Source organism: Paraburkholderia bannensis NBRC 103871 (assembly GCF_000685015.1).
Lineage (GTDB): Bacteria > Pseudomonadota > Gammaproteobacteria > Burkholderiales > Burkholderiaceae > Paraburkholderia > Paraburkholderia bannensis.
In genome coordinates this window covers 1-115343 of the sequence record NZ_BAYA01000006.1, presented here as the reverse complement: position 1 = coordinate 115343, position 115343 = coordinate 1, and the positions used below count along the sequence as shown (strand labels likewise).

Genomic DNA, 115343 nt, shown 5'->3' with positions numbered 1-115343 from the left:
GGTCGTGCGCACCGACGTCCATACCGACGAAAATGGCCGCCGCGTCGTGCACGTGATGGTGGATCCCGGCCCGCGCACGAAGATCTCGGCGGTGTCGCTGGCCTTCACCGGCCCGGTGCTGACCGAGGATCACGCGCAGGAGAACGCCACGCGCTTCGCTTTTTCGCTGCACGAGGGCGACGCCTTCACGCAGTCCGACTGGGACGGCGCCAAGAACGCGGCGCTGCGCGCGCTGCAATCGCGCCGTTATCTGGGCGCGAAAATCGTCCACTCGGAAGCGCGCGTCGATCCGCTCAAGCACGACGCGAAGCTTTCCGTGACATTCGACAGCGGCCCGACCTTCACGATGGGCGATCTCGACATTTCCGGGCCGCGCCGTTACCCGGAAAAAATCGTCAGCAACGTGAATCCGCTTTCGCCGGGTGAGATCTACGACGTCAACCGCGTGACCGAACTCCAGCGCCAGTTGCAGAACACGCCGTACTACGCGAGCGTGGCGATCGACGTCGACGACAACCTGCAGAAGCCGCTGAATACGCCCGTGCACGTGAAGGTGAGCGAGTACCCCTACAACAATTTCCGTGGCGGCGTGGGTTACTCGACCGATACCGGCGCGCACGTGCAGGGCTCGTACACGTATCTGGACACCTTCGGCGCGGCGTGGCCTTTCCAGGTGTCGGGGCGTCTCGACCAGATCCAGCAGTACGGCCAGATCCAGTTGTCGATGCCGCCCGGGCCGCGCGCGTGGACGAATAGCGCGCTGGTGTCCTACACGACGACGGATGTGTCCGACACCAATATCTACAGCCTGCGCATGGGCGTGCAGCGCACGCGCACCTCGCAGAACATCGATTACGCGTACTCGCTGCTCTACTACCAGGATCGCCTCACGCAAAACGCGGCCGGGCCCACCACGAGCCGTGCGCTGGTGCCCTCGTGGTCGTGGACGCGCCGCAACGTGGACGATCCGCTGTTCCCGCGCTCGGGCAACCTGATCCGCGTCGAGGCGGGTTTTGCGGTCAAGGGCGCGGCCTCGGACGCCACCTTCGTGCGCGGCTACATGCGCGGCCAGCAATACCTGCCGATCGGGCGCAGCGACCTCGTGCTGTTCCGTGCGGAAATGGGCGGCGTATTCACGTCGAGCAGCTCGTCCGACGTGCCTGCGTCGCTGCTGTTCCGCGCCGGCGGCTCGAACTCGGTGCGCGGCTACGGTTTCCAGAGCATCGGTAACGATGTCGACGGCTCGATCCTGCCCGCCAAGTATCTCGTCACGGGATCGGCGGAATACCAGCACTGGTTCAGCCACGACTGGGGTGGCGCGGCCTTCTTCGACGTGGGCACCGCCACCGACACCTGGGGCGAAAAAGTCTTCTATCCGGGCGCGGGGCTTGGCGCACGCTGGCGCAGCCCCGTCGGCCCGGTCAACCTCGATCTGGCCTATGGCTTTCGCGAACGCAGAGTGCGGCCCTATCTGACGCTGGGGATCGCTTTCTGATGACGATGTACGCCACGTTCCTCCGATTCGCGCCGATGGTGCCATTGGTGCCGCTGCCAGCCGCAAGGGGGCGGGCATGAGCGTGCGCGACTGGCTGCGCGGGTGCGTCTTGCCGCCGGCGATGTTCGCCGTGCCGCCGCGTGATGGCGAGGGCGCGACATCGGGCAAGGACGATGGCGGGGGGGATGTCGATGGTGACGGTACGCAGGCAAAGCCGCCCGCGCCAAAGCGCCGTGGCCGCGCGCTGCTGAAAGCGTTCGCGTGGATCTTTGCGACGTTCGCGCTGATTGTCGCCCTCGTGGTGGGGGCGCTTTATGGCGCGCTGACGACCGAGCGCGGCACTGCCTGGGCGTGGCGCGCGGCCGTCAAGGCGCTGGGCGGGCAACTGGCAGGCACGCTCGAAGGCGGTGCGCTGGCGACCGGCGTGCGTCTGCGCAACGTGAGCTGGCATGGCGCTGACGGCACGACCGCCAGCGTCGACCGCGCAAGCGGCCAGTGGAAACTGGAGATCCACAAGAACCGCCCGTGGCGCTTCGTCCTGAGCTATCTGCACGTCGGCGACATCGACTTGCGCATCGTGTCGTCCGGCGAAACGTCCTCTTCGCCGCTGACGCTGCCGAAGGATCTGCGCCTGCCGCTCGCGCTCGATATCCGCGACATTCACGTCGACAGGCTCACGCTGCATCAGGGCGCGAGCGCCACCGAGTTCTCGAACTTCTCTTTCCGTGGCCGTACGGACGGGCAGCATCACGAAGCCGCCATCGAACAGCTCGACACGCCTTACGGCGCGGTGAGCGCGCAGGCGAAGCTCGACGGCGTGCGGCCGTTCGCGCTCTCGGGCACGCTCGGCTACTCGGGCAAGGTCAATAACGAGGACGTGCAGGTGAATGCGAACCTTGGCGGTTCGCTGGAAGCGCTGGGCGCGGATGTGACGGCGAGCGGCATGAAGCTCACCGGCAAGGCTCACCTGGAGGCCGCGCCGTTCGCGGCGGTGCCGCTCAAGCGCGCGACGCTCGCATTCGATCACGTCAATCCGCAGGCGTTCGCGCCGGGTGCGCCGTTCGCCGATCTCGCGCTGCGTGCCGATCTGCAACCGGCAAAAGCGCCGGTCAAGCCGTTTGTGCCTGAGCCGCACGCCATTGCGGCATCAGCGGCATCAGCGGCATCAGCGGCTTCAGCGGCATCGGCTGCGTCCGCGGCTTCGGCTGCGAAGGCGCATGGCGCGTCGGCTGGCGCGCGTGCCGATGCGCTCGCACCTGCCGCATCGGGCGCCAAAGCCACCAGCACCACCAGCACCACGGCCGTCAACGACAACCCCAACGCAGCGGGCTTCACGGTCGCGGGCAGCGTGTCCATCGTCAACGCGAAGCCCGGCGCCATCGACGCGCAATTGCTGCCGCTCATCGACGCGCGCACCGACGTCGTGCTCGACGCCCACACGCAGCGGCTCTCGAACCTCAACGTGCGCGTCGTCAAGAACGCGACGGTCACGGGCGGCGGCGTCATCAGCGGGCGCAATGGCCGCTTCGACCTGAAGGTCGCGAACCTCGATCTCAACGCGATCGAGGCCAGCGTGCGCCCGACCCAGCTAGGCGGCCCGGTCACGGTGCGTCTGGCCGACGACGTGCAGAGCATCACGCTCGACCTGGCCGATCCGAAGGCCGCGCTGCGCGCCCAGGGCAAGGTCACGCTGGATCCGGCCCGCATCTCCTTCAACGATGTGCGCGTGAGCGCGGGCGCGGGCCGCATCGACCTGTCGGGCGCGCTCAAGCATGACGCGAAGTCCAGCTATACGCTCAAGGCAACGCTGACCGATTTCGATCCGCTCTCGCTGCTCTCGCAGGCGCCGGGCAAGAGCGCGGAACACCGCCCGTCCAGCGTGACGCCGCCACCGTCGGGGCCGACCGAGGCACAGCGCAGCGCGCAAAAGAACGCGCTCGACCCCAAACGCAGTCTCGCGCTCAATCCGGCGGCGAACCCCGCGCTCAATCCCGCGCAGTCTAGCGAGCAGGCCGCCGCGCAGAACGTCAAGCGCAATACCGTCCAGACGCCGGCGCTGGCGGCAACCGCGCCCAGGCCCGCCGCCGCGAAGCCCGCGCGCAAACCGGCCACAACGGCCCCGGCACGCCGCATCGAAGCGCGCGTGAACGGCACGCTCACGGCCACCGGCACGCTCGCACCCGAACTGACGGCCAAGGCCGAATTCAAGCTCGGCCCGAGCACCTACGACAATCTCCCACTCAGCGGCGAAGGCCTGGTCCAGCTCGCCGGAATGCGCCTCTTGCCCAGCCGCGCGAATCTTTCGGTGGCGGGCAATACCGTCGATCTGCAAGGCAGTTTCGGCGCGCGCGGCGACCGCCTGCGCTTCAAGGTCGACGCGCCGCAGCTCGACCGGCTGGGCTTTGGCGTGGCGGGTCAGGTCGCGGCAAACGGCGACCTGACCGGCACGATCGCGCATCCCGATGTCGCGCTCGACTACAAGGCCGATCATGTTGTGTTCGGCGACAACCGCCTGGGCCACGCCGAAGGGCACGCGGAACTCCACGACGGCGCGAACGGCGCGCTTGCCTTCAGCGCGGACGCGAGCGGCATCGCGGCAGGCGGCGTCGAGATCGCGACGCTCACCGCCCGCCTCACGGGCACGCGCGCGAAACACGCGCTCACCGCGAGCGCGAAGGGCAAGGTGCAGGGGCAGAGCATCGACGTGCAGCTGGCGGCCAATGGCAAGCTTTCCGAGACGCGCGAAGGCACGCGCTGGGACGGCACCGTCACGCAGTTGCAGAACCGCGGCGCGCCCGACATCGACCTGAAAGCGCCCCTGACCGTCAGCGCGGGGCCGGGCAAGGTGACACTCGGTGCGACGCACCTGACGGCGCTGGGCGCGACGCTCGATCTCAAGGCCTTCGACCTCGACCATGGCCGCATCCGCTCGGCGGGCTCGCTCACGACGGTGTCGCTCGCACGCATCATGCAGTTCCAGCAGCAGCTCACGGGCCAGCCGTCGAATCTCAAGACCGATCTCGTGTTCGACGGCGACTGGGACTTTTCTGTCGGCCCGAGCGCGAGCGGCTATATCCAGCTCAAGCGCCGCTCGGGCGATATCACGGCGGAAATCGGGCGGGGCCTGGCTTCGGTCGGCATCGGCGACCTGAGTGCGCGCGCGGCCTTCAGCGGCGGCAATCGCCTGACCGTCACGGCGCACGCGCAGGCGAGCCGCGTGGGTGTGCTCGACGTCGACGCAAACACGCTGCTCACGCCGCGCGACGGCATGCTCACGATCGGCGAGGACGCGCCGCTGGGCGGCACCATCAAGGCCGATGTGCCTTCGCTGAAAACCACCGGCGGGCTGCTCGGGCCGAGCTACCTGCTCGACGGCCACTTCGCGCTGCAGCTCGCGCTGGGCGGCACGGTCGCGAAGCCGAACCTGTCGGGTTCGCTGATCGGCGACGCTCTGTCGGCCACCCTCGTCGATCAGGGCCTGCAACTGAAGGACGGCGTGGTGCGCGTGATGCTGTCGAAGAACCTCGTCGACTTCCAGCAGGTCGAGTTCCACGGCGGCGACGGCACGCTGCGCGCGAAGGGGCAGGTGCGCCTCGACAGCGAGGAGCCCGATCTCACTGCGAGCATCGTCGCCGACAAGCTCGAACTGTTCGCCGCGCCCGACCGCCATCTTTCGCTCTCGGGCAGCGCGAGCATCGCCAATGGCGGGCACCTGGGCGGCATGATGATCGACGGCAAGTTCACGGTCGATCGCGCGCTGTTCGACATGCCCGAATCGGCCGCGCCGGAACTGGGCGACGACGTCGTGATCGTGCGCCCGGACGGCACCACGCGCGGCGGCACGCCGCCGCCCGCCGTGCAGGCGCAGCAGGCCTCGGACAAGCCCGCGCCGCGTTTCGCGCCGCGCGCCAATATCGACATCAACCTGGGCCGCAACTTCCGCTTCCGCGGCATGGGCGCGGATCTTGGACTGGCCGGCACGATCACGGCGATGAGCGCGCCCGACGTGCCGCTGCGCGCCGTGGGCAACGTGCGCGTGACCGAAGGCTCGACCTACACCGCGTTCGGCCGCAAGCTCAACATCGAGAACGGCTTCTTCACCTTCAACGGGCCGGTGGCGAACCCAGGCATCAACATCCTCGCGATGCGCCGCAACCAGCAGGTCGAGGCGGGCGTGCAGGTGACCGGCACCGTGCAGGCGCCGAATGCGAAGCTCATCTCCGAGCCCAACGTGCCTGATAACGAAAAACTCTCGTGGCTGCTGTTCGGCCACGGCACGGACCAGGGCAATAACGTCGGCCAGCAGAGCGCGATGACGACGGCGCTGGCGCTGCTCGGCAGTGCGAGCGGCAAGCGCATCGCCCAGGAAGTGGGCCTCGACGAGTTCTCGATTGGCCGCAGCGAAGTGGGCCTCACAGATCCGCAGGTCGTGATGCTCGCGAAGGCGATCAACGAATGGCTCGTGATCGGCTACGAGCAGGGCCTGCAGTCGGCCTCGAACGCGGTCAAGGCGACACTCAATCTCACGCGCTACTGGTCGGTGACCGCGTACGGCGGCACGTTCTATGGCGCCGACATTCTCTACACCCGGCGCTTCGACCGGATTCGCTGGTAGGGTTGAAAAGGGGCCGCGCAATGCGGCCCCTGGCACATCAGGCGTGCCAGTGTGTGCTCGCTTCTCCCGCATGCGGGCAGCCGTTTCCGGCAATCCAGCTTGGCCGTGCTCGCGAGCATAGCCTGTCGGAGTTCGCCCTATATTCTTATATTCAAATGTGAATTTTAAGTAAATTCGCAGTGTTTATTTTTATTTTAAGACTTTTCCGATCCTTTATCGCGTACGGGGTTTGCACAATGGACTTTCCCTCGCCTTCAAGGAGGCGCTATGTCGCGACAGTTCATGGCGTCGACGGCGGGGTGGGGTAAGAGTGGACGGCGGCGCACGCAGAAGGCGGTGCGATCAGGCTGATTCTCAATATGGTTTGGTCACCTTGGTGACGCGTTTGGAGCACACATGAAAAAAATCGCACTTCCTCTGATCGCTGCAGTGATGGGCCTGACGGCCGCCGCCGCTCACGCGGCAGGCCCGGTCAGCAACGGTGGCGTGCTGACCATCAATGGCACATTGGTGGCGAATACCTGCACGGTCAGCGGCAACGGTCAGGGCAATAACTTCACGGTCACGCTGCCGAGCATTTCGGCGAGCGAGCTGTCGTCGGCTGGCGCCGTCGCGGGCGCAACGGGCTTCAACATCGCCCTGAGCAACTGCACGCCGGCAACGGGCAACGTGCGCACGTTCTGGGAATACGGCACGAACACGCTGGCTGACGGCAACCTGCTGAACAACGGCACGGCGACCAAGGTGGAAGTCCAGTTGCTCGACTACAACGGTGGCGTAAAGACCATCGAAGTGAGCAAGGCCGACGGCGCGCAGAACTCGCAAGTCGTCGCGATCACCGGCGGCAACGCCAGCCTGCAATACGCAGCGCAATACATTTCGCCGCTTGGCAGCGCGACCGCCGGTAGCGTGACGACCAACGTCACGTACTCGATGTCGTATCAATAAGGCCTTGAAGGCGCAGTAGCGGCCTTCTGGCTGGCTGTTTCGAACCTTATGAATGGACGCTGATGCGCCCGTTCATAAGGATTCTTAAGAATTTGTTTGTCGCGGCTGCGGCTGGCACGCGTCTGTGCAGGGCACGGTGGCCACGAACTCCGCCTTCTGGTTGAGCGTCATGAATATCCGCAAAATCGTTTCTCACGCCGTGGCCGCCGGTCTGCTGGCCGTGGGCGCGTGGCTGCCGTGCGTATCGCAGGCATCGGTGGTGATCGCCGGTACGCGCATCGTCTATAACGCGACGGATAGCGAAGTGACGCTCAAGCTGTCGAACGTCGGCAAGTCGCCGGCGCTCACCCAGGTGTGGCTCGACAAGGGCGATCCCAAGGCCGACCCCAGCACGCTCGATCTGCCGTTCGTGCTCACGCCCCCCCTTGCGCGCATCGACCCCGACAAGTCGCAGACCATCCGCATTGCGTACACGGGCGAGGCGCTGCCCAAGGATCGCGAAACGCTGTTCTGGTTCAACTTGCTCGAAGTGCCGCCCAAGCCGAAAGCCGGCGAGGTGGGCCAGAACTTCGTGCAACTGGCGTTTCGTTCGCGCCTGAAGTTCTTTTTTCGCCCGGCCGGATTGCCGGGCAATGCCGACGATGCGCCGGGCAAGCTGAACTGGCATCTCGGTACCCTCAATGGCAAGCCGGTGCTGGAGGTTGCGAACCCCACGGCCTATCACGTGACGATCATCGAGGCGCATGTCGGCGAGGGCGAGCATGCGCCGAAGTTCGAGGAAGGCAACATGGTGGCGCCGGGCGGCCAGGCGAGCCTGCCGCTCACCGGCGCGCCTGCGGCGAGCGGCAAGGTTTCGTTCACCACGCTCAACGACTATGGTGGGCCGGTCAAGCACGAGTCCGCGCTGAAATAGGCTTCGGTGGCGCGGCCCGGTCACTGCCCTGTGTTTTGAGATTACTTCGTGCTGCGAATGAGTTTTGGCTTGATCGTGGCTGTCGGATACCTGCTTTCCCGTCGAGGTAGTAAGCCCGTTACTGATGACGCAGCGCATCGGTAGGGGCGAACCTACCCCGGAATTCGGCTCAACATGGACAAGTACAAATCTAGATCGTCTTCCAGGTTCCCCCATGCCGATTCGCTGGCCCTGAGCCAGGCCAGCGTCGCTGTGCTGCTCGCCTTCATGGCGTCGCATGCGAAGGCAGATGGCGCGGCGGAACTGGCTGCCGCACAGTCGGGACTGACGCTGGCGCAAGAGCCTGCGCAGGAAGTCCTGCCGGCGCCCTCGTCGGTGGCGCCAACCCGCAACGCCGAGTCCGCGTCGAACGTCGCGGTCGGCAATGTCGCGCTGTCCGCTTCCGGCAACGCACTCACGCCGACCGCGCCCATCGGGCTCCTGCCGTTGAGCGTGACCGGGCCGTTGCCAGCCGCGCCGGAGCCGGCAACCAAAGTCGAACCTGCCGCCGTCGAACCCACCGCCGTCGAATTCAACTCGCAATTCCTGAGCGGATCGGGCGCGTCGAAAATCGACATCAGCCGTTTCGACAAGGGCAACGTAGCGGCGGCGGGGCAGTATCGCACCGCGCTCTACGTGAACGGCGTGTGGATCGGCATGACCGACGTGACCTTGCGCGAGGCCGGTGGTGCCGGCCATGGCGCGCAGCCGTTGTTCGATGGCGATTTGTTGCAGCGCGCGGGCGTGGACGTGATGCGTCTTCCCGATGCAGCGCGCGCAAAGCTCGATGCGGCGAATCACGCCGGTGCGTTCCTGTCCGACCTGATCCCGCAGGCGAGCGCCACCTTCGACATGGGTGAACAGCGCCTCGACCTGAGCATCCCGCAGGCGGCGCTGAGCCGCAACGCGCGTGGCTGGGTCGATCCGAAGTTCTGGGACGACGGCGTGCCGGCGGCCACGTTCCAGTACAACGCCAATGTCTACCACACGGAAGGCAGCGGGTTGTCGACCACCCAGGGCTATCTGGGCATGATCGCGGGCGCGAACCTGGGCGCATGGCGCTTTCGCTACAACGGCAACGTCACCACTTCGAACGGCGGCGGTACGCACTTGCAGAGCATGCAGACGTATCTGCAGCGCTCGTTCACGCCGATCAAGAGCCAGCTGACGCTGGGCGATTCCTATACCGACGGCGCGGTCTTCGATTCGTTCGGCGTGCGCGGCGGCCAGATCGCCACCGACGACCGTATGTATCCGGATTCGCAGCGCGGTTACGCGCCGACCGTCCGCGGCATCGCGAACAGCAACGCGCATGTGGTGGTGCGCCAGAACGGCAACATCATCTACGAGACCACGGTTGCACCGGGGCCGTTCGAGTTCAACGATCTCTATCCGACGGGCTATGGCGGCGACCTTCAGGTGGTCGTGACCGAAGCTGACGGCAGCCAGCACGTTTCGGTGGTGCCGTATGCCGCGCCGGTGAATGCGCTGCGTGCGGGCCGCTGGCGCTACAACATCGCGGCGGGCCAGTACCGCAATACGAGCCTCAACAGCCATCCGTTCGTGTTCGAGGCCAGCGTACAGCACGGCCTGAACAACCTGATCACGCTATACGGCGGCACGATCGCGGGGCAGGACTATTTTTCCGCGGCGGCGGGCGCGGCGCTCAATACGCCGATCGGCGCGTTCTCGGCGGACGTGACCCAGGCCAACAGCAATATTCCCCATGCACCGAGCCGCAACGGCCAGAGCCTGCGGCTGTCGTACTCGCGCCTGATTGAGCCGACCAACACCAATCTCACGCTGGCGGCGTATCGCTATTCGACGAGCGGCTTCCTGAGCTATGCGGACGCCATGGCGTTGCGGGACGCCGGGCTGAATGGCACGGCGTTCGTCAACAACAGCGTGCAGAAGGGCCGTTTGCAGCTCACGGTGAACCAGAGCCTGGGCGACTGGGGCTCGCTCTATGCATCGGGCTTCACGCAGAACTACTGGAACAAGGGCGGGCGCGACACCTCGTACCAGGTGGGCTACAACACGAATATTCGCCGTGTTGGCGTGGGCGTGTCGGCTTCGCGCGAAATCGACGTGGGCACCGCGCGCTGGGACAACCGCGTGATGCTGAACCTGAATATCCCGCTGGATATCGGCTCGAAGACCCTGAACACGACGACGAGCTACACCCACGATTCGCTCAATCGCACCGACCAGGTCCAGGAAACCTTCACGGGTACGGCGGGCAAGGACAACGCCTTCAACTACGGCGTCACCGCGGGCTACACGAGCAACACCAGCAATGGCGCAAGCATCAATGCCAACGCGGGCTATCTCGCGCCGTTCACGCAGCTTCGCGCCAACGCGGGCACGGGCAACGGCTACACCCAGGCGGGTGCGGGCATCGCCGGCACGGTCATCGCCTTCCCCGGCGGGGTCGCGCTCACGTCGCAGACGGGCGACACGTTCGCGGTCATCGACGCGAAGGATGCCGTGGGGGCGCGCGTGGCGACTTCGCCTGGCGTGCGCGTCGATACGCAAGGTCATGCGGCGATCGCGGGCATGCGTCCCTACACGCTGAACAACGTGGAAATCGACACGATGGGCCTGCCGATGGGCGTGCAACTCAAGAGCACCGAGCAGCATTTCGCGCCGACGGCGGGCGCCGTGGTGAAGGTGAAGTTCGACACCGTGAATCGCGGCCAGGCCGTGGTGATGCGCGTGCGCCGTCTGGGCGGCGACGCCGTGCCGTTCGGTGCGGACGTGCTCGATGCGCAGGGCAACAACGTTGGCACGGTGAGTCAGGGCAGCCGCGCGATGTTCTACAGCAAGTCGGCGGGCGGCGATCTCACGGTGAAGTGGGGCGAGGGTGTCGGGCAGAGCTGCAAGCTGCGCTATTCGCTGCCCGTCGCGGTCAAGGGCAAGCCGGCGGAGACGGTGTTTGCCGACGCGGCGTGTCAGTGAACCCAGAGGTAAAGCAAATAGACGTCGGCAACGCATGCGAATGCACATGCCAGCTGCCGGCGGAATATCAATGCGGACGTTCAATACTATGTTTTCTACCAGACCCAATCCGAACCGGCATATGAGCCTGCTGCTGCTCTGCCTGGTCCAGGTGCTATCGCTGCTTTTGTGCGGGCGTGCATTTGCCGGGTGTTCTTCAGGTGGCGGGCAAAGCTTTACGTTGACGCTACCCGCCAGCGTTTCCGTGCCCAGGGATGCGCCCGTTGGATCGCTGCTGACGAATTGGGTTACTTCTCCGGCATCGTCGAATCTCTGGAACTGCTCATCGTCCGGGGGGATCCTGGGCGTGGGGATTCAGCTGGGGCCGAATGTTGGCGCGTCTACCGGGCTGACCTACACCTACACCGTCTACAAAACGAATGTCGCCGGCGTCGGGATCGTCGTCGCGGGCAGGACATATACCGCGAACGCCGGCTGGTACGGATGGTTCGGGCCGTATGGCGGCAAGGCCTATACAGGCATGACCGCCACATGGTCGATGGGCGCCCAGGTACAGGTCGCACTCGTCAAGTCGGGCACGGTCTCGGTGGGCGGCACGGTTTCGGGGGGCGTCGTCGCCCAGGCTTTTCCGAACTCGGACGGCCCGTTATATAACCTGATCGATTCCTACGTGATTACGCCGGTCAATATCGTGCCGCTGACCTGCACGACGCCTGACGTCAGTATCCCGATGGGCACGTTCGTGCCGGCGGACTTCCCCGCAGTGGGTTCGCTTTCACCGCGGCCGGCGTCGTTTAACGTCCAGATCCTCAACTGTCCGGCAGGCACGGCCGTTTCGGGCACGCAGGCGGGCCAACTGCATAGCATCCAGTATCGGATCGACCCGACGGGCGGCACTGTGGCGACGAATGTTGCCGCGCTGAACGGGAGTCCTTCGGCGAGCGGCGTCGGCATCCAGTTGTTCAATGCATCGGGCGGTGTATTTCCGCTTGCGTCGCTGCAGACGCTGAGCGGCTTTAGCCCCACGGCTGGCGGAGACTACACGGTGCCGCTCACGGCGCGCTATTACCGGACGGGCACGATCACGCCCGGCCCCGCCAACGCAACGATGACGCTGACGGTCTCGTATCAGTAAGCCGGCCACCCGTGACGCATCTACAAGGGAACGACATTCACCATGCACAAGCTCACAACAGCCGTGGCCATCCTCGCGTCGGTGGCGACGACAGGGGCATTCGCCGCGGACGCCACGCTGACTTTCAGCGGTACGATCCTGCCGGCGTCATGTACGATCGACAGCACGACGGCCAACCAGACCATCAATCTCGGCTCGGCATCGGTTGCTGACTTTCCCGCCGTCGGCGCGACGAAGAACCCCCAGGCGTTCAATATGCAATTGACCGATTGCACGACGAGCGCCAAGGTGTCGATGAACGTGGCTGGCACGATGGACACTGTGGCAAGCGTGCTCAAGAACACCGGCACGGCGACGCAGATAGGCGTGCAGCTGCTGCAGGCCAGCGCCGTCGGCGCGACGACGGGCACGCCGATTACGCTCAATAGCGCGATCAATCTCGGCACGGTGGACGCGACCAATTCAATGACGATTCCGATGGTCGCGCAGTTGTACCGGATCGGCGCGATGACGGCCGGCTCGATTACGACGACCGCCACGGTGAATTTCACGTACAACTGATGCACAAAAAAAAGCACACCGCGTGGTGTGCTTTTTTGTTGCTGATGTCGCCTTGCTGCCTTAGCGCACGCGCATGCCCGGCTTCGCGCCGCTGTGCGGTTCAAGGATGTAGAGGCCCGGTTCGGCCTTCTCGTCCTTAGCCGATGCCGCGAGCACCATGCCTTCCGACATGCCGAACTTCATCTTGCGCGGCGCGAGGTTCGCGACCATCACCGTGAGCTTGCCCTTGAGGTCTTCCGGCTTGTAGGCCGAACGGATGCCCGAGAACACGTTGCGGGTCTTTTCCTCGCCCACGTCGAGCGTGAGTTGCAGCAGCTTGTCCGAGCCTTCGACGATATTGCAGTCGACGATCAGCGCCACGCGCAGGTCGATCTTCGCGAAGTCGTCGATGGAGATGACTTCGGGCGTTTCAGGCTCTGCGGCGGCCTTCTTCGCTTCCTTCGAGGCCTTCGACTTCTTGTTCGCATCGGCTGCGGCAGCGGCGCCCGCATCGGTCGCCTGCAGCGAATCGCGGTTGGCGGCCAGCAGCGCTTCGATCTGCTTCGGATCGACGCGCGTCATCAGGTGCTTGTACGCATTGATCGGCTGTTGCGACGAGAGCGCGCGGCCCGCATCGGCCCACGTGAGCGGCGCGATGGCGAGGAACTGCTCGACGCCTTCGGCCAGTTGCGGCAGCACCGGCTTGAGCGCGAGCGAGAGCAGACGGAATGCTTCCAGGCTCACGCTGCACGTCTCATGCAGCGCGACGGCGTTGGCCGGATCCTTGGCCTGTTCCCACGGCTTGGCCGTATCGACGTAGCCATTGACCGCATCGGCGAGTTCCATCGTCTGGCGCAGCGCGCGGCTGTACTCGCGGGCTTCGTAGTGCGCGGCGATCTGCGGGATCGCGGCGCGCATCTGCTCCAGCAGCGGATGGTTCATCGCGCTGTCCTGCACGCGGCCTTCGAAGCGCTTGATCAGGAAGCCCGCTGCACGGCTGGCGATGTTGATGTACTTGCCGACGAGGTCGCTGTTCACGCGCGCCTGGAAGTCGTCGAGGCTCAGGTCGAGGTCTTCCATCGTGCTGTTGAGCTTCGCGGCGAAGTAGTAGCGCAGCCACTCGGGGTTCAGGCCCGTCGTGACGTAGCTTTCCGCCGTGATGAAGGTGCCGCGCGACTTCGACATCTTCGCGCCGTCCACCGTGAGGAAGCCGTGCGCGAACACGTTGGTCGGCGTGCGATGGCCCGAGAATTCGAGCATCGCCGGCCAGAACAGCGTGTGGAAGTACAGGATGTCCTTGCCGATGAAGTGGTACTGCTCGGTCTTCGAGCCGGGCTTCACCCAGGCGTCGAAGTCGATGCCGCGCTTTTCGGCGAGGTTCTTGAAGCTCGCGTAGTAGCCCACCGGCGCGTCCAGCCACACATAGAAGTACTTGCCCGGCGCGCCCGGGATCTCAAAGCCGAAGTAGGGCGCATCGCGCGAGATGTCCCAGTCGGCGAGCTTCGATTCGCCCGCGTCGCCGAGCCACTCGCGCATCTTGTTGGTCGCTTCCGGCTGTGCGAGGCCTGCCACCCAGCCGCGCAGGAACTGCTCGCAGCGCGGGTCGGAAAGGCGGAAGAAGTGGTGCGTCGAGGTCTTGCGGATCGGCGTCGCGCCCGAGACCACCGAGTACGGGTTCTTCAGGTCGGTGGGGGCGTAGGTCGCGCCGCACACTTCGCAGTTGTCGCCGTACTGGTCTTTCGCGCCGCACTTCGGGCATTCGCCCTTGATGAAGCGATCCGGCAGGAACATGTTCTTGACCGGATCGTAGGCCTGCTCGATGTCGCGCGTCTCAATCAGGCCCGCTTCCTTGAGCGCCAGGTACACCGATTCCGAGAGCACGCGGTTCTCGTCCGAATCGGTCGAATAGTAGTTGTCGAAGGAAATGCCGAAGCTGTCGAAGTCGCGCTTATGCTCCTGCCAGACGCGCGCGATCAGTTGCTGCGGCGTAAGGCCTTCCTTCTCGGCGCGCAACATGATGGGCGTGCCGTGGGTATCGTCGGCACCGACGTAGTAGACCTCGTGGCCATGCATTCGCAGCGCGCGAACCCAGATGTCCGTCTGGATGTATTCGACCAGATGACCAATGTGGATCTGGCCGTTCGCATACGGCAGGGCAGACGTGACGAGAATCTGGCGGCCGCTCTGAACGCTGGAGGCGCCGGCGGCGAGGTCGGTGGCGGGTGCTGACATAAGTGGTTGGACGTCCGATGTTGCGGGGGGAAACGGCGATTTTAGCAGGGCGGGGGCGCGACGCGTCCGGGCCCCGGCGCGCCGTGGCGACGGCGCAGGGCAATGCCTGCTGGATCGAAATGCGATTGCGGCGCGGCTTTCACGCTGGATTCGCACGCGATTCCCACGAGAGGCGCGCAAATCGCGGGCAAAAAAAACCGGGGCAGGATGGCCCCGGAGCAACAACGACAAGAGGAGAATGGTGACGCGGCGGCATGACCGCACACGTACCGTAAAGACAGACCGCGCCATTTCACGAGAGTTCGAAATTTTTTTCGATTCCCGGCGAAGGCCATGCGGCAAGGCGTTGAAGAACGATGCGGCACGCTTCAAATGCCAACTTCAAACGCAAACGGGACGGCGTTGCAGCCGTCCCGTTTGTTCTGTCTGTCCTGTCGCTGTTTTATCCGGTGCCTGCATTGGCAGGCGACCGGATATCGCCGCGCTTACTGCTGATGCTGCGAGGTTGCGCGCAGGTAGATTTCCACGCGGCGGTTGGCGGTGCGGCCCGCTTCCGTGCTGTTGTCGGCGATCGGCTGGGTGTCGCCACGGCCTTCGGCTGCCATGCGCTGCATCGGGATGCCGCGGCCGGCCAGGTAGTTGACCACGCTCTGTGCGCGGTTGACCGACAGCGTCTGGTTGTACGCCGGCTGGCCGGTGTTATCCGTATGGCCGACCACTTGCGCGACGACTTCCGGGTTCTGCTGCAGCGTCTGCGCGACCTGGTCGAGCACCGGCGCGAACGACGGCTTGATCGCGTAGCTGTTGGTGTCGAAGGTCACGTTGCTCGGGATGTTGAGCTTGAGCGAGCCGTCCGGCTGCTCGGTGATCTGCGTGCCGGTGCCCTTGGTGGCGCCCGACAGCTTGTTGTGGATCGCCTGCCAGTTGTAGCCGGTGATGCCGCCGACCAGCGCGCCTGCACCAGCGCCGATCGCCGCGCCCTTGCCGCCGCCGAAGATCGCGCCGATCGCGGCGCCCGTACCTGCACCGACGCCGGTGCCGACGGCCGTGTTCGTGCCTTGCTGGGTCGCGCAGCCTGCAACGAGCGCGCCTGCTACGGCGAAGACGGAAAGGCGGGTCAAGATTCTTGTGTTCATTTTCAATCCTCTCTTGAGTGAAACGGGAAGGCTGCGTTGTGCCGTTCGGCGGCCCCGACTGGGTTCAGGGTCATAGGACGGCGCACGGCGGCAGCTACTACAATGACGGCTTGAGCGCCTCGAAAAGGCGCCGGCCTGGCGCGAAAAAGCTGTTGCCGCGAAGCGTGCCCTGCCGCAGGAATTTGCGCAATCCAGCTTAACAATTTCTTTCGATTTACGGCGTCTAGGCGGCACCTCATGGGCCGCCCGCAACGCCGGGTCGTTTATCCCCACGGAGTTTCAATGAGCATTGATCGGGCATTGGTGGACGCCGCGCTGGCGGCCCTCACGGATCCGAACACCGGCCGTCCCTACACGAACGCCAAGGGCGTGCGCAACGTCGCGATCGACGGCGAAACGGTTGACGTCGAGATCGTGCTCGGCTACCCGGCAAAGAGCCAGTACGACGCGATTCGCACGCAGGTCGAGGCCGCGCTTGCCGCGGTGCCCGGCGTGAAGGCGAGCCGTGTGAACGTGCGCTTCGAGGTCACCGCGCATACGGTGCAGCGCGGCGTGAAACTGCTGCCGAACGTAAAGAACATCGTCGCCGTGGCTTCGGGCAAGGGCGGCGTCGGCAAGAGCACGACGGCGGTGAACCTGGCGCTCGCGCTGGCGGCCGAAGGCGCGTCGGTGGGCGTGCTCGACGCCGATATCTACGGCCCGTCGCTGCCGATGATGCTGGGCATCGAGGGTCGCCCCGAATCCCCCGACGGCCAGTCGATGAACCCGCTCGAAGGCCACGGCGTGCAGGCCAACTCGATCGGCTTCCTGGTCGACCAGGACAACCCGATGGTCTGGCGCGGCCCGATGGCGACCTCCGCGCTCGAACAGCTGCTGCGGCAGACGAACTGGCGCGAACTCGACTATCTGGTGGTCGACATGCCGCCGGGCACGGGCGACATCCAGCTCACGCTCTCGCAGCGCGTGCCGGTGACGGGCGCCGTGATCGTGACGACGCCGCAGGACATTGCGCTGCTCGACGCGAAGAAGGGCCTCAAGATGTTCGAGAAGGTGGGCATCCCGATTCTCGGCATCGTCGAGAACATGGCCGTGCACGTCTGCACGAACTGCGGTCACGCCGAACATATCTTCGGCGCGGGCGGCGGCGAGCGCATGGGCAAGGAGTATGGCGTCGAGGTGCTCGGCAGCCTGCCGCTCGATATCTCGATTCGCGAGCAGGCCGATTCGGGCGCGCCGACGGTCGTGGCCGCACCCGACAGCGCCGTGGCGAACACCTACAAGGCCATCGCACGCCGCGTGGCGATCCAGATTGCCGAGCGCTCGCGCGACATGAGCTCGAAATTCCCGACCATCGTCGTGCAGAACACCTGAGTCTCGCCGGCCTGCGTTTTACCGCCCGTTACGCGGTTTGGGTGGCATGCCGCGTGCGCCTTGCATGTCAAGGCTCGCGGCGTGCGCGTTTGCGCGCATAACGGGGCCACACAAGGCCCGCGAGGGCGCGCCTGCGCGGTATCATGTGGGATTGATGGGTTCGGATCGACAGCCGCACGGGGCGGCTGCTCGCCGGCAAGAGGAACGCATGGTTAAAGGAAACGACAGGCAGGCGGGAAACGCAGTCCTGGTGGCCGTGGCTACGTGCATGCTGCTGGGTGGCTGCACGAGCTTCATGGGCCAGCAGGACAAGCGTGCGGGCACGCAGTTGCAGCCCACCGTCGGCAATCAGGTGCGCGGCACCGTGTCGTTCGTCGAGCATTCGGACGGCGTCCAGGTGAGCTACAACCTCGCCGGTCTGCCGCCCGATTCCGACCATGCCTTGCAGGTGCACGAGCGCGGCGATTGCAACGCGACCGACGCGTCCAGCGCGGGCGCGGTCTTCGCACCCGCGGCCGAACGTCTGAAGCCCGGCGCGCGGGTCGCGGGCGACCTCGGCAATATTCATGCGGATTCCAATGGCGTGGCCACCGGCTTTCTCGTCGCGACGGACGTGTCGCTCGACGGCGTGCGCTCGGTGCTGCAGCGCGCGGTGATCGTGCATCACGACGCGATCGACCCGTACGCCTACCCGCAGCGCGGCACCGGCGCCGCGCTCGCGTGTGGCGTGATCAAGGTGCAATAGGTATCGCGGGCTGGGCGTCACTGCACAGCAGGAAGTCCCGTAAGCCGCCTGCAACAGGGCGTTAACGTGGCCGAAAGCCACGCTAACGCGTCATGGAATCGCATTCGAAGCGCACTTCCAGGCAGACCGACTCACATCGCGTAAAATAGTCGCCTTTCGCAAGGCAACGCCCCGGCCCACGGGCTGCTGGCGGGCTTCGCGAACATTTTTCTTTTTCGTTCCCCGTTTTTTTACTGGACCGCAGCGAGCAACATGGCAATCAAATCCGACAAGTGGATCCGGCGCATGGCCGAAGAGCAGAACATGATCGAGCCGTTCGCGCGCGACCAGGTCCGCATGTCGGAAGATGGCCGCAAGATCGTGAGCTACGGCACGTCCAGCTACGGCTACGACATCCGCTGCGCCGACGAATTCAAGATCTTCACGAACATCAACTCGACCATCGTCGATCCGAAGAACTTCGACGAAAAGTCGTTCGTGGACTTCAAGGGCGACGTCTGCATCATTCCGCCCAATTCGTTCGCCCTCGCGCGCACGGTCGAGTATTTCCGCATCCCGCGCAGCGTCCTGACGGTGTGTCTGGGCAAGTCCACCTATGCGCGCTGCGGCATCATCGTGAACGTCACGCCGTTCGAACCCGAGTGGGAAGGCTACGTGACGCTCGAATTCTCGAATACGACACCTTTGCCTGCCAAAATCTACGCGAACGAAGGCGTAGCCCAGGTCCTCTTCTTCGAGAGCGACGAGGTCTGCGAAGTGTCTTACGCGGATCGCGGCGGCAAGTATCAAGGCCAGCACGGCGTCACGCTGCCGAAGACCTGACGTTCGAGCGCACTTAACCCACTGGTTACACGACATACGGGGGCCGCTGCGCGTTACATGCAGCGGTCGTTTCTTTTGGAGAATCGCCCCATGAAGTTTCGTTTTCCCGTCGTCATCATCGACGAAGACTTTCGCTCCGAGAACATCTCGGGTTCCGGCATCCGGGCACTGGCCGAAGCCATCGAGAAAGAGGGCGCGGAAGTCCTCGGGCTGACGAGCTACGGCGACCTGACGTCGTTCGCGCAGCAGTCGAGCCGCGCCGCGTGTTTCATCCTGTCGATCGACGACGATGAGCTGCTGCCCTACGTGGAAGGCGCGGACGGCGAAGCGCCGGAGCACGCGCCCGCGATCGTCGCGCTGCGCGCGTTCATGGAAGCGGTGCGCAAGCGCAACGCCGACATCCCCATCTTCCTGTACGGCGAAACGCGCACCTCGCGCCACCTGCCCAACGACATCCTGCGCGAGCTGCACGGCTTCATCCACATGTTCGAGGACACGCCGGAGTTCGTGGCGCGCCACGTCATCCGTGAAGCGAAGGTGTACCTCGACGCGCTGTCGCCGCCGTTCTTCAAGGAACTCGTCAAGTACGCCGACGAAGGTTCGTACTCGTGGCATTGCCCGGGTCACTCGGGCGGCGTCGCGTTCCTGAAGAACCCGCTGGGCCAGATGTTCCACCAGTTCTTCGGCGAGAACATGCTGCGCGCCGACGTCTGCAACGCCGTGGAAGAACTCGGCCAGCTGCTCGATCACACCGGCCCGGTCGCGGCGTCGGAGCGCAACGCCGCGCGCATTTTCAGCGCCGACCACGTGTTCTTCGTGACCAACGGCACGTCCACGTCGAACAAGATCGTCTGGCACGCCACGGTTGCGCCGGGCGACATCGTGCTGGTCGACCGCAACTGCCACAAGTCGATCCTGCACGCGATCACGATGACGGGCGCGATTCCCGTGTTCCTCACGCCGACGCGCAACAACTTCGGCATCATCGGCCCGATCCCGCGCGACGAGTTCAAGCCGGAAAACATCCGCAAGAAGATCGAGGCGAACCCGTTCGCCCGTGAAGCGCTCGCGAAGAACCCGAACGTCAAGCCGCGCATCCTGACGATCACGCAGAGCACCTACGACGGCGTGGTCTACAACGTCGAGATGATCAAGGATCTGCTCGGCGACATGCTCGACACGCTGCACTTCGACGAAGCCTGGCTGCCGCACGCCGAGTTCCACGAGTTCTACCAGGACATGCACGCGATCGGCGCGGGCCGTCCGCGCACCAAGGCGCTCGTGTTCGCGACGCACTCGACGCACAAGCTGCTCGCCGGCATTTCGCAGGCTTCGCAGATCGTCGTGCAGGACTCCGAAGACAGCGCCTTCGACCGCCATCGTTTCAACGAGGCGTACCTGATGCACACGTCCACGAGCCCGCAATACGCGATCATCGCGTCGTGCGACGTGGCCGCCGCGATGATGGAAGCGCCGGGCGGCCCGGCGCTGGTGGAAGAGTCGATCGCCGAAGCGCTCGACTTCCGCCGCGCCATGCGCAAGGTCGACGCCGAATACGGCGACGACTGGTTCTTCCAGGTCTGGGGCCCGGATGATCTGGCCGAAGAAGGCATCGGTTCGCGCGAGGACTGGATCCTGCGCCCGAACGACCACTGGCACGGTTTCGGCAATCTCGCCGAAGGCTTCAACATGCTCGACCCGATCAAGGCGACCATCGTCACGCCGGGTCTGGACGTGGACGGCGAGTTCGGCGAGACCGGCATTCCGGCCGCAATCGTCACGAAGTACCTGGCCGAGCACGGCATCATCGTCGAGAAGACCGGCCTGTATTCGTTCTTCATCATGTTCACGATCGGCATCACGAAGGGCCGCTGGAACTCGATGGTGACCGAGCTGCAGCAGTTCAAGGACGACTACGACAACAACCAGCCGCTATGGCGCGTGCTGCCCGAGTTCGTCGCGCAGCATCCGATGTACGAGCGCGTGGGCCTGCGCGACCTGTGCCAGCAGATCCACAGCGTCTACCGCGCCAACGACATCGCGCGCCTGACGACCGAGATGTACCTGTCGACGATGGAACCGGCGATGAAGCCGTCCGACGCGTTCGCCAAGCTTGCGCACCGCGAGATCGATCGCGTGGCCATCGACGAACTCGAAGGCCGCGTCACGTCGATCCTGCTCACGCCTTACCCGCCGGGCATTCCGCTGCTGATTCCGGGCGAGCGCTTCAACAAGACGATCGTGAACTACCTCAAGTTCGCGCGCGAATTCAACGAGCGCTTCCCGGGCTTCCACACCGACATCCACGGACTCGTGGGCGAGACCATCAACGGCCGCATCGAGTACTTCGTGGATTGCGTGCGCGCCTGAACGCGGAGGCAGGCGGCATGACGGTGCAGGTTTTGCGAGGATCCGTGCGGGCGTTTGCGGCCGCTGCGCTGCTGGCGGCGCAGTGCCTCGTCACGCCGCTCGTGCCGTCCGCGCACGCCGAAGTCTCGGCGGCCGATCCGATCGACGCGGGCATGCGTGCGTGTCTTGCGCGCGCGGATCGGTCGTCGACGCCGGGGCAGGTGCAGTGCATGGACGATGCGCGCACGGCCTGGCGCGCGGCCGCCGACGCCGCGCTCGCGCAGTTGTTGTCGAAGGTGCCACCCGCGCAGCAGCGTCGCTGGCGCACGAGCCAGCAGAAGTGGGTGGCCTGGCGCGACGCCGAGGACACGATGCTCGGTGCTGCGTTCGCGACGTCCAGCGGCTCGTCGTACCAGCTTTACGAAGCCGATATGCGCCTGCAACCGGTGCGCGACCGCGCGCTCGCGCTGCGCGGCGAGCTGGCGACGGCGACGGGCAAGCCGGTGCGCGCACGCCCCTGTAGCGCCGACGCGCGCTGCGAGCACGTGAGCTACGACCTCGACCGCTACTACCGTCAGCTCTACGCACGTATGCCGAAACATGCGCGGCCTTCGGTGGCGCGTGCGCAGGCCGCGTGGCGCGGGTATCGCGATGCGACTACGCCGCTCGTCGATGAACATGCGCGGCTTGACCTGCTGGGTGCGCGTCTCGCGACGCTCAAGCGCCTGTCGGAGACGGTCAATAACCGCTAGTCACTGTTATCCGCTGCTGCGAAACCCCCATGAAAAACAGGCGTGAATCTCTGCGATTCACGCCTGTTTTGTTTTGCGCTTCAGATGGCCGGGCCGCGCCTCAATCGATGACGAAATCCTCGGGCATGTGCACGGGCAGCGTCGTCGGATCGCCGAGCAGGTCGTGCAATGCGGCCTCGATATAGGTGGACATCGCGCTCAAGGCGAGGTCGTTGTCCTCGGTGCCGAACGGATCTTCGATCTGCGAGGCGATCGCTTCGTGCGCCATGAAGGCATACGCGACGAACACCGCGAATATCGGCGTGAGCGCGCCGATGCTGTCCACCAGGCCGAACGGCAGCAGTGCGCAGAAGAAGTAGACCGTGCGGTGGATCATCACCGTGTAGGCGAACGGCAGCGGCGTCGTGGCGATGCGCTCGCAACCGCCGATCACATCGGAAAGGCCGTTCAGGTTGCGCTCGAACGCGAGCACCGCGTAGCCGTCGATGCGGCCTTCGCGCGTCTCGTTGCGCACCCATTCGGAGGCGCACAGCAGCAAGGTCATGGGCCGGAACCGCGAGGCCATCACGCGCGCGAGCAGGGCAGGCGGCAGGATCCGTTCGAGATCGGTTTGCGGGTCGGTGTGGCGCAGTTGATGGCGCAGGGCGTGCGGCAGGGCGCCAAGCACGGTGACGAGTTCGCGCGCCCGCGTGACGGCGTCGTTGCGCTCGCCTGCGTGCGGCAGCGTCAGCGCCTCGCGCGTGAGCGAGCGCGTTTCGTTGAGCAGTTGCCCCCACAGCTTGCGGCCTTCCCAGTAGCGGTCGTAGCTGGCGTTGTTGCGAAAGCCGAGAAAAACCGCGAGCGCAATGCCGATCAGTGAAAACGGCACGGTGCTCAGGTTCACCGTCACGCGCAGGATGTGATCGTGCGCCGCAACGGCAACGAACGACAGGCACAGCACGATAAAGAGGCGCGGCAGCAGTTGCGGCAGCACGGAGCCGCGCCACGCCAGCAGCATGCGGAACCATTGGAGGTGAGGGCGGACGATCATGTGTGCGTGCAGAGGGTTTGCAAGGGGCACGTCGGTGCGCGACGGGCAACCCTTTAACAATACGATGACAGAGTCGGCTTCTGCAAAAGATGATAGTCGCCTGGCCCCGTGCGGCGGGCACACACTTCGCACAATTTGGGGCGGGTACAGCGGGCAGGTAGATCGTGCGGATACAGCGCGCCTCGCGACGCGCGGATAAAAAAACGGGGCGCGCGACGATGAAACGTCGCGCGCCCCGTTTCGGGATGCAGCTTGCCGGTTGGCTTACTTCAGCGCAGCACGCGCGGCCGCCACTGCTGCACGAACCTGCTCCGGTGCGGTGCCGCCCGGATGGTTACGCGCGGACACCGAGCCTTCGAGCGTCAGCACTTCGAATACGTCGTCGGCGAGCAGGTGCGCGACTGCGGGCAGTTCGCTGCGCATTTCGTCGAGCGTGAGGTCGGCCAGGTCGCAGTTGCGGTCTACGCAGATACGCACGGCGTGCGCCACGGCTTCGTGTGCGTCGCGGAACGGCAGGCCCTTCTTCACGAGGTAGTCGGCCAGGTCGGTGGCCGTCGAGAAGCCTTGCAGGGCGGCTGCGCGCATCGCATCGGCCTTGACCGTGATGCCCGCGACCATTTCCGCGAAGATGCGCAGCGTGTCCGCGACCGTATCGACGGTATCGAACAGCGGCTCCTTGTCTTCCTGGTTGTCCTTGTTGTACGCGAGCGGCTGGCCCTTCATCAGCGTGAGCAGGCCCATCAGGTGGCCGTTCACGCGGCCAGTCTTGCCGCGTGCGAGTTCCGGCACGTCCGGGTTCTTCTTCTGCGGCATGATCGACGAGCCGGTGCAGAAGCGGTCGGCGATGTCGATGAAGCCCACGCGCGGGCTCATCCACAGCACCAGTTCTTCCGAGAAGCGCGACACGTGCGTCATGACGAGCGCCGCCGCTGCCGTGAATTCGATCGCGAAGTCGCGGTCGGACACGGCGTCGAGCGAGTTCGCGCAGATGCCGTCGAAGCCCAGCGTCTTCGCCACGGCGTGACGGTCGATCGGGTAGCTCGTGCCCGCGAGTGCGGCCGCGCCCAGCGGCAGGCGGTTCACGCGCTTGCGGCAGTCGACCATGCGCTCGGCGTCGCGCGAGAACATTTCCACGTAGGCGAGCAGGTGATGGCCGAAGGTGACCGGCTGCGCCACTTGCAGGTGGGTGAAGCCGGGCATGATCGTGCCCGAGTGCTGTTCAGCCAGGTCAAGCAGCGCGCCGCGCAGGTCGCCCAGCAGGCCGCCGATACGGTCGATTTCGCCGCGCAGCCACAGGCGGATGTCGGTCGCGACCTGGTCGTTGCGCGAGCGGCCCGTGTGCAGGCGCTTGCCCGCGTCGCCGATCAGCGCGGTCAGGCGCGCTTCGATGTTCAGGTGCACGTCTTCGAGGTCGAGCTTCCACTCGAACTCGCCGCGCTCGATCTCGCCCTTGATTTGCGCCATGCCTTTCTCAATCGCGGCGAGGTCGTCGGCGGAGATGATCTTCTGCGCAGCCAGCATCGACGCGTGCGCGAGCGAGCCCTCGATATCGACGAGGCCGAGGCGCTTGTCGAAGAAGACCGACGACGTATAGCGTTTGACCAGCTCCGACATGGGCTCGGAGAAGCGAGCCGACCAGGCTTCGCCTTTTTTGTGCAGTTGGGACGTCATGGTGATGGGGCGTGAACGAGCGGTGAAAAAGCGTGCCGCGCGACAGGGCGCTCAAGCGAACGCAAAAGCGCCGCGCGCAGCGGGAAAGTTATCGATTTTACCATTGGCGCGCGCCGCTTCCCGGGGCAGCCGGCGCGGCGCGCGTGCTCAGAGCCGCACCAGGACGACCAGCTTGAGGTCTTCGCGGTGCGCGGGCTTGAGCGTGATCTGGTCGTAGGCGACGCGGCCTTGGCGAGGATGGTTGAACTCGCGCCGTCCGCCCTCGCGCTCGAACACGTCCTGCGAGGCCCAGTAGCGCGCGAATTCGTCGCTCGTGGCCAGCAGCGAATCGATCAGCGCGCGCGTGGGCGCGTCGTTCAGGTGGCGGATCGAATCGGCGCGGAACTCGGCGGCGAGGCGGCGCGCACGCGTTTCCCAGTCGACGATCAGCTCGCGCCCGAGCGGCTGCGTGAAGGTGAAACGCAGCAGATTGCGGTCGTGCTCGCCGTCGAGCCAGCCCGTGAACAGATCGGCGGCGTGGGCGTTCCACGCGAGCGCGTTCCACTGGCGATCGAGCACATAGGCCGGAGCGTCTACCAGCTGCACGGTTTGCAGCAGCGTTTCGGGCGCGGCGCCCGCGCCGGGGGTGTCGGGTTCGGCGGGATCGCGCTGGGCAGCCAGTTCGAACAGATAGGCGCGTTCGGCGCGCGACAGGCGCAGCGCGACGGCGATGCGCGCGAGTGCGTCCGCCGACGCCGACACCTGGCGGCCCTGCTCGATCCACGTGTACCAGGTGGGGCTCACGCCGCACAGCTGCGCGACTTCCTCGCGGCGCAGGCCGGGGGTGCGGCGGCGCGGGCCGGGCGGCAGGCCGACTTCCTCGGGCGAGAGCCGCTCGCGATGGGCGCGGATGAATTCGCCAAGCGCGCGCGCGGGCGTGGCGTCGAGAGTCTTGTTGGCGCTGGCGTCGTGCGACGGCGCGGGGGTATCGGTGCTCATGTCACGGGGGAGGTGCTGTTGATACCAGAATAAATGCTTAACTTGTACTGGTACAGATGGGGCTCTATTGTAGCGGCAGATGGGGCGCACATCCTCCCCGATTGCCCCCAATCGCCCCCGATCCCCCGCAAACAGGAGCATGCGATGAAGCATCACGATCAGGTCGCCGACGCCTTCGGCTCGACCGCCGCCGCCTATCTCACGAGCCAGGTCCATGCGAGTGGCGCCGACCTGGACAACCTCGCCGCCACCTTCGCGGCGACTTGCGGCAACGCGACGGTGCTGGACATGGGCTGCGGCGCCGGTCACGCGAGCTTTGCGGTTGCGCCGCATGTGCGCGAAGTGGTGGCGTACGACATCGCGCCGCAGATGCTCGCGACCGTCGAAGCCGCCGCGCAAGAGCGTGGCTTGAGCAGCGTACGCACCCAGCAGGGCGCCGCCGAGACGCTGCCGTTCGAGGACGCCCGCTTCAACTGGGCGATCAGCCGCATGAGCGCGCACCACTGGCGCGACGTGCCGCGCGCGCTCGCTGAAGTGCATCGCGTGCTCAAGCCGGGCGGGCGCCTCAAGTTCATCGATATCGCGGGTATCGACGATCCGCTGTTCGACACGTATATCCAGGCCGTGGAAGTGCTGCGCGACGCCTCGCACATCCGCGACTATCGCGCCGACGAGTGGGTCGCGATGTTCGATCGCGCGGGCTTCGACGTGACGGTGAGCGAGCGCTGGCGTATCGATATCGACTTCGATACGTGGGTGGCGCGCATGCGCACGCCGCCGGAGCGCGTGGCGGCGATCCGCTCGATGTGGACGAGCGCGCCCGACGAGGTGAAGCAGTACTTCGCGGTGAAGGCCGACGGCTCGTTCAAGCTCGATGCGTTGATGATCGAGGGCGTGCGGCGCGACTGAAAACGCGTTGCATCAGTCCGGCGCGGCATCGGGTGCGAAGGCCACCTGGTAGCCGCGCTCCAGCAGCACGTTGACGATCTGGGCCTCGCCGAACGTCTGCATTGCCGCTTGCTGCGTGATCGCGTAGCTCACCGTGGGCGGATCGAGATGCGTCAGCGCGCGCATGCGGCTATGCAGGCCGAACACCGAGCGCAGGTTCATCCCCGCATGCAGCGGCCCCGCATGTTCGAGCGCGAAGCGCCGCGCTACGTCGGGCGGTGCGAAGCGCAGGCCCACGGCTTCGAGCGCATCGCGCAGCAGCACGCTCAGCTGTACGTCCTCGTTGAACGTGTCGCCCAGCCAGTGCATGCGCAAAGGCGTGCCGTCAATGAAGTCCGGCGGCGCGATTGCCACGCGAATCTGCGGATTGTCGATCAGGGCGCGCATCATGCGGCGGCTGCGCAGGCTGAAGCCGCCGTTGTACACCGGCATGATCCGGTCATCGTGCGCGTGCGGCCCGGCGCACCAGCGAAAACCGTCGAGCCACTGCTGGCCGTGCGGGCCATCGATGCGCGCGAGGTGCGTTGGCGCGCCGATGTAGTCGTATTGAAGAAACCCGGCGTCCCAATTCTCGGGGCCCAGAACCCAGCCGTCGTCCTGCACCACGAGCGCGAATGCTGTCTCCACGACCCGCCAGAGCGCGAACAGCATGAAGAGGCTGTATTCGTGATAGTTCATCGGCGCGATGGCGCGATGTTCGATATGCGGCGGCAGTCCATCGGGCCGCACCGGCGAGCACAGCAGCGCACGGGCGCCGGGCAGGGCGCGCTGGCTCATGACCAGGGCGCGCGCGGCGCCATGCGCGTCGGCGACGCCGGTGACGGCGACCAGCGTGACGGACTCAAGGTTCGGATCGGCGGGCATGGCGCTGAAGGCAGAGCGGCGGGGCGCTCATGGTAACCATGCGCAGGCGCTGGGGAAGTCGCGAGGCCGCGTCGCCGTGATTTAGGTCATGGCGAGCGGGATGTCGCTCGATACGACGGGTTCAATGCATGGGCGAGGCGTACGCCACGTCGAAGCGTCCGGCGAGCGCAAAGAGCCGCTTATCGAGCGTCCAAAGTTGCGAGCCCGGCGTGATCAACACAGAGCCCAGCAACATTAGGTCGATAAGGCCGCAACCCAATCCGTATAGCTTTTCCCGGTCGATGAAGGCGACGACCTCTTGCAGGCTGATCTGATTGGCAGCTTGCAGGAGGCCTATGTCGCTGAGCGTGCGCTCGCGCGGCGCGGGCGGAGTGCCGCACGCCAGTTCCGCGACGACGAGCGGGTGACTCAGTGCGCGATCCCACGCCATGAGTTCAACCAGCGTCGCGTTGCAGTGCCGGAAGTGATCAACCCATACCGATGAATCGACGAGCACGTTCATGGTGTGTGCGGCTCGTCGCGTCGACGCGGGATATCCGCCATCTCAGGCAGGCTGCCGCCTAACGCGGCGAGCCGCTTGGCCGCCTGAACCCGCACGAAGGTCTTGATGGCTTCGCGAAAGAGATCGGACTTGTCCATGCCAGGGTCGGCCATTTCCAGCGCCTTCTCATAGAGCGCGTCGTCCAGCGTAACGGTCGTTCGCATGATGTCCTCCGTGATTCACTATTTGATGCGATTTTGCATCAAAATCAACCATCTCGTTATTGCCCCAAAACAAAAAAGCCCCGCGGATCGACACTCCGCGAGGCTTTTCGCTCAATCAGAACAACAACGCTCAACCCGTATTGCGCAACCCCGCCGCAATCCCGTTGATCGTCAGGTGAATCCCGCGCCGCACGCGCGGGCTCGGGTCGCCGGCGCGGTAGCGCTTGATCAGCTCGACCTGCAAGTGATTGAGCGGATCGAGGTACGGGAAGCGGTTCTTGATCGAGCGCGCGAGCAGCGGGTTATCGGCCAGACGCCCGCTCGAACCCGTGATCTCGTCGAGCACCTTCGTCGTGCGTTCCCACTCGGCGACGATGCGCTCGAACACGTGCTTGCGTAGCTTCTTGTCGGCGACGAGTTGCGCATAGCGCGACGCCACTGCGAGATCGGTCTTCGCGAGCGTCATGTCCATGTTGGAGAGCAGGTTCGAGAAGAACGGCCAGCTCTTGTACATCTTCTTGAACATCGCCAGGCGGCGCGTGCGTTCGGCGTCGCTACCGGCCTCGTCGAGATACGTCGACACCGCGCTGCCGAAGCCGTACCAGCCCGTCAGCAGCAAGCGGCATTGGCCCCACGAGAAGCCCCACGGAATTGCGCGCAGGTCGTCGATCTTGCGGTTCTTCGGATCCTGCAGCTTGCGCGAGGCCGGGCGGCTGCCGATGTTGAGTTCGGCGATTTCCGTGATCGGCGTCGAGGCGAAGAAGTAGTCGGTGAAGCCCGGCGTCTCGTAGACGAGCGAACGGTACGCGGCCATTGCATCGTCGGAGAGCTTTTGCATCGCTTCTTCGAACGCGGGCAGTTGATCCGGCGCGTTGCTGCCCGCGTGCTTGCCCATCGGCAGCAGCGTGGCTTCGAGCGTCGCGGCGATCACCGTTTCCAGGTTGCGGCGGCCGATCTCCGGATTGCCGAACTTTGACGCGATCACTTCGCCCTGTTCGGTCAGGCGGATCTGGCCTTCGACCGTGCCCGGCGGCTGCGAGAGGATGGCGTTGTAGGTCGGGCCGCCTCCGCGACCGACCGTGCCCCCACGGCCATGGAACAGGCGCAGCGTGATGCCGCGCTGCTTGTAGAGCGCGACGAGCGCGAGTTCGGCGCGGTACAGCTCCCAGTTCGAGGTGAGGAAGCCGCCGTCCTTGTTGCTGTCCGAATAGCCGAGCATGATTTCCTGCTCGTTGCCCCAGTGCTCGACGATGCCGTCGATGCCCGGCAGCGCGAGCAGGTCGCGCATGATGCCCGAGGCGTGGCGCAAGTCGGGAATGGTCTCGAACAGCGGAATCACCATCAGCGCGGCCTTCGCGGGATCGTCCGCGTGGCCAAGGCGACCGCTCAGCAAGCCGGTTTCCTTTTGCAGCAGCATCACTTCCAGCAGGTCGGAAACCGTTTCGGTGTGCGAGATGATGTAGTTGCGCACCGCGCGCGCGCCGAACTTGTCGCGCGTCACGCGCGCCATTTCGAGCACGCCCAGCTCGCTCTTCACGAGATCGGAATAGTCGAGATACGGCGAGCGCAGCGTGCGCGGATCGGCCAGTTGCGCGATCAGCAGGCTTTGCTTGGCTTCTTCGGAGAGTGCGGCGTAATCGGCTTCGACGCCCGCGCGCGCGAGCAGCTCAGCGATCACGGCTTCGTGAATGTCCGAGCTTTGGCGCAGGTCGATCGACGCCAGGTGGAAGCCGAACACTTCGACCGCGCGCAGCAGCGGCGCAAGACGCGGCGTGGCGAGCGAGGCGCCGTGATGCTCGGCGAGCGAATCCATCAGGATGCGCAGGTCGCGCGAGAACTCGGCGGCATCGGCGTACGGCTGCGCACGCACGGGCGCGGCGTTGCGGCCCGCGCTGCGCACGGCCACCACGCCTTCGCCCAGACGCACGCGGGCGCTGGCCGCAAGACGCGTGTAGACGCCGATCAGCGCACGGCGATACGGCTCGTCGACGCGATGCGGCGACTGGTCGGGCGAGGCGTCGGCCAGCGCTTTCAGTTCGTCGCTCGCGCCCGCGAGCAGGTCGGATACGGACAGTTCCGCGCCCAGCTTGTGCACTTCGTCCAGGTAGTGCTGGAGGATCACCTGCGCCTGGCGCTCGCTGGCATCTTCGAGCGTGGCCGCCGTGACGTTCGGATTGCCGTCGCGGTCGCCGCCGATCCAGCTGCCCATCTGCAGGAAGGCGGGCAGGCGTGCGGCGAGACCATGTTCCTTGAGCTGCGTTTCGATCTCGCCGTACAGCGCGGGAATCTCGCTCAGGAAGGTCGTGTGGTAGTACGACAGCGCGTTCTCGATTTCATCGCCGACGGTCAGGCGCGAGTCGCGCAGCATGCGCGTCTGCCACAGCGAGGTCACGCGCGCGCGCAGCAATGCTTCGTTCTGCTCAAGTTCGCGGTGCGTGAGCGGCTGGTCGCGTTCGGCGAGCAGGCGGGCGACGTCGTGCTGCGAATCGAGCGTGCTCTTGCGCTGCACTTCCGTGGGGTGCGCGGTGAGCACGGGCACGATCAGCGCATCGTTGAAAAACTGCTGGAGCACGGGCGTTGCCGCTGCGCCGGCCTGGGCGAGGCGTTCGAGCGAATGCGCGATGGTGCCCGCCTGCGGCGCCGAGCCGGCCAGGTCGTGGATGCGGCGGCGACGGTTGCGATGGCGGTCTTCGGCGATGTTCGCGAGATGCGAGAAATAGCTGAAGGCGCGCACGACGCTCACGGTCTGCTCGGGCGAGAGCGCGCGAAGCTGCTTCTCCAGCGCGAGCGCCGCGGTGTTGTCGTCTTCGCGGCGAAAGCGCACCGCGGTCTGGCGGATCGTTTCCACCACGTCGAACACGGCGTCGCCTTCCTGTTCGCGCAGCACGTCGCCGAGCAGGCGGCCCAGGTAACGGATGTCTTCGAACAGCGGCTGGTCTTTGTCGTCGCGCGCGCGGCCATTGCGCGCGGTGCTGGCGGGCTTCGCAGGCTTGAGCGCCTTCGGCTCCTTCACGGCCTTCGCAGGCTTGGCGGCCTTGGCGGCTTTTTCGGCCTTCACCGCCCTGGACGCCTTCGCGGCCTTCGGCGCGCTGGCCGACTCGGCCGCGCTGCGCGTGGTGCTCTGCGTCGTGGCTTGCGCTGTCTTCGTGGTCTTCGTGCCTGTGGATTTTTCCGCCTGCGCGTCGGCGGCGGAAGTTGCGTTCTGCGATGCGTTGTTGCGGCGCTCTGCGCGCGCCGATCCGGAAGACTTCACGATGTTTTCCTTAAGACTAGCCAGCAATTGCCCTCTTGGGCCTCATTCGGGCGCGTACGTCCCAACTCAGGCCCACGGGGATGGACAGATTTTTTGTTTGGGGACTGCCAACTGCATGGCCGCGGCTGGAACCGCGACTCAGGTACTACTTCGGGTGCAACCTGGAGCGCAAAACGCGCGGGGTGATGCTGAAGACCAATCAAGCGACAGCGCAGGAGCAGGCCTGGCTGGGCAGCGTCGCCGTGCCGGCTGTGCACGCACGCCGGGCCGGCGAACGGAAAGGGAGAGAATGGAGCAACGCGCGCGTCATGGCAATGCCATGCAGGCGTCGTGCGCGCGAATTACGCGCATATGGCACGACTCATGTATGAGCCTGGTCTCTTCCTTGCCGCCGCACGCGCCTTGTGGCTTTTCGCCGCCCAAACCCGCCTTGCGGGCAAGCGGAAAAAGGGGCGCGTGCTAACATTGCCTGTTATCCGATTCTGTTTTTCGAACCCGTCATTCGATGTGCTTGCCATGAATTCCGAGACGTTATCCGCGCCTGATCCGTCCACACCGCCAGCCACACCGCGCACGCTGGTCATTGCTTCGCGCGAGAGCCGCCTTGCGATGTGGCAGGCCGAACATGTTCAAGCTGCGCTGCACAAATTATATCCATCCTGCGACGTGAAGATCGTCGGAATGACGACCCGTGGCGATCAAATTCTCGATCGCACGCTGTCGAAAGTCGGCGGTAAGGGTCTGTTCGTCAAGGAACTGGAGCAGGCGCTGGCCGACGGGCATGCCGATCTCGCCGTCCACTCGCTCAAGGACGTGCCGATGGAGCTGCCCGAGGGCTTCGCGCTCACGGCCATCATGGAGCGCGAGGATCCGCGCGATGCCTTCGTTTCCAACGACTACGACTCGCTCGCGGCGCTGCCGCCGGGCGCCGTGGTCGGCACGTCCAGCCTGCGCCGCGAGTCGATGATCCGCGCGCGCTATCCGCATCTCGACGTGAAGCCGCTGCGCGGCAACCTCGACACGCGCCTGTCCAAGCTCGACCGCGGCGACTACGCGGCGATCATCCTGGCGGCGGCGGGCCTCAAGCGCCTGGGGCTGGGCTCGCGCATCCGCGCGCTGCTCTCGCCCGAGGACAGCCTGCCGGCAGCGGGGCAGGGCGCGCTTGGCATCGAGATCCGCGCCGACCGCGCCGATGTCGCCGCATGGCTCGCGCCGCTGCACCACGACGCCACCGCAAGGGCCGTCGAGGCCGAACGCATGGTGTCGCGCGCACTGGGCGGCAGCTGCTCGGTGCCGCTCGCGGCCTACGCGCAGTGGCAGGACGGCAAGCTCGCGCTGCGTGGCACCATCGCCACGCCCAACGCGAGCCAGGTGCTGGCCGCCGAGGAAGCCGCCGCGCCCGCCACGGTAGAGGAAGCCATCGCACTGGGCCGCAAGGTCGCCGACGACCTGATCGCACAAGGCGCGCTGGAGATCGTGCGTGCGCTTGCCGAAGCCGGCCCCGCCGAGCAGCACGTGCCGAATCTGGCGCCCTCGACGCGCGCTTCAGGCAACCCCGAAAGCGGTGCGGGCGGACGATGACGAGCCCCTGGCAGCCGCGCCGCGACGGCACGCCCGGTTCGGCCCAGCCCGATGAGTGGGGCGGCCCGGCCGACGGCGCGAGCGCTGCCGAGGCAACGCCGTCGGCGCACCACGCCGCCGAGCCGTTCACGGTCGTGATCACCCGTCCGGCCGGTCAGTCGGACGCGCTTGCCGCGCAGCTCGCCGCACGCGGCCTCAAGCCGCTCGATTTCCCGCTCATCGCCATCGCCCCCGTGCGCGACGACGCGCCGTTGCGCGAAGCGCTCGGCGCGCTCGAACGTTATGCGCTCGTGGTGTTCGTTTCGCCCAACGCCATCGACCGCGCGTTCGAGTGCTACCAGTCGCTCCCGTTGAGTTCGTCGATCTGGCCGCATGCGCTGCCCATCGGCGTGGTCGGCCCGGCCAGCGTCGCCGCGCTCGCGCGCCACGGCGTCAAGGCGCCCGACCATCGCGTCATCAGCCCCGCAGGCGCGGCCGACGAAGAACCCGCGCGCTTCGACTCCGAATCGCTGTACGCCGCGCTCGAAACCACGCTGGGCGAGAACGCCTTTGCCGGCAAACGCGTGCTGATCGTGCGCGGCGACGGCGGGCGCGAATGGCTCGCCGACCGCCTGCGCGAAGCCGGCGCCGAAGTCGAGGCCGTCGCCGCCTATCGCCGCATCGTCCCGGAGCCGCCGATCGGTGCGTGGGCGTCGGTGCATGCGCTGCTCGAAGGCGCGCCGCACGCCTGGCTCGTGACCAGCTCCGAGGGCGTGCGCAACCTCGACGAACTCGCGCGCGAACACCTCACGGCGGGAGAAATCGTCGAGCTGCGCCACGCGCACCTGGTCGCGCCGCACCCACGGATCGCGGAGACGGCGCGCTCATTGGGTTTTGATAGGATGACGGTGTCCGGCGCGGGCGACGAGCGCATCGTCGAAACGCTCGTTGGGCTCGCCGGGCTCGCATCGTCCCAGTCGGCCGCCTCGATTTCCGCAGAGGGTTCTTCAGCCGCGCAGTCCGCGGCTCAACCGGTTCAGAACATCCCGGCCTCGCCGCCGGTACAACCACGCATGACTGATCAGAACGATTCCAGCCACGTTCCCCATTCAGGCGCCACGTCCGCTTCGTCGTCCGCCGTGACGCAGAGCGCCGCGGCTTCGTCTTCGTCCTCCACGTCGTCCCAGAACACCGCGCGCCCCGCATCGGCGTATGCGTCGGCGCCGCCGCCCTCCAGCGCCAACGCGCGCCGCAGCGGCGCAGGCTCCGCGATCCTCTGGCTCGTGGTGGTGCTGGTCGCCGCAGGTGCGGGCGCGGGCGGTTATGCGCTCAACCGCAAGCTCGACCGCATGGATGCGGCGCTCGCGCAGCGCCAGCAGGCCGCCGACCAGCAGACTTCCGCACTGCGCGCTCGCGCCGACCAGGCCGTGACGAGCGCGCAGCAGATCGACAAGCAGATGGCGCAGCTCGAAGGCAAGATCGCCGACGCGCAGACCTCGCAACAGGCGCTCGCGCAGCAATACGCCGATCTTGCCAAGAACCGCGACGACTGGACGCTCGCCGAAGTCGGCCAGATGCTCTCCAGCGCCAGCGAACAACTGCAGCTGACCGGCAACACGCAGCTCGCGCTCTTCGCGCTGCAAAGCGCGGACACGCGCCTCGCCGCTTTGGACAGTCCGCAGGCGCTTGCGGTGCGCAAGGCCATCGCCCAGGACACCGACAAGCTCAAGGCCGCGCCGTCCACCGATCTCGCGGGCATGGCGATCAAGCTCGACACGGCGCTCGCCGCCATCGACAAGCTGCCGCTCGCAGGCGAAGCGCTCGTCGCGCACACGAAGCCCGAAGCGGCCACGCCCACGGACGTCGACAAGGTCGCCGCCGCGACCGGCGCGCCGCGCTGGAAGGCCTGGCTCGACACCTTCGTCAGCGGGATCGGCCAGCAGATCGCCAGCCTCGTGCAGGTGCGCCGCATCGATAACGCCGATGCGATGCTCGCCTCGCCCGATCAAGGCTATTTCGTGCGCGAAAACGTGAAGCTGCGCCTGCTGTCGGCGCGCCTTTCGCTGCTCTCGCGCAACGAGCCGACGCTCAAGTCCGATCTCGCCGCCGCCGACGCCGCGCTCGCGAAGTACTTCGACAGCGCGTCGAAGGAAACGCAGAACGTGCGCGACCTGCTCAAGCAGGTGGATGCGGGCTCGGCAGCGGTCGCGCTGCCCACGCTCGACGAAAGCCTGAAGGCCGTCCAGCAATACAAGAGCCGGGGGTAAGACATGGCGATCCGTGGACTCCTCTGGCTCGCGCTCCTCTTCGCAGTGGCGGTTGCGCTCGCCACCGTCGGGCGCTTCGACGCGGGGCAGGTGCTGCTCGTCTATCCGCCGTATCGCGTCGATGTTTCGCTGAACCTGTTCGTGGTCGGCATCGTCGTGGCGTTCCTGCTGCTCTACGCGATCCTGCGCTTCGTGCGCAACGTCGTGACCATGCCGCGCCGCGTGGCCGCGTATCGTGCGCGCGCTCGCAAGGAAAAGGCGAACTCCGCGCTGCGCGATGCGGTGGGCAATCTCTACGCAGGGCGTTTCTCGCGTGCCGAAAAAGCCGCGCGCGATTCGCTCGCTGATGAGAAGAACAAGGGCGCGGCGGGGCTGATCGCCGCGAACGCCGCGCATCGTCTGCACGAGTACGCGCGCCGCGACGACTGGCTTACCCAGGTCGAAGATCCTGAGCTCCAGGAAGCGCGCCTGATGGCCACTGCCGACATGCGCGCCGATGGCCGCGACGCCGACGGCGCGCTTGCCGCGCTCACCGAAATGCGCAGCCAGGGCGGCCGCCGCATCCACGCGCAGCAGATCGCGCTGCGCGCGCAGCAGCAGCTCAAGAACTGGAGCGAAGTGCTCAAGCTCGTCAAGACGCTGGAAAAGCGCGAGGCGCTGCATCCGGCCGTGGCGGTTCGCCTGCGTCAGCTGGCGGCGGAAAACCTGCTGCGCGACCGTCGCCACAATGCCGATGCGCTGCTCGAACTGTGGCACGCGCTGACGCCGGTCGAGCGTCATTCGCCGCGTCTGGCCGATTGCGCCGCCGAACTGCTGATCGCGCTGGAACGCCAGAGCGACGCGCGCAAGATTGTCGAGGAAGCGCTCGCGCAAAATTGGGACGCGCGTTTGCTGCGCCGCTATCCGGATACCGCCGGCAGCGACGCGCTGCCGCTGATCCAGAAGGCCGAAGCGTGGCGCAAGGAGCGTCCGGAGGACGGCGACCTGCTGTTCGCGCTGGGCCGTCTGTGCCTGAAGCAGCAGCTCTGGGGCAAGGCGCAATCGTTCCTCGAAGCCGCGCTCAAGTCGGCCAACGTGGTGCACAACGAACCGCTCAAGATCCGCTCGCATCGCGCGCTCGCGCGTCTGCACGAGGAACTGGGCGACGCAGGCAAGGCCGCGACGCACTATCGCGAAAGCGCACTGGCGATGAACGTCGTTTGATGAAGCGCTCGTCGATGCCGTGATGAAAAAAGGCCGCTGAAAAGCGGCCTTTTTCTTTGCGCGGGCGCGAGGCCCATGCCGCTCAGCGATTCACCAGTTTCGCCGGCGCGCACAGCGCAAGCAGTCCGCCCACGATCATGCACGCCGCGAGCAGATACATGCCCGAGTCGTTGGCCGAGGTCGCCTGCTTGAGCCAGCCCACGGCATAGGGGCTCAGAAAGCCCGCCAGGTTGCCGATCGAATTGATGAGCGCGATGCCCGCCGCCGCGCCGGTGCCCGCGAGCCAGGCGGTCGGCAGGCTCCAGAACAGCGGCAAGGTCGTGAGGATGCCGAAGGTCGCGAGCGTGAGCGCCGCCATCGCCAGCACCGTGTCGTGCGCCCACGCGACCGACAGCACGAGGCCAAGCGCGCCCGCCGCCGCCGGAATCGCGATATGCCAGCGCCGCTCGCGCAGACGGTCGGCGCTGCGGGCGACCAGCACCATGCCGACGACCGCTGCTGCAAATGGAATCGCCGACAGCAGCCCGATCGCGAGTGGATCCTTCACGCCCGTCGCCTTGATGATGGTCGGCAGCCAGAAGCTCACGCCGTACAGCCCCATCACGAACGAGAAGTAGGTGAGGCTCATCAGCAGCACGCGCGGGCTCGTGAGCACGGTGCGCAGGGGCAGGTCTTCCTTGGTGGCGTCCTCGGCGGCGATATTGCGTTCGAGCAGCGCGCGCTCCTCGGGCGTGAGCCATTTGGCCTTGCCGATGCGGTCGTCCAGCACGAAAAACACCAGCACGCCGACCAGCACCGACGGCAGCCCTTCGAGCAGGAACAGCCACTGCCAGCCCGCCCAGCCGTGCGCGCCGTCAAAGGACTTGAGGATCCAGCCCGACACTGGCCCGCCGATCACGCCCGACAGCGCGATGGCCGTCATGAACCACGTCGTCATGCGGCCGCGCCGATGGGCCGGATACCAGTACGTCAGGTAAAGAATGATGCCAGGAAAGAAGCCCGCTTCGCACAGGCCGAGCAGGAAGCGCATCACGTAGAACATCGTCGGCGTGGTGACGAACATCGTGAAGATCGAGACGAGGCCCCACGTCACCATGATGCGGGCGATCCACACGCGCGCGCCGACGCGATGCAGGATCACATTGCTTGGCACTTCGAACAGAAAATAGCCGATGAAGAAAATGCCTGCGCCGAAGCCGTAGACCGCATCGGAGAGATTGAGCGCCGCGCTCATCTGCAACTTCGCGAAGCCGACGTTCACGCGGTCGAGATACGCGACCACATAGCAGAGCATGAGAAGCGGGATCAGGCGCCACGCGACCTTGCGGTAGGTGGCTTCCTCGAAGGCTGGCAGGGGTGCGCCCGCGCCCGCGTGCGGCAGGTGATTCGCTGGACTGGCCATGGTGTCTCCGTGCGGGCCGCTGGCGCGGCCGGCTTGTATTGCCGCCTTGTTATGGCGGCTATTCGTGGACAAAGCACGACCATTCTATACGCGCCGCCAGGGCCGGGCGGCGCGGGAAAACACCGATGCGTCAAGGACTTAGGGCAACCCTGCCGATGGCTAGACGCAGCGCCCGCCATCCACCTCGATACACGTGCCGGTGATGAACGCGGCTTCGTCGGAGGCCAGATAGAGGCAGGCATTGGCCACATCTTGCGGCGTGGAAAAACGCCCGAGCGGAATCGTCGCGATAAAGCGCTGGCGGTTCTCGGGCGTATCGGGCACGCCCATGAACTCGGCGGTCAGGCCCGTGTCGCCGATCACCGGATTCACGCAGTTCACGCGAATGCGGTCGGGGCCCAGTTCGGCGGCAAGCGCCTTGCTGGCGACGATCATCGCGCCCTTGCTGCCGTTGTACCAGACGAGTCCGGGGCGCGGCCGGATGCCGGCCGTCGAGGCGATGTTGACGAACGCGCCGCCGCCGCGCTCGCGAAAGTGCGGCACGAACGCGCGCACGCTCCAGTAGAGGCCTTTCACGTTGACGGCGTAGACGCGGTCGAATTCGGCTTCGCTCACGTCCATCACCGGCTTGTTGCGATGCGTCGTGCCCGCGTTGTTGACGACGATTTCCACGCTGCCGAAGTCGTCGACGGCGGCATCGCGCAGCGCGTGCCAGTCGGCCTCGCGCGTGATGTCGCCTTGTACGGCGATGGCCTTGCCGCCCGCGAGTGCGATTTCGCTTGCGACGCGTTGCGCCGCTTCAGCGTTGAGATCGTTGATGACGACGTTCGCGCCCTCGCGCGCGAAGGTTTTGGCGATGCCTTCGCCGAAGCCCGAGCCGGCGCCCGTGACCACGGCTGTCTTGCCTTTGAGTCGCATGGTGTCTCCGTTGTTGTGATGTCGGATGAAACGTGCGTGAACGGCGTGCCTAGCCGTGGCGGATCGCAATGGTCTTCAGCACGGTGAAACCGTAGAGCGCTTCGAAGCCTTTTTCGCGGCCGTGGCCCGACTGGCGCGTGCCGCCGAACGGCAACTCGACGCCGCCGCCCGCGCCATAGTTGTTGACGAACACCTGGCCTGCACGCACGCGCCGTGCGATGCGCAACTGGCGTGCTCCGTCGCGCGTCCACACGCCCGCGACCAGCCCGTAAGGCGTGCCGTTGGCGAGCGCAAGCGCCTGTGCTTCATCGTCGAATGGCATAGCGGCGAGCACCGGCCCGAACACTTCCTCCTGCGCGAGACGGCTGTGCGGCGGGACATCGCGCAGCAGAGCCGGGGTTTCGTAGAAACCGCCGTCGGGTGCGCTGGCGTCGAGCTTGCCGCGCGCGGCCACGGCGATGCGCTCGCGCTGCGCCTCGTCGAGGAAGTCGCGCACGCGCCGCCGCTGCTTCTCGCTGATGAGCGGGCCACAGTCGAGATCGGCGCTCGCGGGCCCGACGCGCAACGCGTCGAACGCCGCCGCGAGCCGTTCGAGCAGCGGCTCGTAGGCGCTGCGCTCGATCAGCACGCGGCTGCCCGCCGAGCAGGTCTGCCCGGCGTTCTGCACGATCGCGGCGACCAGCACGGGCAGCGCCGCATCGAAATCGGCATCGGCGAAGACGATTTGCGGCGACTTGCCGCCCAGCTCCAGCGTGACCGGAACGTGATGCTCAGCGGCCATCTGCGCGACGAGCTTGCCCGTGAGCGGCGAGCCAGTGAAGGAAATGTGGTCGATGCCGGGATGGGCGGCGAGCGCCGCGCCCGCCTCATGGCCCAGGCCCGTCACGATGTTGAGCGCACCCGGCGGCAAGCCTGCCTCGCGCGCGAGCGCGGCGACGTGCAGCAGCGAGACGCAGGCGTCCTCGGCGGGCTTCACCACGCAGGCGTTGCCCGTCGCGAGCGCCGCGCCGACGCTGCGCCCGAAAATCTGCATCGGATAGTTCCACGGCACGATGTGGCCCGTGACGCCGTGCGGCTCGCGGATCGTGAGCACGGTGTAGCCGGTCTGGTACGGCAGGGTCTCGCCGTGCAGCTTGTCGGCGGCGCCCGCGTAGAACTCGAAGTAGCGCGCGAGCGCGGCGGCGTCGGCGCGCGCCTGCTTGAGCGGCTTGCCGGTGTCCTGCGCTTCTAGCTGCGCGAGGATTTCCTTGTCGCGCGTCACGAGGCCCGCGAGCGCGAACAGCAGGCGGCCGCGCTCCGCCGGGGACAGGGCGCCCCATGGGCCTTCGTAGGCGCGGCGCGCGGCCTGGACGGCGGTGTCGATGTCGGCGGCGTTGCCGCGCGCCAGCTGGGCGAAAGGTTGGCCGGTGGAGGGATCGAGGGCGGGGAGGGTCTCGCCGCTGGCGGGCGGGCACCACTCGCCGCCGATGAAATGCTTCGCTGCTTCCATGCATGCGCCTCGCTAGGTGGGGAGGGAAACGCTGGACGGGAAAGAAGGAAAGCCAGACAAAAACGCAGACAGCGGCTTCATTATCGCGCCATTCGCGGCGCGGCCGGGCCGGAATTCAGGAGCCGCTTCATTGTGGCAGTGGCGCAACCGGCAGCCCCACTAGGGATCGCCCTGGCCGATTGGCTATAATGGCCGACAACCTCCAACGTCCGGTTTCGCGCCGGCGCGCCGTGCCGGGTCTGCCTCGCGCGCGCCGCTGTGCCGTGTAACCGTCGCTTTTTTCCCTTTTCAACAGAGAGCGCTCATGAGCTTCGCAAACGTGCCCGCCGGCAAGGATCTGCCGCAAGACTTCAACGTCATCATCGAGATTCCGGCGCAAAGCGACCCGGTCAAGTACGAAGCCGATAAGGAAATGGGCGTGCTCGTCGTCGACCGTTTCGTCGGCACCGGCATGCGCTACCCGGTCAACTACGGTTTCATCCCGCAGACGCTGTCGGGCGACGGCGACCCCGTCGACGTGCTCGTGATCACGCCGTTCCCGCTGCTGGCAGGTTCGGTCGTGCGCTCGCGCGCGCTGGGCATGCTGCAGATGACCGACGAGTCGGGCGTCGACGCCAAGCTGATCGCCGTGCCGCACGACAAGGTTTGCCCGATGACGGCCAACATCAAGTCGCTGGACGACGTGCCCGAGTACCTGAAAGACCAGATCAAGCACTTCTTCGAGCAATACAAGGCGCTCGAAAAGGGCAAGTGGGTCAAGGTCGACGGCTGGGCAGGCATCGAAGCCGCTCACAAGGAAATCACGGAAGGCGTCGCTAACGCGAAGAAGTGAGCGCTCGCGCTTATCCGCGTTTTTCGCCGATAAAAAACCGCACGCGCCGAAAGGCCGTGCGGTTTTTTTATGCGCGTGCGGATCCGGATTGGGGTTCGGCGCTTTCGGCGGGTTCGTTGGCTTCGTCGATTTCTGGTGGGGCAGGCGGCGGTGGCAGAACCGAATCCAGCGCCCGCTCGCCCGCCGCAAGCGCGCGCTTTTCAGCGGGACGCAGCCGCTTGACCCAGTATTCGGCGCTCGATGCGCTGGAGCGGTTGGCGAATTCGAACTGCGCGAGCACCTGCACCGGCTTGCGCGCGCGCGTGTAGCGCGCGCCCGTGCCGTTCGCGTGCTGCTCGAAACGCGCTTGAACGTCGATGGCGATGCCCGTATACACGCTGCCGTCGGCGCATTCGAGCAGATAGAGGAACCACGGCATGATCAGCTTCGAAAGGGATTGTGCTCGTTCAACTCGTGCACATAAGCGTGGATCTGGTTGGTCTCGCTTTCCAGGAAGCGCGCGACCGCGTCCGAGAACGCCGGATGCGCGAGCCAGTGCGCCGAGCGCGTGACCGTCGGCATGAAGCCGCGCGCCATCTTGTGCTCGCCCTGCGCGCCGCCTTCGAACACGGCGAGCTTTTCCTCGATGCAGAATTCCAGGGGCTGATAGTACGCGGTCTCGAAGTGCAGGCAGGGCACATGTTCGAGTGCGCCCCAGTAGCGGCCGTAAAGCGTGCCGCCCGTGCCGTCGGCGTCACGCTGATAGACCACGAGCGAGCTGGCGATCGGCTTGCCTTCGTATTCGGCGATCACGAGCAGCAGGTTCTCCGGCATGCTCGCGCCGATCATGCGGAAAAAGTCGAGATTCAGGTACGGCGACGAGAAATGCTCGCGGTACGTCTGCCGGTAGCAGCGGCTGAAAAAGCGCCAGTCCTCGTCGCGAATGTCCTCGCCGCGAATGCGCCGGAGCGTCACGCCCGCGTCGCGCACCTTGCGGCGCTCGGCGCGAATGTTCTTGCGCTTCTTCTGTTCGAGCGTCGACAGAAACTCGTCGAAGTCGCGATAGCCGTCGTTGAGCCAGTGAAACTGCACGCCTTCGCGCTGCATCATGCCCAGGGCGGTCAGCGCCGATGCGTCTTCTTCGGTCGGAAACAGCACGTGCAACGACGACACGTCGGTCTGCTCCGCGAACGCAACCAGCGTGGCGGCCAGGTGGCGGCGCGCGGTTTCGTCGGCGGCGATCAGGCGCGTGCCCTGAACCGGCGTGAACGGCACCGCGCACAGCAGCTTCGGGTAGTACTCCAGGCCGTTACGCTTGTAGGCGTCGGCCCAGGCCCAGTCGAACACGTACTCGCCGTACGAGTGGCCCTTGAGGTAGACCGGCGCGGCGGCGGCGAGCTTGCCCGTGCGCGCATCGGTCAGCGTGACGAACTGCGGCGCCCAGCCCGCGTCGGGCGTGGCGCAGCGCGTGGCGTCGAGTGCCGCGAGAAATTCATGGCGCAGGAACGGCGTCGGCTGCGCCTGGCGCGCGAGCAGGGCGTTCCATTCGGCGGCGTCGAGCTCGGACGGTGAGCCGATAATGCCCGTGCGATAATCGAAATGTTCCTTGTCCAACTGGTGTGCCCGTGCTTGCCTGATGTGGCCTGGGGGTTTTGCCTGCTGTTCCCAGGCTTTGCGGATCGCGCGCCGCACGTCGATCGAAGCGGTTTTCGACCTTCGCGGCGCTGCGGCAAGCGGTCATGGTAAAGCAAACGACCCGAACGGGTGAGGGTCGCGCATCGTTGTCCCGCCGCGCACGCTCGTGCCGCCATGTCTTCTGGCTATCGCGTCATCGCTTATCGGTTATCGAAATGAAAGAGCGCTTCTTCAATCTCTACTCGCACGGTTTCGCGCGCGTGGCCGTGGGCGTGCCGCGTTGCCGCGTGGCCGATCCGGCCTTCAACGCCGCACAGACGCTGACCCTCGCGCGCGAAGCCGCAGCCAAAGGCGCGGCGCTGGTCGCGTTCCCGGAGCTCGGACTGTCGGCGTATAGCTGCGACGACCTGTTCCATCAGCAGGCGCTGCTCGATGCCTGCGAACAGGCGCTCGCGCAGATCGTCGAAGCTTCGGCGCAACTGCCGCTCGTGATGATCGTGGGCCTGCCGGTGCGCGTGGGCCATGCGCTCTTCAACTGCGCGGCGGTGGTCTCGGGCGGCCGCGTCGCGGGCATCGTGCCGAAGAGTTTCCTGCCGAATTACGGCGAGTTCTACGAGCCGCGCCAGTTCAGCGCCGCCGATAGCGCGAGCACGGACACCGTGCGCATCGCGGGCATGGACGTGCCGTTCGGCGCGTCGCTGCTGTTCGACGCGGTGCAGATTCCGGGCTTGCGCTTTCACGTCGAAATCTGCGAGGACGTCTGGGTGCCGATTCCGCCGTCGTCGTTCGCGGCGCTCGCGGGCGCGTCGGTGCTGGTGAATCTCTCGGCATCGAACGTGGTGGTGGGCAAGGCCGGTTACCGGCAGCAACTGGTGTCGCAGCAATCGGCGCGCTGCCTGGCGGCGTATCTCTATACCTCGGCGGGCCAAGGCGAATCGACCACCGACATGGCCTGGGACGGCCAGGCGCTGGTCTGCGAAAACGGCGAAATGCTCGCGCAGTCCGGGCGTTTTCTCGACGACTCGCACCTGATTTTCGCCGATGTCGATCTCGAACGTCTCCAGCAGGAGCGCATCCGCCAGACCACCTTCGGCGATTCGATCCGCCGCCATGCCGACGAAGTCGCGAAGTTCCGGGTGATCCGCTGCGAGCTGGCGGGCGAGGGGCAAGCCCAGGGCGCGTGGACGCGCGAGACGCTCGCGCTCGAACGCCGCGTCGAACGCTTCCCGTACGTGCCGGCCGACCCGAAGCGCCGCGACGAGCGCTGCAACGAGGTCTACAACATTCAGGTGCAGGCGCTTGTGCAGCGTTTGCAGCAGGCGGGCATCAAGAAAGTGGTGATCGGCGTGTCGGGTGGCCTGGATTCCACGCACGCGCTGCTGGTCTGCGCGAAGGCGATGGATCGCCTCGGCCTGCCGCGCGCCAATATCCTGGCATACACTATGCCGGGCTTCGCGACCAGCGAGCGCACGCTGCGCCAGGCGCGCGAGCTGATGAACCTGGTCGGCTGCACGGCACGCGAAATCGATATCCGCCAGAGCTGCATGCAGATGCTCGAAGACCTCGGCCATCCGTATTCCGAAGGCAAGGAAAGCTACGACATCACCTTCGAAAACGTGCAAGCGGGCGAGCGCACGAACCACCTGTTCCGCCTTGCCAACTTCAATCACGCGATCGTGATTGGCACGGGCGACCTCTCCGAGCTGGCGCTCGGCTGGTGCACCTACGGCGTGGGCGATCACATGTCGCACTACAACGTGAACGCCAGCGTGCCGAAGACGCTGATAACGCACCTCGTGCGCTGGGTCGCGGAAACCGGTCAGATCGGCCAGAACGGCGAGAGCGGCACGGATGTGCTCGAAGCGATTCTCGCCACCGACATCAGCCCGGAACTCATCCCCGGCAAGACCGATGGCGCGCCCGAGCAGAAGACCGAAAGCACCATCGGGCCGTACGAGCTGCAGGACTTCAATCTTTACTACACGCTGCGCTTCGGTTTTGCGCCCACCAAGGTCGCGTTTCTCGCGCGCCACGCGTGGGGCGATCGCGAGGCCGGTGCGTGGCCCGAGAACGCGAAGGTCGCGCGCAACGCGTACGACCTCGCGGCGATCAAGCGCAATCTGCGCATCTTCCTCGACCGCTTTTTCCGCACCAGCCAGTTCAAGCGCACCTGCATTCCGAACGCGCCGAAGGTCGGCTCGGGCGGCTCGCTGTCGCCGCGCGGCGACTGGCGTGCGCCGAGCGATTCGGAAAGCGCGGTGTGGCTCGCGGATCTCGAACGCGTGCCCACGCACGAGCCCAAGGCTTGAGCTGCCAGCGTGCAGCGTAGAATTGCAGGATGGATGCAGGTTTAGCGTGACGCGATAGCGTCATCGTAGCGTCACCGATTAATGTCCGACTAACGTCAATCACCGCCAGATAACCCGATACGAGGCCGCCATGAAACGCATTACCGCCGTCATCAAACCGTTCAAGCTCGACGAAGTGCGCGAGGCGCTCGCCGAAGTGGGCCTCACGGGCCTGACCGTCACCGAAGTCAAGGGCTTTGGCCGCCAGAAGGGCCACACGGAGCTGTACCGCGGCGCCGAGTACGTGGTGGACTTCCTGCCGAAGGTGAAGATCGAAGTGGTGGTCGCCAACGACCAGAGCGACCAGGTGATCGACGCGATCATCGGCGCGGCGCGCACCGGCAAGATCGGCGACGGCAAGATTTTCGTGACCGACGTCGAACGCGTGATCCGTATTCGCACCGGCGAAGAAAACGAAGCCGCGGTTTAAGTCCGCAACTTTGTCTGGCAGCACAAAAGAAGAAAGGGGACGGCGCCGCAGTCACACCGACGCGGCCCGTCCCCACAATAAAAAACGGTGCGATACCCTTTCGGACACCGCACCGATACGCGCCTCTCGCAGCAGCGTGAAAACTTCGATGTAGCTGTTCTGTCTACACCCGTTTTAAAGCGTCAGAGAAACTCAGACGCTTAGAACGAGTGCTGGATGCCCGCGTACACGCCGGTCTGGCTGTGGCCGATCAGCGGGTTGCCCGTGGCTGCCGACGTACCGTAGTTGTTCGCGTTCAGGCCGAAGTTGGCCGACTTGCTGTTCTGCACCGTGGCTGCCTGGATGTCGAGCAGCGTGCGCTTGGACAGGTTGTACGAGCCGCCGATCGTGTACATCGTGGCGTTGCCGCCGCCGTTGTTCGCGTTCACGTGGTAGACCGCCGCGATCAGCGCGGCTGCCGGCGTGGCTTGCCACGTCACACCGCCCCATTCGTGGTCGAGCGTGCTCGGCTGGCCGATTGCCAGGCCCGTCATGCCCGACGAACGGATGGCTTCGTAGCCGCCCTGAACCTTGAACGGCCCGAGGAACACGTTGACCATCGCCATGTAGTCACGCGAGAAGGCGAACACGCCCTGGCCCGTGTTGGCCGAGTTCACGCCGGTCGGATCGTATGCGCCGCCGAGCGTACCGTTGTTCGGGTTGCGGATTTCGTCGTACAGGCCGCGGATCTGGAACAGCGAGTTCGTGTACGTCAGTTGCAGACCGTCTTCACGACCTTGCGTGGTCGTACCGTTGCCGTTCCAGCTCGTTGCGTTCGAGAACGAGTACTGGCCGTACACGTCGAAGCCGTAGAACTTCGGCGACTGGTACGAAACGTTGTTGCTCGACTGCGGCCAGTTGCGGCCACGCACGAGCGACGCCGACGACCAGTTCGACTGACCGAACGGGTCGAAGTCCCAAATGCCGTTCGAGATGAACAGTTCGCGGCCCAGCAGCAGGGTACCGAACTGGTCGTTCGACATACCGACCGTTGCCCAACGATTGAAGAGACCGCCGTTGCCCGGGCCTTGACCCGTGGTCGTGCTGAAGCTGCCTTCCAACTGGAAGAGTGCCTTGTTGCCGCCACCGAGGTCTTCAACGCCCTTCATGCCCCAGAGGCTGGTGCCCCAGTAGCCGCTTTCGAGCTGAACCTGGCTCTTGCCGCTGGTAGCTGCGCCCGTGCCGCCGCCAGTACCGACGCCATTCATGTATGCGACACCCGCGTCGAGGCGGCCGTAGAGCGTCACGCTGCTTTGCGCATGCGCGAGGACGCCAGCCGACATCAGTGCTGCGGCGAGCAATGCTTTCTTCATCTTCTCCTCCATACCCTGTCAAAGAGTCAACCTTAGTACTGCGAAAGACGTCCGCGCGCCTTCGGGGTGCTGCGGACAGAAATAGTCGCGTAAAGGGAGTGTGACCCGAGGGATCGGCGTTACGGAACGATGCGAGCAGGACAACCTGTTCGAGTCGTCATGCAGATCCCCTGGTTGACTGGCATCTCCCGTTCTTATTTGAAGTGAAACTACTTTTAATGAACTTTGTTTTGCTACTTTGGTTACTAATTTAGCAAAAAAGGTCGGCGCTGGCGAACGAAATCGCGCGCGGCTGGCGGGGTGTCGTCAAATTGCCATATGTGCTTCCTGGATGGTGGTCAGGCGATTCCGAAAAGTATGCCTAAATCCTTGTAGGACAAGGCACACACGGATTTCTCCGGGGCCTCTTCAGGATTGCCACTATTGACGGGCGAAACACTCAGGAGTAGTGCGAAAAGTGCGCTTTTTACCGAAAAAACCGGCGTTCGAGCGGATCGGAGAAGGCAAAAAGAAAAGGCGCTGAAAGCGCCTTGAAATACTACTTTTACTACATCGCAAGATTGGTGATGTAGTCGACTACATCGCGTAGTCCTTAGCGCCCCATCACTTGAGGCTGCCCGACAGGAACTGGCGCAGACGCTCGCTGCTGGGGTTGGCGAACACCTCGGACGGCACGCCTTCCTCTTCCACGCGGCCCTGGTGCAGGAACATCACGTGGTTCGACACGTTGCGCGCGAAACCCATTTCGTGCGTGACGACGATCATGGTGCGGCCTTCCTCGGCGAGCTTCTGCATGACCTTGAGCACTTCGCCGACCAGTTCGGGGTCGAGCGCGGACGTCGGCTCATCGAACAGCATCACGTCGGGGTTCATGGTCAGCGCGCGGGCGATCGCCACGCGCTGCTGCTGGCCGCCCGACAGGTGCGACGGATACTGCGTCTCCACGCGCGGCGCGAGGCCGACCTTCTCCAGGTAGACGCGCGCGCGGTCTTCGGCTTCCTTGCGCGAGAGGCCGAGCACGTGCACCGGCGCCTCGATCACGTTCTCCAGCACCGTCATGTGCGACCACAGGTTGAAGTGCTGGAACACCATCGCGAGCTTGGTGCGCACGCGCTGCAACTGCTTGACGTCGGCCACCACGAGCGCGCCGGTGCGCTTGTCGGTCTTCGTGACGAGTTCCTCGCCATCGACGACGATGCGGCCGGAATTCGGCTGTTCGAGGAAGTTGATACAGCGCAGCATCGTGCTCTTGCCCGAGCCGGACGAGCCAATCACGCTGATCACGTCGCCGGCGTTCGCCTTGAGCGACACGCCCTTGAGGACTTCATGGTCGCCGTACTTCTTGTGGATGGAGTCGACGAAAAGTTTCTGCTTCTGGGAATTCATCTATGACCTCGATGGCTCACTTGCCTTGCGGTCGCAGGTATGCGAGCCAGCGGCGCTCGGCCTGGCGGAACAGCCACACGAGCGTGAAAGAAATGATCAGGTACAGCACGGCGGCGATGCCGAAAGCGCCAAACGACTGATAAGTCGCCGAATTGACGTCGCGTGCGATCTTGAGGATGTCGGGCACGGTCGCCGTGAACGCCACGGTCGTCGCGTGCAACATCAGGATGACTTCGTTGCTGTAGTAGGGCAGCGCGCGGCGCAGCGCCGACGGCAGGATCACGCGGCGATACAGCGTGAACGGGCTCATCCCGTAGGCGCGCGCGGCTTCGATCTCGCCGTAGGGCGTGGCCTTGATGGCGCCCGCGAAGATCTCGGTCGTGTACGCGCAGGTGTTGAGCGTGAAGGCGAGCAGCGTGCAGTTCATGCCGCTGCGGAAGAACGCGCTCGTCAGCTCGTGGTTGCGGATGATGTCGAGGCTGTAGAGGCCCGTGTAGCACAGCAGCAGCTGCACGTAGAGCGGCGTGCCGCGGAAGATATACGTGTACAGCCATACGAGAAACGACAGCCACTTTTTCTTCGAGACGCGCGCCACGGCTAGCGGCACCGACAGACAGAAGCCGAGGCCAATCGAAATCACCAGCAGCCATGCCGTGATGGCGACGCCCGTGAAGTGATAGCCGTCGGTGTAGAGGTAGTTGCGCCAGTATTGCTGGATCAGCTCGATCAGGTCTTGCATTGTCGTTGGCCTTGTCCTGTGCCTGAGTCGCTTTAGAGATCCGCTTTGCGCACGCCGGTGGAGTAGCGCTTGTCGAGATACATGAGCACGAAGTTCGAGACGGTCGTGATGACGAGATAGATCGCGCCCGCGAGCAGCGTGAAGAAGAAGAACCGCAGCGTGCCCTTGCCGGCGTCCTGGCTGGCCTTCACGACATCGGCGAGACCGATGATGGAGACGAGCGCGGTCGACTTCACCAGCACCTGCCAGTTGTTGCCGATGCCGGGCAGCGCGAAGCGCATCATCTGCGGGAACATCACGCGCGTGAACACCTGCCAGTTGGTCATGCCGTAGGCGTGGCCCGCTTCGAGCTGGCCCCGCGGCACGGACAGAAACGCGCCGCGGAAGGTCTCGGTGAAATACGCGCCGTAGATGAAGCCCAGCACGATCACGCCGGCGAGGAACGGATCAATGTCGATCTGATCCATGCCGAAGTGGTCGGTGACCATGTTCAGCCAGATCTGGATGCTGTAGAACAGCAGCAGCATCAGCACGAGATCGGGTACGCCGCGAATGATCGTGGTGTAGGCCGTGCCCGCGCCGTGGACGATGCGATTTTTTGACAGCTTGGCCGCTGCGCCCAGCAGGCCGAGCACGAACGACAGCACGAGCGAGAGGACGGCTAGCTTGACGGTCTGCCAGGTGCCGGCGAGGATCAGCGGGCCGTAGCCTTGAAGAAACATAGGTGAGTCCCTGACGGGGCGCCCTCGACTTGCGTGGGGCGCGTCCCGCGAAAGACGCGGCAGTCGCTGCCGCGGTTCAATTGCCGTTCATGCGCGGCCGGCGTGGCTGGCCGCGTTCCCGTTGGTGCGATGGTTCGTTGTTCTGCCTGCGGCCCGAAACCGGAGCGCGCCGGGCAGCATGGCTGTCGCTGCGAAGTTGCCACACTGTATACGAAGGCCCCGCGCGGTCTATCGGGGCGGGCCCCCGGACACGCGGCCCGCGAGCTCACTGACCTTGCTTACTTGCCTTTGTAGATATCGAAGTCGAAGTACTGCTTCGCGATCTTGTCGAAGGTGCCGTCCTTGTGCAACGACGCAAGCGCCGCGTTGAATTTCGCCTTCAGGTCAGCGTCTTCCTTGCGCAGGCCGATGGCGGTGCCGTCGCCGATCGTCGCGAGGTCTTCCACTTCCGGGCCGGCCCAGCCGAAGCCCTTGCCGCGCGGCGTCTTCAGGAAGCCGTAGTCGGCCTGCACTTCATCTTGCAGCGTGGCGTCCAGGCGCCCCGACATCAGGTCTTGATAGACCTGATCCTGGTTCGCATACGACACCACGTTCACGCCCTTCGACGACCAGTGCGCCTTGGCGTAGGCTTCCTGGGTCGAGCCCTGCTCGACGCCGACGTTCTTGCCCTTGAGCGAAGCGGGCGTCGGCAGCAGCGGCGAGCCGGTGCGCGCGATCATGCGTGCGGGCGCATCGAACATCTTGTCGGAGTAGTCGATCTGCTGGGCGCGCTGCGGCGTGATCGTCAGCGACGAGATGATCGCGTCGAACTTGCGGGCCTTGAGCGCGGGGATGATGCCGTCGAGGTCGTTTTCGACCCAGACGCACTTCACGTTCATGCGCGCGCACAGCGCCCTGGTCAAGTCGACGTCGAAACCGGTGATCTGGCCGTTGGCGGCCTTGGACTCAAACGGCGGATAGCTCGCATCGACGCCGATACGCACGGTTTTCCAATCCTTGGCCGCGGCGCTTCCTGCAACGAGGGCGAGCGCGACGCACACTGCGAACTTCTTCATCTTTCTCCTGATACACGGGCGCGGCTCGTCGCGTGGATGTCGCGAGGAGCCGTTTGATCGACGCCGCGGCGCGGGCCGCGCGTCTGCGGGCCGGCTCATGACCGGGCGCCGCCATTCTAGGCGATCAAAAATGCGGGCCGGACGCGCGATGCGTCCCCAACCGGCGCGAACCGGCAGGGACGCCCGGGTGTCCGGCCGTGCGAAGGCGCGGACGGTGGCGCCGGCCGAAAAGGGCGGTATTTTACCCGAAGCGCACGCCCGCGCGGATCGTTCCCGGTGCGGCTGTGGCTTGGGCCTGACAGAGCGTGGCGCCAGATGAAGCTAATCGGCGTCGTTGCCAGGTCGATTGAGGTTGCTGGTGAAACGATCCGGTGCGCCGCTGCGGATTGTCCTGGCGGGCTTTCGGCCCTATCTTCCGTTATCGACACGACTTACCGGAGAAACCCATGCTTGCTATCCGACGCTCCGCCGAACGCGGCCACGCCAACCACGGCTGGCTCGACTCGTATCACAGCTTCTCGTTCGCGGACTATTTCGACGACGAACATGTGCACTACGGCGCGCTGCGGGTGCTCAACGACGACCGCATTGCGGGCGGCAAGGGCTTCGGCGCGCATGGCCACCGCGATATGGAGATCGTCACCTATGTGCTCTCGGGCGCGCTCGCGCACCGCGACAGCATGGGCAACGGCTCGACGATCCGGCCCGGCGACGTGCAGCGCATGAGCGCGGGCACGGGCGTGATGCACAGCGAATTCAACGCGTCGAGCGACGAAGAAGCCCATTTGCTGCAGATCTGGCTGCTGCCGAGCGAGCGCGGCGGGGCGCCGGGCTACGAGGAAAAGCGCTTCGACGACGCCGACAAGCGCGGCCGCCTGCGCGTGATCGCCTCGCCCGACGGGCGCGACGGATCGGTGACGGTGCAGACCGACGCGTCGATCCACGCCGCGCTGATCGATGGCGACGAGCGCACGGAGTACGCGTTGCCGGCGGGACGCCGTGCTTATGTGCATGTCGCGCGCGGCGCGCTGGAGGTGAACGGCCAGCGCCTGGAAGCGGGCGACGCGGCGATGATCGAAGCCGAAGCGGCGGTCACGCTGTCGCACGGCGATCAGGCCGAAGTGCTGCTTTTCGAGGTTGCATAAGCCGCCGCTCAGGCGTCCGACGCCGACAAGAAAAACGCCGCGGGATGCAAATCCCGCGGCGTTTTTCTTTGCGGCGAGCGCGTCAGAGCAACCGCAGCCCGCCGGATCAGACGCTTATTGCCCAGCCGGAGCCGAAGCCGCGCCCTTGCGATGCTCCCAGTGCTCGCGCATTTTCTCGTGGCGCTGCTCCATCTTCGCGAAGTGTTCCTTGAGCGCCGAGCTCACGGTGGTCTTCTGCTGGTCGTTCAGGCCGTTGTAGAACGTGAGCCACGCCTGCGCGGTCTGCTCGCGCAGTTGCGCGTCCTGCTGGTCGATCTGCTGATGCGTGTTGTGCATCGCGTTCAGGTCGAGGATCGGCTGGTTCTTCTGGGCGTCGAACTGCTGCTTGAGCTGCTCGTGGTTCTTGTGCATCGCCTGACCGTTCTGCTTCATGGTGTCGACGGCGGCTTGCCACTGCTTTTCCTGCGCGGCGCTCAGGTTCAGCTTGTCGTGCAGCTTTTTGGCGGCCATCATGAAGTCGCCGTGGTGCATGCCCGGGCCGCCATGGCCATGCATCATCATGCCGGGGCCGCCTGCGGGCGGCGGGGGCGTCTGGGCCTGGGCAGCAGTTGCGCCGAGGGTGAGTGCGAGAGAGGCAGCGGCGATCGCGAGAAGGCGCGAAGGGGTCTTGTACATGGTGAAGCTCCTGACGAATCCTTGAAGGTTTGGTCCGGTATGGCACGGCGCCCTGCGAAAGATGCGGGTGTCCGCAACCGGTGTCCCTAGCGTATAGACCGGTCGTGCCCCTCGTGTTACCGCTCAACCCGCTGTCATTACGCGACATTACGGCGGCCTTTCGCGGTAACTTCTCGTAACCCAAAGCGCCTCCGTGTAAGCAAACGGCTCACACGCGCGCGTTAAACTTCGTCCCATGGCTACTCAAATTCTGGTCGTCGATGACGACGTCGAACTGCGCGATCTGTTGCGCGACTATCTGGCGCGGCAAGGCATGGAAGTGTCGGTGCTGCACGATGCGGGCTCGCTTGAGCGCCGCCTCGAGCGCGAGCGCCCCGATCTGATCGTGCTCGATCTGATGATGCCGGGCGTGGACGGCCTCACGGCGCTGCGCAAGCTGCGCGCGTCGGGCGACGACATCCCGGTGATCATGTTGACGGCGCGCGCGGACGACGTGGATCGCATCGTCGGTCTCGAACTCGGCGCCGACGACTATCTCGGCAAGCCCTTCAATCCGCGCGAGCTGCTCGCCCGCGTGCAGGCGGTGCTGCGCCGCCGCCGCACGGTGCCGTCCGCGGCGGCGCCGGAACAGCGCGAACCGTTTTCGTTCGGCCGCTTCACGCTCGATTTCCAGTCGCGCACGCTCCAGCAGGAAGGCAAGCCCATCATGCTGTCGGGCAGCGAATTCGCGCTCCTGAAGATTTTCGTCAATCACCCGATGCGCACGCTCACGCGCGAGCGCCTGCTCGAATTGCTGCACGGCCCCGAATACGACGGCACCGACCGTGGCATCGACGTGCAGGTGTGGCGCCTGCGCCGTATTCTCGAATCCGACCCGTCCACGCCGCGTTTCATCCAGACCGTGCGCGGCCGCGGCTATGTGTTCGTGCCGGACGGTGAACAGGGTAGCCATGCGCCGGCCGGTTGATTCGCTGTTCGGGCGGCTTGCGCTGCTCTTCGTCGGCGTCCTGCTTTTCTCGCACGTCGCGTGGTTCGCGCTCATGCGGCTCGAACGCGATCAGTTGCAGACGCGTTACGCCGTCGAAGAGGCGATGTTCCTCGTCGACGCCGTGCGCCAGCACGTCGAGCGCGAGCCCGACCAGCCGCTGCCGTCGCGCGTGCGCGTGATCGCGCCCGACAGTCCCGAAGTGCCGCCGCTGCGCAGCGACTATCCCGAGCCGCTGCGCCGCTTTATCGACGACATGCGCGATCGCATGCCGCCCGGCACCGAGGTGCGCGCGGGCCTGCCCGGCCATCCTCCCACGCTGTGGGTAAAAGGGCCGACCGACAAGCAATGGATCGTCGTGCCTGGGCAGCCGCTGCGCATCATGCGGCCGATCGACAAGGCGCCGTGGTTCATCATCATTTTCTCGGCGGCCCTGGTGGCGGCACTGGTCGCGGCGTGGATGGTGCAAAAGCCGCTGCGCGCGCTTGCGCATGCGGTCGCGCGCTTCGGGCGCGGCCAGCCGGTACCGCCGCTCGCCGAACGCGGGCCGCGCGAGTTGCGTCAGCTCACGCGCGGTTTCAACCAGATGGTCAAGGAAGTCGAGCGCACCGACAAAGACCGCGCCGTGATGCTTGCGGGCGTCGCGCACGACCTGAAGACGCCGCTTGCGCGCCTGCGCCTGCGCGCCGAAATGATGGACGAGCAGAAGATGCGTGACGGCGTGGTGCGCGATGTCGAGTCGATGGCGCATATCGTCGATCAGTTTCTGGTGTTTGCGCACGACGGGGCGGATCGCAGCGAACCGCTCGAAGTGGACGACCAGTGCGAGCGCATCGCGCGCAATTACCGCACGGTAGGCGGCGAGTCGCTCATGATCGAGCGACGGCTGAAGGCCGGGCCGGATTTCCGTCTGCCTGCGGCCACGCTCGACCGCGTGGTGTCGAACCTGCTCGACAACGCGCACGCCTATGGCGCGCCTCCCGTGGTGATCGAAACCTCGCGTGGTGCGGACGGCTTCACGCTGTGCGTGCGCGATCACGGCAAGGGTATTGCCGATCAAGACCTCACGCAGGCGAGCCGGCCGTTCGTGCGGCTTGATCCGGCGCGCGGCGGCAACGGCCATAGCGGGCTGGGTCTCGCGATCGTGGAGCGTCTCGTGCGGCGTGCGGGTGGCGAAATCGCCATCGGCAACGGCGAAAGCGGCGGCCTCGCGGTGCGCATGACGTTTCCGTTCGAGGTGGTCGAGCGTACCGTCGCCGAGGCGGCGCAAATCTGGTGAGCGCCTCGCGGCGCTGACTGGATGGAGAAGTGGAAGTTGGCTTCGGAGGGCGCGCCCGCATCGGTAGTGCACGGGCGCTGAATCAAGCCAGGTTCAGGCAGTTATAGACGCGAGATCGACCTGAGATCGACGCGCAGCGATCAAACAGAAAACAGCGTGTCCAGAGCGGCGGCGGCTTCGTTGTCGACGGTGTTGTAGGTCACGCTGCCCGCCTCGAAGATGTAATGCGTCGTGTACTTGCCGAGGCGGGCAAGAATCTCTTCCTGCACCAGCTCAGGCGCGGCCTCGAGCTTCAGGTACCACGCGGTCGATGACAGGCGCGTTTGAAACGCCCCGTATTCGACCATCAACTGGTCGAACGCGAGAGCATCCTGATCGCGACAGACGATGACCAGATTTCCCTTCATGCATGCCTCCTCAATGTGCTGTGACTACGGTGCGTAGCACGCGCACGCCCTGACGGGCGCAGCACGTTTTCACGCACCCCGTTTAACCGATGATACCGCGTTGGAGGCCAAAGCCCTGGCCGAGCCTTGCAGCGCACCATCCGTGCGGCTTTCCGTCTGTTACCGGAATCACCATGTTTCGGCGGCCGTGCGCGGCGGCACGGCGCCATCGGCGGTCATCGCCTCGCAGCGATCTCGTCCGCCTGCCTTGGCCATATAGAGCGCGAGGTCGGCGCGGCTCATCAGGCGCTCGGGCTGATCCTGGGACGGCGCGAGTTCGGTGATGCCGATGCTCACGCTCAGGTTGGCCTCCGCGGGCAATCCGGCGGCGTGGCTCGCCTTCACTTCGCGGCGCAGCCGTTCGATCACGTCGTGGCCGGTCGATAGCGACGTCGAGGGCAGCAGGATGCCGAACTCCTCGCCGCCCAGCCGTCCTACCGCGTCATCCGAGCGCAGTTCGGCGCGGCAGGTTTCGACGAAATGCTGCAGGGCGCGGTCGCCCGCCGGATGGCCAAAGCGGTCGTTGATCTGCTTGAAGTGATCGAGGTCGGCGATCGCCATGCACAGCGGCTGGCCGTGCGCATAGGCGCTGTCGATCTCGCGGCGCAGCAGGTCGAGGAAGTAGCGGCGCGACAGCGCGCCCGTGAGCGCATCGTGGCGCGCCTCGGCGGCGAGCAGTGCGTTGGCGGCCTGCAACTGGCCGGTCAGGTCGCGGCTCGCGCGGTGCAGGCGCCGCTCGCGCACCCACGCTATCGAAATCACGGCGGCGAGCGCCGCTGACCCGGCCAGCGTCAGAAAAATCAGCAGCCGGTCGCGCCGATGATTGGCGAGCAGTTCAGGCCACGAAACGAGCGGATCGACCAGATGCGCCGATAACCCCGAATTGAGCCCGCCGCGTTCCTCGTAAAGCGCGGGCGCCTGGCGGCCCGGCAGATCGACGAGCGCGTTCGCGTCGGCCTCCGGCATCCATGGCGCCTGGGAACTCGCGGCGCGCGCGGCGCTTTGCAGGGAAATTTCGCTGAACCGTTCGCGCAGGTAGGTGTTCACGCGATCGACGGCGTTCATCTCCTCGACGTGCGAGCCTGGCATGGCCAGGCCTTCGAGACTGCTGTCGTGCGCCATCACGATCACGCCATTGCTGTCGGAGACGAAGGTGCCCGGGTGCGTGACCCAGTGCCGCAGCCGCGCGATGCTGACCTTGGCGACCACCGCGCCCACCAGCAGGCCGTTGTCGTAGGCGGGCGCGGCCACGAAAATGCCGGGCTCGCCGCTCGACGTTCCTACGCCGTAGGTTTCGGAGAATGCGCCGAGCAGCGTGTCGGTGAGGTAGGCGCGTGGGCGCATGTCCACGCCGACGTAGGAGATCTTGTCCATCGCGTTGCTCGACGCGATGCAGATGCCGTTGGCGTTGACGAGCCAGATCGCGTCGAGCCCCGAGAAGCCCTGGGCGTCGTGCAGGAAGCGGTTGACGCCCGTGAGTGCGCTCACGTGCTGGAGTTCCTCGCGCCGCGCCAGTTCCGTCGAGCTGTGCGAGGCGGCATAATGCGCGGCCGTGGAAAGCGCGTTCTGGACGATGTGGGTCTCGGCCATGGTCGCGGGGATGGCGCGCGACATCGACAGGTCGCTTGCGATGACCTCGGCCATGTTGTCGACGACCGAGCGCGTCATCTGGCGCTGCGAGGTGAGCGCGGCGTCGAGCTCCTGGCGCACCATGCGGTCGGCGAGCCAGCCGGCGCCCAGCCAGCAGACGAGCGCGACCACCACGACCCCGATGGGTCCGGCAGCCTGACGCAAGAGTCTCCTGTTCATCGGCCTTCTGGTTCGTGAGTGCGAGGGTGGGCGCTCGGGTAACCGGGCGGATTGGCACGGCATCCTTTGGTGCATCTGGTGCATGCAGGACGTTCGGCGAGCCTTGCCGTGTCGCGATTTTAACTCTCGATTGGCGGGGGAGAAGGCGCAAAAGGTGCGCATATGACGGTCATACCGACACAAAACCTGCGCAAGCGGCCTGGATAGCGCCAGGTTGATGCGGTTCGCATTGCAGGGCGGCGCGGGAGCGAACCTTGAGGCGCGCTGTCGGAGTGACCTGCGCAACTGTGCCGACCGCCGCTGGAAGGTCGCCGGAATGCCTCCGAAAGCAGCCCGAAAGCCCCGCCGGACGGGACTTTGCGACGGATCGTCGAGATCGGGCGCAAGGTTGAATCTGTCACGGTTGTTGGTGTAGTGTCGTGCCGTTTCCGGGCAAGGCCGTTTCACGCCGCTCACGCCAATCCACGCTATTGAAAGACCGAGTCCATGCCGCTTGCCGTTGTCGATTGCTTTCCCGGGTTTTCCTTCGGCTGTACTGAGCTGAACCTCGCTTGCTGTGCCGCAGTGAGTCGTATTCATCTACCGCAACGCGGGGAGGGCGTCTGAATGGACTTTAGCTTCAACCTGAACCGCACGGCCAACGCTTCGGCGTGGCGCGTGCTGCCCAATCGCTGGGACTTCGTCGCGTTCCCGCTCATCATCTGCCTGATCGCGATGGCGGCCGTCGGTTTCCACGAAACCCTGGCGCCCATCGCCGTGCTCAAGACCCAGGCGATCTCGCTCGACCCGGCCAATCTGCCGGAGTACGCGATGCGCACGACGCTGCGCATGCTGGCGGCGATGGTCGCCTCGCTGATCTTCACGCTGGTCTACGGCACGCTCGCGGCCAAGAGCCGCCGCGCGGGCCAGGTGCTGGTGCCGATTCTCGACATTCTTCAGTCGGTGCCGGTGCTGGGTTATATCTCCTTCACGGTCACGTTCTTCCTCGCGCTGTTCCCGTCTCGCGTGCTGGGCGCCGAGCTTGCGGCGATCTTCGCGATCTTCACGAGTCAGGCCTGGAACATGACCTTCAGCTTCTACCAGTCGCTGCGCACGGTGCCGCGCGACCTGGACGAAGTGTCGAAGGGCTTCCACCTGACCGGCTGGCAGCGCTTCTGGAAGCTGGAAGTGCCGTTCTCGATGCCGGGCCTCATCTGGAACATGATGATGTCGATGTCGGGAGGCTGGTTCTTCGTGGTGGCGTCCGAAGCCATCACGGTGGGCAACAACACGATCACGCTGCCGGGCGTCGGCGCGTATCTGGCCCAGGCGATCACTGAAAAGAACATGCATGCCATCGGCTGGGTGATCCTGGCGATGACGGTCGTGATCCTGGCTTACGACCAGTTGCTGTTCCGCCCGCTCGTCGCCTGGGCCGACAAGTTCCGCATGGAGAACACGAGTTCCGGCGACGCGCCTGAATCGTGGCTGCTCAACCTGTTCCGCCGCACGCATCTGATCCATCAACTGATGGTGCCGCTCGGCTGGTTCTTCGCCAAGGCCGCGCGCGTGCCGTTCCGTCTGCCGTTCGCGCTGCCGTCGTTCCCTGTGGTGCAGCGCGCCGCGCCTGCGAAGGCGGGCAGCAGCGGTCTGCGCGGGAAACTGGGCGATGCGATCTGGGCCGTGTTTGTGATCGCGCTGACCGTCTACGTCGTGTGGCGCGTGGTCGCGTACGTGCGCACGGGTGTCACGCTCGACGAAGTGGGGCACGTGCTCGTGCTCGGCGTCATCACGCTGCTGCGCGTGGTGCTGCTGATTGCGATTGCCTCGGTGATCTGGGTGCCGCTCGGCGTGCTGATCGGCCTGCGCCCGGCGCTTGCCGAAAAGATCCAGCCGCTCGCCCAGTTTCTCGCGGCGTTCCCCGCGAACCTGCTGTTCCCGGTGTTCGTCATCGTGATCGTGCGCTTTCACCTCAATCCAGACATCTGGCTCTCGCCGCTGATCGTGCTGGGGACGCAGTGGTATATCCTGTTCAACGTGATCGCGGGCGCGAGCGCCTATCCGAACGACTACCGCGAGGCCGCGAAGAATTTCCATATCCGCGGTTCGCAATGGTGGCGTCAGGCGATGCTGCCGGGCATCTTCCCGTACTACATCACAGGCGCGATCACGGCGTCGGGCGGCGCGTGGAACGCGAGCATCGTCGCCGAGTTCGTGCAATGGGGCGACACCAAGGTCGCGGCGCACGGCCTCGGCGCGTATATCGCGCAGACGACCGCCGCCGGCGACTATCCGAAGATCATCCTCGGCATCGCTGTGATGTCGTTGTTCGTCACGCTGTTCAACCGCGTGCTCTGGCGTCCGCTCTACACCTACGCCGAGTCGCGCCTGCGGCTGGACTGATCGTGACTGATCGTGACTGATCGCAACTGACCGAATATTCGAACGCTCGAAGGCAAAGCGATGCAAAACCCCAAGACCCTCAGCACCCCGCACGGCGACGTGCAGACGGCTCCGAATCCGCCGCGCATTGGCGAAGAACTCCTGCGCGTGCAGAACGTGTGCCGGGGCTTCAACAAGAACCAGGGCGAGCTGCTCGTGCTCGACGACGCCAACCTGTCGCTGCGTGAAGGCGAGATCGTCGGCCTGCTGGGCCGTTCCGGCTCGGGCAAGTCGACGCTCCTGCGCATCATCGCCGGCCTGATCGAGCCGACGGCGGGCGAAGTGACGTGGCGCGGCAAGCCGCTCGACGGCCCGGCCAAAGGCGTGGCGATGGTGTTCCAGACCTTCGCGCTGTTCCCGTGGCTCACCGTGCTGCAAAACGTGGAAGCGGGTCTGGAAGCGCAGGGCGTGGGCGCGCGCGAGCGCCGCGAACGCGCGCTGGCCGCCATCGACCTGATCGGTCTGGACGGCTTCGAAAACGCTTACCCGCGCGAGTTGTCGGGCGGCATGCGCCAGCGCGTGGGCTTCGCGCGCGCGCTGGTGGTCGATCCGAACCTGATGCTGATGGACGAGCCGTTTTCGGCGCTCGACGTGCTGACGGCCGAAACGCTGCGTACCGACCTGCTCGACCTGTGGACGCAAGGCCGCCTGCCGATCAAATCGATCCTGATCGTCACGCACAACATCGAAGAAGCGGTGTTCATGTGCGACCGCATCCTCGTGCTGTCGTCGAATCCGGGCCGCGTGGTCGCCGAAATCAAGGTGCCGTTCAAGCACCCGCGCAACCGCCTCGACCCGGCGTTCCGCAAGCTCGTGGACGACATCTACGCGAAGATGACCGCGCGCCAGACCGATGAATCGACGAAGAAGGGGCTGGAGCTGGGCAGCTGGCTGCCGCGCGTGTCCACCAACCTGATGGCGGGTCTGATCGAAACGCTGGCGGCGGCGCCGTATCACGGCCGCGCCGACATGCCGGAAATCGCGCGCTCGCTGCATCTGGAGGTCGACGACCTGTTCCCGATCGCGGAAGTGCTCCAGTACCTCGGTTTCGCGGATGTGCGCGAAGGCGATGTGCTGCTCACGCCGCCCGCGCGCGTGTTCGCCGAATTCGGCACCCAGGAGCGCAAGATGATGTTCGCGGAACATCTGCTGCGCCATGTGCCGCTTGCCGCGCGAATCAAGAAGGTGCTCAACGAACGTCCGGGCCATCGCGCGCCGCGCGTGCGTTTCGAGCAGGAGCTGGAAGATTTCCTCTCCGATGGCGCGGCGGAAGAGACGCTCGACACCGTGATCGACTGGGGCCGTTACGGCGAGATCTTCTCGTACAACGACCAGTCGGAAATCTTCAGCCTGGAAGACGTGGAGTCCTGATCTTTTCGGTGCTTCCCGCTCGCGCATGGCGCAAATGAAAAACGGTCGCTTCGGCGACCGTTTTTTTACGTGTGGCAGGGCGTGAGTGCCGTTATTGCAGCGCACCCCAGCGCTCCACAGCGGGTTCGGCGGTGGCCCATTTCCAGCCGCTGTCGTCGTGGCAGGCGCTGGCCGTGTACCACTGCTGCGGCGAGTCGGGCTTGTCGCCGTCCTGCACCGAGAACACGAAGTCCTTGCACAGCGCGAGCGCCGATGCGAACGCGCGCGTCACGCGCACCTCGCCGTGGCCGTTCTCGACCGGCAACTTGTGCTTGATGCGCCAGCTGTCGCTGCCGCCTACCGGCAGGCGTCCGGCGGTCTCGGCGATCATTTCCTGCTGGTCGGCGTGCATGTTCTTCATGAAGCGGTTGACGGCTTCGTCGGTGGCGGCCTGCACGGCAATGCCCACGCCCACGCCGATGGCGGGATTGGCCGTGACGATGCCGGTGGCGGCGGCCGCCGCCGCGCCGCTGGCTGCGCCAATCGACCCGCAGCCGCTCACGCCGAACGCGACGCCCGCGCACAACGCCGCGAGCGTCAAGAGACGCGCGGCGGGCAGGGCGATAGGTGTCAAGCGGTGCACGCCGCTCATTGCAGCGCGCCCCAGCGATCGGTGGCGGGTTCGGCGGACGCCCATTTCCACGTTTCGCCGTCGCGGCACACCGAGGCCACGTAAAACGCGCTCGTCGCGGCCTTGTCCTTGGTCGCGTCCTGATCGACGGAGAACACGATTTCCTTGCAGTCGAGCGCGCCCGTGCTGATCGCGCGGCTCACGGTGACGCGGCCATGCGCGTCTTCTTCGATCGGGAACGAATGGACGATCGACCACGGCGCGACGCCGCCTACATCGAGCGGCCCGGCAGCCTTTGCGATGCTGTCCTGGGTGTTGCGGTGGACGACGCGTTCGGAGTACTGCACGCCGGCCTTGGCGGCGGCGAGCGCCCCCAGACCGATGCCGGTCGCGACCGCGGCGTTATTGGTGACCTTCGCAGCAACTGCTGCGCCCGCGATGCCGGCGCCCGTTTGCGCGCCTTCGGAGTAAAGCGAGCTGCACGCGGAGCAGGCGAGACTCGCGGCCGCCGCGAGCAGCGTGAGCGAGGCGCTGCGTCGCCAGCCTGCTGCCGCTGTCGCGAGCGAGGAGAAAAGTCGGGGCCGCGCGGCGTCATCGCCTGACGTATTGCGCGGTGCCGTCGATGGCGCGTTGCACGCCCAGGCACGTCGTTCTTGCATGTTCATTCCCTGCCGCTGGCGGCTGGACGTCGCCCAGCGCAACGTTCCAGCACGTATTGATGCACCTTTGAATGAGAACAGGGTGCTATTTCGTGCTGCGGATTGTGCAGGATGACAATTGCAAAAGGGATAGGGAAAATGCAAGAAATTGAAAAAGGTCGTGCGCCGCTTGATATTGCATGGTTGCGTGCACGACCTTTTTGTGCGTTTTAGCGTGGCCTCGCGAAGGAGGCCGCTTAGCCTGCGTCGCGTGCCTCGTCGTCGTTTTCGCCATCGTCGGCGAGCGGCGCATCGCCATCTTCCGCGCCATAACTGCCCAGCCGGTTGTACAGCGTCTTCAGGCTCACGCCGAGCGTGCGCGCCGCAAGTCGCTTGTCGCCGCCGCAGTATTTGAGCGTGCCCAGGATGATCTGCTTCTGCGCATCGGCGAGCGGCGTGCCGATCCACACGCTCATCGCATCGCCCTGCGTGACGGGCTTCTTCACCTTCGGCACGAGTTGCGGATGGGCGATCTCGACCTGCTTTTCCGCAAGGATGAACGCGCGGTACACGGCGTTCTTCAGCTCGCGCACGTTGCCCGGCCACGACCAGTTGCGCACGGTTTCGAGCGCGCGCTTGCTGAACACCTTCTGCGTGCCGCTCTGCTCGTTGAGCTCGGTGAGAAAGAGCTGGGCGAGCAGTTCGCGGTCGCGCTCGCGCTCGCGCAGCGGCGGCGCGCGCAGCGGAAACACGGCAAGGCGATACATCAAGTCCTCGCGCAGCGCGTTGTCCTTCACGGCCACGACGGGGTCGCGATTGGTCGCGGCGATGATGCGCACGTCGCCGCGAATCGTCTCGTTGCTGCCCACCGGACGGTAGTCGCCGGTTTCGAGCGCGCGCAGCAGCTTGACCTGGTGGAGCAGCGACATCTCGGTGACTTCGTCGAGGAACAGCGTGCCGCCGCGCGCGTGCTCGAAGTGGCCGTCGCGCGCCTGCACCGCGCCGGTGAAGCTGCCTTTCTCATGGCCGAACAGTTCGGCTTCGATCAGCTCGTCGGGGATCGCGCCGCAGTTCACGGCGATGAACGGGCCGTCGCGACGCTCGCTGCGATCGTGAATCGTGCGCGCGACCAGTTCCTTGCCGGTGCCCGATTCGCCGACGATCAGCGCGGTGGCGTCGGTGACCGACACGCGTTCGATCTGCGCATACAAGTCCTGCATGATCGCCGATGAACCGTAGAGCAGACCGTACGACTGCAGGCCGGGGACGCGCGCCTGCGCGCCTTCGGCGGGCTGGGCCGATTCCCTGGCCGGTTTGCGACCTTGTTCGTTGCCTTTTTCGTTGCGGCGCGCTTCGCGTTCGACACGCGTGGCGCGCGGTTCATCTCGTTCGGCGGCGGGCGAGCCCGGCTCGATTGACGCCATAGGGTATTCGTCCTGCAAAGTTGGTAAGTGGCCCGAGGCCGGTATGCACTGGCTGCCCTCGCGCGGTGTGCCGCTTGAGTGCAGTCGCAGGGCGTGTTGCGCGCATGCGCTTTCACCGTGCTGCGTGAGCTTGCGCGTGGCTGCGCGCGCTGGCTTCGGACGGGCGGCGGCCGGGCAGGACTGACGCGAACGATGTCGTGCCGGCGGCCGCAGAGTTTCCATCTCGTAAACATTTAACCACTGCGACGCCTCGCAGGGCAATGGACGTGCCCGGATTGCACGCGCCATTGGCGCTTGCGGGCAAGCGTCTGGCGGTTGTCAGCCGGTGCTCATTGCAATTTTTTCGCGATTTTTTACCATTTTTGAAGGATCTGGCACGCCTCGTGCTGCGCAACTCCCATGGCGCGTACGCGTCGAACCGGATAGCCGCGCGCGCGAGCGGGATTGCGAGTCGTTTGCGTGTCGCTTGCGCGCCGTTTGTGCGCCGTTTGCGTGTCGCGCGGCGAAGATTTTGGGAGAGTCGATATGCCAAAGAACAAGCCTGGACTGTTCGGAACCCTGTTTGCAGTCGGCGCGCTGGGCGCGACCGCCGGCATGCTGGCGCTGCGCTGGTCGCAGCGTCATCGCATGCAGCGGCAACATCTGCACGGCGACCTGAGCCGCTGGGAGGACGAGGGCGGGTCGCTGTCCGAAACCGCCAGCAATGCGCTCAACGCCGCGGCTGCCAGAACGTCGCCATCGTCGGCGATGTCCGCATCGTCGGCGCCGACCCACGAGCGCGACATGACGCAGGACGACGCGAGCGCGGCCTGGCCGTTTCCGACCAGCGATGCGGATTCCGCCACGCGGCATTGATGTTGTTTTTTGACGCCCGGAGCGCCCGCGTGCATCGTGCGGGCGCTCCGGGCGCTTTGTAGCAGCGGGAAGGTCGCGCGCCCTGGATCGCGACGCTCGTGTCTGGAGCGTCCTGAGCGTCCCGTAGCGCGCGCCGAGCTATCTCGAATCTGTCTATAATGGTGATATCTACAACAATCGAGGTTCGGGTTGCGCGCTGTTGGCAGTATTGTTGCGCTTTGTCGCTACAGTGCAGCTAAAGCCGCGCGTTTGCCGTCTAGAACGCGCCCGACCGTTTCGCACTCCATTGCAGCGCAACGCACGCGCCACGAGGCTTTCGGCGCCGGTCGAGGTTGTCCGGCGTATCCGTCGTGCTCGCGGCGTGGTATGTATCGCGCATGGGAACCACTCACCTTTCAGGGCTGACGAGACGCGATGCCACATGTATTGATTGTCGATGACGACGCAGAAACCCGCGAAGCGCTCGCCGCCGTGGTGGGCGAAGACGGCCTCACCACCGCCCAGGCGGGCGACCTGCGCGAGGCGCGCATCCAGCTGATCCGGCAGATGCCCGACGTCGTCTTCACCGACCTGAAGCTGCCCGATGGCAGCGGCACCGATCTGTTCCAGGATCTCGATCCGCGCTCCGGCGTGGAGCTTGTCGTGATCACGGGCCACGCGACCGTCGAGACGGCTGTCGACGCGCTCAAGAACGGCGCGATCGACTATCTCGTGAAGCCGATCAACCTGCAGCGCGTGAAGGCGATCCTGAACCGCCTGCCGCGCGCGGGCGACCTCAAGGCCGAAATCGGCACGCTGCGCGGCGAACTGCGCCGCATGGGCCGCTTCGGCCTGATGCTCGGCAATTCGCCGGCGATGCAGGATGTCTACGACCAGATCAGCCGCGTCGCGGTCACGCCTGCGTCGGTCATGCTGGTGGGCGAGTCGGGCACCGGCAAGGAAGTCGCCGCGCAGACGATTCACCAGCTGAGCCTGCGCCGCAAGCACGAATTCCTCGCGGTGAACTGCGGCGCGATCTCGCCGAACCTGATCGAGTCGGAAATGTTCGGCCACGAACGCGGCTCGTTCACGGGCGCGGATCGCCAGCACAAGGGCTATTTCGAGCGCGCGAACGGCGGCACGCTGTTCCTCGACGAAATCACCGAAATGCCGATAGAGCTGCAGGTCAAGCTGCTGCGCGTGCTCGAAACCGGCATGTTCATGCGCGTGGGCACGACCAAGGAAATCGAGACCGACGTGCGCCTGATCGCGGCGACCAACCGCGATCCGGAGCAGGCCGTCGCCGAGGGCAAGCTGCGTCTTGACCTCTATCACCGCCTGAACGTGTTCCCGATCAACCTGCCACCGCTGCGCGAACGCGGCAAGGATGTGGAGCTGCTCGCACAGGCTTTCCTCGACGAGCTTAACGAGCGACACGGCACGAAGAAGCAGTTCCCGGCGGCCGTGCGCGAGATGCTGGCGACCTATCCGTGGCCCGGCAACGTGCGCGAGCTGAAGAACTACGTGCAGCGCGCGCACATCATGGCGGGCAACGAAGGCGATCTCACAGCGGCCGTGCCGTTGCAGATTTCGCTGTCCAAGCCGGTCGCGGGCACGGCGGTGACGATTCCGTTCGGCACGTCGCTCGCCGACGCCGACCGGCAGCTGATTCTGGCGACGCTGGAGCAATGTGGCGGCGTGAAAACACGCGCGGCGGAAATCCTCGGCATCAGCCTGAAGACGCTCTACAACCGCCTCGTCGAGTACGGTAACGAGACGGGCGGCGGTGGCGGCGGCAAGAACGAAGCGCCCGCGCGCGCCGCAACCTGAATGTTCTCCTGAGCAGGCTCGCGCCCATGTTGCGGCGCTTGCCTGCAAGCGATGTAATTCGCACCTTCCTGCCGTTTCCCGTTGACCACAGCCTGCCCGCCATGCGCCTCGCGCGCACGGCAGGGTATGGTGTTGCGTGTCTTTCCCTGGTTTTGTGCGGCTTCCGGCGCGCTGGTATGTGGCTTGCAACCCGCTCGATAGACCCTTTCGAGGAGCGAGCGATGCCAAGCTGCAGACAATCCGATCCCTTCCGCGTGAAGCCCTGGCTCGCGCACACTCCGCAACCCGACGATCCTCCGCCCGATCAGCCCGGCACGCCCGATGTGCCGCCGGTCGGCGATCCACCGCCGCAACCCGCCGAGGTGCCGCGCTCGATCGATCCGCGTCTTTATCCGGCGATGCGCGTTGCACCGACTGCCGATAAGCGCGCGAACCGGTCGGACGAGCTGGCTCACGAGCAACAGGCGCATGTCGCGCGCATCGCCCAGCGCGCGGGCCGCGCCGCCTGGGCGAGGTGGGCGCGCTGGGCGGGCTGGATCTGTCACGTCGAATTGGGGACGCGGCAAACCGCCGAAGTCCCAGCCGATAGCGATGCCCGCGTGCAGTCACGCGGCGGCGCAGCATGCGGCCCTCGCATGTCGCGCGCCTGCTGACGATGCGTTTTATGTACTAGTTACAAAAGCCTCGCCATATTTACCGGCAATTTCACGCGGCGATTCCTAGACTATAAAAATGCGACCGCCGTGTGACGGCCTGACCGCTGGAGGCATCGACATGAGACATCCCGCATTGCGCCGGTCTGCACGTCACTCGGGCAAGCGTGGCCCGCGCGACGCCGATCAGAAGGTGGGCAACCCCGCCGGAGCCGGTGCCTCCGGTTTCCCCGATCCGTCGGCCAGCAACCATCCGGATCCCGCGAACCAGAATCGCCCGGCGCCCGGCGTGCCGCCGGATGGCGAGCACAACCAGGGCGGCGCGCGTGCCGAAGGGATCGACTATCAGCGCGATCTCGGTTCCGAGCAGGACGCCTGAATTTGTCACTGCGCTGCGTGTTCTCGCAGCGCATCGAAGCCTGAATGTTGCGACGCGATCGAACCGGTTCCAGCCGGTTTTCGCGGCGTCTTTGCTCGCCCGCGCCGGGCGCTAGAACCGGCGCAGAAAGTCCATGGAAAGCCAGAAAAGCAGCCAATAAGGCGCCGGATCACGACGGCACGGCATGCAACTTGCGTGATAGTGCAGTGCACCGTCCCCGGACCCAACGAAACAGGAGGTATAGCCGCAATGGGCAGACTGATCGTGGTATCGAATCGCGTTGCACCGACCCAGGAAGGGCGTCCCGCCGCTGGCGGCCTTGCGGTCGGCGTGCTGGATGCGCTCAAGGAAACCGGTGGCGTATGGTTTGGCTGGAGCGGCGAAACCGTCGCGGAACCGACTGAACCGGTCATCGAACAACAGGGCAGCGTCACTTACGCGACGGTCGGTCTGACCCGGCGTGACTATGACCAGTACTACAAGGGCTTCTCGAATACGACGCTCTGGCCGACGTTCCACTACCGCAACGACCTCGCGCGCTACGAGCGCCAGGAATACGGCGGCTACCTGCGCGTGAACGTCACGCTTGCGCGTCAGCTCAAGCCGCTGATCCAGCCCGACGACATCATCTGGGTTCACGACTATCACCTGATTCCGTTCGCGCGCTGCCTGCGCGACCTCGGCGTGAAGAATCCGATCGGCTTCTTCCTGCACATTCCGCTGCCGGTGCCCGAAGTCATGCGCTCGGTGCCGCCGCACGAAGAACTGATGAAGTTCATGTGCCACTACGACGTGGTGGGCTTCCAGACCGACGCCGATCGCCAGGCGTTCCTCGATTACGTCGAGCGCGGCGGCCACGGCACGTCGAGTGACGACGGCATGGTTCACGCCTGGGATCGCTTCCTGAAAGTGGGGGCGTACCCGATCGGCATTTATCCGGACGCCATTGAAAAGGCCGCGACGCAGTTCACCGACCGCAAGCCGGTGCGCAGCCTGCGCGACGCAATGCGCGGGCGCAAGCTCATTATGAGCGTCGACCGTCTCGATTATTCGAAGGGACTTGCCGAGCGCTTCCAGGCTTTCGAGCGCATGTTGCAGAACGGGCCCGGCTGGCATGGGCGCGTCTCGCTGCTGCAAATCGCGCCGCCGACGCGCTCCGACGTGCAGACCTATCAGACGATCCGCCGCAATCTGGAAGGCGAGGCTGGGCGCATCAACGGCCGCTTCGCGCAGCTCGACTGGACGCCGATCCAGTACCTGAACCGCAAATACGAGCGCAATCTGCTGATGGCGCTGTTCCGCCAGGCTCAGGTGGGTTACGTCGCGCCGCTGCGTGACGGCATGAACCTGGTCGCGAAGGAGTACGTGGCTTCGCAGAATCCCGAAGACCCGGGCGTGCTGGTGCTCTCGCAGTTCGCGGGCGCGGCGGAGCAGATGCCTGGCGCACTGGTTGTGAATCCTTACGACCTGAACCAGACCGCCGAGGCGCTGGAGCGCGCGCTGTCGATGCCGCACGCGGAGCGCCAGTCGCGCTATCAGGACATGATGGCGGCGCTGCGCGAGAACAACCTCTCAGTGTGGCGCGACACGTTCCTTGCCGATCTGCGCAGTGTGGCGACGGCGGCTTCTGTAACGGAGCGCGCGCGCAGCGCCGCGCCGGCTGCAAAGGCGCAGGCGGACAAGGCCGCAAGTTCCACGAGCAAGGCGAGTTAAGCGCGATGCCTTAACGGGCAGAAGAACTCGTACGTGCCAAGCGCACGGCACGCACGCACCCACCCACGGCGACTGTCGAGTCGCCGTTTTTATTGCGCCGCAACTTCAGCCAACCTCAGCGGCGCGTCAGGCTCGCTGCACTCCGGCTTCGGCGTAGGGATGCGGCGCTTCGGTCGGATCGAAGTCCGCCCAGTGGCCCGCGTGCCATTGGCCCGTGGCGCGCTCGACTTCGGCGGCGCCTGCTTCGCGCAGGATATCGGCGGCCATCGCCTGATTGTCGGCGCTCACATGTACCGTGAGCAGCACGCCCGACTGGCGCGTTTCGTGATGCACGCGCTCCTCGTGTTCGGTGGGTCGCTGCCAGCCGCCGCCGATGCGCGAGCCGATCCACGCGCCCACGCCCGCGGCAATCAGCACCGAAGGCAACGAAGCGGACAGCAGTGCACCGAACAACGCGACGCCCACGACGGCGCCCGCAACCGCGCCCATAGTGAGATTGCGGATGCGATGCGGCGGCGCGGCGGCGAGATGAACCGGATGCGGTGTATGACGCGCATGCTGCCCGCGCGGATTGACAAAAAAGAGGTTGACGTCTTCCTCGACGAAGCCGCGCGAGAACAGCTTTTCGGCGACGGATTCGGCGGCGGGGAAGGTCGTGAACCGGCCAGCGACGATCAGAGACATGGGAATCCCCCTAAATGAAGGTTGACTCGCCAGAAGGACAGGACTGCGGCGCGTTGTGCGCCGTAAGTCCATGGTAGTGCGTGCTGGCCGCAAAAACGAGGCGGCCTTATTGGCTGAAGAATCACAGCGGGATCGCGGAAGAGTCGCCGAAAAGTCGCCGCAGGATCAGCCGCGCGCTTGCGCCGCCCGGCCCGGCACCAGCCGCATCATGCTCACGACGGCTGCCACTGCCGCAAACGCGGTCGCGACATAGAGCGCGAGCGTCGGCCCGTGCTGGGGCGCGACGCCGAAGATCAGCGCGACCAGCGCAGCGCCGAGCGTCTGCCCCGTGAGCCGCGCCGTGCCGAGCATGCCGCTTGCGCCGCCGCTGCGCTCGCGCGGCGCGGACGACAGGATCTGCCGGTTGTTTGGCGACTGGAAAATGCCGAAGCCCGCGCCGCACAGCGCCATGCGCCAGGCGATTTCCACGTCGGTGGGATGCGCTTGCAGCGTCGCCAGCGACAGCAGCCCAAGCGCGAACAGCGCCAGCCCGACGCCGCCGAGCATGCCCGCCGGATAACGGTCGGACAGCGCGCCCGCGACCGGCGCGGCGACGATGATGACGAGCGGCCAGGGCGTCATCAGCAGGCCGGTCTGCACCTGCGAAAAGCCATAGACGTCCTGCAGCATGAACGGCAGCGCGACGAACGCCAGCATCTGCGCGCAGAACGAACAGACCGACGTGCTGATCGACAGCGCGAACAGCGGATTGGCGAGCAGATCGACCGGCAACAGCGGCGCGGGCTGGTTGAGCTGGCGGCGCACGAAGAACCAGCCGATCACGATGGCGCCCGCGAATTCAGCCGCGATCAGGCCGGGGTTTTCGCCGTGGCCAAGGCCATCGACGGCAAAGATCAGCAGTCCGAACACCAGTGCGTTGAAGAGCGCGCTCAGATAGTCGTAGGGCGCCGGATGGCGCGCGTTGGTGGGCAGCGCGCGCAGGCCCAGCGTGAACGCAGCAATGCCGATCGGCACGTTGATCGCGAACAGCCACGGCCACGAGGCAATCGACAGCACGCCGGATGCGAGCGTCGGCCCGATCGCCGAGGCGATGGCCACGACCATCGCATTGATAGCGACGCCGCGCCCGAGCTGCGTGCGCGGATAGATCATGCGCACGAGCGCGGTGTTCACGCTCATCACGCCCGCGCCGCCGAAACCCTGCACCATGCGCGCGATGGCGAGCGCGGGCAGCGAGGTCGCGAGCGCGCAGCCAAACGACGCCACCGTGAAGAGCGCGAGCCCCCACAGGTACACGCGCCGATAGCCGATGCGGTCGCCGAGCGACGACAGCGGCAGCAGCGCAATCGTCACCGAAAGCTGGTACGCGTTGACGATCCAGATGGAGTTGGCGGCGCTTGCGTGCAGATGGTGCGCGATGGTCGGCAGCGCGACGTTGGCGATCACGCCGTCGAGCACGGCCAGCGTGATGCCGAGCGCGACCACAAGGATCGCGTAATAGCGTTGCGGGAAGGGCAGGCCGCTCTCGGGGTCGGGCGCGTTGCCCGAAAGCGCGGCGTTGGGCGGGTCGTATTGCGTGCGTGTGGACATTGATGAAGAGGACGGCGCGCGCGAAGCGGCACACGCTGTCTGGCAGATCGATTCCTGATGGTGTCTTGGGTCGTGGCGCGGCGCAGGGCGCGCCGCGCAAACCGCGTGAAGATTTATTTGAGTTCGTACAGCCCGACGTACGTGGTCGAGTCCAGTTCGTTCAGGTGCGTCATGAAGCGCGCGACCGCGTTGGTGGTCTCGGGCGTCACGGGCAGTTGTGGCGCCTTGAGCGCGTGGATGCGGAAAATATAGCGATGCGGCTTGTCCCCGCGCGGCGGTGCAGCGCCGCCGAACCCCACCGTGCCGTAGTCGTTGCGCACCTGCACGGCGCCGGGCGGCAACAGGCTGCCATCGGCCCTGCCAGCGTTGCGCGCGAGCGCGCGCACGTCGGGCGCGATGTTGACGACCACCCAATGCCAGAAGCCGCTGCCCGTGGGCGCGTCCGGATCGTAGACGGTCAGGGCGAAGCTTTGCGTGTCGGCAGGCGGCGCATCCCATTGCAGCGCCGGCGAGAGATTGTCGCCTTCGACGCCAAAGGCCCGATCGTCGAATTCCTGCGCCTTCGGCATGAAGCCGTTACTCGGAAAATCGTCGGACCAGAGTCGGAAATCAGCCATCGCTTGCCTCCTTTCTCATGAGTTCTGACATGAATGCGTCATGCGCGGAAACAGCACGCCGGGCGCTGATTATCTAATCGAGTTTAGCACCGCGATGGGTACGGTTCAGGCAACGCAGCAGGGCGCGCGCCGTGCCGGCTTAGGGCGATTCCTGCTGCGCCGCACGCGCTTCGAACCAGCTCTGCGTGTCGTCGCGAAGCCAGGCCGCAAGACGTTCGGCGACCGCTTCCGGGTCTTGCGTCGCGCCGCGCAGCGCACATTCCCAGATCACGGCGACACGCCAGCCCTGCGCGGTGAGCGCGGCCAGCGTCCGGGCGTCGTTGGTGCGGTTGCGGCCGATCTTGGCGCGCCAGAACTCGGGGCGCGTCGACGGCCACTTGAAGAGCGCGCAGTGGTGGCCATGCCAGAAGCAGCCGTGCACCAGCACGACGGCGCGATAGCGCGGCAACACGATATCGGGGCGCCCCGGCAGGTCGCGCACGTCGAGCCGGAAGCGAAAGCCGCGCCGATGCAGCAGGCTGCGGATCAGGATCTCAGGTCGCGTGTTGCGAGCGCGAATGCCGGACATCATCCGGCTGCGGGTCGCGCTGTCGACGACGTCGACCATCGGATGTCAGGCGGCCAGCGCCGCTTCGCCTTTCGACGCTTTGGCGCTGCTCGCGCGTTTCTTCGCGCCCGCTTTGGCCTTCGCTTTCGCGGGGGCCGCTTCGCGCGCAAGCGCCGCGTCGAGGTGCGGCATCATCGTGCGCGCCACCTCGCGCATCACCGGCATCACCACGCTGTTGCCGAACTGGCGGTAGGCCTGGGTATCGCTCACCGGGATGCGGAAGGTGTCGGGAAAGCCCATCAGGCGCGCGCACTCGCGCGGCGTGAGGCGGCGCGGGCGCAGCCCTTCGCCCTGGTGCACGAGGATTTCGCTGCCGTCCTTGTGATAGCGCGCCGACAGCGTGCGCGTGACGCTATGCGGGAACGCCAGGCCGTAGCCGAAGCCGTTGCCGGCCGCGCGGTGTTTCTCGGCGTATTGCTGGAGGTAGGCCCAGAGACCGGGTGTGAGCGTGTACTTCGGCTGCACGCGGCGCGCGGCGTGATCGAAGAAGCGCTCGCCGTCCCACGGCAGCAGCGGCTCGCTGCCGTCGGTGCGATGCAGCACCGAGGTAAGGCGCGGGCCTTCTTCCGGCAGCGTGAGCGAGTCCCACGTGAACGGCGTCGGCTCGCGAAAGCCGACGATGATGATGCGCTCGCGATGCTGCGGCGTGAAATGCCGCCCGTCGATCACGCGGTAATGCACGTCGTAGCCCAGTTCGTCGCGCAGCACTTGCAGGATCACGTCGAAGGTGCGGCCGTGATCGTGCGACAGCAGGTTCTTGACGTTCTCCAGCAGGAACGCGGCGGGCCGCTTCTCGGCGATGATGCGCGCGACGTCGAAGAACAGCGTGCCTTGCGTGCTGCACTCGAAGCCGTGCGGGCGGCCCATTGCGTTCTTCTTCGACACGCCTGCGATCGAGAACGGCTGGCACGGGAAGCCCGCGAGCAGCACGTCGTGATCGGGCACCCCGGCGGCTGGAAATTCGACGATATCGCCCACGTAGGCGTGGCCTTCGCCGTCCTTCGGGCCGTAGTTCTCCAGATAGGTCTTCTTCGAGAACGGGTTCCACTCGCTGGTCATCACACAGGCGCCGCCGTGCGCCTCGAAGCCCATGCGAATGCCGCCGATCCCTGCGAACAGGTCGACAAAGCGAAAGCGCGCGGGCGCGTCATGGGCGTGGGCCGTCGCGGCGGAAGCGGGCTCGGTGCTGCGCAGCAGTTCGCGCAGCGCGGCGTCGAGCATGGCGGGGCACGGCGTCTCGCCTTTTTCCCAACGGCGCACGGTCTTGACGTCCTTGCCGACGTGGGTGGCAATCTGCTGCTGCGTGAAACGCTGACGTGCCTGCGCAAGCAGGTCTCGCGGGTTGGCCGGATGCACGAAGTCCTCTCTGGGTATTTTGGCGGACATTATGACCGATGCTTGACCCGCCGCACCAGGAATTCCGGGCGGGATCGCACAAAGCGCGTGCATTCGGTGGGCATTCGGCGTGCATTTGACGTGCACAAGCCCGCCTGCGCGAGTGAGCCGCGCTGGCAAACCAGAGAAGAAACCGTGTGAAAGCCGGTGTGAAACCGCGTGCTGCTAGTGACTCGCGATCTGAGCGCTGGCGGCCTGCTTCGCGAGGTTCGCGGCCATCGAGGCGGCGTTCAGCTCGTGCAGGTCGATCTGCACCAGCAGGCTGTCGATGTCGGCAAGCTGGCCTTTATTGATATGGCCAGTGTCGAGCAGCCGGTGCAGGCGCGCGCGCCAGTAATTCGCGGAGAGGATCGGCCCGCCGAGATCGCCCGTGAGGGAGAGCGGCATGACGCGACGGATGTGGGCAATATCCTGATCGATCAGATTCGACATCAGGTAGCCGGGCGGGAGGGGACGGAGCGTGTCCATGTAGGGAGATTACGACAGTTCCGACCCTACCTTTAATGCTTTTGCTCTCCACGTTTACCCTGGTCAGTCAATCTGACCGATCCGACGGGGTGATCCGGCGCAAGGGCGATTGAGGACTTCGCGCCTGCCTCAGCCCAGCAACAGCATCGTGAGCGACGAATAAATGACGGCCGTAAGCGCAGCGATAAGGGCGAAAACATAGGGCGAGGTCATGGCGGGGGTCTCCGATGGTCTCCGGCTTTGCTCCGGCGTGCTGGAAACCATCGTAGGCGATGCGCGCTCGCGTGAAGGTTAACAATTGACAAACCCGGGTGCGCAAGCTGGCGCAACCCGGAATGCAACCTTCTCGTGGTGTGGCTTGCTTACTCCTGCGGCGCGTCGGACGCGGCGGGTGCGGGTGCCGGGCCTTGCGCCGCGCCTTCGAGGAAGCGGCGCGTCGCTTCGAACGATTGCAGCATCTGCTCGGGCCACGGCGTTTGCAGCATCACCGCCTGATGGTTTTCGAATGCCGACGACAGCAGCTTGATCAGCTCCGGCGAGCTCAGGTGACGCAGCAGCACGCTCACGGCGATCGCGGTCGCCTGGCTCGCGCCGGCGGTCTGCAGTTCGGAATGGGTGAGGGCGGCGACTTGCTTGTTGATGTCCATGGTGGATCTGCCTCGAAAGAGCGCGGCGGCGCGCGTGGAAATTCAGACGCAACTCAAACTCGACGGGAGTTCAGGAGCGAAACTGAAGCGAAACGCGTGCCGCGCAGCACTGGGAAAAATGGAAAGCGGGAACTGGAATCCGGGATGGCCGCGCCGAAGCAACAACAGGAGCAACGGCGTGGGCGACGGAGGAAACAGGAAACGGGCGACGAAAGTCGGGATCGGATCGGGCGTGAATCTGGTCCCCCTGGCAGGAATCGAACCTGCATCTAGCGCTTAGGAGGCACTTGTTCTATCCATTGAACTACAGGGAGCGCTCAGTACTGCTGCGGGGAGCAGAAGGCCCGACTCCGTCCAGCTGCCATGTTTCCCAAGTCACCCGTCATGGCGCGGAGTCCGCGCGAGGACGTTGCCTGCGCAGGCGCAAGAGTATAGCAAAGGCGATGCGGCTGGAAAATGTCGCCCGGCTCTTGTTTTTCAAGCTCACTAAAGCGGCTTCGCGGGCCGCTTCAGGCTCAGAACTCGACGACGGCGAATTCGGCCTTGCCTACATCGCACAGCGGGCAGCGCCAGTCTTCGGGGATGTCCGCGAAGCGCGTGCCTGCGGCAATGCCTTCGTCCGGCAAGCCTTCTTCTTCGTTATAGATCCAGCCGCAGATCAGGCAGACCCAGCTCTTGTATTCGATGACTTCGCTCACAACACACCTTTTTCAATGCAGTTCGCAGCACCCGGCTGCGCAAGAACCCTTTCATATGGCCCCGTTTAGTCGGGCCGAGGGCGACCCGCGATGTTACCGGAAAACGGTAGAGACACCTTCGGCTTGACGTTTGCCGGGCGTTTCAGAGGCATGTCAGGTGCGCGGCGTAGCGTCATCGCTGCGGTGTATGCTGGGTCACGGGCGGGAGCTGGAACCTCGCAATCTGGCAACCTTCAATCGAGAGGAGCGAACAATGAAGAAGAGAACCTGGCTGGCTGGCATGACCTTCGCGGTATGTCTGGTCGCAAGCGGTGTCGCGCATGCTGAAGGCGTCTACTTCGTCGAGCCGAAGGACGGCGCGACGGTGAGCAACCCGGTGCACGTGAAATTCGGCATCGACGGCATGACGGTCGCGCCCGCGGGCACGGTCACGCCCAACACGGGCCACCATCATCTGTTGATTGACGGCGAGCCGCTCCCGCAAGGCACGGTTGTGCCGGTCAACGACAAGTCGATTCACTACGGCAAAGGCCAGACCGAAGCCGATATCACGCTGCCGCCGGGCGACCACACGCTCACCGCGCAGTTCGCCAACGGCGCGCACCAGTCCTACGGCCCCGAGTGGAGCAAGACGATCACGGTGCATGTGAAGTAACGCGGCAGCATTCACGCAAGACCTGGCGCCTGAGCGAGCCGGGTCTTGCGGCCCGGTACAATACGCGCTTGCTCTTCAACGCAGGCCACGGTTTCCATCCATGTCGCTTTATTCCATCTCCGGCGCGCAACTCGCGTTCGGCCACGTCGCGCTGCTCGATCACGCGGACTTTTCGCTCGAAGCCGGCGAGCGCGTCGGGCTGATCGGCCGTAACGGCGCAGGCAAGTCGTCGCTGCTCACGATCGTCGCCGATCTCGCCCGTCCCGACGACGGCCTCGTCACGCGCCAGCAGGATCTCACGACCGTCTACGTGCCGCAGGAGCCGGATTTCGACGCCGACGCCACGGTGTTCGACACGGTCGGCTCGGGCCTCGCGCACGTGCGCGCGCTGCTCGACGAATACGACACCGTCGCGCACCAGCTCGCGGAAACGCCCGAAGGCGCCGAACACGATGCGCTGCTCGCGCGCATGAACACGCTGCAATCGTCGCTCGATACGGCCGATGGCTGGAACTGGCGCACGCGCGTCGCCACGACGCTCGCGCAGATCGGCCTGGAAGGCGAGGCGCGCGTGGGCGCACTCTCGGGCGGCATGCAAAAGCGCGTGGCGCTGGCGCGCGCGCTCGTGCTGCAGCCCGACGTGCTGCTGCTCGACGAACCGACCAACCACCTGGACTTCGACGGTATCCGCTGGCTTGAGGAGCTGCTGGTTTCGCAGCGTTCGAGCCTGCTGTTCATCACCCACGACCGCGCGTTCCTCGACCGCGTGGCGACGCGCATCGTCGAACTCGATCGCGGCAAGCTGCTCTCGTATCCGGGCAATTTTTCGCAGTATCAGGAGCGCAAGGCGCTGCAGCTTGAAGTCGAGCGCGTCGAAAACGAGAAGTTCGACAAGCTGCTCGCGCAGGAAGAAGTGTGGATCCGCAAGGGCGTCGAAGCGCGCCGCACGCGCAGCGTGGGCCGCATCTCGCGCCTCGTGCAGATGCGCAGCGAGCGCGCCGAGCGCCGCAACGTGCAGGGCAATGTGAAGCTCGACGTCGCGCAGGGGGACAAGTCCGGCAAGATCGTCGCGGAACTCACGGACGTCGTGAAAAGCTACGGCGGGCGCACGATCGTCGACCGCTTCACGGGCACGGTCATGCGCGGCGACAAGATTGGTTTTGTCGGCCCGAACGGCGCGGGCAAGACCACGCTGCTCAAGCTGATCCTGGGCGAACTCAAGCCCGATGAAGGCACGGTGCGCGTGGGCACGAACCTCCAGGTCGCGTACTTCGACCAGATGCGCGCGCAGCTCGACCTCGAAAAGACGCTCGCCGATACCATCAGCCCGGGCAGCGACTGGGTCGAGATCAACGGCGCGAAGAAGCACGTCATGAGCTATCTGGGCGACTTCCTGTTCGCGCCGGAACGCGCGCGTTCACCCGTCAAATCGCTTTCGGGCGGCGAGCGCAACCGTCTGCTGCTCGCGCGCCTCTTTGCGCGGCCCGCGAACGTGCTGGTGCTCGACGAGCCGACCAACGACCTCGACATCCCGACGCTCGAACTGCTCGAAGAACTGCTCGCCGATTACGACGGCACCGTGCTGCTGGTGTCGCACGATCGCGCGTTCCTCGACAACGTGGTGACGTCGGTGATCGCGTCGGAAGGCGAAGGGCGCTGGCGCGAGTACGTGGGCGGCTTCACCGACTGGCAGACGCAGAGCGCGCGCTCGCAGGAAATCGCCGAAGCGCGTGCGCCGAAGGATGCCGCGCCCGCTGCGGCTGCGCCGAAGGACAGCGCGGCGGGCCGCAACGCGCAGCGCAGCGTGAAGCTGTCGTTCAAGGAACAGCGCGAGCTGGAAGAACTGCCGAAGAAGATCGAAGCGCTGGAAACGGAGCAGAAGACCATTGGCGCGCAGATCGAGGACGGTTCGATTTTCGCGAAGGATGGCAAGGAAGCCACCCGGCTGACGGAGCGCTACGCGCAGATCGACGAGGAACTGCTCGTCGCGCTGGAGCGGTGGGAAGAGCTGGAAGCGAAGCGGAAGTAACGCGGGACGTAGCGCGCGAAGTAACGCAGAAGTCGCGCGCGAAATGATGTGATGCGAGAAAAGCGGCCTGTGAGGGCCGCTTTTTTTATCGGCGGTCGTCGATGCGTTCACGACGCAAACCACGCAACGAACGGTTGGCCCAATCGCCGCGCCCAAGGGCCGACTCGCGCGCACCAAACCCCCTGCCACAAGCGGCCCATCCTGCGCGAGTCCCGTTGCGCAACGCCCCCTGGCCGAACGGCCGACCCCCAAGCAAATTGCCGCGCGGGCCCAAATCAGTACAATACCTCGCGAATACGGCCGACCGGGCTGGCGCGCCGCGCCTGGCGCATTGGCGAGCAGTCGGTCCATGCCATTGTTTCGTCACGGTTTTTTTGAACACTCAACGCGTTTTCCCCGCAGATGTCCACAGCCTCTGTGGACAAGCGTGCGGACAACTCCCTGCGGATCACCATGTCAACGAAGAAGTCAAACGCTGCAAACGCTGGATATAGCGAAGCGTCGATCAAGGTGCTCAAGGGCCTCGAGCCCGTCCGGCAACGGCCGGGCATGTACACGCGCACCGAGAATCCGCTGCACATCATCCAGGAAGTCATCGACAACGCTTCGGACGAAGCGCTCGGTGGCTTCGGCCGTCGCATCACCGTCACGCTGCACGCAGACCAGTCGGTCTCCGTCGAGGACGACGGGCGCGGCATTCCGTTCGGCCTGCACCCCGAAGAAAAGGTGCCGGTCGTCGAAATCGTCTACACGCGCCTGCACGCGGGCGGCAAGTTCGACAAGGCCGCTGGCGGCGCCTACACGTTCTCGGGCGGCCTGCACGGCGTGGGCGTGTCGGTCACCAATGCGCTGTCGAAGCGCCTCGACGTGACCGTCTGGCGCGACGGCAAGGTCGCCGAACTCGGCTTCTCGAACGGCGACGTCGTCAAGCCGCTGACCGTGCGCAACGCCGCGCGCGACGAAAAGAAGACCGGCACGCGCGTGACCGCGTGGGCCGATCCGAAGTATTTCGATTCGCCCAATCTGCCGCTTGGCGAACTGCAACGCCTGCTGCGCTCGAAGGCCGTGCTGCTGCCCGGCGTCGAAGTCGAACTGATCAACGAAAAAACCGGCGAGCGCCTCAGCTGGAAGTACGAAGACGGCCTGCGCGGCTACCTGCTCGAAGGCATGGGCGGCGCCGACCTGCTGATTCCGCTCTTTGAAGGCGAGCGCTACGCCGACGGCCGCACCAACGACGACACCTTCGCCGAAGGCGAAGGCGCCGCATGGGTCGTGGCGTGGTGCGAAGAAGGCCCGCTCACGCGCGAGTCCTACGTCAACCTGATCCCCACGCCTGCTGGCGGCACGCACGAAAGCGGCCTGCGCGACGGCCTGTTCCAGGCGGTCAAGAGCTTTGTCGAGCTGCACAATCTTCAGCCCAAAGGCGTGAAGCTGCTGCCCGAAGACGTGTTCGCGCGCGTTTCGTTCGTGCTGTCGGCCAAGGTGCTCGATCCGCAGTTCCAGGGGCAGATCAAGGAACGCCTGAACAGCCGCGACGCCGTCAAGCTGGTGTCGTCGTTCACGCGCCCGGCGCTCGAACTGTGGCTCAACCAGCACGTCGAGCACGGCAAGAAGCTCGCCGATCTCGTCATCAAGCAGGCCCAGGCGCGCACGCGCGCAGGCCAGAAGGTCGAGAAGCGCAAGAGCTCGGGCGTGGCCGTGCTGCCGGGCAAGCTGACCGACTGCGAAGCGACCGACATCGCGCGCAACGAACTGTTCCTCGTCGAGGGCGATTCGGCGGGCGGCTCCGCGAAGATGGGCCGCGACAAGGAATATCAGGCAATCCTGCCGCTGCGCGGCAAGGTGCTCAACACCTGGGAAACGGAGCGCGACCGCCTGTTCGCCAACAACGAAGTGCATGACATTTCGGTGGCGATCGGCGTTGATCCGCACAGCCCGGACGACACCGTCGATCTCTCGAACCTGCGCTACGGCAAGATCTGCATTCTCTCGGACGCGGACGTCGACGGTTCGCACATCCAGGTATTGCTGCTCACGCTGTTCTTCAAGCATTTCCCGCAGCTGATCGAGCGCGGCCACGTGTACGTGGCGCGCCCGCCGCTGTTCCGCGTCGACGCGCCCGCGCGCGGCAAGAAGCCCGCGCAGAAGCTCTACGCGCTGGACGAAGGCGAGCTCGAAGCGATTCTCGACAAGCTGCGCAAGGACGGCGTGCGCGACACGCAGTGGTCGATCAGCCGCTTCAAGGGCCTCGGCGAAATGAGCGCCGAACAGCTCTGGGACACGACGATGAACCCGGATACGCGCCGCCTGTCGCCCATCCTGCTCGGCGACCTCGATTACGAGGCCACCGTCGCGCGCATGACGATGCTGATGGGCAAGGGCGAAGCGGCTTCGCGCCGTTCGTGGCTCGAAGAAAAGGGCAACGAAGTCGAAGCGGATATCTGATCCGCTTTTACGTGAATACGCCCACACAGATTACGGACTGACTGAAAAACATGGACGATCTTTTTGTTGAAGCGAATGGCGCGGCCGACGGCGGCGACACGCTCACGCTCGGCCACTACGCGGAGCGCGCGTATCTCGACTACGCGGTGAGCGTGGTCAAGGGCCGTGCGCTGCCCGACGTCTGCGACGGCCAGAAGCCGGTGCAACGCCGCATTCTCTACGCGATGAACGAAATGGGGCTCGGCGACAACGCCAAGCCCGTGAAGTCGGCGCGCGTGGTCGGCGATGTGCTCGGCAAGTACCACCCGCACGGCGACCAGTCGGCCTACGACGCGCTCGTGCGTCTGGCCCAGGACTTCTCGATGCGCTATCCGCTCATCGACGGTCAGGGCAACTTCGGTTCGCGCGACGGCGACGGCGCGGCGGCGATGCGTTACACGGAAGCGCGCCTCACGCCCATCGCCAAGCTGCTGCTCGACGAAATCAACATGGGCACCGTCGACTTCATGGCGAACTACGACGGTTCGTTCCAGGAGCCGAAGACGCTGCCCGCGCGCCTGCCGATGCTGCTGCTCAACGGCGCATCCGGTATCGCGGTCGGTCTGGCTACCGAAATCCCTTCGCACAACCTGCGCGAAGTGGCGACGGCGGCTGTGGCGATGATCAAGAATCCGAAGCTTTCGCACGCGGAGATCATGGAGCGCCTGCCGGGGCCCGATTTCCCGGGCGGCGGCCAGATCATTTCGAGCGAAACGGAAATCGCGGCGGCGTATGAGTCGGGCCGCGGCAGCCTGAAGGTGCGTGCGCGCTGGAAGATCGAGGATCTCGCGCGCGGCCAGTGGCAACTGGTCGTCACCGAACTGCCGCCGAATACCTCGGGCCAGAAGGTGCTCGAAGAGATCGAGGAGCTGACCAACCCGAAGCTCAAGCTCGGCAAGAAGACGCTCACGCCCGAGCAGCTGCAGAACAAGCAGACCATGCTCGGCCTGCTGGACGCCGTGCGCGACGAGTCGGGCAAGGACGCGCCCGTGCGCCTCGTGTTCGAGCCGAAGACGAGCAAGATCGACCAGGGCGAGTTCGTCAATTCGCTGCTCGCCAACACGAGCCTTGAATCGAACGCGTCGCTCAATCTGGTGATGATCGGCGCCGATGGCCGTCCGCGCCAGAAGGGCATCAGCGAGATCCTGGGCGAGTGGATCGGTTTCCGTTTCGCGACGGTCACGCGCCGTACGCAGCATCGCCTGACCAAGGTCGACGACCGCATCCACATCCTTGAAGGCCGGATGATCGTCTTCCTCAATATCGACGAAGTCATCCGCATCATCCGCGAGTCGGACGAGCCGAAGTCGGCGCTGATGAGCGCGTTCGGCCTGTCCGAGCGCCAGGCCGAGGACATCCTCGAAATCCGTCTGCGTCAGTTGGCGCGGCTGGAAAAGATCAAGATCGAGAAGGAACTCGCTGAGTTGCGCGACGAGAAGGCGAAGCTCGAAGAACTGCTCGCCAACGAATCGTCGATGAAGCGCCTCATCGTCAAGGAAATCGAAGCCGACGCCAAGCTGTACGGCGACGATCGCCGCACGCTGATCCAGCAGGAAAAGCGCGCGACCTTCGAAGTGCGCGTGGTGGACGATCCGGTCACGGTGGTCGTGTCGCAGAAGGGCTGGGTGCGTGCGCTCAAGGGCCACGGCCTCGACCAGCAAGGCTTCACGTTCAAGGCCGGCGACGGCCTGTACGCGGCGTTCCAGTGCCGCACGCCCGACACGCTGATTGCGTGGGGCAGCAACGGCCGCGTGTATTCGGTGTCCGTCGCGCAACTGCCGGGCGGCCGTGGCGACGGCGTGCCGGTCACGTCGCTGATCGAGCTCGAATCGGGTTCGCATCTGCTGCATTACTTCGCGGCGGGCGCGGAACAGCCGCTGCTGCTGGCGTCGAGCAACGGCTTCGGCTTCATCGCGAAGATCGGCGACATGATCAGCCGCGTGAAGGCGGGCAAGGCCTTCATGACGATCGACGAAGGCTGCGTGCCGCTCACGCCGATGCCGATGGTGCCGGACGCGATCCAGGTGGCGTGTCTGTCGTCGGGCGGGCGCCTGCTGGTGTTCGGCCTCGACGAGATGAAGACGCTTTCGGGCGGCGGCCGCGGCGTCACGCTGATGCAGCTCGAAGACAAGGAAACCTTGTTGCAGGCGCTGGCGATCAGTGCGGCGGGCGTGGTGCTCGACGGTACGGGACGCGGCCAGAAGCCGGGCGAAGACCTGATGGCCGGGCCGGTGCTCGCGCCGCAAGTCGGCAAGCGCGCACGCAAGGGCCGCGCGCCGGACTCGAAGCTCAAGGTCATCACGGGCATGCGCCCGGTGCTGCCGCGCCAATAAGCGTGTATTGAGCGCCTGAAGCGTCGCTGCCGCAGTACGCAGCCAGCCAGAGCAGCCCGTGTCCTTTGAAAGAAGGGCAGGGCCGTTCGCTTTGCCAGCCAGCGCACGCCCCTGGCGGTGTGCACACATCCGGCACGCAGCTTCCTGCGCCATGAAATAATGCCGCGCGCCAATCGTATGGAAATGTCCGTGCGATGCGGGCATGAGCGCATGGGCGCTCGCGCCGGATACTTTTACGTACGAGGAATTACCAGCATGGGTCACGCGATCGAACTCGCGCTGTTTGTGCATCTGCTGAGCGTCGCCGTGTGGGTCGGCGGCATGGTCTTCGCGCATTTCTGCCTGCGCCCCGCGCTTGAAGATCTTTCGCCGCAACTCCGGCTGCCGCTCATCGAGTCGGTGTTCGGCCGCTTCTTCAACTGGGTGGGCATCGCGATCATCGCGATCCTGCTGAGCGGCGGCTTCCTGCTGATGCAGTTCGGCGGCGGCCATGCCACCTGGCAACTGCACGCGATGGCGGGCCTGGGCGTCATCATGATGCTGCTGTTCGGCCATATCCGCTTTGCGCTCTTTCCGCGCATCCGTCGCGCGGTGCAGGCGCAGAAGTGGCCCGACGGCGCGCGCGCGGTCGGCTCGATGCGCCGCCTCGTGGTCGTCAACCTCGTGCTGGGCATCGTGACGATCGGCGTCGCGGTGCTGGCGCGCGGGTATTAAGCGCAGCTCTCAAGCTCGGCTTTTAACCGCGGCTTTTGACCGCGTCGTTTCACCGAAGTCGTTGTTGGAACAACGTTCGCGCGGCGTCCTTTAAAGGCGCTGCGCGAGCGCATAACGCTGCATGCAGCGCTCCATCGCGTCGAAGAACGCTTCTTCGGCCGCATTCATCTTGCGTTCGCGATGCCACAGCAAGTGGATATCGACGTCCGCGAGACCTTCCTCCGGCGGCAACTGCCACAGGCGCTGCCGCGCCAGATCGTCCCGCACCGTGTGTTCCGGCAGGCAGCCGATGCCATAGCCCGCGAAGATCAGCCGTCGCACTTCGTCCAGGCTCGGCGACGACGCCACGATGCGCCCCGTGAAGCCGCGCTGGTCGCGAAACACCGTCAGCGGCGAGAGGCTGTCGCCAATCTGGTCGCTCGTGAACGACACGAAGTTCTCGGCTAGCAGGTCTTCCATCGTCAGTTGCGACAGGCCGAACAGCCGATGATGGCGGCCGCAGAAAATCGCGTAACGCTGGCGCAGGAAGCAGCGCATCTCCAGCTTGTCGACGGGCGTGCGGCACAGGCTCAGGCCCGCCGTCGCCGTCTTTTGCAGCAGTGACGAGATGATGTCGGTCGAGCGCATCACTTCGATCTGCAAATCGATGCGCGGATACGCGACGTGGAATTCCGCGAGAAATTCGTCGTAGACGCGCGACTCGATGCGGCTCACCGTGAGCAGGCGAATCGAGCCGGTGATGTCGGCCGTGCGCTCGTCCAGTTCCGTTTCCAGCCGCGAGATGTTGCCGTAGATGTCGTTGGCGATCCGGTAGACCTCTTCGCCCGCCTGGGTCGGCACGAAATGCGGGCCGCGCCGCTCGATCAGCTTGCGGCCGAGCGTGTCCTCCAGTCGCTTGAGCGCCTGGCTCACGGCTGGCTGCGTCACGTAGAGGCGCGCGGCGGCGCGGCTCAGGCTGCGCTCCTGCATGATCGCCAGATAGGTGCGCAACAGGTTCCAGTCGAGCCGGTCGTTGAGAAAGCGGGTGGTGTCGGTGCGCATGCGGGATCTCCAGAACGCCGGATGGACGCGCGTGCGCCCGAGGTATTAGTCAAATTTATGCGCAGAATAATAACTCGAAATTTGACTAATATTTTATGGCTGGCGATAAAGGATGCATGGCGAATGCGCTCTCGAACGCGCTTTCAACTGACTTCCCAGACGCGTTCGCCATGAATTAAAGCCAGACCAAATACCGCACGCGCCCGAAGGAGACTCACCCATGGCCAGCCCCCAACCCCACGCTACCGCCCGGCAGCCCGTACGCGCCGCCGCCGCGGCGTTCATCGGCACGATGATCGAGTGGTATGACTTCTACATTTACGCCACGGCCGCCGCGCTCGTATTCGGCGAACTGTATTTCCCGTCGGAAGACCGCTTCGTCAGCACGATGGCCTCGTTCGCCACGTTCGCGGTGGGCTTTTTCGCGCGGCCGCTCGGCGGCGTGATCTTCGGCCATCTGGGCGACCGCATCGGCCGCAAGAAGGCGCTGATGACCACGCTCATGATGATGGGCGTGGCGACCGTGTGCGTCGGGCTGCTGCCGTCGTACGCAAAGGTAGGCGCGCTCGCGCCCGTGCTGCTGGTGCTGCTGCGCGTGGTGCAGGGCATCGCCGTGGGCGGCGAGTGGGGCGGCGCCGTGCTGATGGCCGGCGAACACGCGCCCGAAGGCCGCCGCACTTTCTTCGCTTCGTTCGCGCAACTGGGCTCGCCTGCGGGCCTGATCCTGTCGCTGCTGGCGTTCCGCTCGGTCACCTCGCTCGACAAGGCTGATTTCCTCTCGTGGGGCTGGCGCCTGCCGTTCCTCGTTTCCGCCGTGCTGTTGATCGTCGGCATCATGATTCGACTTGGCGTGAACGAGTCGCCCGAGTTCGAGCAGCTCAAGGATCAGCGCCGCACCGCCAAGCTGCCGATTGCCGAAGTGTTCAGCTCGTCCTGGGGACTCGTGCTGCTGTGCATCGGCGCGAACACCATCGGCATCGCGGGCGTGTACTTCACCAACACTTTCATGATCGCGTACACGACGCAGTACGTCGGCATCACGCGCTCGATGATTCTCGACTGCCTGTTCGTCGTCGCCTTCATCCAGTTCTTCTCGCAGCCGCTTGCAGCGTGGCTCGCCGAGCGTCTGGGCGGCGCGCGCTTCCTCAAGCTCGCGGCCATTGGCGCGATGCTTTCGCCGTATCCGATGTTCGTGCTCGTGCAAAGCGGCCATGTCGTGCCGATGGTGGTGGGCATCGCCATCGCCGTGGTCTGCATGGCGAGCTACTACTCGGTGATCGCGGGCTTTGTGTCGGGCGTGTTCCCCACGCGGGTGCGCTATTCCGCGATCTCGCTGTCGTACCAGGTGTGCGGCGCGATTGCGGGCGGCCTGACCCCGCTCGTCGGCACCTGGCTCGCGCATCGCTACGCGGGGCAGTGGTGGCCGCTCGCCGTGTTCTACACGTGCCTCGCGGCGATCTCGCTGCTGTGCATCGTCGCGCTCGACGCGCGCCGCAGCCAGCACGCGCACGACGAAGCCGCGACCCGGGCGCTGAGCTCGCACTGAATCTGCGTGCCTGCACGCAACCCATGATTCGATCTAAACGGAACAACCGATGAAAGACCTCTTGCAAATCGACGGCCCGCGTCTGTGGGTGAGCCTCACGGAAATGGCGCGCATCGGCGCGACGGCGGGCGGCGGCGTGCGCCGCCTCGCGCTCACCGAAGAAGACCGTCAGGGCCGCGAACTATTCGCGCGCTGGTGCCGCGAAGCGGGCATGACGGTGTGGACGGACGCCGTGGGCAACCTGTTCGCGCGGCGCGCGGGCACCGATGCCAACGCCGCGCCCGTGCTGATGGGCAGCCACCTCGACACGCAACCGGAAGGCGGGCGCTTCGATGGCGTCTACGGCGTGCTGGCGGCGCTGGAAGTGGTGCGCGCGCTCAACGACGTCAACGCGACCACGGAAAAGCCCATCGAAATCTGCTCGTGGACGAACGAGGAGGGCGCGCGCTTCACGCCTGCGATGCTGGGCTCGGCGGTGTTCGCGGGCGCGATGACGCTGGACGACGCCCTCGCGCGCGAAGACGCCGATGGCGTGACGCTCGGCGCAGCGCTCGATACGTGCGGCGCGCGCGGCACGAAGCCGGTACAAGGCGTGGCCGTCGACAGCTACTTCGAAGCGCATATCGAACAAGGCCCGATCCTCGAAGCCAACGGCACGACGATCGGCGTGGTCACGGGCGGCCAGGCGATCCGCTGGTTCGACGTCAACGTGACGGGCGTGGCGGCGCACGCGGGCACGACGCCGATGCGCTATCGCAAGGACGCCTTCTTCGGCGCGGCGCAGATGGCGCTGGAAATCGAGCGCGTGATGGCGCGTTACGCACCGCTTGGTCTTGTGACGATCGGCCAGATGCAGATTGCGAATTCGTCGCGCAACACCATCGCCGCGAACCTGACCTTCACGGTCGACCTGCGCCATCCCGACGATGCCCAGCTCGATGCGATGGAGCGTGACCTGCGCGCGGTGTGCGCGGCCGTGGGCGGCACGCGCGGGCTCGGCACGAGCATCGCGCATTGCTGGACGAGCCCGGCGACGCCGTTCGATCCGGCCTGCGTCGCGCTGGTCGCCGATGCGGTCGAGCGTCTCGGTTACTCGAACGAGCGCATCGTGAGCGGTGCGGGCCACGACGCGATTCACCTCGCGCGCTATTGCCCGACGGCAATGGTCTTTATCCCGTGCGTCGACGGCCTCTCGCACAACGAAGCGGAAGACGCGCTGCCCGAAGACGTGACGGCGGGCACCAACGTGCTGCTCAACGCGGTCGCCGCGCGCGCGGGCGTGCGCGTGCCGCAGGCCGTGGCTGCCTGATTGCGGCCTGATTGCGGCCTGATTGCGGCCCGAGTGCTGCCAGAAAAACGCAAGGAGAACAAACTATGAAGACGTGGTTCCATCCCGAACAGCTGCTGCACCACCCGCGCACCTATCTCTCGCGCGGCCAGATGCGCGAGCCGCAGGAAGTGCCCGAGCGCGCCACGCGCCTCGTTGCGGCGGCGCGCTCGCTCGACTTCGACGTGCGCGAGCCGGCCGACTTCGGCACGGCGCCGCTCGCGGCCGTGCACGACATGAACTACCTGCGCTTCCTGGAAGAGGCGCACGCGGACTGGAAGCGCATGCCCGACGATTGGGGCGACGAAGTGATGTCGAACATCTTCGTGCGCGAGCCGAACCCGCTGCGCGGCGTGCTGGCCCAGGCGGCGCGCTACCTCGCCGATGGCAGCTGCCCGGTCGGCGCGAACACGTGGCGCGCGGCGTACTGGTCGGCGCAAAGCGCGCTGGCGGCGGCTAATTGCGTGAACGAAGGCGCACGCGAGAGCTATGCGATCAGCCGCCCGCCCGGCCACCATGCGCGCGCCGACGCGGCAGGCGGCTTCTGCTACCTGAACAATGCGGCGATTGCGGCGCAGTCGTTGCGCAGCCGCTTCAAGCGCGTGGCGATCCTCGACACCGACATGCACCACGGCCAGGGCGTGCAGGAGATCTTCTACGGCCGCGACGACGTGCTCTATATCTCGATCCACGGCGACCCGACCAACTTCTATCCGGTCGTCGCGGGTTACGAGGAAGAACGCGGCGCGGGCGAGGGCGAAGGCTACAACGTCAACTTGCCGATGCCGCACGGTGCGAGCGAGGCGCAGTTCTTCGACCAGGTGGACGCGGCGCTGCGCGTGCTCAAGCGCTTCCAGCCCGATGCGCTGGTGCTCGCGCTCGGCTTCGACATCTACAAGGATGATCCGCAGTCGAAGGTGGCGGTGAGCACCGAAGGCTTCGGCAAGCTGGGGCAGGCGATTGGCGCGCTCGATCTGCCGTCGGTGATCGTGCAGGAGGGCGGCTACCACCTCGAAAGCCTCGAAGACAACGCGCGTGCGTTCTTCGGCGGCTTTATGGGGGGAAGGTCGCGATAAGCGTTATCGATAGCGACAGGGCAGCGCGGCGCGCTGCCCTTTTTAACGCGATTGCTGCGCGTCGCTCAGGCGTTCGTTGCGCTGCTCGCCGGCGTCGTCGGGCGACGCGCCGCACACGCCAAAGCGCTCGATCAGCGCGGGCACGCCTTCCACCGGCACGGGGCGCGAGAACAGGAAGCCTTGCGCCTCGATTGGGCCCAGCGCCGCGAGCCACGCGATCTGTTCCTCGGTCTCGGTGCCTTCCACCACGACGGTCAGGCCCAGCGAGCGCGCCAGGTTGACGATCGCCGACACCATCACGCACACGCTGCGATCGGCGGGAATCGCCTGCACGAACGAGCGATCCACCTTGAGCGTGTCCACCGCGAAGCGATTCAGGTAGGACAACGACGAATATCCCGTGCCGAAGTCGTCGAGCGCCACGCGCACGCCCAGGCGCTTCAAGGCGAAGATCTTTTCGGAGACCAGTTCCGGGTACTCCATCATCGCGGTCTCGGTGATTTCGAGTTCGAGCTTGTGCGCGGCGATGCCGGTTTCCTCGATGGCGTGCGAGATCGTTTCGTAGAGGTCGCCACGCCAGAATTGCACCGCCGAAATATTGATCGCCAGCGAAAGCGTCTCGAAGCCTTGCTGCTGCCACAGCGCCAGTTGCGCGCAGGCGGTGCGGATCACGAAGTCGCCCACCGGCACGATCAGGCCCGTCGATTCGGCCACCGGAATGAATTCGCTGGCGGGAATCAGGCCGTATTGCGGATGGTTCCAGCGCACCAGCGCCTCGAAGCCGGTAATGCAGCGGCGGCGCAGATCGATTTTCGGCTGATAGGCGAGGAACAGTTGCCCTTCGGCCAGCGCCACGCGCAGTTGCTGCTCCCACTTCATCAGATGATCGGCGCGATGCGCGAGCTGCGGCGAGTAGAAGCGGAAGCAGTTGCGGCCCGCTTCCTTGGCGGCGTACATCGCGAGATCGGCTTTTTTCAGCAGGTCGATTTCGCTTTCGTGCGCCACGGCGAACAGCGCAATGCCGGTGCTCGCGTGCAGCACGAAGGCGCTGCCGCGCACGTCGAACGGATGCGTGAAGGCAGCGTTGGTGGTTTCCGCGAGCGTGCTCGCGCGCTTCTCGATCTCGTCGCCCTTGACGATCACCACGAACTCGTCGCCGCCGATGCGCGCGAGCGTGCCCGCGCCGCCCACGGCATCGGCGAGTCGCGCGGCGCTCATCTGCAGCACGATGTCGCCCGCGTTGTGGCCGAGCGTGTCGTTGACGGTCTTGAAGTTGTCGAGGTCGATAAAGAGAATCGCGAGCTTGCCGAGGTTGCCCGGCTGCGAGACTTCGTGGCGCAGCCGCTGCAAGGTGGCGTAGCGGTTGGGCAGGCCGGTGAGCAGGTCGTACTGCACGAGTTGCGACATCTCGCGCTCGCGCCCGAGCAGCTTGCCGATCAGGCCCGTCGCCACCGCGAAGAACGATAGCATGGCGAGCGAGATGAACGTCGCCATCATCAGGTAGACGTCGCGCGTGTGGTTGTAGTCGGCGAATTCTTCGGCCTGCGAAAGACCGACCAGCACTGCAAGCGGATAGCCGTCGATATGACGATAGGAAACGATGCGCGTCACGTGATCGATCGGATCGACGTAGGTGCCCGACACATGCTCCGAGATCGGGTAGCTGCCGCTGGCGGAGAACGCGCCCGCTGCGCGGTCGGCGTTGCCGGTGCGGCGCGCGAGCACGGCGCCGGTGTCCGAGATCACGGCGATCACGCCGTCACGGCCAATCGCCGCGTTGTTGTAGAAGTCGCTCGTGAAATAGCCGGGATCTTCCGAGACCACCACCACGCCCGCGAACGAGCCGTCCTGATGGTTGAGGCGGCGCGTCATCTGCAAAGTCCAGTGGCCCGACACGCGGCCAAGCACGGGCTTGCTGATGAAGAGCTGGTCGTCGTTCTCGTGCTCGTGCACCTTGAAGTGCTCGCGATCGGAGAGGTCGATGGGCTTGGGATTGGGGTCGGCGGTGTTGGCGACCAGCCTGCCGTGCTCGTCGATGATCGACACCTGCACGAGCGAGTCGCTCTGCACCACGCCTTTTTCAACCGTGGTGGCGAGATTGAAATGATCGGGCGACTTCTCGAACTCGTACTTTACGAAGCGCGTGATCTGGTCGACCTGGTGGATCGCCTTGACGGTGTGCTGTTCGAGCGCCGCAGACAGGATGGCAGCAGAGGCGGTCGCCTCGCGCAGCGTGGCTTCTTTTTCGACCGAGAGGCGCGTGAAGATCACGGCCCACAGCAGCACCAGCACCAGTACGCCCAGCAGCGGGATCGCCAGCAGCGTGCGCGGGCGCGTGTAGGCGGGCCCGGGCGCGCCGCGCAGGCTGGGGTCGCGCGTGAAGGGGCGCCAGTTCGTGCTCATCTGGCCAGCCGCGCGTGCGGGTTGCCGCGCCGCAGATGCGGCGGCCGGGACGACAATAAGGCGCTCGGTTGGATCGGCGGCATCGGATGCGAAACGGCTACGGAAGGAGCGCGAGACGCGCGGAAATAAAGTCACGGCGGACGCCTGTTTTGCGTCCGATGTTTTGATCTTAATGGTTGAGGAATGATTAAGGAAGCGGTCCCCCCTCGGGTATACGCGAGTCGCGGGACGCGGTATGTCGGCGCTTGATGTGCCGGGCATAGATGCGAGAGACGGCATAGCGCCGCCCCCGTAGGGACGCGGGCGGCGGCGCATCGCGCAATGCGCGTGCCCGGGCGCGCCGCCGGCCGAATGTTAAATCGTGTGGCGGCGACGCGTCAGTTTATGCCTGGATGTAGCGTTCGCTGCGCGCCAATTCATGCGAGCTGGATAGAACCGTCGACGACGGTGAGCGCCGCGCCGCCAATCCAGATCTTCCCGGCCGCGTCGTCGTAGCTCACCGAGACGCGTCCATCGCGGCCCATGACGGTGCCCTGGCGCACGGTGTAGCGATCGCCGGGGCGTCGATTCTGCTGCGCGAGCAACAGTGCGATGGCGGCGTTGGCGCTGCCAGTCACCGGATCTTCGCCCTTGCCCAGGCCCGTCATCAGGCAGCGCACTTCGAACGTGGCGGGGCCGTCGGCGGCGTGCGGGCCGTAAGCCGCCAGACCGTGCCCGCCGACGCTCGCCGCAACCTTGGCTAGCGCTTCGTAGTCGATGTCGAGTGCCAGCACGTCCTGCGCGCTGGCCATGCGCACGACGATCCACGGCGCGCCGTTATCGACGCCGCACGGTTGAGCCTCGAAGTCGATGGCGTCCGAACGTAGCGCCGCGCGCAGGGCGTCGTATTGCGTGGCGGGCAGCGGCGTGACCTTGGCGGGCGGCGCGGCGAATGCCCATTGCTCCACAACGCCTTCGCCCGCCGCGACCTGCTGCGCGAGTTCGACGAGACCCGCGCCGCATTGCTGCACGAGACGGCCCGGCGTCTTCGGCGTGCGGCCGCTGTCGCGGAAAGCATGCGCCGACCCAATCGTCGGATGGCCTGCAAACGGCAACTCGCCCTGGGTCGTGAAGATGCGCACGCGGTAGTCCGCACGCTCGTCGGTGGGGGCGAGCAGGAACGCGGTCTCGGACAGATTCGTCCAGCGCGCGATGGCCTGCATCTGCGCGGTGTCGAGTGCATCGGCGTCGAACACCACGGCCAGCGGATTGCCCTTGAAGGGCTGCGACGTGAACACGTCGACCTGTTTGAAGCGAACGCTGCGAAGAGTCATGGTCGGCAATATCGAGATGGAAAAACCAGAACGAAAAAAAGCCGCACCTTGCGGCGCGGCCCCGGATCACTGCGAAGCGAGAAAAAAGCGAGGGACGCTTATTCGACTTCGGCGATCAGTTCGATTTCGACGCAAGCGCCAAGCGGGATCTGCGCGACGCCGAACGCCGAGCGCGCATGCTTGCCCTTTTCGCCGAAGATGTCGGCGACCAGTTCCGACGCGCCGTTCGTGACGATGTGCTGTTCCGTGAAGTCGGGCGTCGAGTTCACGAGGCTCATCAGCTTCACGATGCGCTTGACCTTGTTCAGGTCGCCGGTGTGTGCGTGCAGCGTGGCGATCAGGTCGATCGCGATGGAGCGCGCAGCCGCCTTGCCTTCTTCGGTCGACAGCGTGTCGCCGAGCTTGCCGGCCCACACCTTGCCGTCCTTCTTCGCGATGTGACCCGACAGGTACACCGTGTTGCCGCTCTGGGCGCTCATCACGTAGGCAGCAGCGGGCGCGCCGGCCTGCGGCAGTTCGATGCCGAGCTGTTCGAGACGGTCGTAGATGTTGATGTCAGCCATGTTCAGGAGTCCTTGTACAGGTTGGTCGTCAATTCGTTGTGCGGGTTGTGCACGTTGCGCGTGAGGCGCGAGGCCTTACATGCGCGCGCGGATCAGCTTGGCCAGCTTTGCCACGCCTTCCTCGATCTTCGCCGGCGGCACCGTGACGAACGAGAGGCGCAGCTTGTTCAGTTGCGGCTCGCGCGCGAAGAACGGCGCGCCGGGCACGAAGGCCACGTTCTGCGCGACGGCTTCTTCCAGCAACTTCATACTGTCGATCTGTTGCGGCAGCGTGACCCAGATGAACATGCCGCCTTCCGGGCGGTTCCAGCTCACGCCTTCGGGCATGTTGCGCGTGAGCGAGTCGAGCATCGCTTCGCACTGGTCGCGATAGAGCGCGCGCACCTTCGGGATATGCGTGTCGAGGAAGCCGTTCTTCACGACTTCGTGGACGATGCGCTGGGTGAAGCTCGGCGTGTGCAGGTCGGTGGCCTGCTTGGCCTGCACGAGCTTGAAGTGCAGTTCTTCGGGCGCGATGATGTAGCCCACGCGCAGGCCCGGAGCCAGCACCTTCGAGAACGAACCCAGATGCACGACGTGATCCGGCGCCATCGAGTGCACCGTCGGCAGCGGCTCGCCCGCGTAGAGGAGCGCGCCGTAGGGATCGTCCTCGATCACCGGGAACGGCGCCGTCTGCGCGAAGGCCGCGAGCGCCTGACGGCGTTCGAGCGGCAGGCGGCGGCCCGTCGGGTTCTGGAAGTTGGGGATGGCGTAGAGCAGGCGCGCGCCGGCCGTCATTTCAGGCGTGAGGCCTTCGATCACGAGACCTTTTTCGTCGGTCGGAACCTGTACGTAGTTCGGCTCGTAAAGCGAGAACGACTGCAATGCGCCCAGGTACGTGGGCGTTTCCACCAGCACGGGGCTATCCGGCGAGACCAGCACCTTGCCGATCAGGTCGAGCGCCTGCTGCGAGCCCGTGGTGATGAGCACCTGCGACGGGCGCACCTTCGCGCCGCCTACCGAGTGGCGCTCGGCGACCCATTCGCGCAGCGGCATGTAGCCTTCGGTCGCGCTGTACTGCAGCGCGCCCGACGGATCGTCGCGCAGGATGCGGTCGGCGGCGGCGCGCATTTCCTCGGCCGGGAAGCTGGCCGGGGCGGGCAGGCCGCCGGCGAACGAGATGACTTCGGGCCGTTCGGTGACCTTCAGGATTTCGCGAATCGCCGAGCTGGTCAGCTTGATTGCGCGCTCGGACAGTTGCCACGCGGGGGCGGCTTTGAGATCGCTTTGGTCCATGGGGTCTCCTTTTTAGGGTCGGGCGAGTGAATCCGGGTGTATCTGGGTGTATCTACTAGCGGTCGCAGGCTAGACCTGCGACCACCGAAACCTTCGATTATGACGCGAAAACCGCTCAAGCGCGCGCCGGTACGGGCGCGGTGCGGATCGCGGCGCGGCGGCCCACGACGACCGTCGCGATCACGGCGGCGGCGTAGAGCCATGCCGAGGGCGCGACCTGCTCGCCGAACACGAGCGCCGAGAACGCCATCGTGAAGAAAATCTGCAGCAGCTGAACCTGGCCCACGCGCGCCGTGCCGCCCATGGCGAGGCCCGCATACCAGGCGAAGAAGCCGATGAACTGCGAGAACAGCGTGACGTAGCCGAAGGCCAGCCATGTCTTGAGCGCGACCGGTTCCGGATGCGCGACGTGATGCGCCCACGCGAGCCAGCCGACCGGCAGCACGAGGAACGGCGCAGACAGCACCAGCGCCCAGCAGATCACCTGCCAGCCGCCCAGCTGGCGGGCGAGACGCGCGCCTTCGGCATAACCGAGCGCGCCGATGCCCACCGCCACCAGCATCCACGCGTCGCCCGCGTGCAGCGCGCCGCCGCCCGCCTGAAGCGCGAACGCCACCACCAGCGCGCTGCCGATCAGCGCGCTGACCCAGAACGCCTTCGACGGGCGTTCGTGCGAGAGCCACGCGGCGTAGATCGCCACGGCGAGCGGTTGCAGGCCGTTGACGATGGCGCCGTGCGAGGCGGGCACGCTCTTCATCGCCCACGCGGAAAACACCGGGTAGGCAACGATCACGCCCAGCGAGACGACCGCGAGGCTCTTGACCTGCGCCCGGTTGGGCCACTTTTCGCGGCGGATAAACAGCAGCAGCGCGGCGGGCACGGCGGCGGCGAGCGCGCGCCCGAGGCCGTTGAGCAGCGGGTGGAATTCGAGGACGACGATGCGCGTCATCGGCAGGGTCAGGCTGAAGATCATGACGCCGACGAGGCCGAGCAGCATGCCCTGGGTTTCACGTGCTTTCATGGTGTGGTGATTCGCGCTCGTCAGACCAGAGTGCGGGGCGCGCCGAGCGATCGCGTTCCCGACGGGGTTTCGAACTGCGCGACGAGCGCAGGACTCAAGGATTCTTCGACGTGGATCAGATGCGCCGCGCCCAGCCACTCCAGCTGCTCGCGCAGCGCCTGCGCTTGCGGGTGATACGCGGTGAGGGCGCGCAGCGCGATACCGGTGTCGGCGAGCGTTTGCGACGGATGGCGCGGCGTGTCCCACTGGATCAGCGAGGGCAGCATGCCGTCGCCCGCGCCTTGCCACTGCGGGAACGACCCGTCGAGCGGCACGCTGAGCTGCCAGCTGAGGTCGCCGCGCGTCATCGGCACGAGTTCGGGGATGCGTTGCGGATACTGCGCGCGCCAGCGGGCGAGATCCTTAGGCGGCTCGACGCGCGCGACCCAGTGCGACAGATAAGGCCCTTTTTCGAGACTGGCCTGCACATGCGGATCGTCGAGTGCGAACAGGCGCGCGCGGCCGGACTGTCCGGGCGTTTGCGCCGAGGCCGCGCCGCGCGCGTTGGGGTCTGCCGCGATCACTTCCAGGTACGCGCCGCCCCACAGACCGAGCAGGCGATTGTGGGTGCGCATCAACGGATGCGCACCGCCGCCCGTGGGCGTCGCGCCCAGCTTGTCGGCGACATACTGGACGCCTTCTTCCAGCGTGCGGGCGCAGACAACGAGATGATCGAGGCGAAGCGGCGTGGCGGTCATGGGGCAGGGCAGGGAAGTCGGTGGAACCGGAAAGCATACCGGTACGCATGCGATCAAATGTACCGGTATGGTCGCGGACAGTAACGGTACAATCGGCCCGATAGTGTTCGGTACAGTTGGAGCCGCCATGTCGTCCGTCCCGCTTGACCAGATTCCCGCCCCGCACGACGCAGCCACCGTCACGCTGGTCGACCAGCTCGTGCAGTGGGGCCGCCGCCGCATCGAGGAGCGTGTGTTCCGCCCCGGCATGCGCATGCCGTCGATCCGCAAGCTCGCGCTCGACAAGGGCGTGTCGCGCTTTACCGTGGTCGAAGCCTATGAGCGTCTCGTCGCCCAGGGTTACCTGGATTCGCGGCGCGGTTCGGGTTTTTTCGTGCGCGAACGGCTGGCCGCCGTCGCCTCCGTGACGCCGATGGATCGCCGCGCCGCGGCGGCCGCCGATGGCGTCGCCGCCGTCGAGGCGCACCAGCCGCCGACCATCGACGTCGTCTGGCTGCTGCGCAACATGCTCCACCAGTCGACGCATCCCGAAAAAGGGCCGGGACTGGGCTATCTGCCCGCGCGCTGGCTCGATGGCGAACTGCTTGCGGGCGCGATGCGCTCGCTGGGGCGCCAGAGCGGCTCGCAGCTGCTCGGCTTCGGCTCGCCGCAAGGGTTTTTGCCGCTGCGCCAGCAGTTGCAGACGCGCATGGCCGAAATGGAGATCGGCGCGACGCCCGAGCAGATCGTGCTGGTGTCGGGCATCACCCAGGCGATCGACCTGCTCGCGCGCATCTACGTGCAGCCCGGCGACACAGTGATCGTCGGCGATCCGGCCTGGTTCCAGATGTTCGGGCGCTTCGCCTCGCAGGGCGCGCGCCTCGTGGGCGTGCCGTATACGCCCGATGGCCCCGACCTCGACGCGCTCGAAGCGCTGGTCGAGACCTGGCGGCCGAAGATGCTCGTCATCAACTCCGTGCTGCAAAACCCCACGGGGACTTCGCTGACGGCGGCCCAGGCGTTCCGCATCTTGCGGCTGGCGGAGCAGTACGACTTCATCGTCGTCGAAGACGATATCTACGGCGATCTGTGCCCGTCGGGCTATCCGGCGACGCGCCTCGCGAGCCTCGACCAGCTGCGCCGCGTGATCTACCTCGGCAGCTTTTCGAAGACGCTCGCGCCCAACCTGCGCGTGGGTTACATCGCCTGCGCGAACGACGTGGCGCAGGCGGTCGCCGACCAGAAAATGCTGGTCGGCATGACGAGCCCCGAGCTCAACGAGCGCGTGTTGTTTCGGGTGCTCACCGAAGGCCACTACCGGCGCCACGTCGAGCGCCTGCGCGCCCGCCTGGACGCCGTGCGCGACAAGGCCGCGCGGATGCTGGAGCGCACCGGCTGCAAGCTCTTCGCGGCGCCGGGCGCGGGCATGTTCCTGTGGGCCGACACCGGCGTGGACGCCGATGCCCTCACGGCGGCGGGCCACGAAGCGGGTTTCCTGCTGACGCCGGGCAGCCTGTTCTCGCCGCATCAGTCGCCTACGACCTGGATGCGCTTTAACATCGCGAACTGCGCCGATCCGGCGCTGCCGGGCTTTCTCAGCGGCTATCTGGACGGCGTGGCGCGACGCGGCTGAAATCCCGCCGGAATCCGCGCTGTAATTCCTACTTGAAAAGACACCGCCCGCCCCCAAATGGGCGGGCAATGCGTCGAGCGCGGGCAGGCAACGTCCTTCCCGCGCGCGACCTGAAAATCGACTGATCTGCACTGCAACTGCAACGAAAGAGGACAACCGGGCATGGCACAAGAAACCAGGAGCTTTCAGGCCGAAGTGAAACAGCTTCTGCACCTGATGATCCATTCGCTGTACAGCAACAAGGAAATTTTCCTGCGCGAACTCGTCTCGAACGCCTCGGACGCGGCCGACAAGCTGCGCTTCGAAGCGCTCGAAAACAACGCGCTCTATGAGAACGATCCGAACCTGCGCATTCGCGTGGGCTTCGACAAGGCGGCGCGCACCGTCACGATCGAGGACAACGGCATCGGCATGAGCCACGATGAAGCCGTCGCGAACCTCGGCACGATCGCGCGCTCGGGCACCAAGGAATTCTTCGGCAAGCTCTCGGGCGACCAGCAGAAGGACGCCGCGCTGATCGGCCAGTTCGGCGTGGGCTTCTACTCGGGCTTCATCGTCGCGGACAAAATCACGGTCGAAAGCCGCCGCGCCGGCCTGCCGACGAGCGAAGGCGTGCGCTGGGAAAGCGCGGGCGAAGGCGAGTTCTCGGTCGACACGATCGAGCGCGCGCAACGCGGCACCACCATCACGCTGCATCTGCGCGAAGGCGAAGACGAACTGCTCTCGTCGTACAAGCTCAAGTCGATCATCCAGAAGTATTCGGATCACGTCGGCCTGCCGATCGAAATGAAGGCCGAAGAATGGGACGCCGAAAAGAGCGAGATGGTCACGAAGGACGAATTCGAGACCATCAACCAGGCGAGCGCCCTGTGGACGCGTTCGAAGAGCGAGATCAGCGACGAGCAGTACCAGCAGTTCTATCAGCACCTCGCGCACGATCACCAGAACCCGCTCGCCTGGACGCATAACCGCGTCGAAGGCCGCAGCGAATACACGCAGCTGCTCTACGTGCCGGCGCACGCGCCGTTCGACATGTGGAACCGCGACCACAAGAGCGGCCTGAAGCTCTACGTGAAGCGCGTCTTCATCATGGACGACGCCGAGCAGCTGCTGCCGAACTACCTGCGCTTCGTGAAGGGCGTGGTCGATTCGGCCGATCTGCCGCTGAACGTGTCGCGCGAAATCCTGCAGGAAAGCCGCGACGTGAAGGCGATCCGCGACGGCGTGACCAAGCGCGCGCTGTCGATGCTGGAAGAGCTGGCGTCGGCGCAAACCGATGCCGAAGCGTCGGACGAAGACAAGGCGAAGTTCGCGACCTTCTGGGGCGAGTTCGGCCAGGTGCTCAAGGAAGGCGTCGGCGAAGATCACGCCAACAAGGATCGCATCGCGAAGCTGCTGCGTTTTGCCTCGACGCATAACGACACGGCGCAGCAGAACGTGTCGCTCGCCGACTACGTCGCGCGCATGAAGCCCGAGCAGTCGAAGATCTACTACGTGACGGCCGACACCTGGCTGGCCGCGACCCACAGCCCGCACCTGGAAGTGTTCCGCAAGAAGGGCGTGGAAGTGCTGCTGCTGACGGATCGCGTTGACGAATGGATGCTGTCGTTCCTCAACGAATTCGACGGCAAGCCGCTCGCGAGCGTGGCGCGCGGCGACCTGGACCTGGGTGCGCTCGACGACGCCGAAAAGGCCGAGCAGGAAAAGGTGGGCGAAGAGTTCAAGCCGCTCGTCGAGCAGATGAAGGAAGCGCTCAAGGACAAGGCGAAGGACGTGCGCCTGACGTTCCGCCTGACCGACTCGCCGTCGTGCCTCGTGGCCGACGAAGGCGACATGAGCGGCTATCTGCAACGTATGCTCAAGGCAGCGGGGCAGTCGGCGCCGGACATGCAGCCGATCCTGGAAGTGAACCCCGAGCATCCGCTGGTGAAGGCGCTGCATACGGATAGCGCGAACTTCGGCGACTGGTGCCATCTGCTGTTCGACCAGGCGCTGCTCGCGGAAGGCGGCGCGCTCGAAGATCCGGCGAGCTTCGTGAAGCGCACGAATGCGTTGTTGCTGGCGAAGGCGGGTTGATTCGTCTATCGCCTGAGCGCTTGCGCTGACGCAGAACCCCTCGCGGCCTCGTGCCCCGAGGGGTTTTTCTTTTGGGCGTCGGCTTGTGTCCCGGCCTGGCTGGCAGCGAATCGAAACCCGCACCTTCTATAATGCCCGCCATGCCCAACCGATTCGATGCCGCCGACGCGCACTGGCGTGTCGCGCCCCTGGCGGCCTTCAGCGCCGATCAAAAAGACTGGCTCACGCGCGGCGGTTCGCTCACGGCGCATCTGCGCGCGCTGGGCGAAGTCGTTGTGCGCGTGACGCGCGAAGCCGTCGCCATGCCCTGGCCCGACGAATGCGCCGCGCTCGGTCTCGCGCCGCGCGAGCGGGCCTGGGTGCGCGAGATCGTGCTGGCCGTCGATGGCGTGCCGTACGTCGCCGCGCATAGCGCGACGCCGCTCGCCGCGAGTCACGGCGTCTGGCAGGCCATGCGCCGTCTGCGCACCCGGCCGCTGGCGGAACTGCTTTACACCGATAGCGGCGTGTCGCGCTCGGCGCTGGTGTCGCGCCGCGTGAGCGCGCGGCATCCGCTGCACGCGCTCGCTGCGCGCGAGACGGCCGCAGTGGCGCCGCATGCGTTCGTCGCGCGCCGTTCGGTCTTCGAGCGGCACGGCGAGCCGCTACTCGTCACCGAATGCATGCTGCCCGCACTGTGGGCGCATCTCGACCGCGACGCGCAACCGGCGCTGCCCGCGCATTCCGCACGCGAGCGCGGGCCGCTCGGCCACACCGCATCGCGCGCGCAACCGTCGTCCCATCACCTCGCGCGCTGAGAGGGCCGTCTCGTGACGAGTTTCAAGCGCTGCTTTCCGCCCGTTGTCGATGCGCATACGCGTGTGCTCATTCTCGGCAGCCTGCCCGGCGAGGCGTCGCTCGCGCATCAGCAGTATTACGCGCACAAGCAGAACAAGTTCTGGCATCTGGTCGGCGACGTCATCGGCGTCGATCTGCCCGCGCTCGACTATGACGCGCGTTTGCAGGCGCTGCGGGAGCATCGCGTCGGGCTGTGGGACGTGGTGGCTGAGGCTCGACGGGACGGTAGTCTCGACAGCAATATCCGCGATCACGCGGGCAACGATCTCGTCGCGCTGATCGACGGCTTGCCTGTGCTCGAAGCGATCGCGTTCAACGGCGGCACGGCCGCGCGTCTCGGCGAACGCATTCTTGGCGTGCATGCGCAGCGCTTTCGTTTGCTGAACCTGCCGTCCAGTAGTCCTGCCTATGCGTCGATGAACTTCGCCGCGAAGCTCGTGGCGTGGCGTGCATTGAGCGACTTCGCAGGCGCAACGAAGCGCATCGAGCCGTAAGCGCTTCGCAAACTCTTCGCGCTAGCATGGTCTCGCGCACGCCGAGGTGCGCGCCCTGCATCGACGGGACACGAGACCACAATGAAAAACAACCGCCGGCTCCTGATCGTCTTTCCTTTGCTGCTCGCACTGCTTGCACTGAACGGCTGCGCATCCGATGACCCGGCGTCCGCGGGGCCGCACGTTCGCGCTACGCCCGCACAGGTCATGCAACGCTGCCTGAACACAGTGGCGCCGCCAGGTTTCGCGTCGCCCACCGAGGCGACCCTTAGTGCTTCGCAGTGGCGGCGTTACGTCAGCTGCAAACTGGGCGGCAATATGTTTGCCAACCAGAAGCGCGTGCCGCTGGACAGCGAGGCGGTTGTGTCCATTCGATTGGCTGGCGACGGTTCGATCGTCTCCGTGAAACTGCTGCATTCGAGTGGCAACGACGAACTCGACGATGACGTCCAGCGTGCGATCGATGCGGCTTCGCCGTTGCCTCCTGCGCCGCCGGCCTTGCATCTCGCACGCGTCGACCTGCACTTTCGTCCGGTGCGCGTGAACCTGGCTGCGCTGCAAGGCGGCACGCCTGCCATCGGCGGCACGAATGCAGGCGTTGGCATCGTCGACGAAACACATTGGCGCGTGAAAAATTGCACCACTGCGCATGGCGTGAGCGAGTGCGATTGAGCGAGGTCGCGTGGATTTGCTGCGCTGAGTTGTCCCGGAATACGAGGCCGATGCGTCACGAATGCTATGCTCTCGTTCGCCCGCGCAGATGCGTTCCGTTCGCATGTATTTCTCGCGGCTGAAACAGCACCGTAAACGCAGCGCAAAACGCGCATCTGCACCTGCTCCTCACAAGCAAGACATCTTTACATGACGACTCTCATCAAGCGCGCTTCGGCCGAGGCGCGCGCATTTAACAAGACGCCCGCCACGACGACCGCCGAAGCCGCAGCGCCTGAACAGGCTGCTCAAGACGCGCAGGTCGCGCAGGTCGAAACGGCAGCAGCGGCTGCACCGCAAGTCGAAGCGCAAGCCGACGCACCCGCAGCGAAGGCGCCGGTCAAGCGCGTGCGCAAAGCTGCTGCGAAGGCAGAAGCGAAGCCTGCTGCGAAGGCAGAAGCGAAGCCTGCTGCGAAGGCAGAAGCGAAGCCTGCTGCAAAGGCAGAAGCGAAGCCTGCTGCGAAGGCAGAAGCGAAGCCTGCTGCGAAGGCAGAAGCGAAGCCTGCTGCAAAGGCAGAAGCGAAGCCGGCTGCAAAGGCAGAAGCGAAGCCTGCTGCGAAGGCAGAAGCAAAGCCTGCTGCGAAGCGCGCGGTGAAGGCCGCGGCAAAGCCGGCTGCGAAGAAAGTCGTGGAGGAAGCCGTGAAAGAAATCGTGAAGGAAGCCGCACCGGCCAAGCCCGCACGCGCCAAGCGTGTGAACGCGAAGGCTGCGAAGGCCGCACAAGCCGAAGCCGCACCGAAGGTCGAAAAGATGACGAAGCGTCCGCGTCGCGCCGCCGCTGCGGCTGACGACCTCGAGCACGCACCCGTCATCGAAGCGCCGCGCAAGCCGCGTTTCGCGCCGGTCACGTTCTCGGAAGAGAGCGGCGTGCGTTACCTGCACTTCGGCACCGAATGGGTGCAAGGCGCGATGCGTCTGTCGAAGCCGCAACACATCGAACTCGAATACGCGCAGCAGATGATGTCCTGGCTGCTGTTCCTCGCCACGCCCGCGCGCATCGTGCAACTGGGCCTGGGCGCCGCGGCGCTGACCAAGTTCGCGCACCGCTACCTGCGCCCGGCCAAGGTCGAGGCCATCGAGCTGAACCCGGCTGTCGTGGTCGCCGCTCGCACGATGTTCGACCTGCCGCACGACGACGCACGCCTGAACGTGCGCGAACTCGACGCGTGGGACTTCGTGCAGGATCGCTCGAACCACGGCACGATCGGCGCGTTGCAGATCGACATTTACGATGCGACCGCACGCGGCCCGGTGCTCGACAGCGTCGCGTTCTACCGCGCCGTGCGCGCGTGTCTCGCGGACGCGGGCGTCGCGACCATCAACCTGTTCGGCGACCATCCGAGCTACGTGCGCAACATGAAGCGCCTGAAAGAAGCCTTCGATGGCCGCGTGATCGCACTGCCGGAAGTGCACGACGGCAACCGCGTCGCGCTGGCGTTCTCGGGCCCGGCACTCGACGTGAGCTGGACGGCGCTCGACAAGCGCGCGCGTCTGCTCGAAAGCAAGCTCGGCCTGCCCGCGAACCAGTGGGTCAAGGCGCTGCGCGCAGCGTGCAAGGAAGTCGGCAAGGAAGGCCAGACTTTCGCGATCTAAGGCTCGCGATCCACGGATCGCGATTCAAGCCGTGCCATCTGACGCTTTTTAGCGCCCGATAACGCGCAGCATCCAACCGGCCCCGTCTCGCACGGGGTCGGTTTTTTTTCGCCTGTTTTTTGCCTGTCATATGTCCGTGGGTTCGGATCACTGACAGTTTCCGATCCGAACTGTTGGGGTCGGCCCCGGTTGACCCGCCGTCATGGCGTCGGTACGCTTTTTAGCGCTTTCGGGGACCTTGCGAGGCACGAGCTCGCGGGCCTGCAACGGCCAGAATGAGGCCGCATAACAACATAAGTCGCGAGGAGGAGACGTCATGGCTCACGACGCCGACGCCGCAAAGGCCAGCAAGCACTGGCTCTGGCTGTTGCTCTTGCCCTGGATCGCCATGATCTGGGTGCCGTCGTACAACAAGGTCGAACCCACGTTGTGGGACTTTCCGTTCTTCTACTGGTATCAACTGGCCTGGGTGCTGATCAGCGCCGTTATTACCGCGCTCGTCTACCTCAAGACCAAGGATCGCTCGAAGGGCGGCAAAGCGGGAGGTGCGCGATGAATGCCACCGCAACCTTCGTCTTCATCCTGTTCTTCATCGGCGTGACGATCGTCGGCTTCCTGGCCGCGCACTGGCGCAAGGGCGACCTCGGGCATCTGGAGGAGTGGGGCCTGGGCGGGCGGCGCTTCGGCACCGTCGTCACCTGGTTCCTGCTGGGCGGCGACCTCTATACCGCGTACACGTTCGTGGCGGTTCCTGCGCTGGTGTTCGGCGCGGGCGCAACGGGTTTCTTCGCGCTGCCGTACACCATCCTGATCTATCCGTTCGCCTTCGTGGTGTTCCCCAAGCTCTGGGCCATCGCCAAGCGTCACCAGTACGTGACGTCCGCCGACTTCGTGAGCGCGCGCTACGGCAGCCGCATGCTGGCGCTCGCGATCGCCGTGACGGGCATTGTCGCGACCATGCCGTACATCGCGTTGCAACTGGTGGGGATCGAAGTGGTGATCGGCGCGCTCGGCTTCGACACCACGGGCTTCGTCGGCGACCTGCCGCTCATCATCGCGTTCGCGATTCTCGCGGCCTACACCTACACCTCGGGTCTGCGCGCGCCGGCCATGATCGCCGTGGTGAAGGATGTGCTCATCTACATCACCATCGCCGTGGCGATCATCGTGATTCCGGCCCAGATGGGCGGCTTCGGCCATATCTTCGCGTCGGTGCCGCCGGCCAAGCTGCTGCTCAAGGCGCCCGATGCGTCGAGCCTGAACGGCTATAGCGCCTACGCGACGCTCGCGGTGGGATCGGCGCTCGCGCTGTTCCTGTATCCGCACTCGGTCACGGCGATTTTGTCGTCGTCGTCGGGCAACACCATCCGCCGCAACATGGCGATGCTGCCCGCGTACTCGCTCGTGCTCGGCCTGCTGGCGCTGCTCGGCTACATGGCGCTGGCTTCGGGCGTGAAGGACATGCCGGAGTACGCGCCGTACTTCAAGGCCTTCGGCCCGAACTTTGCGGTGCCCGCGCTGTTCCTGCACTTCTTCCCGTCGTGGTTCGTGGGCGTGGCGTTTGCGGCCATCGGCATCGGCGCGCTGGTGCCCGCGGCGATCATGTCGATCGCGGCCGCCAATCTCTACACGCGCAATATCCACAAGGAGTTCATCAACCGCAACATGACCAACGAGCAGGAGACCAATATCGCCAAGATGGTCTCGCTGATCGTGAAGGTCGGGGCGGTGGCGTTCATCCTGGGCCTGCCGCTGACGTACGCGATCCAGCTTCAGTTGCTGGGCGGCATCTGGATCATCCAGACGCTGCCGGCCATCGTGCTGGGTCTCTACACGCGCATGCTCGACTGGCGCGGCTTGTTGATCGGCTGGGCCGTGGGTATCGCTACGGGCACGTGGATGGCGATTTCGCTGCACCTGAAGGGCTCGATCTTCGTCGTGCATCTGTTCGGCATGGACGTGCCGGGTTACGCGGCGGTGTGGTCGCTGATCGTGAACCTGGTGGTGTCGGTGGTGGTGTCCGCACTGGTGCATATGGTCGGCATGCAGAAGGGTCACGATCGCACCCGCCCCGAGGACTATCGCGACGTGCTCGAAAGCTGATCCGGTTTTGCGCCCCACGCGCGATGAAAGCCCGCAACTTCACGGTTGCGGGCTTTTGTTTTTCTGGTGCACGATGTTTGCCGTAGTCGCAACTTTCTTCGCGCCATGGCCTTGACCGATCCCGCTCCCGATCCTGAAAACGATATCGACATTCATCGCACCGCGCGCCCCGCACGCCGGCGCTCGCGCGCGGCGCGCATGTGGCGTGCGCTCACCTCGCCGTTCTATCGCTACCGCAACGCCGGCGTCATCCACGCGGTGCGCGTGGGGCTGGCAATGCTCGTGTCGATCCTCGCGACCACGGGCATCGATATTCCGCACGGCATCTGGTCGTCGGTCACGCTGCTGGTGGTGATCGGCGGTCTCCAGCATCACGGCAACATCCGCAAGAAGGCCACCGAGCGCGCGCTCGGCACGCTGCTCGGCGCGTTGATCGGGCTTACGCTGATCGTCGTGCAGGCCGTGACCGGCTCGACGTGGCTCACGTATGCGCTGATGTCGATTGTCGCGGCCGTGTGCAGTTACTACGCGATCGGCAAGCCGGGCTATGTGGCGCTGCTCACGGCCATCACGATGTGCATCGTCGCGGGGCACGGCGACAACCATATCGACACGGGCCTGTGGCGCACGCTCAACGTGATGATCGGCATTGTGATCGCGCTGGCGTTCTCGTTCGCGCTGCCGCTGCATGCGACGTACTCGTGGCGCTATCGACTCGCCGACAACCTGCGCGAGTGCGCGCGCGTCTACGCGCAGATCGTGTGCGGCGTGCATGTCGATGCCGAAACCCAGGTCGCGCAGTTTCGCCGCCTCAATACGCGGCTCGTGCAGTTGCGCGCGCTGATGCCCTCCGTGGCAAAGGAAATCGACGTGCCGGTGGCGCGGCTCGAACAGGTGCAGCGGCTGCATCGCTCGATTCTGAGTTCGCTGGAGATGATGGCGACGGGGCTTGGGCATTACGAGCAGCAACTTGTGCGCGTGGCCTTCGCGCAGCGCAGCGCGTGCGTGCGCGAGGCGCTGCTGACGACGGCGCGGGCGCTGCGCTTTGGCGGCGCGCGCCATCCGGAAGCGGCGGCGCGGGCCTTGCGTTCAAGCCCGCTCGACCAGGGCGCGAGCCCGCCTGACGAGCGCGCGATGGCGTCCACGGCCGCGCCGCTTGCACCGGAAATGCAGGGGCCTTACTGGCTCGAACAGCGTTTCGAGGAGCAGGTGGGGCAACTGCGTGCCTTGCTCCTCGAAACCGAACCAAGATGGAATATCGAGCGCGCGCATCTGCATCGCATGGTGTGACGCGCGCGCATCGGGGCCGTTGCGAAACCCTTACGGCGAGGGACTTTCGAGCGGCGGCGCGGTGACCATCCACGGCACGCCGAACTTGTCGGTCAGCATGCCGAAGCCGGGCGACCAGAAGGTCTTCTGGAACGGCATGCCGATCTGCGCGCCTTGCGAGAGCGCGTCGAAATAGCGTTGAGCCGTGGCGGCATCGGGCGCGGTCAGCGACACACTGAAGCCGGTGAAGGTGTCGTGCTGGGTCATGCAGCCGCCATCGGACATCATCAGCTGCGCATCGCCGACCTGGATCGTCGCGTGCATGATCTTGTCGGCCAGCTCGGGCGGCATCGGGCGCTGCGGATCGGGCGGGCCGTCCTTGAAGCGCATCTTGAACAGCTCCGTGGCGCCGAGCGCTTCGCGATAGAACGCGATCGCTTCCTCGCAGGTGCCGTTGTAGAACAGATAGGGCTGAATTTGCATCGTCATCTTCCTTGCGGACTGGACGTTTGGCCGGCCCCTTGAGCCGCGTTCATGCGTGAGCATGTGCGGCGCGTCGTAACGCGTCTGTGGGGTGACGTCGCCAACATCGGGGGCCGGAATCGTGCGGCTCGTGGGCCGCTGCCCTGATTCTAGGCGCGCGCATGCACGGTTCGGGGACACATGTCGCCAGGGTTTGCGAGAGCGCAGACGGGAATGGAGGTTGCAGGCTGACGCGCCATGCAAAAAGGGCCGCCCATGCTGGATGGCGCGGCCCTTCGGATCATGCCCGCGCCTGGTCGCCAGGCGCGTGATGACGACTTAACGTGGCGCTTACTTCGCGCGCAGTTCCTCGACCATCTTGTCGAGCTTCACTGCATCGGCGGCGAAGGCGCGAATGCCTTCGGCGAGCTTTTCGGTCGCCATCGCGTCTTCGTTGAGCAGGAAGCGGAAGGTCGGCTCGTCCACGCCAATGCGCTCGATCTGCTCGTTCGCGAACGCTTCGGGCGAGAGCTTGCGGTCGATCTTTTCGCTGCTGTCTTGCAGCTTTTGCAGCAGGTCGGGGCTGATCGTGAGCAGGTCGCAGCCCGCGAGTTCGACGATCTGGCTCGTGTTGCGGAAGCTCGCGCCCATCACTTCGGTCTTGTAGCCGAACTTCTTGTAGTACGCGTAGATCTTGCGCACCGACTGCACGCCCGGATCGTTGGCGCCGCCGTCCTTCGCGTCGTCCCAGTCCGCGCCCTTGGCCTTCTTGTACCAGTCATAGATGCGGCCGACGAACGGCGAGATCAGCTGCGCGCCCGCTTCGGCGCAGGCCGCGGCCTGGGCGAGCGAGAACAGCAGCGTCATGTTGCAGCGGATGCCTTCCTTCTGCAGCACTTCGGCGGCGCGGATGCCTTCCCACGTCGAGGCAAGCTTGATCAGCACGCGCTCTTTCTCGATGCCGGCCTGCTTGTAGAGGTCGATGATGTGATGGGCCTTGTCGATCGACTTCTGCGTGTCGAACGACAGACGCGCGTCGACTTCGGTCGAGACGCGGCCCGGGATGATCTTGAGGATTTCGGTGCCGAAAGCGATCAGCAGGTGGTCGATGATCGCTTCGACCGACTCGCTCGCGTGATCGCGCACGGTTTTTTCGAGCAGCGGGCGGTATTCCGCCTTCTGCACGGCCTTGAGGATCAGCGACGGGTTGGTGGTCGCGTCCTGCGGCTTGTACTGGACGAATTGCTGGAAGTCGCCCGTGTCGGCGACGACGGTGGTGTACTGCTTGAGCTGATCGAGTGCGGTAGTCATGTCTGGCCTTGTGGGCGCATGCGCGCCGGCGTCGGGGAAAGTTGAACAGCCTGTGCGCCCGGGCGGCTGGCCTGGGTGCGCAGGGCGGAACGCTAAACGCTATACGCCTGTACGCGAAAGGGCGGTGCCGCGCCGATGGGATCGACCCAGATCCGGCCTGGGAAGGTTCGGACGGATCGGACAGATCGGCGCGGCTCTCACTACGTTATTTTATGGCGGATCGGGAGGCGGTGCGATGACGCGGGCGTCCCGAACAAAAATTGGCGCAAATCCGGTGCCGGGGCTTTCGATTGGCTGGCGTCACGCCCGTCGTGGTCGTCGACCCATTACGCCTTGCGTGCGCTGAGCACGACCTGCGTGACGACGCCCGCCACCAGCCCCCAGAACGCCGCGCCGATGGACAGCAGCGTGAGGCCCGAGGCCGTCACCATGAAGGTCACGAGCGCGGCCTCGCGCTCTTTGGGGTTCTGCATCGCGTTGGTGAGGCCGCTCATGATCGAGCCGAACAGCGCGAGCGCCGCGATCGACACCACCAGCGCCTGCGGAAACGCCGCGAACAGCGCCGCGATGGTCGCGCCGAAGGTGCCCGCAATCAGGTAGAAGATGCCGCACCAGACCGCCGCCATGTAGCGCTTGGTGCGGTCTTCGTGCGCGTGCGGGCCGGTGCAGATCGCCGCCGTGATCGCCGCGAGGTTGATGCCGTGCGAGCCGAACGGCGCGAGCACGAGCGAGGCGAGGCCCGTGGTGGCGATCAGCGGCGAGGAGGGCGTGTCGTAGCCATCGGCGCGGATCACGGCGATGCCGGGCACGTTCTGCGAGGCCATCGCCACGACGAACAACGGAATGCCGATGCTGACGATCGCCTGCACCGAGAATGCGGGCATGGTGAACACGGGTTTCGCCACGGCCACGTGGAAATGGCTGAAATCGAGCAGCCCGAGCGCCGCCGCCGCCGCGATCCCGACGACCAGCGTGCCGACGATCGCATAGCGCGGCACGAAGCGCTTCATCAGCAGGTAGGCGAAGAACATCGTGAGCACGAGCGGCGTCTGCACCTGGGCGGCGTGAAAGATCTCGATGCCGATTTCGAACAGGATGCCCGCGAGCAGCGCCGCCGCGATGCCGGCGGGAATGCGCTTCATCAGCGTGTCGAACCAGCCGGTGAGGCCCACGGCGGTGAGCAGCACGGCGCAGACGATATACGCGCCGATGGCCTCGGCGTACGGCACGTGCGGCAGCGAGCTGATGAGCAGCGCCGCGCCCGGTGTCGACCATGCCACCACGGTGGGCGCGCGAAACCACAGCGACAGGCCGATGGTGGTCACGGCCATGCCAATCGAAAGCGCCCAGATCCACGAGGAAATCTGCGCGTCGGTGAGGTGCGCGGCCTGGCCGGCCTGGAACATCAGCACCAGCGAACTGGTGTAGCCCGTCATCATCGCGACGAAACCGGCCACGATCGTGGCAACCGACGTATCGGCGAGCGGCCGCAGCGGTCCCGGCCGGGCGCTTGCCGGCAGGTCGGGGGATGAAGGCGCGGTCATGCTGAAACTCTCCTCGTATTTATTGTGTGAGGTTGTGCGCGCAACCGTCTGGTCGAACGGCTGGCTAGCGTGAAGGGGTGTGCAGCGGCGCGGCGGGCTGATCGATGCCTTATTTGCTCAGCACGCGCATGGCGGTTTCCAGTCCCGCGACGGTCAGCGGATACATGCGATGCCCGAGAATCTCGCGGATCACCGACACCGACTGGCGGTATTCCCAGAGCCGCTCGGGCTCGGGATTGAGCCACGCGAAATGCGGGAACTGGTCGGCCAGACGCCGCAGCCAGACAGCGCCCGCTTCGGGGTTGTTGTACTCGACCGAGCCGCCCGGTTGCAGCACTTCATAGGGGCTCATGGTCGCGTCGCCGACGAAGATGAGCTTGTAGTCGGGCGTGAACTTGTGCAGCAGATCCCAGGTGGGCGTGCGCTCGGCGTGACGGCGGCGGTTGTTCTTCCACAGATAGTCGTAGACGCAGTTGTGGAAGTAGTAGAACTCCAGGTGCTTGAACTCGGCCTTGGCGGCGGAGAACAGCTCTTCGGTGCGCTTGATGTGATCGTCCATCGAGCCACCCACGTCGAGCAGCATCAGCACTTTCACGTTGTTGTGGCGCTCCGGCACCATCTTGAGATCGAGCCAGCCCGCGTTGGCGGCGGTGCTGCGGATCGTGCCGTCGAGATCGAGTTCCTCGACCGCGCCTTCGCGCGCGAAACGGCGCAGGCGTCGCAAGGCCACCTTGATGTTGCGCGTGCCGATCTCGACCTGGTCGTCGTAATCGCGAAACGCGCGCGCATCCCACACCTTCACGGCGCTGCGCTGGCCGCCTTCGCCGCCGATGCGAATGCCTTCGGGGTTATAGCCGCCGTTGCCGAACGGCGAAGTGCCGCCCGTGCCGATCCACTTGCTGCCGCCCTCGTGGCGCTCCTTTTGCTCCTCGAACAGCTCTTTGAGGCGCTCCATGAGCTTGTCGAGGCCGCCCATCGCTTCGATCTGCGCGCGCTGCTCGGGCGTGAAATCGCGTTCGAGCTTCTTCTTGAGCCAGTCCTCGGGAATCTCGAAAGCCTGTTCGGACTTCTTCTCGATGCCGCGAAAATATGCGCCGAACGCCTGGTCGAAACGGTCGAAATACTGCTCGTCCTTCACGAGCGTCATGCGCGCGAGGTAGTAGAAGTCGTCGAGCGACGGCGCGATCACGCGCTCCTTGAGCGCTTCCACGAGCGTGAGGTATTCCTTCACGGAGACGGGCAGCTTCGCGTCGCGCAGCGTGTAGAAGAAGTCGATCAGCATGCGGGTTCTCCGTGCTTCGGGTGCCTGTCGCGTGCGCGGCTCAGCGGTTGTGGCGGTTCATGTAGATGAGCCGCTCGAACAGCGTCATGTCCTGTTCGTTCTTGAGCAGCGCGCCTGCGAGCGGCGGCATCGACTTCGAGCCGTCCGCCGCGCGCAACGCTTCGGGCGGAATGTCTTCGGCGAGCAGCAGCTTGAGCCAGTCGAGCAGTTCGGACGTCGAAGGTTTTTTCTTCAGGCCCGCGACATTACGCAGCTCGAAGAAGCTTTCCATCGCGGCGTTGAGCAGCTCGCGGCGGATACCGGGGTAGTGCACCTCGACGATGCGCTGCATCGTGGCCGGATCGGGGAAGCTGATGTAGTGGAAGAAGCAGCGGCGCAGGAATGCGTCCGGCAGTTCCTTCTCGTTGTTCGACGTGATGATGACGAGCGGGCGCTGCTTTGCCTTGATGAGCTCGCGCGTCTCGTAGACGTAGAACTCCATGCGGTCGAGTTCGCGCAGCAGGTCGTTGGGGAACTCGATATCGGCCTTGTCGATCTCGTCGATCAGCAGCACGCTTTGCTGCTCCGACTCGAACGCCTGCCACAGCACGCCCTTGACGATGTAGTTGCGGATGTCCTTGACGCGCTCGTCGCCCAGCTGCGAATCGCGCAGGCGCGACACCGCGTCGTATTCGTAGAGGCCTTGCTGCGCCTTCGTGGTGGACTTGATGTGCCATTGCATCAGCGGCATGTCCAGCGCGGCGGCGACTTCCTCGGCCAGCATGGTCTTGCCGGTGCCGGGCTCGCCCTTGATGAGCAGCGGGCGCTTCAGTGTGATGGCGGCGTTGACCGCGAGCTTGAGATCGTCGGTGGCGACGTACTGCGAAGAGCCTTCGAAACGCGTGGCGCGCATGATGAACCGCTCGCTGAAAAAAATCCCAGTATAAGTCAGATGGGGTGTTGCTTCAGAGGGGGCTCGCGTATCGTTGGCTCCGCCCGATGCGGTACTCATTGAGCACCGCATCGCCAGTGTTTCCGAACCGAACCGTCAGCGTTTTATCCATCGTTGCGTGCGGCATGCATGTCGCGTGCAGCGCATCAGGGATGACCCGCACGACCCGCCGCCCGGGCCGCCCACACAACGCCCAAGCCCCGTCTGGCGGGCCTGAGCGGGCGCGCGGCGGGCGGCAGCCCCGTGGACGGGCTGCGCGGCGTCGCGGTATACTCAGACCGATTTTTTTCGGCCTGCACGGCGACCCAAAAGTAAAACAGCAGTAATGCGGCGCAGGCCGTGGCCTGCGGTTCGGGCGTTCGAATCCCCTCAAGCCAGGTTGGATGCTATGAAAAAAATTGTCGGCAAGCGCGTCATGCTCGGCGTTGTGACCGTGCTGGCGGGCTTCGCGGCCACGGCACACGCGGATGTCGTGGGCGACGCGAAGGCAGGTCAAGGCAAGGTTGCCATGTGTATCGGCTGTCATGGTATTCCCGACTACCGCACCGCCTATCCCGAGGTCTATCACGTGCCCATTCTGGGCGGCCAGAACGCGCAGTACATCCAGAACGCGCTGCACGGCTACAAGAAGGGCGATCGGCACTTCGAAACGATGCACGCCATCGCGACTACGCTGAGTGACCAGGATATCGCCGACATCGCGGCTTATTACGCGTCGCAGACGGCTACGTCCAAGAACAACCCCGAGAAGTAACCGGCACGGGAGACAAGAATCCATGAACAAGCCCTTTACGGCCGTGCGTGCCGGTGCGCGCGCCAATACGCGTGCATCGCTGTTTAAAGCTGCAGTGCTGGGCTCAGCCGCCGCTGCGCTGGCCGCGACGCTCGCGCTGCATCCGGCGCATGCCGCCGACGCCTCCAACGGCAAGGTGCTCGCCGACAGCCACAACTGCGCGGCCTGCCACGGCGTGAACCTGAACAAGCCAGTGAGCCCGGAGTATCCGAAGCTCGCGGGCCAGCACGCCGACTACATCTACTGGGCGCTGCGCCAGTACCAGATGGGCAACGGCAACCCGCATCTCGGCCGCAGCAATCCGATCATGCAGGCGCAGGTGCAGAGCCTGTCGCAGAGCGACATGAAGGATCTCGCCGCCTACATCGAATCGCTCAAGGGCGACCTGATCGACAAGAAGTAATCTCGATGCGCGCTGCATCAGGCGCGCTAGAAACGAAGACACCCCGCTTGCCGCGCTGGAAATCGCGCGGCAAGCGGGGTGTTTTTATTGGCGTTGCGTGTGCCTTCTAGCGCTCAGTCGCTCAGTCGCGCGTGGCGCGGCGCTCGATGCGCTGGAGATAGGCGTCGGTGTCGGGCGGCGTGCCGGTGCGCTGCGCTTCCCAGATCGTCTCGCCCAGGCACTCCATGATCGCGTGCTGCGCGTCGTGGGTGGAACCCATGCGCGCCGCGAGCCGGTCGTGCGCCGCGCGGATGCCCGGCGGCTGGTCGATCGACAGTTGTTCGCTGATCGCCAGATGCATCGACAGGTGCAGGAAGGGGTTGGTCTGGCCGCGCTCGGGCGAATAGTCCTGGGCGGCGGCCTGGTCGGCGTCGGCGAGTTCCGCGTGGTATTCGGGATGCTCGACGATCCAGTCGGCGGCAATCGCTTCGAGCGGCGTGAGGATTTCGCCTGCGCGCTGCTTGCGCCAGGTCTCGGTGAAAAAGCGGCGGACTTCGTCGCGGCTGGGATTGAACATCGTGAATCGTGGGGTGGTGTGTTTGATACGGGGCCAGAAGCCACTGGAAAGAGCGTCGGCGTCCGGGAAATCCATTCTACGACGCCGGGCGCGGTTGCGCTGTCAGAGCTCGGGCGGCGGGGTTTTCGGCTTGAATTCGCACAGCGGCTCGATCACGCAGTGCCAGCACTCGGGGCGGCGCGCCTTGCAGACGTAGCGCCCGTGCAGGATCAGCCAATGGTGCGCATCCTGCAGGAACTCCCTGGGCGTGAACTTTTCCAGCGCGGTCTCGACGGCCTTCACGTCCTTGCCTGGCGCGAGTCCCGTGCGGTTGGCGACGCGGAAAATATGCGTGTCCACGGCGATGGTCGGATGACCGAAGGCCGTGTTGAGCACCACGTTCGCCGTCTTGCGGCCTACGCCCGGCAGGCTTTCGAGCGCCTCGCGCGTCTGCGGCACCTCGCTGCCGTACTGCTCGACGAGGATCCGGCAGGTGGCGATCACGTTTTTCGCCTTGGTGCGGTACAGGCCGATCGTCTTGATGTAGTCCGCCACGCCTTCTTCGCCTAGCGCGAGCACGGTGGCGGGCGTGTTGGCGACTGGAAACATCTTGCGCATGGCCTTGTTCACCGAGACATCGGTGGCCTGCGCGGACAGCAGCACGGCGATCAGGAGTTCGAACGGCGTCGAAAACTCCAGCTCGGTCGTGGGGTTCGGGTTGAGGCTTTGCAGCGTTTCGTAGATGGCGCGGCGCTTGGTGGCGTTCATGGCTCGTATGGGGGCCGTGGGTTCTTATGCGGGCTTGTCGTCTTTTTTGGGGGCGTCCGGGGCGGGCCCGTCCTGCGGCGATGCCATCCCGAGACGCTTGCGGCGCGCTTCGGCGGCGTCGATCTGCGCCTGCACGTCGGCGCTCACGTGCTCGGTGTTGCGCGGGCCTGCGCCGCTTGCGGCCAGTTCGGCCTTCTTCTGGCGCGCGCGTTCGAGTGCGGCCTGGATGATGGCCTTTTTCTTCGCTTCGGCGTCGTCGGCTGCGGGTGCCGAGGGCGCGGCCGATGTGCTGGCGCCTGGCGTTGCCGTGGCGGGCGTCGCTGCCGCAGGTGCGGCCGCAGCGGCGCGACGTGCGGCGGCGCGGGCTT

The 115343-nt window shown here is 65.6% G+C and carries 95 protein-coding genes, 1 tRNA gene and 1 pseudogene (1 of these 97 running past the window's edge); 48 read left to right on the top strand and 49 right to left on the bottom strand.

Going from position 1 to position 115343, the window contains the following annotated elements; genetic code table 11:
* The 7 genes from BBA01S_RS11775 to BBA01S_RS11745 form a co-directional block, all read left to right on the top strand.
* Positions 1–1495 carry the 3' portion of an autotransporter assembly complex protein TamA gene (locus BBA01S_RS11775; RefSeq protein WP_245641488.1) on the top strand. 206 nt of this gene lie to the left of the window's left edge, so the window shows 1495 of its 1701 coding nt (coding positions 207–1701); the start codon falls outside the window, past its left edge; it ends in the stop codon at positions 1493–1495.
* Positions 1496–1571: 76 nt separating this feature from the next.
* A complete protein-coding gene (locus tag BBA01S_RS40940; protein WP_052391731.1) occupies positions 1572–6110 on the top strand; it encodes a translocation/assembly module TamB domain-containing protein in 4539 nt (1512 codons plus the stop codon).
* 396 nt (positions 6111–6506) lie between these two features.
* A complete protein-coding gene (locus BBA01S_RS11765; protein WP_027816616.1) occupies positions 6507–7058 on the top strand; it encodes a fimbrial protein in 552 nt (183 codons plus the stop codon).
* Positions 7059–7227: 169 nt separating this feature from the next.
* Positions 7228–7971, top strand: coding sequence for a fimbria/pilus periplasmic chaperone (locus BBA01S_RS11760; RefSeq protein WP_027816615.1), 744 nt, complete (start codon positions 7228–7230; stop codon positions 7969–7971).
* Positions 7972–8145: 174 nt separating this feature from the next.
* The gene (locus tag BBA01S_RS40935) at positions 8146–10968 is read left to right on the top strand and encodes a fimbria/pilus outer membrane usher protein (protein ID WP_084162080.1); all 2823 of its coding nucleotides are present in this window, start codon (positions 8146–8148) and stop codon (positions 10966–10968) included.
* A gap of 34 nt (positions 10969–11002) precedes the next feature.
* The gene (locus BBA01S_RS11750; protein WP_084162078.1) at positions 11003–12103 is read left to right on the top strand and encodes a fimbrial protein; all 1101 of its coding nucleotides are present in this window, start codon (positions 11003–11005) and stop codon (positions 12101–12103) included.
* 42 nt (positions 12104–12145) lie between these two features.
* Entirely contained in the window at positions 12146–12664 is a 519-nt protein-coding gene (locus BBA01S_RS11745) for a fimbrial protein (RefSeq protein ID WP_027816613.1), read from the top strand.
* Between the two features lie 60 nt (positions 12665–12724).
* Here the strand turns inward: BBA01S_RS11745 and metG are convergent, their stop codons facing one another.
* Together metG and BBA01S_RS11735 are read right to left on the bottom strand one after the other, a co-directional pair.
* Positions 12725–14875, bottom strand: a complete 2151-nt coding sequence (gene metG, locus BBA01S_RS11740; protein WP_027816612.1) for a methionine--tRNA ligase — start codon at positions 14873–14875, stop codon at positions 12725–12727.
* A 485-nt stretch (positions 14876–15360) separates the two neighbouring features.
* The gene (locus BBA01S_RS11735) at positions 15361–16011 is read right to left on the bottom strand and encodes an OmpA family protein (protein WP_027816611.1); all 651 of its coding nucleotides are present in this window, start codon (positions 16009–16011) and stop codon (positions 15361–15363) included.
* A 282-nt stretch (positions 16012–16293) separates the two neighbouring features.
* Here BBA01S_RS11735 and apbC point away from each other — a divergent pair, with 282 nt between their 5' ends.
* The 5 genes from apbC (at position 16294) to BBA01S_RS11705 (ending at position 22050) form a co-directional block, all read left to right on the top strand.
* Positions 16294–17382 (top strand): iron-sulfur cluster carrier protein ApbC, encoded by a 1089-nt coding sequence (apbC, locus tag BBA01S_RS11725; protein WP_027816610.1) that lies wholly within the window; start codon positions 16294–16296, stop codon positions 17380–17382.
* 208 nt (positions 17383–17590) lie between these two features.
* Positions 17591–18127 (top strand): superoxide dismutase family protein, encoded by a 537-nt coding sequence (locus BBA01S_RS11720; RefSeq protein ID WP_027816609.1) that lies wholly within the window; start codon positions 17591–17593, stop codon positions 18125–18127.
* A gap of 252 nt (positions 18128–18379) precedes the next feature.
* Entirely contained in the window at positions 18380–18949 is a 570-nt protein-coding gene (dcd, locus tag BBA01S_RS11715) for a dCTP deaminase (protein ID WP_027816608.1), read from the top strand.
* A gap of 90 nt (positions 18950–19039) precedes the next feature.
* The gene (locus BBA01S_RS11710; protein ID WP_027816607.1) at positions 19040–21319 is read left to right on the top strand and encodes an arginine/lysine/ornithine decarboxylase; all 2280 of its coding nucleotides are present in this window, start codon (positions 19040–19042) and stop codon (positions 21317–21319) included.
* 17 nt (positions 21320–21336) lie between these two features.
* Positions 21337–22050 carry a lysozyme inhibitor LprI family protein gene (locus BBA01S_RS11705; RefSeq protein WP_027816606.1) on the top strand — a complete coding sequence of 238 codons (714 nt, stop codon included), beginning with the start codon at positions 21337–21339 and terminating at the stop codon, positions 22048–22050.
* 100 nt (positions 22051–22150) lie between these two features.
* Here the strand turns inward: BBA01S_RS11705 and BBA01S_RS11700 are convergent, their stop codons facing one another.
* From BBA01S_RS11700 to BBA01S_RS11690, 3 genes are all read right to left on the bottom strand, one after another.
* Positions 22151–23080: a bestrophin family protein gene (locus BBA01S_RS11700; protein WP_027816605.1), complete on the bottom strand. Its 930-nt coding sequence runs from the start codon at positions 23078–23080 to the stop codon at positions 22151–22153.
* Between the two features lie 264 nt (positions 23081–23344).
* Positions 23345–24751 carry an argininosuccinate lyase gene (gene argH / locus BBA01S_RS11695; protein ID WP_027816604.1) on the bottom strand — a complete coding sequence of 469 codons (1407 nt, stop codon included), beginning with the start codon at positions 24749–24751 and terminating at the stop codon, positions 23345–23347.
* Between the two features lie 147 nt (positions 24752–24898).
* Positions 24899–25729, bottom strand: coding sequence for a helix-turn-helix transcriptional regulator (locus BBA01S_RS11690; protein ID WP_027816603.1), 831 nt, complete (start codon positions 25727–25729; stop codon positions 24899–24901).
* A gap of 144 nt (positions 25730–25873) precedes the next feature.
* On the opposite strand from BBA01S_RS11690, the gene BBA01S_RS11685 reads away from it, so the two are divergent.
* Complete coding sequence (locus tag BBA01S_RS11685) at positions 25874–26638, top strand: class I SAM-dependent methyltransferase (protein ID WP_027816602.1); 765 nt, start codon at positions 25874–25876, stop codon at positions 26636–26638.
* Positions 26639–26650: 12 nt separating this feature from the next.
* On the opposite strand, the gene BBA01S_RS11680 is transcribed toward BBA01S_RS11685, so the two are convergent.
* The 4 genes from BBA01S_RS11680 to ppc all read right to left on the bottom strand — a co-directional run bounded on the left by BBA01S_RS11680 (position 26651) and on the right by ppc (position 31499).
* The gene (locus BBA01S_RS11680) at positions 26651–27541 is read right to left on the bottom strand and encodes a DUF5672 family protein (RefSeq protein ID WP_027816601.1); all 891 of its coding nucleotides are present in this window, start codon (positions 27539–27541) and stop codon (positions 26651–26653) included.
* Positions 27542–27662: 121 nt separating this feature from the next.
* Positions 27663–28043, bottom strand: coding sequence for a type II toxin-antitoxin system VapC family toxin (locus BBA01S_RS11675; RefSeq protein WP_027816600.1), 381 nt, complete (start codon positions 28041–28043; stop codon positions 27663–27665).
* A complete protein-coding gene (locus tag BBA01S_RS11670; RefSeq protein ID WP_027816599.1) occupies positions 28040–28246 on the bottom strand; it encodes a type II toxin-antitoxin system VapB family antitoxin in 207 nt (68 codons plus the stop codon). The genes BBA01S_RS11675 and BBA01S_RS11670 overlap by 4 nt, the downstream gene beginning before the upstream one ends.
* 130 nt (positions 28247–28376) lie before the next feature.
* Complete coding sequence (gene ppc / locus BBA01S_RS11665) at positions 28377–31499, bottom strand: phosphoenolpyruvate carboxylase (protein ID WP_027816598.1); 3123 nt, start codon at positions 31497–31499, stop codon at positions 28377–28379.
* A 516-nt stretch (positions 31500–32015) separates the two neighbouring features.
* On the opposite strand from ppc, the gene hemC reads away from it, so the two are divergent.
* From hemC to BBA01S_RS11650, 3 genes are read left to right on the top strand one after another with little or no spacing between them, the layout of a single operon-like run.
* Positions 32016–33080 carry a hydroxymethylbilane synthase gene (gene hemC, locus BBA01S_RS40930; RefSeq protein WP_042296846.1) on the top strand — a complete coding sequence of 355 codons (1065 nt, stop codon included), beginning with the start codon at positions 32016–32018 and terminating at the stop codon, positions 33078–33080.
* Positions 33077–35326, top strand: coding sequence for a fused uroporphyrinogen-III synthase HemD/membrane protein HemX (hemDX, locus tag BBA01S_RS11655; RefSeq protein ID WP_084162076.1), 2250 nt, complete (start codon positions 33077–33079; stop codon positions 35324–35326). Before hemC ends, hemDX begins: the two co-directional genes overlap by 4 nt.
* Before the next feature lie 3 nt (positions 35327–35329).
* The gene (locus BBA01S_RS11650) at positions 35330–36529 is read left to right on the top strand and encodes a heme biosynthesis protein HemY (protein ID WP_027816596.1); all 1200 of its coding nucleotides are present in this window, start codon (positions 35330–35332) and stop codon (positions 36527–36529) included.
* An 82-nt stretch (positions 36530–36611) separates the two neighbouring features.
* Here BBA01S_RS11650 and BBA01S_RS11645 read toward each other — a convergent pair whose 3' ends face one another.
* From BBA01S_RS11645 to BBA01S_RS11635, 3 genes are all read right to left on the bottom strand, one after another.
* Positions 36612–37931, bottom strand: a complete 1320-nt coding sequence (locus BBA01S_RS11645) for an MFS transporter (RefSeq protein WP_027816595.1) — start codon at positions 37929–37931, stop codon at positions 36612–36614.
* 159 nt (positions 37932–38090) lie between these two features.
* Positions 38091–38849, bottom strand: a complete 759-nt coding sequence (locus BBA01S_RS11640; protein WP_027816594.1) for an SDR family oxidoreductase — start codon at positions 38847–38849, stop codon at positions 38091–38093.
* Between the two features lie 49 nt (positions 38850–38898).
* Entirely contained in the window at positions 38899–40338 is a 1440-nt protein-coding gene (locus BBA01S_RS11635; RefSeq protein ID WP_027816593.1) for an aldehyde dehydrogenase family protein, read from the bottom strand.
* Positions 40339–40642: 304 nt separating this feature from the next.
* Here BBA01S_RS11635 and ppa point away from each other — a divergent pair, with 304 nt between their 5' ends.
* Positions 40643–41170, top strand: a complete 528-nt coding sequence (ppa, locus tag BBA01S_RS11630; protein ID WP_027816592.1) for an inorganic diphosphatase — start codon at positions 40643–40645, stop codon at positions 41168–41170.
* A 67-nt stretch (positions 41171–41237) separates the two neighbouring features.
* Here the strand turns inward: ppa and BBA01S_RS11625 are convergent, their stop codons facing one another.
* Both BBA01S_RS11625 and BBA01S_RS11620 read right to left on the bottom strand, forming a co-directional pair.
* Positions 41238–41588: a GIY-YIG nuclease family protein gene (locus tag BBA01S_RS11625; protein WP_027816591.1), complete on the bottom strand. Its 351-nt coding sequence runs from the start codon at positions 41586–41588 to the stop codon at positions 41238–41240.
* 2 nt (positions 41589–41590) lie between these two features.
* Positions 41591–42763, bottom strand: coding sequence for a GNAT family N-acetyltransferase (locus tag BBA01S_RS11620; RefSeq protein WP_027816590.1), 1173 nt, complete (start codon positions 42761–42763; stop codon positions 41591–41593).
* Between the two features lie 236 nt (positions 42764–42999).
* On the opposite strand from BBA01S_RS11620, the gene BBA01S_RS11615 reads away from it, so the two are divergent.
* Together BBA01S_RS11615 and BBA01S_RS11610 are read left to right on the top strand one after the other, a co-directional pair.
* Positions 43000–45093: an NAD(+) synthase gene (locus BBA01S_RS11615; RefSeq protein WP_027816589.1), complete on the top strand. Its 2094-nt coding sequence runs from the start codon at positions 43000–43002 to the stop codon at positions 45091–45093.
* Positions 45094–45223: 130 nt separating this feature from the next.
* A complete protein-coding gene (locus BBA01S_RS11610) occupies positions 45224–45562 on the top strand; it encodes a P-II family nitrogen regulator (RefSeq protein WP_027816588.1) in 339 nt (112 codons plus the stop codon).
* A gap of 200 nt (positions 45563–45762) precedes the next feature.
* On the opposite strand, the gene BBA01S_RS11605 is transcribed toward BBA01S_RS11610, so the two are convergent.
* From BBA01S_RS11605 to BBA01S_RS11585, 5 genes are all read right to left on the bottom strand, one after another.
* The gene (locus BBA01S_RS11605; RefSeq protein ID WP_027816587.1) at positions 45763–46914 is read right to left on the bottom strand and encodes a porin; all 1152 of its coding nucleotides are present in this window, start codon (positions 46912–46914) and stop codon (positions 45763–45765) included.
* 603 nt (positions 46915–47517) lie between these two features.
* Positions 47518–48300: an ABC transporter ATP-binding protein gene (locus tag BBA01S_RS11600; protein ID WP_027816586.1), complete on the bottom strand. Its 783-nt coding sequence runs from the start codon at positions 48298–48300 to the stop codon at positions 47518–47520.
* 16 nt (positions 48301–48316) lie between these two features.
* Entirely contained in the window at positions 48317–49030 is a 714-nt protein-coding gene (locus tag BBA01S_RS11595) for an ABC transporter permease (RefSeq protein ID WP_027816585.1), read from the bottom strand.
* Positions 49031–49071: 41 nt separating this feature from the next.
* On the bottom strand, positions 49072–49761 hold the full coding sequence (locus BBA01S_RS11590; protein WP_027816584.1) for an ABC transporter permease: 690 nt from the start codon (positions 49759–49761) through the stop codon (positions 49072–49074).
* A gap of 278 nt (positions 49762–50039) precedes the next feature.
* The gene (locus BBA01S_RS11585; RefSeq protein WP_027816583.1) at positions 50040–50816 is read right to left on the bottom strand and encodes an ABC transporter substrate-binding protein; all 777 of its coding nucleotides are present in this window, start codon (positions 50814–50816) and stop codon (positions 50040–50042) included.
* 446 nt (positions 50817–51262) lie between these two features.
* Between BBA01S_RS11585 and BBA01S_RS11580 the strand changes: the two genes are divergently transcribed.
* The gene (locus tag BBA01S_RS11580; protein WP_027816582.1) at positions 51263–51961 is read left to right on the top strand and encodes a pirin family protein; all 699 of its coding nucleotides are present in this window, start codon (positions 51263–51265) and stop codon (positions 51959–51961) included.
* A 114-nt stretch (positions 51962–52075) separates the two neighbouring features.
* On the opposite strand, the gene BBA01S_RS11575 is transcribed toward BBA01S_RS11580, so the two are convergent.
* On the bottom strand, positions 52076–52636 hold the full coding sequence (locus BBA01S_RS11575) for a periplasmic heavy metal sensor (protein WP_027816581.1): 561 nt from the start codon (positions 52634–52636) through the stop codon (positions 52076–52078).
* 235 nt (positions 52637–52871) lie between these two features.
* On the opposite strand from BBA01S_RS11575, the gene BBA01S_RS11570 reads away from it, so the two are divergent.
* A complete protein-coding gene (locus tag BBA01S_RS11570; RefSeq protein WP_027816580.1) occupies positions 52872–53603 on the top strand; it encodes a response regulator in 732 nt (243 codons plus the stop codon).
* Positions 53587–54900 carry an ATP-binding protein gene (locus tag BBA01S_RS11565; protein WP_027816579.1) on the top strand — a complete coding sequence of 438 codons (1314 nt, stop codon included), beginning with the start codon at positions 53587–53589 and terminating at the stop codon, positions 54898–54900. The genes BBA01S_RS11570 and BBA01S_RS11565 overlap by 17 nt, the downstream gene beginning before the upstream one ends.
* Before the next feature lie 140 nt (positions 54901–55040).
* Here BBA01S_RS11565 and BBA01S_RS11560 read toward each other — a convergent pair whose 3' ends face one another.
* Entirely contained in the window at positions 55041–55307 is a 267-nt protein-coding gene (locus tag BBA01S_RS11560) for a double-stranded DNA-specific endonuclease (RefSeq protein WP_027816578.1), read from the bottom strand.
* Between the two features lie 168 nt (positions 55308–55475).
* Positions 55476–57155 (bottom strand): GGDEF domain-containing protein, encoded by a 1680-nt coding sequence (locus BBA01S_RS11555; RefSeq protein WP_027816577.1) that lies wholly within the window; start codon positions 57153–57155, stop codon positions 55476–55478.
* 606 nt (positions 57156–57761) lie between these two features.
* On the opposite strand from BBA01S_RS11555, the gene BBA01S_RS11550 reads away from it, so the two are divergent.
* Positions 57762–59537: an ABC transporter permease gene (locus BBA01S_RS11550; RefSeq protein ID WP_027816576.1), complete on the top strand. Its 1776-nt coding sequence runs from the start codon at positions 57762–57764 to the stop codon at positions 59535–59537.
* 60 nt (positions 59538–59597) lie between these two features.
* A complete protein-coding gene (locus BBA01S_RS11545; RefSeq protein ID WP_027816575.1) occupies positions 59598–60947 on the top strand; it encodes an ABC transporter ATP-binding protein in 1350 nt (449 codons plus the stop codon).
* A gap of 91 nt (positions 60948–61038) precedes the next feature.
* On the opposite strand, the gene BBA01S_RS11540 is transcribed toward BBA01S_RS11545, so the two are convergent.
* From BBA01S_RS11540 to BBA01S_RS40925, 3 genes are all read right to left on the bottom strand, one after another.
* Positions 61039–61560 (bottom strand): hypothetical protein, encoded by a 522-nt coding sequence (locus BBA01S_RS11540; RefSeq protein ID WP_027816574.1) that lies wholly within the window; start codon positions 61558–61560, stop codon positions 61039–61041.
* A 14-nt stretch (positions 61561–61574) separates the two neighbouring features.
* Complete coding sequence (locus BBA01S_RS11535) at positions 61575–62216, bottom strand: hypothetical protein (protein WP_245641479.1); 642 nt, start codon at positions 62214–62216, stop codon at positions 61575–61577.
* A 236-nt stretch (positions 62217–62452) separates the two neighbouring features.
* Positions 62453–63619: a sigma-54 interaction domain-containing protein gene (locus tag BBA01S_RS40925; protein ID WP_042296839.1), complete on the bottom strand. Its 1167-nt coding sequence runs from the start codon at positions 63617–63619 to the stop codon at positions 62453–62455.
* A gap of 525 nt (positions 63620–64144) precedes the next feature.
* Between BBA01S_RS40925 and BBA01S_RS11525 the strand changes: the two genes are divergently transcribed.
* The 5 genes from BBA01S_RS11525 (at position 64145) to otsA (ending at position 69028) form a co-directional block, all read left to right on the top strand.
* On the top strand, positions 64145–64474 hold the full coding sequence (locus BBA01S_RS11525) for a hypothetical protein (protein WP_027816572.1): 330 nt from the start codon (positions 64145–64147) through the stop codon (positions 64472–64474).
* Between the two features lie 414 nt (positions 64475–64888).
* The gene (locus tag BBA01S_RS11520) at positions 64889–66283 is read left to right on the top strand and encodes a sigma-54-dependent transcriptional regulator (RefSeq protein ID WP_027816571.1); all 1395 of its coding nucleotides are present in this window, start codon (positions 64889–64891) and stop codon (positions 66281–66283) included.
* Between the two features lie 221 nt (positions 66284–66504).
* Complete coding sequence (locus tag BBA01S_RS40920; RefSeq protein ID WP_042296837.1) at positions 66505–66936, top strand: hypothetical protein; 432 nt, start codon at positions 66505–66507, stop codon at positions 66934–66936.
* Between the two features lie 121 nt (positions 66937–67057).
* A complete protein-coding gene (locus BBA01S_RS11510; protein ID WP_027816570.1) occupies positions 67058–67315 on the top strand; it encodes a hypothetical protein in 258 nt (85 codons plus the stop codon).
* A gap of 249 nt (positions 67316–67564) precedes the next feature.
* Entirely contained in the window at positions 67565–69028 is a 1464-nt protein-coding gene (gene otsA / locus BBA01S_RS11505; protein WP_027816569.1) for an alpha,alpha-trehalose-phosphate synthase (UDP-forming), read from the top strand.
* A 126-nt stretch (positions 69029–69154) separates the two neighbouring features.
* Here the strand turns inward: otsA and BBA01S_RS11500 are convergent, their stop codons facing one another.
* From BBA01S_RS11500 to BBA01S_RS11450, 9 genes are all read right to left on the bottom strand, one after another.
* Complete coding sequence (locus BBA01S_RS11500) at positions 69155–69712, bottom strand: hypothetical protein (protein WP_027816568.1); 558 nt, start codon at positions 69710–69712, stop codon at positions 69155–69157.
* 165 nt (positions 69713–69877) lie between these two features.
* The gene (locus BBA01S_RS11495) at positions 69878–71302 is read right to left on the bottom strand and encodes an MFS transporter (RefSeq protein ID WP_084162074.1); all 1425 of its coding nucleotides are present in this window, start codon (positions 71300–71302) and stop codon (positions 69878–69880) included.
* Between the two features lie 113 nt (positions 71303–71415).
* The gene (locus BBA01S_RS11490) at positions 71416–71919 is read right to left on the bottom strand and encodes a YbhB/YbcL family Raf kinase inhibitor-like protein (protein WP_027816566.1); all 504 of its coding nucleotides are present in this window, start codon (positions 71917–71919) and stop codon (positions 71416–71418) included.
* A gap of 139 nt (positions 71920–72058) precedes the next feature.
* A complete protein-coding gene (locus BBA01S_RS11485) occupies positions 72059–72526 on the bottom strand; it encodes a very short patch repair endonuclease (RefSeq protein ID WP_027816565.1) in 468 nt (155 codons plus the stop codon).
* Between the two features lie 6 nt (positions 72527–72532).
* Positions 72533–73912 (bottom strand): DNA (cytosine-5-)-methyltransferase, encoded by a 1380-nt coding sequence (gene dcm, locus BBA01S_RS40915; protein WP_084162072.1) that lies wholly within the window; start codon positions 73910–73912, stop codon positions 72533–72535.
* A 174-nt stretch (positions 73913–74086) separates the two neighbouring features.
* Positions 74087–74389, bottom strand: a complete 303-nt coding sequence (locus BBA01S_RS11470; RefSeq protein WP_245641478.1) for a hypothetical protein — start codon at positions 74387–74389, stop codon at positions 74087–74089.
* A gap of 362 nt (positions 74390–74751) precedes the next feature.
* On the bottom strand, positions 74752–75036 hold the full coding sequence (locus tag BBA01S_RS11460; protein WP_027816563.1) for a hypothetical protein: 285 nt from the start codon (positions 75034–75036) through the stop codon (positions 74752–74754).
* Between the two features lie 239 nt (positions 75037–75275).
* A tRNA-Arg gene (locus BBA01S_RS11455) sits at positions 75276–75350 on the bottom strand.
* A 201-nt stretch (positions 75351–75551) separates the two neighbouring features.
* A complete protein-coding gene (locus tag BBA01S_RS11450; RefSeq protein ID WP_027816562.1) occupies positions 75552–75734 on the bottom strand; it encodes a rubredoxin in 183 nt (60 codons plus the stop codon).
* Positions 75735–75987: 253 nt separating this feature from the next.
* Here BBA01S_RS11450 and BBA01S_RS11445 point away from each other — a divergent pair, with 253 nt between their 5' ends.
* From BBA01S_RS11445 to BBA01S_RS11420, 5 genes are all read left to right on the top strand, one after another.
* Positions 75988–76389, top strand: coding sequence for a DUF4399 domain-containing protein (locus BBA01S_RS11445; RefSeq protein ID WP_027816561.1), 402 nt, complete (start codon positions 75988–75990; stop codon positions 76387–76389).
* Between the two features lie 100 nt (positions 76390–76489).
* Positions 76490–78418 (top strand): ATP-binding cassette domain-containing protein, encoded by a 1929-nt coding sequence (locus tag BBA01S_RS11440; protein ID WP_027816560.1) that lies wholly within the window; start codon positions 76490–76492, stop codon positions 78416–78418.
* A gap of 453 nt (positions 78419–78871) precedes the next feature.
* Positions 78872–80863 carry a DNA topoisomerase IV subunit B gene (locus tag BBA01S_RS11430; RefSeq protein ID WP_027816558.1) on the top strand — a complete coding sequence of 664 codons (1992 nt, stop codon included), beginning with the start codon at positions 78872–78874 and terminating at the stop codon, positions 80861–80863.
* A 50-nt stretch (positions 80864–80913) separates the two neighbouring features.
* A complete protein-coding gene (gene parC / locus BBA01S_RS11425; protein WP_027816557.1) occupies positions 80914–83235 on the top strand; it encodes a DNA topoisomerase IV subunit A in 2322 nt (773 codons plus the stop codon).
* 255 nt (positions 83236–83490) lie between these two features.
* Positions 83491–83949, top strand: coding sequence for a CopD family protein (locus BBA01S_RS11420; RefSeq protein WP_027816556.1), 459 nt, complete (start codon positions 83491–83493; stop codon positions 83947–83949).
* A gap of 90 nt (positions 83950–84039) precedes the next feature.
* Here BBA01S_RS11420 and BBA01S_RS11415 read toward each other — a convergent pair whose 3' ends face one another.
* Complete coding sequence (locus BBA01S_RS11415) at positions 84040–84990, bottom strand: LysR family transcriptional regulator (protein ID WP_027816555.1); 951 nt, start codon at positions 84988–84990, stop codon at positions 84040–84042.
* Positions 84991–85210: 220 nt separating this feature from the next.
* On the opposite strand from BBA01S_RS11415, the gene BBA01S_RS11410 reads away from it, so the two are divergent.
* The 3 genes from BBA01S_RS11410 (at position 85211) to BBA01S_RS11400 (ending at position 88939) form a co-directional block, all read left to right on the top strand.
* Positions 85211–86536 carry an MFS transporter gene (locus tag BBA01S_RS11410; protein WP_027816554.1) on the top strand — a complete coding sequence of 442 codons (1326 nt, stop codon included), beginning with the start codon at positions 85211–85213 and terminating at the stop codon, positions 86534–86536.
* Between the two features lie 49 nt (positions 86537–86585).
* A complete protein-coding gene (locus tag BBA01S_RS11405; RefSeq protein WP_027816553.1) occupies positions 86586–87845 on the top strand; it encodes a Zn-dependent hydrolase in 1260 nt (419 codons plus the stop codon).
* Positions 87846–87910: 65 nt separating this feature from the next.
* Positions 87911–88939, top strand: a complete 1029-nt coding sequence (locus BBA01S_RS11400; RefSeq protein ID WP_027816552.1) for a histone deacetylase family protein — start codon at positions 87911–87913, stop codon at positions 88937–88939.
* 42 nt (positions 88940–88981) lie between these two features.
* On the opposite strand, the gene BBA01S_RS40910 is transcribed toward BBA01S_RS11400, so the two are convergent.
* The 6 genes from BBA01S_RS40910 to BBA01S_RS11370 all read right to left on the bottom strand — a co-directional run bounded on the left by BBA01S_RS40910 (position 88982) and on the right by BBA01S_RS11370 (position 96251).
* Positions 88982–91342, bottom strand: coding sequence for a bifunctional diguanylate cyclase/phosphodiesterase (locus tag BBA01S_RS40910; protein WP_042296833.1), 2361 nt, complete (start codon positions 91340–91342; stop codon positions 88982–88984).
* Between the two features lie 416 nt (positions 91343–91758).
* Positions 91759–92655 (bottom strand): PhzF family phenazine biosynthesis protein, encoded by an 897-nt coding sequence (locus tag BBA01S_RS11390; RefSeq protein WP_027816551.1) that lies wholly within the window; start codon positions 92653–92655, stop codon positions 91759–91761.
* Positions 92656–92753: 98 nt separating this feature from the next.
* Positions 92754–93218 (bottom strand): RidA family protein, encoded by a 465-nt coding sequence (locus tag BBA01S_RS11385; RefSeq protein ID WP_027816550.1) that lies wholly within the window; start codon positions 93216–93218, stop codon positions 92754–92756.
* Between the two features lie 75 nt (positions 93219–93293).
* A complete protein-coding gene (locus BBA01S_RS11380) occupies positions 93294–94493 on the bottom strand; it encodes an aminotransferase-like domain-containing protein (protein ID WP_027816549.1) in 1200 nt (399 codons plus the stop codon).
* 115 nt (positions 94494–94608) lie between these two features.
* Positions 94609–95514, bottom strand: coding sequence for a DMT family transporter (locus BBA01S_RS11375; protein ID WP_027816548.1), 906 nt, complete (start codon positions 95512–95514; stop codon positions 94609–94611).
* Positions 95515–95534: 20 nt separating this feature from the next.
* Positions 95535–96251, bottom strand: a complete 717-nt coding sequence (locus tag BBA01S_RS11370) for a VOC family protein (protein ID WP_027816547.1) — start codon at positions 96249–96251, stop codon at positions 95535–95537.
* A 127-nt stretch (positions 96252–96378) separates the two neighbouring features.
* Here BBA01S_RS11370 and BBA01S_RS11365 point away from each other — a divergent pair, with 127 nt between their 5' ends.
* From BBA01S_RS11365 to BBA01S_RS11325, 9 genes are all read left to right on the top strand, one after another.
* Positions 96379–97863, top strand: coding sequence for an aminotransferase-like domain-containing protein (locus BBA01S_RS11365; RefSeq protein ID WP_027816546.1), 1485 nt, complete (start codon positions 96379–96381; stop codon positions 97861–97863).
* Positions 97864–98025: 162 nt separating this feature from the next.
* Positions 98026–99939 (top strand): molecular chaperone HtpG, encoded by a 1914-nt coding sequence (htpG, locus tag BBA01S_RS11360; protein ID WP_027816545.1) that lies wholly within the window; start codon positions 98026–98028, stop codon positions 99937–99939.
* Between the two features lie 140 nt (positions 99940–100079).
* Positions 100080–100736, top strand: coding sequence for a chorismate--pyruvate lyase family protein (locus BBA01S_RS11355; RefSeq protein WP_027816544.1), 657 nt, complete (start codon positions 100080–100082; stop codon positions 100734–100736).
* Positions 100737–100748: 12 nt separating this feature from the next.
* Positions 100749–101270: a DNA-deoxyinosine glycosylase gene (locus tag BBA01S_RS11350; RefSeq protein WP_027816543.1), complete on the top strand. Its 522-nt coding sequence runs from the start codon at positions 100749–100751 to the stop codon at positions 101268–101270.
* 81 nt (positions 101271–101351) lie between these two features.
* Positions 101352–101942, top strand: a complete 591-nt coding sequence (locus BBA01S_RS11345; protein ID WP_027816542.1) for a TonB family protein — start codon at positions 101352–101354, stop codon at positions 101940–101942.
* Positions 101943–102620: 678 nt separating this feature from the next.
* Positions 102621–103574, top strand: a complete 954-nt coding sequence (locus BBA01S_RS11340) for a class I SAM-dependent methyltransferase (RefSeq protein ID WP_027816541.1) — start codon at positions 102621–102623, stop codon at positions 103572–103574.
* A 316-nt stretch (positions 103575–103890) separates the two neighbouring features.
* Positions 103891–104130: a DUF3311 domain-containing protein gene (locus BBA01S_RS11335; RefSeq protein WP_027816540.1), complete on the top strand. Its 240-nt coding sequence runs from the start codon at positions 103891–103893 to the stop codon at positions 104128–104130.
* Positions 104127–105677, top strand: coding sequence for a monocarboxylate uptake permease MctP (gene mctP, locus BBA01S_RS11330; RefSeq protein WP_027816539.1), 1551 nt, complete (start codon positions 104127–104129; stop codon positions 105675–105677). Before BBA01S_RS11335 ends, mctP begins: the two co-directional genes overlap by 4 nt.
* A gap of 105 nt (positions 105678–105782) precedes the next feature.
* A complete protein-coding gene (locus tag BBA01S_RS11325; RefSeq protein WP_407668304.1) occupies positions 105783–106967 on the top strand; it encodes an FUSC family protein in 1185 nt (394 codons plus the stop codon).
* 30 nt (positions 106968–106997) lie between these two features.
* Here the strand turns inward: BBA01S_RS11325 and BBA01S_RS11320 are convergent, their stop codons facing one another.
* From BBA01S_RS11320 to BBA01S_RS11300, 5 genes are all read right to left on the bottom strand, one after another.
* Positions 106998–107429 (bottom strand): VOC family protein, encoded by a 432-nt coding sequence (locus BBA01S_RS11320; RefSeq protein ID WP_027816537.1) that lies wholly within the window; start codon positions 107427–107429, stop codon positions 106998–107000.
* A gap of 330 nt (positions 107430–107759) precedes the next feature.
* Positions 107760–108719 (bottom strand): transaldolase, encoded by a 960-nt coding sequence (gene tal, locus BBA01S_RS11315; protein ID WP_027816536.1) that lies wholly within the window; start codon positions 108717–108719, stop codon positions 107760–107762.
* Between the two features lie 326 nt (positions 108720–109045).
* The gene (locus tag BBA01S_RS11310) at positions 109046–110263 is read right to left on the bottom strand and encodes a benzoate/H(+) symporter BenE family transporter (RefSeq protein WP_027816535.1); all 1218 of its coding nucleotides are present in this window, start codon (positions 110261–110263) and stop codon (positions 109046–109048) included.
* A 109-nt stretch (positions 110264–110372) separates the two neighbouring features.
* The gene (locus BBA01S_RS11305; protein ID WP_027816534.1) at positions 110373–111545 is read right to left on the bottom strand and encodes a vWA domain-containing protein; all 1173 of its coding nucleotides are present in this window, start codon (positions 111543–111545) and stop codon (positions 110373–110375) included.
* 40 nt (positions 111546–111585) lie between these two features.
* Positions 111586–112437 (bottom strand): AAA family ATPase, encoded by an 852-nt coding sequence (locus BBA01S_RS11300; RefSeq protein ID WP_027816533.1) that lies wholly within the window; start codon positions 112435–112437, stop codon positions 111586–111588.
* Between the two features lie 427 nt (positions 112438–112864).
* Between BBA01S_RS11300 and BBA01S_RS11295 the strand changes: the two genes are divergently transcribed.
* Both BBA01S_RS11295 and BBA01S_RS11290 read left to right on the top strand, forming a co-directional pair.
* Positions 112865–113230: a c-type cytochrome gene (locus BBA01S_RS11295; protein ID WP_027816532.1), complete on the top strand. Its 366-nt coding sequence runs from the start codon at positions 112865–112867 to the stop codon at positions 113228–113230.
* Between the two features lie 22 nt (positions 113231–113252).
* Complete coding sequence (locus tag BBA01S_RS11290) at positions 113253–113672, top strand: c-type cytochrome (protein ID WP_084162070.1); 420 nt, start codon at positions 113253–113255, stop codon at positions 113670–113672.
* 121 nt (positions 113673–113793) lie between these two features.
* Here BBA01S_RS11290 and BBA01S_RS11285 read toward each other — a convergent pair whose 3' ends face one another.
* The 3 genes and pseudogenes from BBA01S_RS11285 to BBA01S_RS47535 all read right to left on the bottom strand — a co-directional run.
* Positions 113794–114228 (bottom strand): DUF1841 family protein, encoded by a 435-nt coding sequence (locus BBA01S_RS11285; protein ID WP_027816530.1) that lies wholly within the window; start codon positions 114226–114228, stop codon positions 113794–113796.
* A 102-nt stretch (positions 114229–114330) separates the two neighbouring features.
* Complete coding sequence (gene nth / locus BBA01S_RS11280; RefSeq protein ID WP_027816529.1) at positions 114331–114975, bottom strand: endonuclease III; 645 nt, start codon at positions 114973–114975, stop codon at positions 114331–114333.
* Between the two features lie 24 nt (positions 114976–114999).
* Positions 115000–115343 (bottom strand): annotated as a pseudogene (locus tag BBA01S_RS47535) (electron transport complex subunit RsxB); the annotation flags it as partial.

Coding starts and splice junctions, on each gene's coding strand:
- BBA01S_RS11590 (WP_027816584.1), bottom strand. CDS start 49,761: ATGTTTCTTCAAGGCTACGGCCCGCTGATCCTCGCCGGCACCTGGCAG.
- BBA01S_RS11600 (WP_027816586.1), bottom strand. CDS start 48,300: ATGAATTCCCAGAAGCAGAAACTTTTCGTCGACTCCATCCACAAGAAG.
- BBA01S_RS11580 (WP_027816582.1), top strand. CDS start 51,263: ATGCTTGCTATCCGACGCTCCGCCGAACGCGGCCACGCCAACCACGGC.
- BBA01S_RS11305 (WP_027816534.1), bottom strand. CDS start 111,545: ATGCTGATCGACTTCTTCTACACGCTGCGCGACGCGAAGCTGCCCGTC.
- otsA (WP_027816569.1), top strand. CDS start 67,565: ATGGGCAGACTGATCGTGGTATCGAATCGCGTTGCACCGACCCAGGAA.
- ppa (WP_027816592.1), top strand. CDS start 40,643: ATGAGCTTCGCAAACGTGCCCGCCGGCAAGGATCTGCCGCAAGACTTC.
- BBA01S_RS11355 (WP_027816544.1), top strand. CDS start 100,080: ATGCCCAACCGATTCGATGCCGCCGACGCGCACTGGCGTGTCGCGCCC.
- BBA01S_RS11710 (WP_027816607.1), top strand. CDS start 19,040: ATGAAGTTTCGTTTTCCCGTCGTCATCATCGACGAAGACTTTCGCTCC.
- BBA01S_RS40925 (WP_042296839.1), bottom strand. CDS start 63,619: ATGGCGTCAATCGAGCCGGGCTCGCCCGCCGCCGAACGAGATGAACCG.
- BBA01S_RS11720 (WP_027816609.1), top strand. CDS start 17,591: ATGGTTAAAGGAAACGACAGGCAGGCGGGAAACGCAGTCCTGGTGGCC.
- BBA01S_RS11495 (WP_084162074.1), bottom strand. CDS start 71,302: ATGTCCACACGCACGCAATACGACCCGCCCAACGCCGCGCTTTCGGGC.
- BBA01S_RS11555 (WP_027816577.1), bottom strand. CDS start 57,155: ATGAACAGGAGACTCTTGCGTCAGGCTGCCGGACCCATCGGGGTCGTG.
- BBA01S_RS11430 (WP_027816558.1), top strand. CDS start 78,872: ATGTCAACGAAGAAGTCAAACGCTGCAAACGCTGGATATAGCGAAGCG.
- BBA01S_RS11545 (WP_027816575.1), top strand. CDS start 59,598: ATGCAAAACCCCAAGACCCTCAGCACCCCGCACGGCGACGTGCAGACG.
- BBA01S_RS11635 (WP_027816593.1), bottom strand. CDS start 40,338: ATGGAAGCAGCGAAGCATTTCATCGGCGGCGAGTGGTGCCCGCCCGCC.
- BBA01S_RS11390 (WP_027816551.1), bottom strand. CDS start 92,655: ATGACTCTTCGCAGCGTTCGCTTCAAACAGGTCGACGTGTTCACGTCG.
- BBA01S_RS40935 (WP_084162080.1), top strand. CDS start 8,146: ATGGACAAGTACAAATCTAGATCGTCTTCCAGGTTCCCCCATGCCGAT.
- BBA01S_RS11470 (WP_245641478.1), bottom strand. CDS start 74,389: ATGGACACGCTCCGTCCCCTCCCGCCCGGCTACCTGATGTCGAATCTG.
- BBA01S_RS11700 (WP_027816605.1), bottom strand. CDS start 23,080: ATGATCGTCCGCCCTCACCTCCAATGGTTCCGCATGCTGCTGGCGTGG.
- BBA01S_RS11320 (WP_027816537.1), bottom strand. CDS start 107,429: ATGCAAATTCAGCCCTATCTGTTCTACAACGGCACCTGCGAGGAAGCG.
- BBA01S_RS11285 (WP_027816530.1), bottom strand. CDS start 114,228: ATGTTCAATCCCAGCCGCGACGAAGTCCGCCGCTTTTTCACCGAGACC.
- BBA01S_RS11605 (WP_027816587.1), bottom strand. CDS start 46,914: ATGAAGAAAGCATTGCTCGCCGCAGCACTGATGTCGGCTGGCGTCCTC.
- BBA01S_RS11345 (WP_027816542.1), top strand. CDS start 101,352: ATGAAAAACAACCGCCGGCTCCTGATCGTCTTTCCTTTGCTGCTCGCA.
- dcd (WP_027816608.1), top strand. CDS start 18,380: ATGGCAATCAAATCCGACAAGTGGATCCGGCGCATGGCCGAAGAGCAG.
- BBA01S_RS11445 (WP_027816561.1), top strand. CDS start 75,988: ATGAAGAAGAGAACCTGGCTGGCTGGCATGACCTTCGCGGTATGTCTG.
- htpG (WP_027816545.1), top strand. CDS start 98,026: ATGGCACAAGAAACCAGGAGCTTTCAGGCCGAAGTGAAACAGCTTCTG.
- BBA01S_RS11385 (WP_027816550.1), bottom strand. CDS start 93,218: ATGGCTGACATCAACATCTACGACCGTCTCGAACAGCTCGGCATCGAA.
- argH (WP_027816604.1), bottom strand. CDS start 24,751: ATGACGTCCCAACTGCACAAAAAAGGCGAAGCCTGGTCGGCTCGCTTC.
- apbC (WP_027816610.1), top strand. CDS start 16,294: ATGAGCATTGATCGGGCATTGGTGGACGCCGCGCTGGCGGCCCTCACG.
- BBA01S_RS11300 (WP_027816533.1), bottom strand. CDS start 112,437: ATGCGCGCCACGCGTTTCGAAGGCTCTTCGCAGTACGTCGCCACCGAC.
- BBA01S_RS11615 (WP_027816589.1), top strand. CDS start 43,000: ATGAAAGAGCGCTTCTTCAATCTCTACTCGCACGGTTTCGCGCGCGTG.
- BBA01S_RS11550 (WP_027816576.1), top strand. CDS start 57,762: ATGGACTTTAGCTTCAACCTGAACCGCACGGCCAACGCTTCGGCGTGG.
- metG (WP_027816612.1), bottom strand. CDS start 14,875: ATGTCAGCACCCGCCACCGACCTCGCCGCCGGCGCCTCCAGCGTTCAG.
- BBA01S_RS11290 (WP_084162070.1), top strand. CDS start 113,253: ATGAACAAGCCCTTTACGGCCGTGCGTGCCGGTGCGCGCGCCAATACG.
- BBA01S_RS11440 (WP_027816560.1), top strand. CDS start 76,490: ATGTCGCTTTATTCCATCTCCGGCGCGCAACTCGCGTTCGGCCACGTC.
- BBA01S_RS11625 (WP_027816591.1), bottom strand. CDS start 41,588: ATGCCGTGGTTCCTCTATCTGCTCGAATGCGCCGACGGCAGCGTGTAT.
- BBA01S_RS11410 (WP_027816554.1), top strand. CDS start 85,211: ATGGCCAGCCCCCAACCCCACGCTACCGCCCGGCAGCCCGTACGCGCC.
- BBA01S_RS11585 (WP_027816583.1), bottom strand. CDS start 50,816: ATGAAGAAGTTCGCAGTGTGCGTCGCGCTCGCCCTCGTTGCAGGAAGC.
- BBA01S_RS11735 (WP_027816611.1), bottom strand. CDS start 16,011: ATGAACACAAGAATCTTGACCCGCCTTTCCGTCTTCGCCGTAGCAGGC.
- BBA01S_RS11460 (WP_027816563.1), bottom strand. CDS start 75,036: ATGGACATCAACAAGCAAGTCGCCGCCCTCACCCATTCCGAACTGCAG.
- BBA01S_RS11485 (WP_027816565.1), bottom strand. CDS start 72,526: ATGGTCGACGTCGTCGACAGCGCGACCCGCAGCCGGATGATGTCCGGC.
- BBA01S_RS11765 (WP_027816616.1), top strand. CDS start 6,507: ATGAAAAAAATCGCACTTCCTCTGATCGCTGCAGTGATGGGCCTGACG.
- BBA01S_RS11375 (WP_027816548.1), bottom strand. CDS start 95,514: ATGAAAGCACGTGAAACCCAGGGCATGCTGCTCGGCCTCGTCGGCGTC.
- BBA01S_RS11645 (WP_027816595.1), bottom strand. CDS start 37,931: ATGGCCAGTCCAGCGAATCACCTGCCGCACGCGGGCGCGGGCGCACCC.
- BBA01S_RS11325 (WP_407668304.1), top strand. CDS start 105,783: ATGGCCTTGACCGATCCCGCTCCCGATCCTGAAAACGATATCGACATT.
- hemDX (WP_084162076.1), top strand. CDS start 33,077: ATGACGAGCCCCTGGCAGCCGCGCCGCGACGGCACGCCCGGTTCGGCC.
- parC (WP_027816557.1), top strand. CDS start 80,914: ATGGACGATCTTTTTGTTGAAGCGAATGGCGCGGCCGACGGCGGCGAC.
- nth (WP_027816529.1), bottom strand. CDS start 114,975: ATGAACGCCACCAAGCGCCGCGCCATCTACGAAACGCTGCAAAGCCTC.
- BBA01S_RS11675 (WP_027816600.1), bottom strand. CDS start 28,043: ATGAACGTGCTCGTCGATTCATCGGTATGGGTTGATCACTTCCGGCAC.
- BBA01S_RS11640 (WP_027816594.1), bottom strand. CDS start 38,849: ATGCGACTCAAAGGCAAGACAGCCGTGGTCACGGGCGCCGGCTCGGGC.
- BBA01S_RS11685 (WP_027816602.1), top strand. CDS start 25,874: ATGAAGCATCACGATCAGGTCGCCGACGCCTTCGGCTCGACCGCCGCC.
- mctP (WP_027816539.1), top strand. CDS start 104,127: ATGAATGCCACCGCAACCTTCGTCTTCATCCTGTTCTTCATCGGCGTG.
- BBA01S_RS11760 (WP_027816615.1), top strand. CDS start 7,228: ATGAATATCCGCAAAATCGTTTCTCACGCCGTGGCCGCCGGTCTGCTG.
- BBA01S_RS40920 (WP_042296837.1), top strand. CDS start 66,505: ATGCCAAGCTGCAGACAATCCGATCCCTTCCGCGTGAAGCCCTGGCTC.
- BBA01S_RS11370 (WP_027816547.1), bottom strand. CDS start 96,251: ATGACCGCCACGCCGCTTCGCCTCGATCATCTCGTTGTCTGCGCCCGC.
- BBA01S_RS11510 (WP_027816570.1), top strand. CDS start 67,058: ATGAGACATCCCGCATTGCGCCGGTCTGCACGTCACTCGGGCAAGCGT.
- BBA01S_RS11420 (WP_027816556.1), top strand. CDS start 83,491: ATGGGTCACGCGATCGAACTCGCGCTGTTTGTGCATCTGCTGAGCGTC.
- BBA01S_RS11500 (WP_027816568.1), bottom strand. CDS start 69,712: ATGTCTCTGATCGTCGCTGGCCGGTTCACGACCTTCCCCGCCGCCGAA.
- BBA01S_RS11400 (WP_027816552.1), top strand. CDS start 87,911: ATGAAGACGTGGTTCCATCCCGAACAGCTGCTGCACCACCCGCGCACC.
- BBA01S_RS11335 (WP_027816540.1), top strand. CDS start 103,891: ATGGCTCACGACGCCGACGCCGCAAAGGCCAGCAAGCACTGGCTCTGG.
- BBA01S_RS11680 (WP_027816601.1), bottom strand. CDS start 27,541: ATGCCCGCCGATCCGAACCTTGAGTCCGTCACGCTGGTCGCCGTCACC.
- BBA01S_RS11670 (WP_027816599.1), bottom strand. CDS start 28,246: ATGCGAACGACCGTTACGCTGGACGACGCGCTCTATGAGAAGGCGCTG.
- BBA01S_RS11310 (WP_027816535.1), bottom strand. CDS start 110,263: ATGACCGCGCCTTCATCCCCCGACCTGCCGGCAAGCGCCCGGCCGGGA.
- BBA01S_RS11570 (WP_027816580.1), top strand. CDS start 52,872: ATGGCTACTCAAATTCTGGTCGTCGATGACGACGTCGAACTGCGCGAT.
- BBA01S_RS11490 (WP_027816566.1), bottom strand. CDS start 71,919: ATGGCTGATTTCCGACTCTGGTCCGACGATTTTCCGAGTAACGGCTTC.
- BBA01S_RS11520 (WP_027816571.1), top strand. CDS start 64,889: ATGCCACATGTATTGATTGTCGATGACGACGCAGAAACCCGCGAAGCG.
- BBA01S_RS11565 (WP_027816579.1), top strand. CDS start 53,587: ATGCGCCGGCCGGTTGATTCGCTGTTCGGGCGGCTTGCGCTGCTCTTC.
- BBA01S_RS11705 (WP_027816606.1), top strand. CDS start 21,337: ATGACGGTGCAGGTTTTGCGAGGATCCGTGCGGGCGTTTGCGGCCGCT.
- BBA01S_RS11415 (WP_027816555.1), bottom strand. CDS start 84,990: ATGCGCACCGACACCACCCGCTTTCTCAACGACCGGCTCGACTGGAAC.
- BBA01S_RS11295 (WP_027816532.1), top strand. CDS start 112,865: ATGAAAAAAATTGTCGGCAAGCGCGTCATGCTCGGCGTTGTGACCGTG.
- BBA01S_RS11560 (WP_027816578.1), bottom strand. CDS start 55,307: ATGAAGGGAAATCTGGTCATCGTCTGTCGCGATCAGGATGCTCTCGCG.
- dcm (WP_084162072.1), bottom strand. CDS start 73,912: ATGTCCGCCAAAATACCCAGAGAGGACTTCGTGCATCCGGCCAACCCG.
- BBA01S_RS11750 (WP_084162078.1), top strand. CDS start 11,003: ATGCGAATGCACATGCCAGCTGCCGGCGGAATATCAATGCGGACGTTC.
- BBA01S_RS11650 (WP_027816596.1), top strand. CDS start 35,330: ATGGCGATCCGTGGACTCCTCTGGCTCGCGCTCCTCTTCGCAGTGGCG.
- BBA01S_RS40910 (WP_042296833.1), bottom strand. CDS start 91,342: ATGAGCACGAACTGGCGCCCCTTCACGCGCGACCCCAGCCTGCGCGGC.
- BBA01S_RS11610 (WP_027816588.1), top strand. CDS start 45,224: ATGAAACGCATTACCGCCGTCATCAAACCGTTCAAGCTCGACGAAGTG.
- BBA01S_RS11575 (WP_027816581.1), bottom strand. CDS start 52,636: ATGTACAAGACCCCTTCGCGCCTTCTCGCGATCGCCGCTGCCTCTCTC.
- BBA01S_RS11405 (WP_027816553.1), top strand. CDS start 86,586: ATGAAAGACCTCTTGCAAATCGACGGCCCGCGTCTGTGGGTGAGCCTC.
- hemC (WP_042296846.1), top strand. CDS start 32,016: ATGAATTCCGAGACGTTATCCGCGCCTGATCCGTCCACACCGCCAGCC.
- BBA01S_RS11745 (WP_027816613.1), top strand. CDS start 12,146: ATGCACAAGCTCACAACAGCCGTGGCCATCCTCGCGTCGGTGGCGACG.
- BBA01S_RS11690 (WP_027816603.1), bottom strand. CDS start 25,729: ATGAGCACCGATACCCCCGCGCCGTCGCACGACGCCAGCGCCAACAAG.
- BBA01S_RS11535 (WP_245641479.1), bottom strand. CDS start 62,216: ATGCAAGAACGACGTGCCTGGGCGTGCAACGCGCCATCGACGGCACCG.
- BBA01S_RS11525 (WP_027816572.1), top strand. CDS start 64,145: ATGCCAAAGAACAAGCCTGGACTGTTCGGAACCCTGTTTGCAGTCGGC.
- tal (WP_027816536.1), bottom strand. CDS start 108,719: ATGACTACCGCACTCGATCAGCTCAAGCAGTACACCACCGTCGTCGCC.
- BBA01S_RS11365 (WP_027816546.1), top strand. CDS start 96,379: ATGTCGTCCGTCCCGCTTGACCAGATTCCCGCCCCGCACGACGCAGCC.
- BBA01S_RS11380 (WP_027816549.1), bottom strand. CDS start 94,493: ATGGACCAAAGCGATCTCAAAGCCGCCCCCGCGTGGCAACTGTCCGAG.
- BBA01S_RS40940 (WP_052391731.1), top strand. CDS start 1,572: ATGAGCGTGCGCGACTGGCTGCGCGGGTGCGTCTTGCCGCCGGCGATG.